This window comes from Acinetobacter gyllenbergii (assembly GCF_001682515.1).
GTDB lineage: Bacteria > Pseudomonadota > Gammaproteobacteria > Pseudomonadales > Moraxellaceae > Acinetobacter > Acinetobacter gyllenbergii.
The window spans coordinates 57,672-173,014 of record NZ_KV575265.1 but is presented as its reverse complement, the minus strand read 5'-3'; the positions used below and the strand labels follow the sequence as shown (position 1 = coordinate 173,014).

107 protein-coding genes (2 of these 107 cut by a window edge) are annotated in these 115,343 nt (G+C 41.4%); 65 read left to right on the top strand and 42 right to left on the bottom strand.

The window, feature by feature from the left end:
• Positions 1-323, top strand: partial view of a TetR/AcrR family transcriptional regulator gene (locus tag NG55_RS13760; protein ID WP_065343569.1) — the 3' portion only. 229 nt of this gene lie to the left of the window's left edge; the window shows 323 of its 552 coding nt (coding positions 230-552); its start codon lies off the left edge, out of view; its stop codon occupies positions 321-323.
• A 249-nt stretch (positions 324-572) separates the two neighbouring features.
• Here NG55_RS13760 and NG55_RS13755 read toward each other — a convergent pair whose 3' ends face one another.
• The 5 genes from NG55_RS13755 to NG55_RS13740 all read right to left on the bottom strand — a co-directional run bounded on the left by NG55_RS13755 (position 573) and on the right by NG55_RS13740 (position 8,151).
• Positions 573-1,763, bottom strand: a complete 1,191-nt coding sequence (locus tag NG55_RS13755; RefSeq protein ID WP_065343568.1) for a hypothetical protein — start codon at positions 1,761-1,763, stop codon at positions 573-575.
• Positions 1,750-3,432 (bottom strand): AAA family ATPase, encoded by a 1,683-nt coding sequence (locus NG55_RS13750; RefSeq protein WP_065343567.1) that lies wholly within the window; start codon positions 3,430-3,432, stop codon positions 1,750-1,752. Before NG55_RS13750 ends, NG55_RS13755 begins: the two co-directional genes overlap by 14 nt.
• 224 nt (positions 3,433-3,656) lie before the next feature.
• On the bottom strand, positions 3,657-4,940 hold the full coding sequence (locus NG55_RS13745) for a ribonucleotide-diphosphate reductase subunit beta (protein ID WP_065343566.1): 1,284 nt from the start codon (positions 4,938-4,940) through the stop codon (positions 3,657-3,659).
• Positions 4,941-5,082: 142 nt separating this feature from the next.
• On the bottom strand, positions 5,083-5,214 hold the full coding sequence (locus NG55_RS20685; protein WP_004655460.1) for a hypothetical protein: 132 nt from the start codon (positions 5,212-5,214) through the stop codon (positions 5,083-5,085).
• 93 nt (positions 5,215-5,307) lie between these two features.
• Positions 5,308-8,151 (bottom strand): ribonucleoside-diphosphate reductase subunit alpha, encoded by a 2,844-nt coding sequence (locus NG55_RS13740; RefSeq protein WP_023270732.1) that lies wholly within the window; start codon positions 8,149-8,151, stop codon positions 5,308-5,310.
• Between the two features lie 544 nt (positions 8,152-8,695).
• On the opposite strand from NG55_RS13740, the gene bfmR reads away from it, so the two are divergent.
• The gene (bfmR, locus tag NG55_RS13735) at positions 8,696-9,412 is read left to right on the top strand and encodes a response regulator transcription factor BfmR (RefSeq protein ID WP_004655457.1); all 717 of its coding nucleotides are present in this window, start codon (positions 8,696-8,698) and stop codon (positions 9,410-9,412) included.
• A gap of 105 nt (positions 9,413-9,517) precedes the next feature.
• Positions 9,518-11,158, top strand: a complete 1,641-nt coding sequence (gene bfmS / locus NG55_RS13730) for a sensor histidine kinase BfmS (protein ID WP_065343565.1) — start codon at positions 9,518-9,520, stop codon at positions 11,156-11,158.
• 116 nt (positions 11,159-11,274) lie between these two features.
• Here the strand turns inward: bfmS and NG55_RS13725 are convergent, their stop codons facing one another.
• A complete protein-coding gene (locus NG55_RS13725) occupies positions 11,275-11,631 on the bottom strand; it encodes a hypothetical protein (RefSeq protein WP_004655454.1) in 357 nt (118 codons plus the stop codon).
• A 92-nt stretch (positions 11,632-11,723) separates the two neighbouring features.
• Positions 11,724-13,142, bottom strand: coding sequence for a GGDEF domain-containing protein (locus NG55_RS13720; protein WP_065343564.1), 1,419 nt, complete (start codon positions 13,140-13,142; stop codon positions 11,724-11,726).
• A 398-nt stretch (positions 13,143-13,540) separates the two neighbouring features.
• Here NG55_RS13720 and ndhC point away from each other — a divergent pair, with 398 nt between their 5' ends.
• The 17 genes from ndhC to NG55_RS13635 all read left to right on the top strand — a co-directional run bounded on the left by ndhC (position 13,541) and on the right by NG55_RS13635 (position 32,994).
• Entirely contained in the window at positions 13,541-14,092 is a 552-nt protein-coding gene (gene ndhC / locus NG55_RS13715; RefSeq protein ID WP_016541635.1) for an NADH-quinone oxidoreductase subunit A, read from the top strand.
• Between the two features lie 6 nt (positions 14,093-14,098).
• A complete protein-coding gene (locus tag NG55_RS13710; RefSeq protein WP_004638049.1) occupies positions 14,099-14,776 on the top strand; it encodes a NuoB/complex I 20 kDa subunit family protein in 678 nt (225 codons plus the stop codon).
• 88 nt (positions 14,777-14,864) lie between these two features.
• Positions 14,865-16,652: an NADH-quinone oxidoreductase subunit C/D gene (gene nuoC / locus NG55_RS13705; RefSeq protein ID WP_004655448.1), complete on the top strand. Its 1,788-nt coding sequence runs from the start codon at positions 14,865-14,867 to the stop codon at positions 16,650-16,652.
• A 12-nt stretch (positions 16,653-16,664) separates the two neighbouring features.
• Positions 16,665-17,174: an NADH-quinone oxidoreductase subunit NuoE gene (nuoE, locus tag NG55_RS13700; protein ID WP_016541636.1), complete on the top strand. Its 510-nt coding sequence runs from the start codon at positions 16,665-16,667 to the stop codon at positions 17,172-17,174.
• Positions 17,171-18,496 (top strand): NADH-quinone oxidoreductase subunit NuoF, encoded by a 1,326-nt coding sequence (gene nuoF, locus NG55_RS13695; protein ID WP_016541637.1) that lies wholly within the window; start codon positions 17,171-17,173, stop codon positions 18,494-18,496. Before nuoE ends, nuoF begins: the two co-directional genes overlap by 4 nt.
• A gap of 11 nt (positions 18,497-18,507) precedes the next feature.
• Complete coding sequence (gene nuoG, locus NG55_RS13690) at positions 18,508-21,192, top strand: NADH-quinone oxidoreductase subunit NuoG (RefSeq protein ID WP_016541638.1); 2,685 nt, start codon at positions 18,508-18,510, stop codon at positions 21,190-21,192.
• A 3-nt stretch (positions 21,193-21,195) separates the two neighbouring features.
• Positions 21,196-22,212, top strand: coding sequence for an NADH-quinone oxidoreductase subunit NuoH (gene nuoH / locus NG55_RS13685; protein WP_004655440.1), 1,017 nt, complete (start codon positions 21,196-21,198; stop codon positions 22,210-22,212).
• Positions 22,213-22,230: 18 nt separating this feature from the next.
• Positions 22,231-22,773, top strand: coding sequence for an NADH-quinone oxidoreductase subunit NuoI (gene nuoI / locus NG55_RS13680; protein WP_016541639.1), 543 nt, complete (start codon positions 22,231-22,233; stop codon positions 22,771-22,773).
• Positions 22,773-23,291 carry an NADH-quinone oxidoreductase subunit J gene (nuoJ, locus tag NG55_RS13675; RefSeq protein ID WP_171068305.1) on the top strand — a complete coding sequence of 173 codons (519 nt, stop codon included), beginning with the start codon at positions 22,773-22,775 and terminating at the stop codon, positions 23,289-23,291. The genes nuoI and nuoJ overlap by 1 nt, the downstream gene beginning before the upstream one ends.
• Positions 23,291-23,599, top strand: a complete 309-nt coding sequence (gene nuoK, locus NG55_RS13670; protein WP_004655436.1) for an NADH-quinone oxidoreductase subunit NuoK — start codon at positions 23,291-23,293, stop codon at positions 23,597-23,599. Before nuoJ ends, nuoK begins: the two co-directional genes overlap by 1 nt.
• Positions 23,596-25,491 carry an NADH-quinone oxidoreductase subunit L gene (gene nuoL, locus NG55_RS13665; protein ID WP_016541641.1) on the top strand — a complete coding sequence of 632 codons (1,896 nt, stop codon included), beginning with the start codon at positions 23,596-23,598 and terminating at the stop codon, positions 25,489-25,491. The genes nuoK and nuoL overlap by 4 nt, the downstream gene beginning before the upstream one ends.
• A 1-nt stretch (position 25,492) precedes the next feature.
• Positions 25,493-27,100: an NADH-quinone oxidoreductase subunit M gene (gene nuoM, locus NG55_RS13660; RefSeq protein WP_016541642.1), complete on the top strand. Its 1,608-nt coding sequence runs from the start codon at positions 25,493-25,495 to the stop codon at positions 27,098-27,100.
• A 3-nt stretch (positions 27,101-27,103) separates the two neighbouring features.
• On the top strand, positions 27,104-28,648 hold the full coding sequence (gene nuoN, locus NG55_RS13655; protein WP_016541643.1) for an NADH-quinone oxidoreductase subunit NuoN: 1,545 nt from the start codon (positions 27,104-27,106) through the stop codon (positions 28,646-28,648).
• A 107-nt stretch (positions 28,649-28,755) separates the two neighbouring features.
• Positions 28,756-29,391, top strand: coding sequence for a uracil phosphoribosyltransferase (gene upp, locus NG55_RS13650; RefSeq protein ID WP_004655430.1), 636 nt, complete (start codon positions 28,756-28,758; stop codon positions 29,389-29,391).
• 120 nt (positions 29,392-29,511) lie between these two features.
• Complete coding sequence (locus NG55_RS13645) at positions 29,512-29,805, top strand: cold shock domain-containing protein (RefSeq protein ID WP_016541644.1); 294 nt, start codon at positions 29,512-29,514, stop codon at positions 29,803-29,805.
• A gap of 113 nt (positions 29,806-29,918) precedes the next feature.
• Positions 29,919-30,596 carry a cold shock domain-containing protein gene (locus NG55_RS13640; RefSeq protein ID WP_065343563.1) on the top strand — a complete coding sequence of 226 codons (678 nt, stop codon included), beginning with the start codon at positions 29,919-29,921 and terminating at the stop codon, positions 30,594-30,596.
• A 262-nt stretch (positions 30,597-30,858) separates the two neighbouring features.
• Complete coding sequence (locus NG55_RS13635; RefSeq protein ID WP_171257981.1) at positions 30,859-32,994, top strand: TonB-dependent receptor; 2,136 nt, start codon at positions 30,859-30,861, stop codon at positions 32,992-32,994.
• A gap of 56 nt (positions 32,995-33,050) precedes the next feature.
• Here NG55_RS13635 and gigC read toward each other — a convergent pair whose 3' ends face one another.
• Complete coding sequence (gene gigC / locus NG55_RS13630) at positions 33,051-33,935, bottom strand: LysR family transcriptional regulator GigC (RefSeq protein WP_065343562.1); 885 nt, start codon at positions 33,933-33,935, stop codon at positions 33,051-33,053.
• A gap of 84 nt (positions 33,936-34,019) precedes the next feature.
• Here gigC and NG55_RS13625 point away from each other — a divergent pair, with 84 nt between their 5' ends.
• Positions 34,020-34,781, top strand: coding sequence for a ferredoxin--NADP reductase (locus NG55_RS13625; protein WP_023270726.1), 762 nt, complete (start codon positions 34,020-34,022; stop codon positions 34,779-34,781).
• A gap of 126 nt (positions 34,782-34,907) precedes the next feature.
• Positions 34,908-35,162 (top strand): hypothetical protein, encoded by a 255-nt coding sequence (locus NG55_RS13620; protein WP_228704186.1) that lies wholly within the window; start codon positions 34,908-34,910, stop codon positions 35,160-35,162.
• Between the two features lie 33 nt (positions 35,163-35,195).
• Here NG55_RS13620 and NG55_RS13615 read toward each other — a convergent pair whose 3' ends face one another.
• Positions 35,196-35,618, bottom strand: a complete 423-nt coding sequence (locus tag NG55_RS13615) for a hypothetical protein (protein ID WP_004655415.1) — start codon at positions 35,616-35,618, stop codon at positions 35,196-35,198.
• 204 nt (positions 35,619-35,822) lie between these two features.
• Between NG55_RS13615 and NG55_RS13610 the strand changes: the two genes are divergently transcribed.
• The 3 genes from NG55_RS13610 (at position 35,823) to NG55_RS13600 (ending at position 38,239) form a co-directional block, all read left to right on the top strand.
• A complete protein-coding gene (locus NG55_RS13610; protein WP_016541650.1) occupies positions 35,823-36,023 on the top strand; it encodes a hypothetical protein in 201 nt (66 codons plus the stop codon).
• A 228-nt stretch (positions 36,024-36,251) separates the two neighbouring features.
• Positions 36,252-37,847 carry a mechanosensitive ion channel gene (locus tag NG55_RS13605; RefSeq protein WP_016541651.1) on the top strand — a complete coding sequence of 532 codons (1,596 nt, stop codon included), beginning with the start codon at positions 36,252-36,254 and terminating at the stop codon, positions 37,845-37,847.
• 212 nt (positions 37,848-38,059) lie between these two features.
• On the top strand, positions 38,060-38,239 hold the full coding sequence (locus tag NG55_RS13600; RefSeq protein ID WP_016541652.1) for a hypothetical protein: 180 nt from the start codon (positions 38,060-38,062) through the stop codon (positions 38,237-38,239).
• 40 nt (positions 38,240-38,279) lie between these two features.
• Here the strand turns inward: NG55_RS13600 and NG55_RS13595 are convergent, their stop codons facing one another.
• On the bottom strand, positions 38,280-39,476 hold the full coding sequence (locus tag NG55_RS13595; protein ID WP_065343561.1) for a BaiN/RdsA family NAD(P)/FAD-dependent oxidoreductase: 1,197 nt from the start codon (positions 39,474-39,476) through the stop codon (positions 38,280-38,282).
• A 140-nt stretch (positions 39,477-39,616) separates the two neighbouring features.
• On the opposite strand from NG55_RS13595, the gene NG55_RS13590 reads away from it, so the two are divergent.
• A complete protein-coding gene (locus NG55_RS13590; RefSeq protein ID WP_016541654.1) occupies positions 39,617-39,982 on the top strand; it encodes a DUF4870 family protein in 366 nt (121 codons plus the stop codon).
• 44 nt (positions 39,983-40,026) lie between these two features.
• Here NG55_RS13590 and NG55_RS13585 read toward each other — a convergent pair whose 3' ends face one another.
• The 4 genes from NG55_RS13585 to NG55_RS13570 all read right to left on the bottom strand — a co-directional run bounded on the left by NG55_RS13585 (position 40,027) and on the right by NG55_RS13570 (position 44,355).
• Positions 40,027-40,893, bottom strand: a complete 867-nt coding sequence (locus NG55_RS13585) for a 1-aminocyclopropane-1-carboxylate deaminase/D-cysteine desulfhydrase (protein WP_065343560.1) — start codon at positions 40,891-40,893, stop codon at positions 40,027-40,029.
• Between the two features lie 66 nt (positions 40,894-40,959).
• On the bottom strand, positions 40,960-42,126 hold the full coding sequence (locus tag NG55_RS13580) for an HlyD family secretion protein (protein WP_065343559.1): 1,167 nt from the start codon (positions 42,124-42,126) through the stop codon (positions 40,960-40,962).
• A gap of 20 nt (positions 42,127-42,146) precedes the next feature.
• Positions 42,147-43,793: an MFS transporter gene (locus NG55_RS13575; RefSeq protein WP_016541657.1), complete on the bottom strand. Its 1,647-nt coding sequence runs from the start codon at positions 43,791-43,793 to the stop codon at positions 42,147-42,149.
• Positions 43,794-43,806: 13 nt separating this feature from the next.
• Positions 43,807-44,355, bottom strand: coding sequence for a TetR/AcrR family transcriptional regulator (locus NG55_RS13570; RefSeq protein WP_065343558.1), 549 nt, complete (start codon positions 44,353-44,355; stop codon positions 43,807-43,809).
• Positions 44,356-44,541: 186 nt separating this feature from the next.
• Between NG55_RS13570 and NG55_RS13565 the strand changes: the two genes are divergently transcribed.
• The 4 genes from NG55_RS13565 to NG55_RS13550 all read left to right on the top strand — a co-directional run bounded on the left by NG55_RS13565 (position 44,542) and on the right by NG55_RS13550 (position 47,325).
• Complete coding sequence (locus tag NG55_RS13565; RefSeq protein WP_065343557.1) at positions 44,542-45,219, top strand: DUF1345 domain-containing protein; 678 nt, start codon at positions 44,542-44,544, stop codon at positions 45,217-45,219.
• A gap of 100 nt (positions 45,220-45,319) precedes the next feature.
• The gene (locus NG55_RS13560; protein ID WP_065343556.1) at positions 45,320-46,087 is read left to right on the top strand and encodes a class I SAM-dependent methyltransferase; all 768 of its coding nucleotides are present in this window, start codon (positions 45,320-45,322) and stop codon (positions 46,085-46,087) included.
• Between the two features lie 103 nt (positions 46,088-46,190).
• On the top strand, positions 46,191-46,799 hold the full coding sequence (locus NG55_RS13555) for a hypothetical protein (protein WP_065343555.1): 609 nt from the start codon (positions 46,191-46,193) through the stop codon (positions 46,797-46,799).
• A gap of 7 nt (positions 46,800-46,806) precedes the next feature.
• Entirely contained in the window at positions 46,807-47,325 is a 519-nt protein-coding gene (locus NG55_RS13550) for a hypothetical protein (protein WP_065343612.1), read from the top strand.
• Positions 47,326-47,435: 110 nt separating this feature from the next.
• On the opposite strand, the gene NG55_RS13545 is transcribed toward NG55_RS13550, so the two are convergent.
• The gene (locus NG55_RS13545) at positions 47,436-49,058 is read right to left on the bottom strand and encodes an oleate hydratase (protein WP_065343554.1); all 1,623 of its coding nucleotides are present in this window, start codon (positions 49,056-49,058) and stop codon (positions 47,436-47,438) included.
• A 401-nt stretch (positions 49,059-49,459) separates the two neighbouring features.
• Here NG55_RS13545 and NG55_RS13540 point away from each other — a divergent pair, with 401 nt between their 5' ends.
• Entirely contained in the window at positions 49,460-50,041 is a 582-nt protein-coding gene (locus NG55_RS13540) for a LysE family translocator (protein WP_171068304.1), read from the top strand.
• Between the two features lie 61 nt (positions 50,042-50,102).
• Here NG55_RS13540 and NG55_RS13535 read toward each other — a convergent pair whose 3' ends face one another.
• The 4 genes from NG55_RS13535 to metG all read right to left on the bottom strand — a co-directional run bounded on the left by NG55_RS13535 (position 50,103) and on the right by metG (position 54,796).
• On the bottom strand, positions 50,103-51,068 hold the full coding sequence (locus NG55_RS13535; protein ID WP_065343611.1) for an MBL fold metallo-hydrolase: 966 nt from the start codon (positions 51,066-51,068) through the stop codon (positions 50,103-50,105).
• A gap of 39 nt (positions 51,069-51,107) precedes the next feature.
• Complete coding sequence (locus NG55_RS13530; RefSeq protein WP_065343553.1) at positions 51,108-52,265, bottom strand: hypothetical protein; 1,158 nt, start codon at positions 52,263-52,265, stop codon at positions 51,108-51,110.
• Positions 52,262-52,660 carry a hypothetical protein gene (locus NG55_RS13525; RefSeq protein ID WP_065343552.1) on the bottom strand — a complete coding sequence of 133 codons (399 nt, stop codon included), beginning with the start codon at positions 52,658-52,660 and terminating at the stop codon, positions 52,262-52,264. The genes NG55_RS13530 and NG55_RS13525 overlap by 4 nt, the downstream gene beginning before the upstream one ends.
• 78 nt (positions 52,661-52,738) lie before the next feature.
• A complete protein-coding gene (metG, locus tag NG55_RS13520; RefSeq protein ID WP_065343551.1) occupies positions 52,739-54,796 on the bottom strand; it encodes a methionine--tRNA ligase in 2,058 nt (685 codons plus the stop codon).
• Positions 54,797-54,998: 202 nt separating this feature from the next.
• On the opposite strand from metG, the gene NG55_RS13515 reads away from it, so the two are divergent.
• Together NG55_RS13515 and NG55_RS13510 are read left to right on the top strand one after the other, a co-directional pair.
• On the top strand, positions 54,999-55,454 hold the full coding sequence (locus tag NG55_RS13515) for a hypothetical protein (RefSeq protein WP_065343550.1): 456 nt from the start codon (positions 54,999-55,001) through the stop codon (positions 55,452-55,454).
• A 59-nt stretch (positions 55,455-55,513) separates the two neighbouring features.
• A complete protein-coding gene (locus NG55_RS13510; RefSeq protein ID WP_065343549.1) occupies positions 55,514-55,972 on the top strand; it encodes a hypothetical protein in 459 nt (152 codons plus the stop codon).
• A gap of 53 nt (positions 55,973-56,025) precedes the next feature.
• Here the strand turns inward: NG55_RS13510 and NG55_RS13505 are convergent, their stop codons facing one another.
• Positions 56,026-56,523: a hypothetical protein gene (locus NG55_RS13505; protein ID WP_023270716.1), complete on the bottom strand. Its 498-nt coding sequence runs from the start codon at positions 56,521-56,523 to the stop codon at positions 56,026-56,028.
• A gap of 109 nt (positions 56,524-56,632) precedes the next feature.
• Between NG55_RS13505 and NG55_RS13500 the strand changes: the two genes are divergently transcribed.
• Positions 56,633-57,169, top strand: coding sequence for a GNAT family N-acetyltransferase (locus tag NG55_RS13500; RefSeq protein ID WP_065343548.1), 537 nt, complete (start codon positions 56,633-56,635; stop codon positions 57,167-57,169).
• A gap of 189 nt (positions 57,170-57,358) precedes the next feature.
• Positions 57,359-57,808 carry a hypothetical protein gene (locus NG55_RS13495; protein ID WP_016541670.1) on the top strand — a complete coding sequence of 150 codons (450 nt, stop codon included), beginning with the start codon at positions 57,359-57,361 and terminating at the stop codon, positions 57,806-57,808.
• A 94-nt stretch (positions 57,809-57,902) separates the two neighbouring features.
• Here NG55_RS13495 and NG55_RS13490 read toward each other — a convergent pair whose 3' ends face one another.
• Complete coding sequence (locus tag NG55_RS13490; RefSeq protein WP_016541671.1) at positions 57,903-58,583, bottom strand: hypothetical protein; 681 nt, start codon at positions 58,581-58,583, stop codon at positions 57,903-57,905.
• A gap of 265 nt (positions 58,584-58,848) precedes the next feature.
• On the opposite strand from NG55_RS13490, the gene apbC reads away from it, so the two are divergent.
• A complete protein-coding gene (gene apbC, locus NG55_RS13485; protein ID WP_016541672.1) occupies positions 58,849-60,078 on the top strand; it encodes an iron-sulfur cluster carrier protein ApbC in 1,230 nt (409 codons plus the stop codon).
• Between the two features lie 145 nt (positions 60,079-60,223).
• A complete protein-coding gene (locus tag NG55_RS13480) occupies positions 60,224-61,099 on the top strand; it encodes a 5'-methylthioadenosine/S-adenosylhomocysteine nucleosidase (RefSeq protein WP_171257978.1) in 876 nt (291 codons plus the stop codon).
• Positions 61,100-61,123: 24 nt separating this feature from the next.
• On the opposite strand, the gene NG55_RS13475 is transcribed toward NG55_RS13480, so the two are convergent.
• Positions 61,124-61,681, bottom strand: a complete 558-nt coding sequence (locus tag NG55_RS13475) for a DUF2062 domain-containing protein (RefSeq protein WP_065343547.1) — start codon at positions 61,679-61,681, stop codon at positions 61,124-61,126.
• Between the two features lie 317 nt (positions 61,682-61,998).
• On the opposite strand from NG55_RS13475, the gene NG55_RS13470 reads away from it, so the two are divergent.
• The 10 genes from NG55_RS13470 to NG55_RS13425 all read left to right on the top strand — a co-directional run bounded on the left by NG55_RS13470 (position 61,999) and on the right by NG55_RS13425 (position 76,963).
• Positions 61,999-62,592: a LysE family translocator gene (locus tag NG55_RS13470; protein ID WP_016541675.1), complete on the top strand. Its 594-nt coding sequence runs from the start codon at positions 61,999-62,001 to the stop codon at positions 62,590-62,592.
• 106 nt (positions 62,593-62,698) lie between these two features.
• Positions 62,699-63,268: a dCTP deaminase gene (gene dcd, locus NG55_RS13465; protein WP_003653416.1), complete on the top strand. Its 570-nt coding sequence runs from the start codon at positions 62,699-62,701 to the stop codon at positions 63,266-63,268.
• Between the two features lie 262 nt (positions 63,269-63,530).
• Entirely contained in the window at positions 63,531-64,922 is a 1,392-nt protein-coding gene (locus tag NG55_RS13460) for a hypothetical protein (protein ID WP_065343546.1), read from the top strand.
• 576 nt (positions 64,923-65,498) lie between these two features.
• Positions 65,499-66,887, top strand: a complete 1,389-nt coding sequence (locus NG55_RS13455; RefSeq protein WP_065343545.1) for a hypothetical protein — start codon at positions 65,499-65,501, stop codon at positions 66,885-66,887.
• A 262-nt stretch (positions 66,888-67,149) separates the two neighbouring features.
• Positions 67,150-68,559: a hypothetical protein gene (locus tag NG55_RS13450; RefSeq protein WP_016541678.1), complete on the top strand. Its 1,410-nt coding sequence runs from the start codon at positions 67,150-67,152 to the stop codon at positions 68,557-68,559.
• 267 nt (positions 68,560-68,826) lie between these two features.
• Entirely contained in the window at positions 68,827-70,236 is a 1,410-nt protein-coding gene (locus NG55_RS13445; protein ID WP_016660431.1) for a hypothetical protein, read from the top strand.
• Between the two features lie 247 nt (positions 70,237-70,483).
• Positions 70,484-72,625 (top strand): hypothetical protein, encoded by a 2,142-nt coding sequence (locus tag NG55_RS13440; RefSeq protein WP_065343544.1) that lies wholly within the window; start codon positions 70,484-70,486, stop codon positions 72,623-72,625.
• Between the two features lie 13 nt (positions 72,626-72,638).
• Positions 72,639-73,367, top strand: a complete 729-nt coding sequence (locus NG55_RS13435) for a DUF6160 family protein (protein WP_016541681.1) — start codon at positions 72,639-72,641, stop codon at positions 73,365-73,367.
• 29 nt (positions 73,368-73,396) lie between these two features.
• Positions 73,397-75,820 carry a DUF6160 family protein gene (locus NG55_RS13430; RefSeq protein WP_065343543.1) on the top strand — a complete coding sequence of 808 codons (2,424 nt, stop codon included), beginning with the start codon at positions 73,397-73,399 and terminating at the stop codon, positions 75,818-75,820.
• A 123-nt stretch (positions 75,821-75,943) separates the two neighbouring features.
• Positions 75,944-76,963, top strand: coding sequence for a DUF6160 family protein (locus NG55_RS13425; RefSeq protein ID WP_065343542.1), 1,020 nt, complete (start codon positions 75,944-75,946; stop codon positions 76,961-76,963).
• A 62-nt stretch (positions 76,964-77,025) separates the two neighbouring features.
• Here the strand turns inward: NG55_RS13425 and NG55_RS13420 are convergent, their stop codons facing one another.
• A complete protein-coding gene (locus tag NG55_RS13420; RefSeq protein WP_065343541.1) occupies positions 77,026-77,955 on the bottom strand; it encodes a tRNA dihydrouridine synthase in 930 nt (309 codons plus the stop codon).
• A 79-nt stretch (positions 77,956-78,034) separates the two neighbouring features.
• Entirely contained in the window at positions 78,035-78,844 is an 810-nt protein-coding gene (locus NG55_RS13415) for a cytochrome C assembly family protein (protein WP_005205568.1), read from the bottom strand.
• Positions 78,845-78,991: 147 nt separating this feature from the next.
• Between NG55_RS13415 and ffh the strand changes: the two genes are divergently transcribed.
• A complete protein-coding gene (gene ffh, locus NG55_RS13410) occupies positions 78,992-80,401 on the top strand; it encodes a signal recognition particle protein (RefSeq protein ID WP_004655358.1) in 1,410 nt (469 codons plus the stop codon).
• 150 nt (positions 80,402-80,551) lie between these two features.
• On the top strand, positions 80,552-81,139 hold the full coding sequence (locus tag NG55_RS13405; protein WP_065343540.1) for an RBBP9/YdeN family alpha/beta hydrolase: 588 nt from the start codon (positions 80,552-80,554) through the stop codon (positions 81,137-81,139).
• Here the strand turns inward: NG55_RS13405 and NG55_RS13400 are convergent.
• Both NG55_RS13400 and NG55_RS13395 read right to left on the bottom strand, forming a co-directional pair.
• Complete coding sequence (locus NG55_RS13400; RefSeq protein WP_065343539.1) at positions 81,109-81,852, bottom strand: pantothenate kinase; 744 nt, start codon at positions 81,850-81,852, stop codon at positions 81,109-81,111. The genes NG55_RS13405 and NG55_RS13400 overlap by 31 nt on opposite strands.
• A 15-nt stretch (positions 81,853-81,867) precedes the next feature.
• The gene (locus NG55_RS13395; RefSeq protein ID WP_065343538.1) at positions 81,868-82,644 is read right to left on the bottom strand and encodes a biotin--[acetyl-CoA-carboxylase] ligase; all 777 of its coding nucleotides are present in this window, start codon (positions 82,642-82,644) and stop codon (positions 81,868-81,870) included.
• A gap of 6 nt (positions 82,645-82,650) precedes the next feature.
• Here NG55_RS13395 and NG55_RS13390 point away from each other — a divergent pair, with 6 nt between their 5' ends.
• Complete coding sequence (locus NG55_RS13390) at positions 82,651-83,451, top strand: sulfite exporter TauE/SafE family protein (protein WP_016660428.1); 801 nt, start codon at positions 82,651-82,653, stop codon at positions 83,449-83,451.
• A gap of 6 nt (positions 83,452-83,457) precedes the next feature.
• Here the strand turns inward: NG55_RS13390 and NG55_RS13385 are convergent, their stop codons facing one another.
• Entirely contained in the window at positions 83,458-84,000 is a 543-nt protein-coding gene (locus NG55_RS13385) for a GTP-binding protein (protein ID WP_023270702.1), read from the bottom strand.
• A gap of 14 nt (positions 84,001-84,014) precedes the next feature.
• The gene (locus tag NG55_RS13380; protein WP_065343537.1) at positions 84,015-84,980 is read right to left on the bottom strand and encodes a hypothetical protein; all 966 of its coding nucleotides are present in this window, start codon (positions 84,978-84,980) and stop codon (positions 84,015-84,017) included.
• A 353-nt stretch (positions 84,981-85,333) separates the two neighbouring features.
• On the opposite strand from NG55_RS13380, the gene NG55_RS13375 reads away from it, so the two are divergent.
• The 5 genes from NG55_RS13375 (at position 85,334) to NG55_RS13355 (ending at position 93,405) form a co-directional block, all read left to right on the top strand.
• A complete protein-coding gene (locus NG55_RS13375) occupies positions 85,334-86,029 on the top strand; it encodes a GntR family transcriptional regulator (RefSeq protein WP_016541691.1) in 696 nt (231 codons plus the stop codon).
• Between the two features lie 10 nt (positions 86,030-86,039).
• On the top strand, positions 86,040-89,489 hold the full coding sequence (gene smc / locus NG55_RS13370) for a chromosome segregation protein SMC (RefSeq protein ID WP_065343536.1): 3,450 nt from the start codon (positions 86,040-86,042) through the stop codon (positions 89,487-89,489).
• A gap of 1 nt (position 89,490) precedes the next feature.
• Positions 89,491-90,492 carry a cell division protein ZipA C-terminal FtsZ-binding domain-containing protein gene (locus NG55_RS13365; protein ID WP_065343535.1) on the top strand — a complete coding sequence of 334 codons (1,002 nt, stop codon included), beginning with the start codon at positions 89,491-89,493 and terminating at the stop codon, positions 90,490-90,492.
• Between the two features lie 71 nt (positions 90,493-90,563).
• Positions 90,564-92,591 carry an NAD-dependent DNA ligase LigA gene (ligA, locus tag NG55_RS13360; protein ID WP_065343534.1) on the top strand — a complete coding sequence of 676 codons (2,028 nt, stop codon included), beginning with the start codon at positions 90,564-90,566 and terminating at the stop codon, positions 92,589-92,591.
• Complete coding sequence (locus NG55_RS13355; RefSeq protein ID WP_065343533.1) at positions 92,581-93,405, top strand: hypothetical protein; 825 nt, start codon at positions 92,581-92,583, stop codon at positions 93,403-93,405. Before ligA ends, NG55_RS13355 begins: the two co-directional genes overlap by 11 nt.
• Positions 93,406-93,453: 48 nt before the next feature.
• Here the strand turns inward: NG55_RS13355 and NG55_RS13350 are convergent, their stop codons facing one another.
• Positions 93,454-94,509 (bottom strand): SDR family oxidoreductase, encoded by a 1,056-nt coding sequence (locus NG55_RS13350; protein WP_065343532.1) that lies wholly within the window; start codon positions 94,507-94,509, stop codon positions 93,454-93,456.
• Positions 94,510-94,862: 353 nt separating this feature from the next.
• Between NG55_RS13350 and ftn the strand changes: the two genes are divergently transcribed.
• Positions 94,863-95,327, top strand: coding sequence for a heteropolymeric bacterioferritin subunit Ftn (ftn, locus tag NG55_RS13345; protein WP_016541697.1), 465 nt, complete (start codon positions 94,863-94,865; stop codon positions 95,325-95,327).
• A gap of 103 nt (positions 95,328-95,430) precedes the next feature.
• Here ftn and NG55_RS13340 read toward each other — a convergent pair whose 3' ends face one another.
• The 7 genes from NG55_RS13340 to benA all read right to left on the bottom strand — a co-directional run bounded on the left by NG55_RS13340 (position 95,431) and on the right by benA (position 103,612).
• Positions 95,431-96,699: an OprD family outer membrane porin gene (locus tag NG55_RS13340; RefSeq protein WP_065343531.1), complete on the bottom strand. Its 1,269-nt coding sequence runs from the start codon at positions 96,697-96,699 to the stop codon at positions 95,431-95,433.
• Between the two features lie 45 nt (positions 96,700-96,744).
• Entirely contained in the window at positions 96,745-98,103 is a 1,359-nt protein-coding gene (locus NG55_RS13335; protein ID WP_065343530.1) for an aromatic acid/H+ symport family MFS transporter, read from the bottom strand.
• A 482-nt stretch (positions 98,104-98,585) separates the two neighbouring features.
• Positions 98,586-99,779: a benzoate/H(+) symporter BenE gene (gene benE, locus NG55_RS13330; RefSeq protein ID WP_065343529.1), complete on the bottom strand. Its 1,194-nt coding sequence runs from the start codon at positions 99,777-99,779 to the stop codon at positions 98,586-98,588.
• Positions 99,780-99,835: 56 nt separating this feature from the next.
• Complete coding sequence (gene benD / locus NG55_RS13325; RefSeq protein ID WP_065343528.1) at positions 99,836-100,621, bottom strand: benzoate diol dehydrogenase BenD; 786 nt, start codon at positions 100,619-100,621, stop codon at positions 99,836-99,838.
• Positions 100,622-100,642: 21 nt separating this feature from the next.
• Positions 100,643-101,659, bottom strand: coding sequence for a benzoate 1,2-dioxygenase electron transfer component BenC (gene benC / locus NG55_RS13320; protein ID WP_065343527.1), 1,017 nt, complete (start codon positions 101,657-101,659; stop codon positions 100,643-100,645).
• Between the two features lie 73 nt (positions 101,660-101,732).
• Positions 101,733-102,233 carry a benzoate 1,2-dioxygenase small subunit gene (benB, locus tag NG55_RS13315; protein WP_023270690.1) on the bottom strand — a complete coding sequence of 167 codons (501 nt, stop codon included), beginning with the start codon at positions 102,231-102,233 and terminating at the stop codon, positions 101,733-101,735.
• Entirely contained in the window at positions 102,230-103,612 is a 1,383-nt protein-coding gene (gene benA, locus NG55_RS13310) for a benzoate 1,2-dioxygenase large subunit (protein WP_065343526.1), read from the bottom strand. The genes benB and benA overlap by 4 nt, the downstream gene beginning before the upstream one ends.
• Before the next feature lie 238 nt (positions 103,613-103,850).
• On the opposite strand from benA, the gene NG55_RS13305 reads away from it, so the two are divergent.
• Complete coding sequence (locus tag NG55_RS13305; protein ID WP_005273213.1) at positions 103,851-104,810, top strand: LysR family transcriptional regulator; 960 nt, start codon at positions 103,851-103,853, stop codon at positions 104,808-104,810.
• 77 nt (positions 104,811-104,887) lie between these two features.
• Here NG55_RS13305 and NG55_RS13300 read toward each other — a convergent pair whose 3' ends face one another.
• Positions 104,888-105,463 (bottom strand): peroxiredoxin, encoded by a 576-nt coding sequence (locus NG55_RS13300; RefSeq protein WP_065343525.1) that lies wholly within the window; start codon positions 105,461-105,463, stop codon positions 104,888-104,890.
• Between the two features lie 134 nt (positions 105,464-105,597).
• Here NG55_RS13300 and NG55_RS13295 point away from each other — a divergent pair, with 134 nt between their 5' ends.
• From NG55_RS13295 to NG55_RS13260, 8 genes are all read left to right on the top strand, one after another.
• Complete coding sequence (locus tag NG55_RS13295) at positions 105,598-105,927, top strand: DUF6176 family protein (RefSeq protein WP_065343524.1); 330 nt, start codon at positions 105,598-105,600, stop codon at positions 105,925-105,927.
• Positions 105,928-105,969: 42 nt separating this feature from the next.
• Complete coding sequence (locus NG55_RS13290) at positions 105,970-106,683, top strand: alpha/beta hydrolase family protein (RefSeq protein ID WP_065343523.1); 714 nt, start codon at positions 105,970-105,972, stop codon at positions 106,681-106,683.
• A gap of 336 nt (positions 106,684-107,019) precedes the next feature.
• Complete coding sequence (bioA, locus tag NG55_RS13285) at positions 107,020-108,315, top strand: adenosylmethionine--8-amino-7-oxononanoate transaminase (RefSeq protein WP_065343522.1); 1,296 nt, start codon at positions 107,020-107,022, stop codon at positions 108,313-108,315.
• Positions 108,302-109,456 carry an 8-amino-7-oxononanoate synthase gene (locus NG55_RS13280; RefSeq protein WP_065343521.1) on the top strand — a complete coding sequence of 385 codons (1,155 nt, stop codon included), beginning with the start codon at positions 108,302-108,304 and terminating at the stop codon, positions 109,454-109,456. Before bioA ends, NG55_RS13280 begins: the two co-directional genes overlap by 14 nt.
• Positions 109,453-110,226, top strand: a complete 774-nt coding sequence (gene bioC, locus NG55_RS13275; protein ID WP_065343520.1) for a malonyl-ACP O-methyltransferase BioC — start codon at positions 109,453-109,455, stop codon at positions 110,224-110,226. The genes NG55_RS13280 and bioC overlap by 4 nt, the downstream gene beginning before the upstream one ends.
• Before the next feature lie 4 nt (positions 110,227-110,230).
• Positions 110,231-110,734 carry a hypothetical protein gene (locus tag NG55_RS13270; protein WP_065343519.1) on the top strand — a complete coding sequence of 168 codons (504 nt, stop codon included), beginning with the start codon at positions 110,231-110,233 and terminating at the stop codon, positions 110,732-110,734.
• Entirely contained in the window at positions 110,735-111,376 is a 642-nt protein-coding gene (bioD, locus tag NG55_RS13265; protein ID WP_065343518.1) for a dethiobiotin synthase, read from the top strand.
• Positions 111,377-111,625: 249 nt separating this feature from the next.
• On the top strand, positions 111,626-112,291 hold the full coding sequence (locus NG55_RS13260; protein WP_065343517.1) for a hypothetical protein: 666 nt from the start codon (positions 111,626-111,628) through the stop codon (positions 112,289-112,291).
• 73 nt (positions 112,292-112,364) lie between these two features.
• Here NG55_RS13260 and NG55_RS13255 read toward each other — a convergent pair whose 3' ends face one another.
• The 5 genes from NG55_RS13255 to NG55_RS13235 form a co-directional block, all read right to left on the bottom strand.
• Entirely contained in the window at positions 112,365-112,784 is a 420-nt protein-coding gene (locus NG55_RS13255) for an ExbD/TolR family protein (RefSeq protein ID WP_065343516.1), read from the bottom strand.
• 14 nt (positions 112,785-112,798) lie between these two features.
• Entirely contained in the window at positions 112,799-113,227 is a 429-nt protein-coding gene (locus NG55_RS13250; protein WP_065343515.1) for an ExbD/TolR family protein, read from the bottom strand.
• An 11-nt stretch (positions 113,228-113,238) separates the two neighbouring features.
• Positions 113,239-114,114 (bottom strand): MotA/TolQ/ExbB proton channel family protein, encoded by an 876-nt coding sequence (locus NG55_RS13245; RefSeq protein WP_065343514.1) that lies wholly within the window; start codon positions 114,112-114,114, stop codon positions 113,239-113,241.
• Between the two features lie 41 nt (positions 114,115-114,155).
• Complete coding sequence (locus tag NG55_RS13240; protein ID WP_065343513.1) at positions 114,156-114,869, bottom strand: TonB family protein; 714 nt, start codon at positions 114,867-114,869, stop codon at positions 114,156-114,158.
• A 153-nt stretch (positions 114,870-115,022) separates the two neighbouring features.
• On the bottom strand, positions 115,023-115,343 hold the final stretch of the coding sequence (locus NG55_RS13235) for a TonB-dependent receptor (protein ID WP_065343512.1). Its footprint extends 2,409 nt past the window's final position; the window shows 321 of its 2,730 coding nt (coding positions 2,410-2,730); the start codon falls outside the window, past its right edge; it ends in the stop codon at positions 115,023-115,025.

The following is a 115,343-nucleotide window of genomic DNA, read 5'->3' as shown; positions in this document are numbered from 1 at the left end:
CCAATAAACATTTATCAGGGCGTGAAAGGCTGAAACGGATTTTCTTTCTGCATGCCGATCTAGAAGGGATGTACCATTTATTGTTTAGGGCAGTTTTTGAAATTAAAGCACGTTATCCAAATGCCTATGAGATGGTGGTGGAGTACCGAAACTGGTTGATTCGTGAAATTTATATGTTGTTGGCAAGGACGGATATCCATGCTGCCAAAGCAGATGCACAGATGTTTTTGTTTGTGGTGGATGGGGTAATGGTGCAGTTGTTGAGTGGGAGTAAGGTGGATAAAGGGGCGTTGTTGGAAGGGTGGTTGGTGGGGGCTAACTGAAGAGTAGGTTGACGGAAAACATCTAGAATCTCTATATAAAGTTATAACGAGTAATAATTGATATTGGTTTTAACTTAATTGATTGTTAAATAATATGCCAAAATACTCAACTAATTATGTAGTTAAATATTTTAAAGGGGTGATTTTATATCAATTATTGTGTTTATTATTTTTGAAATAATTGATTTTTTATTTGGCTTTAAAGCTTTTGTTAAAGAGAGGAGGCATGATTTTTTAATTTAAAATGCTTTAATTAATCATCTTAAAATTTTTTTTTGAGAGTAAATTTAATGCATCAATTTTTAGTTTTAAGTATTGTTCTTTTTTTGGTGAACTTTGAGTATCTACATCTAATATAATTCTAACTGAATTAGGATTACTTAATATTTCATCAAGGTTGTGTGGGGCTGAGCTTTTTAATAATTGAAAGCGTTCTTCGAATTTTAAAAACCAATTTTTAACATCATTTTTATTGTGGGTGGCTTCAACTCTAAATAGAGATAAGTTTTTATCTAAATCATTATTTTGATTATCTATGGTTATTTTTATAGCATCAATAGTTCGGCCTTCATCAAAAATATAGTTGATATTGAAGAGTTTGTTTTCATTTATCCCATCTATGAATGGGTGGGTATAACCTAACATTGATGTGGCTTTTTTATATTTTTGATTACACCGATTACCAGCTGGTATTAGGTTTGAAAGTGTTAGTGCAAGGAATGGGAACTTAGACTTTGGAAAAAAGTGGTCTAAATCGGGTCTTGTTTCAGCTCCTTCAATATTAATAGTTTCAATGTCTTCATTGTTGCAATATAAGCATACATCTAAGTCCATATTATTAGTGATTTCTCTTCCAAAAACTTGAGACATTGCATTGTAATCAAATAAATTAGCAAACTCTGTTACCCAATTAGGATATAGGGATTTTATGTTTTCATCTAATATGTGATTGCCAAGCTTCATAGAGTTTAATGATATTAATTGCTCTTTAATCTTTGAAGCTAGGGTTGTACTTTGCATTTTTCTAATTATTAAAGGAATATATATAGACTGGTGAAGATTTGGTAGTGATTGAAGTCTATTAATAATTTGTTCGTGAATGATTTTTATTTGATCTTTATCAGATTTTTTTCTAATAGGTCTTGATGCGATATCGGGATCGAAAGGAATGTCTTTTAGATAGTATTCAAGGCAATATCTTTCTGATAATATGGGTAAATTATCATAAATAATGGATATTTTTTCATTTAATTTATCGGCATTGCATAATATTAAATCTATGATAAAATCATCGGTGAATATTGCTAATATTTTTACTTTATCAACCTCTGGTACTCTAGATATCATGCCTCTAAATGAAATAAGTAGTCTATCAGTAATTACGTGTTTCTTATATCGATTTAAAAAATCTTCATTATGAGCGAAACTAATTTTGATCATTGTAATCTAATATCATTTGTTGTATGTTTTTACTTTTGATCTTTTTGATTAGATTAATATCTTGTTCAGAAAGATCATTGTTTTTGGCACGGGCTAAGAGTTTATTAATTGCTTTTTTCGAGTGTTCTCCGAAAGTGGAACTTAGGTGCATTCCTTCTACGTAGAGATCAGTAATATTAGTCGCAAAACCAAAAGATTCTACTAGTTTAGTTTTACTATTATTTCTATCAAGTGAAACTATATCCTCTGGTAAAAAGTCACTAATTATAATTGGTGAGTGAGTGCTTAAAATGATTTGAGCCGTCTTTTCTGGGAATTCTATTCTTATAAATTCGAGTAATTCAGAAAAAAAAGTTCTTTGCCAATCTGGATGTAAATATAAATCTACCTCATCCATAACAATTAAATGGTTGTTAATTCCATTGTTTTTTTGACTACGTATGTAGCTATATAGTTCACTGAATAGGTTTAATTTTGCAAACTCACCTGTACTAAATCCATTCCAACCATATTTAAAGTTATTTAATAGCATAGGTGGTAACTTGGTGATACAGTCTGTTAGTTGGATTATTAATTCAGGATTAAAAGTTTCTAGTGTATTTGGTTTTTGTGATTGATATTGGTTTTTAAAAAAATATATTGTTTCTGAAACTTTTTTAAGATTTCTTATTATTTCTTGGTATTTTTCAGTGATAATACGAACATCTGTTTCGAAGTTTTTTTCGTAATAATTAATATTTAATTCATTTCTTGTATTAAATAAAATATTTTTTAAGTAGGTTTCATTGAAATCTGCGTCTGTTATCCCAATGATGAGGTCGATAAAAATAGCATCTCTATGGTACTTTCTTATAGCAGGGAGTTTTGATAAATAACTACAAATCGATAGAAGATTTGCTTTTTGTAATTGGGGGAAAAATTCTTCATATTCGTTTAGATTAACATTATTGTAGTGAGTGCTGAATAGATATTGTTTTAATAGGTCGAAAGATTTATCTGATTTTATATAGTCAGTCACAAATTTTTTGTCATTCAATAATGATCTTAGATAGGAAGTTGAAGACATGCTAAATTTAAATTTAAATTTTACTGTAGGTTGTTCTGAGTTATTGAATGATCTACTTGTATTGAAATATTGAATTAATTGTTTTGTTCGTTTAGTAATTGTTTTTCTATTATTTTTTGCATATTGCGACAAAGATATATCATGAATGAATGAGTTTGATTTTCTCTTTGGTAAAAAATCATTAGTTTCTATGCCTGTCAAATTATTGGCTTTAAGTAGCTTGATTTTATTTTTTTTAGTAAAGTTAGAGAAATTTTTCTCAAATATATAATCTTGATTGCTTACGATTGAATTGTCATCTATATATATGTTTATAGCACATATATGATATTTTTTTGTTGTGTTATTAAACCAAACAATAATACCACTAGAATCAGTGCCATCATATGCTTCTTCTAGAAAGTTAAGGATTGTACTTTTCCCAACACCATTTTTTCCAATTATAGCACTACAATCTATTCCTTCATAATAGTCAAGCTCATTGGGATGGAAACTTAAAGTCAATCGGTTATTTAAATATTTACATTTATGAGATCCATTGATTGGTATGTTTATGTTTTCTAAAACTTTATGGCTTTGAATATAAATATAAGCTAATTTCATTCTGTTTTGTCAGAGTACTTTTATTGTCAACGAATTAATTCTAGCAAAATGTAGGCTATGAGTGAATACCTACTACATTACATTTGAGTTAATTTATTTTTACTATTTAAAAACTTGTTTTAGGTCTTATTTCTTTTTCAGTACATAATAATAAACAATTTTTAGCTTTTATTACCTATTAAAAAAAACCGCCATTTAGGCGGTTTTTTTAATAGGTAATCAACTTACCAGCTTAACGCACCACCAGTTTGGTAGTCCGTTACACGCGTTTCAAAGAAGTTCTTCTCTTTACGCAAGTCCATCATCTCAGACATCCACGCAAACGGGTTGGTTACACCAGCAAACTGCTCAGGTAAACCAAGTTGCGCTAAACGACGGTTACAGATGAACTTCAAGTATTCTTCCATCATGCTTGCATTCATACCCAATACACCACGTGGCATGGTGTCACGCGCATATTCGATCTCAAGCATAGTGCCTTCAAGAATCATTTGAATCACTTCTTCTTGGAACTCAGCCGTCCACAAGTGCGGGTTCTCGATCTTGATCTGGTTGATCATGTCGATACCGAAGTTCAAGTGCATAGATTCATCACGCAAGATGTACTGGAACTGCTCAGCAACACCGTTCATCTTGTTACGACGACCCATACTCAAGATTTGAGTAAAGCCACAGTAGAAGAAGATCCCTTCAAGAACACAATAGAACGCGATCAAGTTACGCAATAAACGTTGGTCGTTTTCAGGCGTACCAGTGTTGAAAGTAGGATCACTTAAAGATTGAGTGTACTTCAAGCCCCACGATGCTTTACGCGCAACAGATGGAATCTCGCGGTACATGTTGAAGACTTCGCCTTCGTCCATACCCAAAGATTCGATACAGTATTGGTAAGCATGGGTGTGAATCGCTTCTTCAAACGCTTGACGTAAGATGTACTGACGGCATTCAGGGTTGGTAATGTGACGGTAGATCGCCAATACCAAGTTGTTTGCAACCAATGAGTCTGCAGTCGAGAAGAAACCCAAAGAACGCATGATGATGGTACGCTCATCTTCAGTTAAGCCATTTTCAGACTTCCAAAGCGCGATATCATGGTTCATGTTGACTTCTTGCGGCATCCAGTGGTTTGCACACCCGTCAAGATACTTCTGCCAAGCCCACTCGTATTTAAACGGAACAAGCTGGTTTAAGTCAGCGCGACAGTTGATCATTGCTTTATCATCAACCTGTACACGCTGTGCACCCATTTCAAGCTCTTCCAAGCCCGGTGCAGCATCTAGGTGTTCTAAGGCAGCAGATGCTCGTGCCAACGAATCGGTGGGATTTGTTGATCGCACGGTACTGGTTCCAGCGGGTTGTGCAGCAGCCACGCGCGGCGATGATTGCTCTGAATCAGATACCACTTGCGTATTAACCGTTTTTTGCGAGTCGATGGGCGCAGACTTGTGTTCAGGTGCAGTCGGTTTTTGCGAATCATCTTCAAAATCGTCCCAACTAAGGATAGACATATCAATTCTCTCTTCGTTGCTTTATATCTTTTATTTAGACATCTCAAGCAAGGAGATGTCCTACTATACGCTCAATTTGTGTAAGCAAAATTAAGTTTTATTGATTGAGTTTTTAAAAGTGACCAATGGACACTGACAATCCCTAAGACTTATTTTGATTACGCTGTTGTCTACGTATTTTAAAAAACGCGTAAACGAGGGGGATATAAAACACTAGAAAGGCACAAATCAGAACAATCACACCAAATTGATAATTATGACTGAGATGGAACATGATCGATGCCTCTATAGGAACCTCTCTCGCGGTGCTTTAGTCGCTCTTCACCTCTCCTAAACGGAGAGGGAGTTTATGCAGAGAGGAATAAAATTACTGACAAGCTTCGCAGTCTGGGTTGTCGATTGAACACGCCAATGGCACTGGTGCTGCTGTCGTGAAACCATCTTCTTCAACCGCAGTTTCAGGTTTCTTCTCAGCCACAACTGCCGCTGGTGCTGCCGCAACCACAGGCGCTTCAACCGATGCTGGTTTAACTGCATTGAGTGCGCCAGTATTGATGGTTGATTTCTCAGCCGATGTTGCACCTAAAGCTCGGAGGTAATAGGTGGTTTTAAGACCACGTAACCATGCCATCTTATAGGTGATGTCAAGTTTCTTACCATTCGCGCCAGCGATGTAAAGGTTCAATGACTGTGCTTGGTCGATCCATTTTTGACGACGTGACGCAGCATCTACGATCCAGCGAGTATCCACTTCAAATGCAGTCGCGAAGATTGCTTTTAATTCTTCAGGAATACGCGCAATCTTTTGTACTGAACCTTCAAAGTGTTTCAGGTCGTTTACCATGACGGTATCCCAAAGGCCACGTTCTTTTAATGCACGAACAAGGTAAGGGTTGATCACGGTGAACTCACCAGAAAGGTTCGATTTCACATACAAGTTCTGGAACGTCGGCTCAATCGATTGAGATACGCCACAAATGTTAGAGATGGTTGCAGTCGGTGCAATCGCCATCACATTTGAGTTACGCATACCGTCTTTTTGAACTTTAGTACGTAATGAATCCCAGTCTAAACGTTGTGTACGATCAACTTCGAACATACGCTCTGGACGTGATTTCGCAACGATTTCTAAAGAGTCGATTGGCAAGATCCCTTGATCCCACAATGAACCTTTGAATGTTGAGTAAGCACCACGTTCAAGCGCAAGGTTGCTTGAGGTTTCGATGGCGTAGTAGCTGATCACTTCCATTGATTCATCAGCGAAATCAACCGCTGCATCTGAACCATAAGCAAGATTCATTTCATACAATGCATCTTGGAAGCCCATGATCCCCATACCCACAGGGCGGTGCTTCAAGTTTGAATTCTTCGCTTGTGGCACTGCATAGTAGTTAATGTCGATCACGTTATCGAGCATACGCACCGCAGTTTTCACTGTACGAGCAAGTTTCTCACGATCTAATACACCACCTTGAACGTGTTGTACAAGGTTGATCGAACCTAAGTTACATACCGCGATTTCATCTTGGTTGGTGTTTAAAGTGATTTCTGTACACAAGTTCGATGAGTGAACCACGCCCACATGTTGTTGTGGAGAACGTAAGTTACATACGTCTTTGAATGTGATCCACGGGTGACCCGTTTCGAACAACATCGAAAGCATTTTGCGCCATAAGTCTTTGGCACGGACTTTCTTATGCAGCATGTTTTCTTGTTTTGCGACTGCTTCGTAGTGCGCATAACGCTCAGCAAATTCAGCGCCCGTTAAATCATGCAAGTCTGGTGTTTCAGACGGTGTGAACAGTGTCCATTCAGCATCTTCAAATACACGTTGCATGAACAAGTCAGGCACCCAGTTCGCTGTGTTCATGTCGTGAGTACGACGACGGTCATCACCCGTGTTCTTACGTAGCTCTAGGAATTCTTCAACATCCAAGTGCCAAGTTTCAAGGTATGCACAGACTGCACCTTTACGCTTACCACCTTGGTTGACCGCAACAGCTGTATCGTTGGCAACTTTAAGGAAAGGAACCACACCTTGTGATTTACCGTTGGTGCCTTTGATATATGAGTTCAAGGCACGAACTGGTGTCCAGTCATTACCTAAACCGCCAGCCCATTTAGACAACATTGCGTTATCACGCATTGCGCCATAAATGTCGTACAGGTCATCACCGATGGTGGTCAAGTAACAGCTTGATAATTGCGGACGCAAAGTACCTGAGTTAAATAGGGTCGGTGTAGATGCCATGTAGTCGAAGCTAGACAATAAGTCATAGAATTCGATTGCACGGTCTTCTTTATTTTCTTCGTTAAGTGCAAGACCCATCGACACACGCATAAAGAATAATTGTGGTAATTCAAAACGCACGCCATTTGAATGGATGAAGTAACGGTCAAATAAAGTTTGTAGACCTAAGTAAGTAAATTGGTTTGAGCGTTCTGGTTTGATCGCAGCAGCCAATTTCGCAAGGTCAAAGTTCAACAAGTCTTCAGAAAGCAGGTCAAGCTCGATACCTTTCTTCAAGAAAGTTTCTAAAGCGTCGCCTTCCAAGGTTTCTGCAGGTAGACCCAAGAACTCTAAACCTGTGCTGACCAATTCGCTACTGAGTAAACGTGCAGTCACATAAGTATAGTTTGGCTCTTGTTCGATACGGGTACGCGTTGCCATCATCATAGTGGTCGCGATATCGCTTTCTTTTACGCCGTTGTATAAGTTCTTTACGGTTTCATCAAGGATGGCTTGAACATCAATCCCTTCTAGACCTTCACTTGCAGTTTGGATGGTTGCGGTAAGCGCATCCAAATCCAACGGTTGGAGCTGACCATTGGCATCTGTAATTTGTAGGGTAGGGTGATGGTTCGCACCAGTTTGCTGACGAGCACTTGCGCGTTGGTCACGATAAATCACATAGGCGCGGGCAACTTTTTGCTCGCCTGTGCGCATCAATGCCAATTCAACTTGGTCTTGAATCTCTTCGATATGAATCGTGCCACCAGACGGTAGGCGACGATTGAAGGTGTTCATAACCATTTCTGTCAGTTGCGTGATACGGTCATGGATACGACTTGAATCCGTACCTTGTTGACCTTCAACAGCTAAAAATGCTTTCCCAATCGCAACAGAAATTTTCTCGGCATTAAATGTCGCAATCTCACCGGTGCGCTTAATGACCTGAAGTTGGCCAGGAGTAGAAGTGATGATGCTCATGTCAGCATAGCTCCATTATCATCTATTTTTATGTTCATTGACCGTTTGAATCGAGCAAAAAGTATGCCACGATGTTTGAGGGATAAACACAATACTTAGTGGTTAAAGTTTATTTTCAACACAAGATACGGGATTTTTTGGAGTAGATCAATCCTTGACATTTTAGTAATTTTTTTTTCATGTCTTAACTGCTGAAATCACAGTCACATAGCATATCAAAGCCGTTAAAAAAGGCTTATAGATAACTCTGTGGATAACTCAAAAAACAGACACTTAAATTGTTTTGGGCGAATAAAGAAACAAATTGTTTAACATTGGCACAAAATCTATACTAAATATTCATCCTGTCGGAAAATGCATATATTTCTGAAAAATATATTAAAATTCATAATTTTAATAAAAAGATAACAAAACAGGGTAAGCGTGTATCAGTTTGGTGAACGGCTACTTGTTTACAATGTAAACGTGTGTATATTGCAAAACATAAACCAATGTATCTATCAGATTTTTATAGATGGATTCACTCAGATTTTAGGGGCAACAAATGAGCCAAGAAGAAAAGTTACCGAAGATTTTAATCGTAGAAGATGATGAGCGCTTAGCACGTTTAACACAAGAGTATTTGATTCGTAACGGTTTAGAAGTTGGAGTCGAAACTGATGGTAATCGTGCAATCCGTCGTATTATCAGCGAACAACCAGATTTAGTGGTTCTTGATGTGATGTTACCGGGTGCAGATGGTCTGACCGTTTGTCGTGAAGTGCGTCCACATTATCATCAACCGATTCTAATGTTGACTGCACGTACAGAAGATATGGATCAGGTACTTGGTTTGGAAATGGGTGCAGACGATTACGTTGCAAAACCAGTTCAACCACGTGTGTTATTAGCGCGTATTCGTGCTTTATTACGTCGCACTGACAAAACAGTAGAAGACGAAGTGGCACAACGTATCGAATTTGATGATCTGGTGATTGATAACGGTGGTCGTTCAGTGACTTTAAATGGTGAGTTGGTTGACTTCACTAGCGCTGAATATGACTTGTTATGGTTATTGGCGTCGAATGCAGGTCGTATCCTGTCTCGTGAAGATATTTTCGAGCGTTTACGCGGTATCGAGTACGATGGCCAAGACCGTTCGATTGATGTGCGTATTTCACGTATCCGTCCAAAAATCGGTGATGACCCAGAAAATCCAAAACGTATTAAAACTGTACGTAGTAAGGGTTATTTATTCGTTAAAGAAACCAACGGAATCTAAACACGCTAAGCCTCCTGATCTCAGGGGGTTTTTCCCTTGATAGCAAGCTCTGTGCAGCGTAGTTGTTTAGGGAGAGGTGTTCACTAGCTTGGAATTATTTACCCAATGGTAAGTCGAGTACTAAAAAACAGCATATTCTTGCGTATTTATGCTGGTTTGGTGGTTTTGGTTGTTGTGGTTGCCGCATTTTGTTATTTGCTGGTGCAGATCATTAACTATCAACGTGCGCAAGAATATCGTGAATCTCTTACTGATGGTATTTCCTATGTCATTAGTGAAGGGGTGTCTCGTCAGCCAGAAAAGCAACAAAAGTTAGATTGGATTTCCGATGCTTCTGATTTGCTGGAATTGCCGATCTACTATGTGGATGCGGAACGGGTAGAACTGTCTCGTACTGAGAAAAAGCGTATTGCTGAACAAAAGTCAGTGGTTCGGTATGATGCCAATAATGGCATCGGCTATATTATTATCGGTCTAAAAGACGATCCTAAACATTTCCTCTATATCAAAGTCGACAAAATTGGCGAACGCCAAATGAAGGCGCTGCCGATTTTTGTACTGGATTATTTAATTTTTTATCCAGGGCAGGAACGGGAATATTTAGACAAAATCAAAAAACATTTCTATTACCCAATTGAAATTGCCGATATTAAAGATATCAATCTGGATTCAGAGCAGATTGGTCGTTTGCGTCAAGATCAAAGTGTGTTGCTGTATAAAGACAGTGCCACAGTACGCGGCACCACCATTTCCATTGTTTCGCCAATGCCGAATCATTCTGCACAAGTACTGATTTTAGGCCCTGTGCCGATGTTCAATTGGATGCCATTCCAGCTTTCTGCAGGCATTACCTTATTTAGCTTGTTCTTGTTGAGCTTAGGGGTTTACGGTCTGATCTTGCCATTAGAACGTAAAATTCGTCAGGTTCGTTATGCTTTGAATAAGATGAAGTCTGGTGATTTGTCTTTGCGTGTTCCGATTGAGGGCAGCGATGAAATGGCAAACTTGGCCTCCAGTTATAACAACATGTCCGACCATATTCAGCGTCTGATTGAAGCACAGCGCGAGTTGATGCGTGCGGTATCGCATGAGCTTAGAACGCCTGTGGCGCGGATTCGCTTTGGTATGGAAATGCTGGCGGAAGAAGACGACTATAATTATCGTATTCAGCAGGTCGACATGATCGATAAGGATATTGAAGCGCTCAATACCTTGATTGATGAGATCATGACCTATGCCAAGTTGGAGCAGGGTACGCCATCTTTAGATTTTGAAGACATTGTCTTGGTCGAGGTGCTTGACCAAGTCGCAATGGAAACCGAAGCCCTGAAGACGCAAAAAGAAATTGAATTGATTGCGCCACCATTGGCCTTGAAGGTGGATGCAGAGCGCCGTTATCTACACCGAGTGGTGCAGAATCTGGTCGGTAATGCGGTCCGTTATTGTGATCATAAGGTGCGTATCAGTGGTGGGATTCGTGCCGATGGTAATGCCTATGTCTGCGTTGAAGATGACGGGCCGGGAATTCCAGAGCAAGAGCGCAGTCGTATTTTTGAAGCTTTTGCTCGCTTGGATGATAGTCGGACCCGTGCTTCGGGTGGTTATGGTCTAGGCTTGTCGATTGTCAGCCGAATTGCTTACTGGTTCGGTGGTACCATTCAAGTCGATCAAAGTCCAAACTTGGGTGGCGCGCGCTTTATCATGACTTGGCCTGCCAAGCGTTATAAGCAAGTGATTAAGAAATAACAACCGAGTAAAAAGGAATGGTGCAGATCATTCCTTTTTTATATGCAGCAATAAAAAAGCCAAAGCGCAATGCTTTGGCTAAATCAGGTTTTTAAATGACCTTGTTTTATCGCTGCTTACTCATGAACAGAGGGGTCAGGTTCAATCAGGGGTTTGCCTGAGCGCAGACCTTGCAATGCATCCGCATTAAAATCAATCAGTAGGGCATTATTTTTAATATCAATTTTATAGCCTTTGATGAGTGCTTGATCTCCATTTAAGGTTTCGACTTTATAGCTGTCTGCAATATTCAAAATACTTTCTAGGTTGGTTGTGGTTGCCGCAAAATCCTCTCTAAATACTTCGTAGATGTCTCTTAAATCAAAAATCGCATTATCAGCATCTGGATGTTTTCGAACATAACTTTCTATATGACGCATCAGCAGTTGTGAAAAAAAGAAATAATCCGAGTCGTGTGTGTATTCTAGATGCATGTTTTTCTCCTTTTGTGCTCATTCTAGAATACTCATCTATTCGCGCTGCTGTGTATAAAGATAATTAAAGTATTTAGCTGAATTGCAACATATTATGTCGAAATGACAACTTGGTTGCGACCCAGTCGCTTGGCTTGATACAGCGCATCATCGGCCTGTTTAAATAGTTGCTCAATTGAATGCTGATTTTCAGGTTCACAAATGCAAACACCGATACTGATTTGAATCGAAAAGGTCTGTTGCGCTGCATATTCAATCGGGGTTTGACTGATTTGCAGGCGAATTTTTTCCGCACACAGATAAGCCGTGTCGGCATCGGTATCGGTCATAAAGATGGCGAACTCTTCGCCGCCTAAGCGGCCCAGCAGATCTTGTGGTCTAAGCAGGCTTTGAATGGTGTGTACACAGCTTTGTAAGGCACGATCCCCCATCTGGTGTCCATAGCTGTCATTCACCTGTTTAAAATGGTCAATGTCGAGCATCAGAAAAGCAGTGGTTTGACCGGTGTGGGTTGCTTGTTGCTGAAACAGTTGCACCGATTGCAAAAATTGGCGTCGGGTCAGGCTGGAAGTCAGTTCATCATGGGCGATGGTGTGCTGCAGCTCTTGAATTAGCTTGGATCGCACCATATTGATACTGGAAACCGTGAGCGGGGCAATGGTCATCATAATCAGCCCAAGGCGGATTGAGATAGCATTGCTTAAAAACTGTTCGGGGTAAAGCAGCAGATAGTTTTGTGAGACATGATAAATCACAAAGGCACAGCTGATTGAGGTAATTACTGCCACTGAAAAATGACGATAGCTCAAAGCACACCAAATTAGGGCGGCAATCGGATACAGCAGTGAACCGGGGCCTGCATCGTAGTAGCCAATCGCAATCGAAAAAATGACCGCAAATAAGGGCAAACTTTCTTGCACGGTCTGGGTTTTAAATTCTTTCAGTTGTTGTTTAAACTCGGCGAAATGCGGTGCACTGATCATCGCAGGGAGCAGTAACAAGGCATTTTGGATTTCAGCAGTAAACCAATAACCAAAATCGGTCCAGAATGAGCCGAGCGCGAATTTGGTGTTGAGTAAAGGTAGGGTCAGCGCTGCAAATGACGAGCTGGCCAAAGCGCCGATACAGCAGAAACTGAAGAGAAAGAGATAAAAATAACCGTGATGCAGTGAGCGAATAAAGGCATTAAATTTGATATACAGGGTCAGTGTGGTGATGACATAGAGCAAATTGGCAGAGTTCAAGCAGATATTGAGCAAGAGAGGAGTGCCTTGCAAGGCATCAGCAAGTAGATAGCCGACAATTGCCCCGATAAAGCTGATCGGGTGCCGAGTTTGTGGAAAGCGAATCAGTAAACCCAGTAACACCGAGTTTGCAGGCCAAAAAGAGGCCAGAAAAGTCAGGTGTCTGGTAGCGATGCCAAGTAGGCAGCACAGCAGAATCACCCCCGCAAAGAGTAGAAATAGTTGTAAAAGCGAGCGTGGTTTTAATGCTGCATGAGCTTGGGGCATTCGGACATGGTTCTGTAGGGGAGAGAAGGTCGCGCTATTATATAAATTCTGCTTAAATTTTCATCATAAATTTGTATCAATGCAATGATTTAGTTCGTGCTGCAATAAATTGGGGCAGTGGCTCAAAACACGAATGTTTTTTAAGGCCTAAATAAAGAAAAAAATGATCAACATGCTGTTCTTGATTAGATAATTCGATTTTTAGGGGTGAATTAACCATGATCTTGGATATATCTGTAAATTTAAGGACAAAATCATCCGAAAGACTAAAGCGCTTCAACTAGCATGAGAAATTAGAAATCAGGTACAATTGGCGGGATTAATTTTGTGTTTGGTGTATTTGAAGGCCAATACATACATTCTTTGTTAAAAATAGGCCTGCCAGGAGTTATCCCCGCATGAGTGCCATTACTCCATACGAATGGGCAATAATTGCCTTCGTGATCGGCGTTACATTTCTTTGCGTTTTTATGCTGACAGTTCCCTTACTCCTCGGGGGTAAAGCATGGGGACGTGCAAAGCAAGAGCAGTTTGAATCAGGTGTAGTTGGTGCGGGCGGTGCTCGTATCCGCTTGTCAGCCAAGTTCTATTTAGTTGCAATTTTCTTTGTGGTTTTCGATCTAGAAGCCCTCTATCTCTACGCTTGGGCAACTTCAGTTCGTGAAGTTGGTTGGGTGGGTTTTGCAACGGCTGCCGTCTTTATTTTGGTTTTATTGATTGGTTTGATTTATGAGCTTTCTACGGGCGCACTTAACTGGGCACCTTCAGATCGTCGTAAAGCAGCTGGCGTGAAGACCAAAATCGGTTCGCCAAATATGAACATTGCAGACATTACGCGATTCAATAACATTGAAGAGTTAGTTGTCGATCCTACTGGTCATATTCCAGCACAGTCTTCTGGTCGTGTTAAATCTAAAACACCGACTACATCATTACTTGAAAAGGAGTAAGTCGGGATGAAATATACTTTAACCCGTGCGAATCCGGATGCCGATCAATATCCATTACAAGATCGTCAAATCGTCACTGATCCACTTGAGGAAGAAGTGAATAAAAGTGTGATGATGACACGTCTTGAAGATGTGTTGCATACAGCAGTGAACTGGGGGCGTAAAAACTCTTTGTGGCCATTTAACTTTGGTACATCATGCTGCTATGTCGAATATGCAACCACATTAACAGGTGTGCATGACTTGTCACGTTTTGGTGCCGAGGTAATTCGTGCTTCACCACGTCAAGCAGACTTGATGATTGTTGCAGGCACATGCTTTGTCAAAATGGCGCCTGTCATTCAACGTTTGTATGAACAAATGCTTGAGCCTAAATGGGTCATTTCAATGGGTGCTTGTGCTAACTCAGGTGGTATGTACGACATCTATTCAGTGGTTCAAGGTGTAGACAAAATTATTCCTGTTGATGTGTACATCCCAGGCTGTCCGCCGCGTCCAGAAGCATTAATCCAAGCATTGATGTTATTGCAAGACCAAATTCAACTTGAGCGCCGTCCACTTTCAGCGGTTATTGGTGATGATCTTCAGCCTGTGTATAAGCCAAAGATGATGCCAGAACGTGACCGTAAAAATGCGGAACGTATTGCGGTGAAAAACCTACGCTCTATGGATGAAATTAAATAATTTTAACGATGAATTTTTGACATATTTCATGATGAATATGGTCGTCGGGAAAATTGACAAAATTTGTATTAAATAGGAAGCCAAGCCAATGGCTGAAACTGACATTGCTATGCCAGAATCAACTCCAGTTGATTCACGCCCAGCATTTGCAATCGTAGAAGAGCTCAAAACCAAGTTTGGTGAGAACTTCTATGTGCAGGCGACTTTTGAAGAGTTTCCAACAGTCTGGGTTGAGCGCGCACGCGTGCAAGAAGTCCTTATGTTCCTCCGTAAAGTGGAACGTCCTTATGTGATGTTGTTTGACTTGTCAGCGGTCGATGAGCGTTTACGTGTTCACCGTGACGGTTTGCCAGCATCTGACTTTACTGTGTTCTATCACTTGTTATCGCTTGAGCGTAATAGTGATATTCGTATTAAAGTTGCATTGAATGAAAATGATTTAAGCATCCCAACCGCAACCAATATTTGGCCTAATGCCAACTGGTACGAGCGTGAAGCTTACGATATGTTTGGTATCGATTTCGCTGGGCATCCAATGCTCCGTCGTATTTTGTTGCCAACCTATTGGGAAGGTCATCCGTTACGTAAAGAATATTCTGCCCGTGCGACAGAATATACCCCGTATATGCAAGACCAAGCGAAGCAAGATTTCGAACAAGAACACTTACGCTTTGTCCCAGAAGACTGGGGTCTAAAACGCGGTAATGATGACGAAGACTTCATGTTCCTGAACTTGGGTCCTAACCATCCATCTGCGCACGGTGCGTTCCGTGTGGTGTTACAGTTGGACGGTGAAGAAGTCAAAGATTGTGTGCCTGATATCGGTTATCACCACCGCGGTGTGGAAAAGATGGCTGAACGTCAAACTTGGCATTCATTCATTCCGTATACCGATCGTGTTGACTACCTCGGTGGTTGTGCGCAAAACATGCCATATGTGATGGCTGTTGAGCAGCTTGCTGGTATTAAAGTTCCAGAGCGTGCACAAGTGATTCGTGTGATGTTGAACGAGTTATTCCGTATCAATAACCACTTATTATTCTGTGGTACAGCGATTCAGGATGCGGGCGGTATGACCCCAGTCTTCTATATGTTCGCAGACCGTCAAAAAGTCTATGACATCGTTGAAGCGATTACTGGTTACCGTATGCACCCAGCATGGTTCCGTATCGGCGGTACCGCGCATGACCTTCCAAACAACTGGCAAAAGCTAGTGAAAGAGTTGTTGGAATGGATGCCGAAACGTTTGAACGAGTACTACACTGCGGCACTTAAAAACTCAGTCTTTATCGGTCGTACTCGCAATGTTGCGCAATACGATGCGAAATCTGCGTTGGCTTGGGGTGTGACAGGTACAGGTTTACGTGCAACGGGTATTGATTTTGACGTTCGTAAATATCGTCCATACAGTGGTTATGAAAACTTCGACTTTGATATTCCAGTGGAATATGAAGGTGATGCATACGCACGTGTCTTGGTTCACTTCCGTGAAATCACTGAATCATTAAAAATCATTCAGCAGTGCTTGGACAACATGCCGTCTGGTCCATATAAAGCGGATCATCCATTGGCAGTTCCACCACCGAAAGATAAGACATTACAAGATATTGAAACCTTGATTACGCACTTCTTAAGCGTCTCTTGGGGTCCTGTAATGCCAGCGGGCGAGTCTTCATTTATGACTGAAGTGGTGAAGGGTGCGAGTACCTATTACCTCACTTCTGATAAGTCAACCATGAGCTATCGTACCCGTATTCGTACACCAACGTTCACGCATTTACAGCAAATGCCTTCAGTGATTAACGGCAGTTTGGTTTCTGACTTGATCATTTATTTGGCAACCATTGACGTGGTTATGGCTGACGTGGATCGCTAGGGGTAAACGATTATGATGATTTTGACTGATAAAAAACCACGTGTGAATGTTGAAGGAATTTTGACTGCGGACGAAATTCATGACATTGAACATCACATTGATCATTACCCATACCCACGTGCGGCTTCTTTGGATGCCTTGAAGTGTGTACAGCGCCGTAATGGTTGGGTTGATGATGCACAAATGAATGCGATTGCACAGTTGTTGAGTATGAGTGTGGCGGATCTGGAAGGTGTTGCAACTTTCTATAACCGTATCTACCGTCAACCTGTGGGTCGCCATGTGATTTTATTGTGTGACTCAATTGCATGCTTCTTGATGGGTGCAGAAACTTTGGCAGAAGCGTTCCAGCGCGAGTTGGGTATCCAGTATGGACAAACCACAGCAGATGGTCGTTTTACCTTGCTCCCAATTTGCTGTTTAGGCAACTGTGATAAAGGTCCAACTTTAATGATTGATGAAGATACGCACGGCCTCGTGGACGTGTCATCAGTTAAACAGTTATTGGAGAAGTATGTATGAATACTGAACCAAAACCAATTTATGGCGACGGTAACCCAGAAACGCATCCATTGACTTGGCGTTTGAGCAAACAAGAGTTTGTTCGTGCTGCCGATGAATACGAAGCATTAGAAGGTTATGCTGGCTTTAAAAAAGCCTTGAGCATGCCACCAAAAGATGTGCTTGAAGTCATTAAAGCTGCGACAGTCAAAGGTCGTGGTGGTGCAGGTTTCCCAGCGGGAATTAAATGGTCATTGATGGCGCCAAATGATGGTGGCCCACGCTATTTGATCTGTAATGCCGATGAAATGGAACCAGGTACCTTTAAAGACCGTTTGTTGATGGAAAAACTTCCTCATCAATTGATCGAAGGTATGCTGATTGCAGGTTATACCTTAGAAGCAACTCAAGGTTATATCTTCATTCGTGGTGAATATGTTGAAGCAGCTCAATACTTAAATGAAGCATTAGAGCAAATCCGTGCCAAAGGTTACTTGGGTGACAACATCCTTGGAACAGGCTGGAACTTTGATATGCACGTTCACACAGGCGCAGGTCGTTATATCTGTGGTGAAGAAACTGCATTGATCAACTCGCTTGAAGGTCGCCGTGCCAATCCGCGTACCAAACCACCATTCCCGCAAGTTGCAGGGGCATGGGGTCGTCCAACGATTGTCAACAACGTTGAGACCTACAATAACTTGCCAGCAATCATGTTGCGTGGTCCTGAGTGGTATATCAACCTTTCAGCAGGTAAGTCGAAAGATCCAGGCACCAAGATTTATGGTGCATCAGGCAAAGTTAAATTCCCAGGTCTTTGGGAACTACCATTTGGTACAACTGCGCGTGAAGTGATTGAAGAACATGCGGGTGGTATGCGCGACGGTTTAACCTTGAAAGCATGGTTACCGGGTGGTGCATCAACGGATTTCTTGGCTGCTGAACACATTGATTTGCCAATGGATTCAGAGACGATCATGAAAGCAGGTTCTCGTTTAGGAACTTGTCTACTCATGGTGGTGGATGAAAGCCAATGTATGGTTTCTGCAACACGTAATTTAGAAGAATTCTTTGCGCGTGAATCATGTGGTTTCTGTACACCATGTCGTGACGGTTTACCTTGGGCAGTGAAAGCGCTTAAAGCACTGGAAACAGGCGAAGGTAAGAAAGAAGATATCGATCATTTACAAGAACTGACGCGTAAATTATGGATCGGTAAAACTTTCTGTGCTCACGCACCAGGTGCGATGGAGCCGCTTATGGGCGCACTTAAATATTTCCGTAACGAGTTTGAAGCTAAGGTTAAAACCCATGCTCCTGCTCTAGACGTAGAACAAGCTTAAGGAATTCGACTATGGCTACAATTCATGTCGATGGAAAATCGTATGAAGTCAACGGCTCAGAAAACTTGCTACAAGCATGTCTTAGCCTTGGCATCGACATCCCGTATTTTTGTTGGCACCCATCCTTAGGTTCTGTTGGTTCTTGTCGTCAATGTGCGGTGACTCAGTATGCGAATCCTGAGGACACACGTGGACGTCTGGTGATGTCATGTATGACACCTGCGACCGACAATACCTATATTTCGATTGAAGACAAAGAAGCAACGGATTTCCGTGCCTCGATTGTTGAATTCTTGATGACGAACCACCCGCACGACTGTCCAGTCTGTGAAGAAGGTGGTCACTGTCATTTACAAGATATGACCGTCATGACGCAACACGATCGTCGTCGTTATCGCTTTACCAAACGGACTCACTATAACCAAGAGTTGGGTTCGTTTATTGCGCATGAGATGAACCGTTGTATCGCGTGCTACCGTTGTGTGCGTTATTACAAAGACTATGCGGGTGGTACGGACTTTGGTGTCTATGCCAATGCGTCACGTGTCTATTTCGGTCGTCCAGAATCAGGTACTTTAGAATCTGAATTCTCAGGTAACTTGACTGAAGTGTGTCCAACAGGTGTATTTACCGATAAGACCCATTCAGCACGTTATAACCGTAAATGGGACATGCAATATGCGCCAAGCGTATGTTTCGGCTGTTCTTCAGGTTGTAACATCTCTCCGGGTGAGCGTTATGGCGAAATCCGTCGTGTTGAAAACCGTTTCAATGGTTCTGTGAACCAATACTTCCTTTGCGATAAAGGTCGTTTCGGTACAGGCTATGTGAACCGTGAAGACCGTCCACGTCAACCACAGTTCCGTAATGGTGAAACTGTTGCGACGGTGACTGTTGATCAAGCGCTTGATCAAGTGATTACTCAGCTGAAAGGCAAGAAAGTGTTAGGTATTGGTTCTCCACGCGCAAGCTTGGAATCAAACTATGCACTGCGTGAGTTGGTTGGACAAGACAACTACTCAACAGGGATGTCTCAAAAAGAGCAGAACTTGGTTGAGTTAGCAGCATCAATCATGCAAACACAGGGGATTTATAACCCGAACATGCGTGAAATTGAAAGCTATGATGCGGTGTTGATCTTGGGTGAAGACTTAACTCAAACTGCACCACGTATGGCCTTGTCTGTGCGTCAAGCTGCGAAAAACAAAGCCAAAGAAATGGCTGCTGCAACACGTACACCAGACTGGTTGGCTGAACCGGTACAACGTATCGGTCAAGATGCAAAATCCCCAATCTATATCCTTGCGGCAACGCAAACGCGTTTAGCGGATGTGGCGACAGGTGAAGTGGTTGCATCGCCTAATGACATCGCACGTTTAGGTTTTGCGGTTGCTGCTGCAGTGAAAGGTGAAGCATTGACTGGTTTGGCAGATGATGCCAAAGCCTTTGCGCAAACCATTGCGGATACTTTGAAAGCGGCGAAAAAGCCATTGATTATCTCGGGGACTAGTTTACAAGATCCTGCAATCATGGAAGCTGCTGCTCAAGTTGCGCAAAACTTAGGTGGAAATGCGGGCTTGTCATTGACTGTTCCTGAAGTGAACTCAATGGGCTTGGCATTGTTTGGCGGTTTAAGCCTAGAACAAGCATTTGCACAAGATTTTGATGCCGTGGTTGTGGTTGAAAATGACTTAACCCGTCGTTTACCCGTGGCACAAGTCAAAGCTGCATTAGATAAAGCTGAAACTGTGATCGTCTTGGATCATAGTGAAACTGAAACCTTGAAACTTGCGGATATCGTACTTTCGGCAGCAAGCTTCGCTGAAGGTGATGGTACTGTGGTGAGCCAAGAAGGCCGTGCACAACGTTTCTATCAAGTGTATGACCCAAGCTACTACAAGCCAGAATATGCGATCAAAGAATCATGGCGCTGGTTACATGCCGTTGAGACAGGTCTTAAAGGCAAAGCAGTTGATTGGACATTGTTGGATGATGTGATTGAAGACATCGTCAAGAATGTACCCGTACTTGCTGCAATTGAAGAGGTTGCGCCAGATGCGGGTTACCGTATCCACGGCTTGAAGATCGCACGTGAACCACGTCGTTACTCGGGTCGTACTGCAATTCGTGCACCGTTATCGATTCATGAACCGAAACAGCCGACTGATCCAGATTCAGCATTGACGTTCTCGATGGAAGGTTATGTCGGAACTCAGACGGCATCTTCATTGGTACCTTTCGCATGGTCTGCGGGCTGGAACTCACCACAAGCTTGGAACAAATACCAAGATGAAGTGGGTGGTCACTTAAAAGGTGGTGATTCAGGTATCCGTCTATTCGATCGTTTAGCTAAACGTCCTGCACGTAGCTATGTTGCACCAACAGCTGTGGTGGTGAACCCTGAAAGTTTCCGTCTTGTGCCAATGCACCATATCTTTGGTTCTGGTGAATTCACTATCAAAACACCTGCAATGGAATCTCGCATTCCTGAAGCGATGTTTGCGGTGGGTGAACAAGATGCAACACGCTTAAATGTTCAAGATGGTCAACGTATTACAGTACAAGCGGGTGAGACTAGCATTAGCTTGCCAGTACAAGTCATCGAATATTTACCAACAGGTTATATCGGTTACCCAATTGGTTTAGCACCAACAGTTTCATTGGCAGAGCCTGTGTCTGTGGCGGTAGGAGTGTAATTCATGAATCAAGAAATTATACGTCAAACGCCACTTTGGGCTGAGAACTGGCCAATCGCTTATTCAGTGATTCAGGCAATTGTGATCTTGCTTGTAGTGGTTTTGGTTGCTGCTTTAATGTCATTTATTGAGCGTCGTCTCTTGGCATTATGGCAAGACCGTTATGGTCCAAACCGTGTTGGTCCTGGCGGTATGTTCCAGATTGTTGCCGACATGCTCAAGATCATGTTCAAAGAAGACTGGACACCGAAGTTTGCTGATAAGCTGACTTTCCGTTTAGCACCAGCCGTTGCGATGGCAACTGCGGTACTTTCGTTTATGGTGATCCCAGTAAGTCCTACACTGGGCGTTGCAGATATGAGTATCGGTCTATTGTTCTTTATGGCAATGGCGGGTATCGCAGTCTATGCAGTGTTATTTGGTGGTTGGGCATCGAACAACAAATACTCATTACTTGGTGGTCTTCGTTCTGCGGCTCAAACCATTTCTTATGAAGTGTTCTTGGGTATCTCGTTGATGGGTGTGGTTGCGATTGCTGGCTCATTCAACATGCGTGAAATCGTTGAAGCACAACGTGATATGTGGTTCATCATTCCTCAATTCTTAGGTTTCTTGATCTTTGTGGTTGCGGGTGTTGCAGTTACGCATCGTCACCCATTTGACCAACCTGAAGCTGAGCAAGAATTGGCGGAAGGTTACCATGTTGAATACGGTGGTATGAAGTGGGGGATGTTCTTCGTTGCGGAATACGTCAACGTCGTTTTGATCTCGGCATTGATCGTGACTTTATTCTTCGGCGGATGGCTTGCACCATTTAACTTAGAAATTCCATTTGTTCCACCATTATTCTGGTTCGTGATTAAAACAGCATTCTTCGTAATGATGTTTGTCTTGGCGCGTGGTTCGTTAATGCGTCCTCGTTATGACCAAGTGATGAACTTTGGTTGGAAAGTTTGTTTGCCATTGGCGTTGGTCAACTTGTTAGTGACTGGTGCTGTGATTCTGATGAATCAGGCCTAGGACAGCAGGGAGTACAAAATGTATAAAATTCTAGCTGGATTCGGATCGATTGTACGTTCGTTGTGGATGGTGTTCAGCCATGTCACACGTAAACGTGACACGATTTTATATCCAGAAGTACCGGCTGAACAAATTGTGCCACCACGCTACCGTGGTCGTATTGTATTGACGCGTGATCCAGACGGTGAAGAGCGTTGTGTGGCATGTAACCTATGTGCGGTTGCTTGCCCAGTTGGCTGTATTTCATTACAAAAAGCGGAAAAAGAAGATGGACGTTGGTATCCAGAATTTTTCCGTATTAACTTCTCACGCTGCATTTTCTGCGGTATGTGCGAAGAAGCATGTCCAACGACTGCCATTCAGCTGACCCCAGATTTCGAATTGGGTGAATATGTACGTCAAGACTTGGTTTATGAAAAAGAGAATTTACTCATTTCTGGACCGGGTAAATATCCTGACTACAACTTCTACCGTGTCACTGGTATGGCTGTAAGCGGCAAAGAAAAAGGTCAAGCACAGAAAGAAAGTGCACCAGTTGATGTACGGAGCTTATTACCATGATGTGGCCATTTTATTTGATGGCACTTGTGGCCATCGTTTCAACGGTTCGTGTTGTGACTAACACGAATCCGGTGCATGCACTGTTAAGTTTGATCGTTTCTCTTCTAGCGGTTGCTGGTATTTTCATGATCGTGGGTGCGCCGTTCGCGGCTGCCCTTGAGATCATCGTATATGCCGGTGCCATTATGGTCTTGTTCGTCTTCGTTGTGATGATGCTGAATCTTGGACAAGAAACCATTGAACAAGAAAGTAAATGGTTGAGTTCAGAGGCTTGGGCTTTTCCTGCACTGATGAGCTTTTTATTGGGCTTGCTTTTGGTGTGGATGCTCGGTGGCGAATACACCACAATTTCTGCGCCGATGGGAGCAGAAGTTGTAGGTCCGAAAGCTGTCGGTCAAGCACTATTTACTCACTATCTATTATTGGTAGAAGTTGCCGCGATGTTATTGCTAGCAGCACTGGTTGCAGCATTCCACTTAGGCAAACGTGAACCAGGTGCAGAAGAGGATAAAGAATAATGGGACACATCCCTTTAGAACATGGTTTGATCGTTGCAACCATCCTTTTTGCACTGGGTTTTTACGGTGTAATGGTGCGACGCAACCTTTTATTTATGCTAATGAGCCTTGAAGTAATGATGAATGCCGCGGCTTTGGCATTCGTTTTAGCGGGTAGCGTATGGGCGCAGCCAGATGGACAGATCATGTTCATCCTGATTCTGACGCTTGCTGCAGCAGAGGCATGTATCGGTCTTGCGATCGTCCTTCAGTTTTATCATCGCTTCCATCATCTGGATGTGGATGCTGCTAGTGAGATGCGCGGATGAGTACATTATATTTAACCGTTTTATTCCCGCTCATTGGTTTTATCCTGTTAGCGGCAGGGCGTAACAAACTGTCTGAGAATGTCGCTGCCATTATTGGTGTCGGTTCAGTTGGTTTATCTGCGTTATTTGCTTTAATTGCTGGCCTTGCATTTACCAGCAGTGGCCAAACCGTTTTTGTTCAACACTTATGGACATGGTTCAGTGTTGGCGGTTTTGAGCCAGGTATCAGCTTGCACCTTGATGGTTTGTCATTATTGATGACAGGCATGATCACGGGGGTTGGTTTCTTGATTCACATCTTCGCATCTTGGTATATGCGTGGTGAAGAAGATTACGCACGTTTCTTCTCTTATTTCAACCTGTTCGTTGCCAGCATGTTGTTGTTGGTACTTGGCGATAACTTGGCGTTATTGTTCTTGGGTTGGGAAGGCGTAGGTCTGTGTTCATACCTATTGATTGGTTTCTACTACTCAAACCCTGCAAATGGTTGGGCAGCAATCAAGGCATTTACCGTAACACGTGTGGGTGACGTATTTTTACTCATCGCATTGTTCTTGCTCTATCAACAGTTTGGTACGTTGAATACACAGTACATTGTTGAAAATGCAGCGACTGTGATGACGCAAAGCTCATCATTGTCGATCTGGACAGCATTGATGTTGTTCTTGGGTGCAGCAGGTAAATCAGCGCAAATTCCATTACAAACTTGGTTAGCCGATGCGATGGCTGGTCCTACACCAGTCTCTGCATTGATCCACGCCGCAACAATGGTGACAGCAGGTGTTTACCTATGCTGCCGTATGTTCTCAGTGATGGAAATGGCGCCAGAAGTGATGCAATTCATTTCGATTACGGGTGCAGTGACCTTGCTTGTGGCAGGCTTTGCTGCATTGGTGCAAACTGATATCAAACGTATCTTGGCTTACTCAACCATGAGTCAGCTCGGTTATATGTTTATGGCAGTGGGTGCTGAAGCATACCAAGCTGGTTTATTCCACATGTTGGCTCATGCATTCTTCAAAGCGTTATTGTTCCTTTCTTCAGGTGCCGTAATTCTTGCATGTCATCACGAACAGAATATTTTCAAAATGGGTGGATTACGTAAAAAGATTCCATTCGTATTCTGGTGTTTCGTCATTGGTGGTGGCGCCTTAGCCGCACTTCCAATCGTGACCGTTGGCTTCTTCTCTAAAGATGCGATCTTGGGTGCAGTCTATGCACAGTCGACTATTGCAAATCTTCCGCTTTACCATACCTTGTACTGGGTAGGTGTTGCTGGTGCATTCTTAACGTCTATCTATACTTTCCGTTTAATCTGGGTGGTGTTCTTCGGCGAAGAGAAAACTCATGCGCATGCCATTCATGGCGTGACTTACTGGGCACCGCTTGCAATTCTTGCTGCGTTATCGACCGGTATTGGTTACTTCCTGCAAGCGCCAGTCGCAAAATTATTGACTGCGGCAAGCATTCCAAGTTTTGTGATTCCTGAAAGCTTAGAAGCGGCTGTTGCACATGCTGAACATTTAGCAAGTGGTGTGGCCCTTGTTGGTTTGGCTGTTGGTATCTTCTTGTTTGCCTTTGCGTATGGCGCAGTAAAATCGTTTGCTCAGACTTCTTTGGGTTCAGGCTTAGCGCATATCTGCCGTACAGCATTCGGTTTCGATGCCTTGTATGACATCGTATTTGTAAAACCTTATTTATTGATTGCGAAAATTTTAGGTCGTGATCCAGTTGACGGTTTATGGTTAGTATTGCCTGCCATTGTGAAGGGCGGGAATAGCTTTACCAGTTCGCGTCAAACCGGTTCATTACGTGAATACGCATCAAGCATGTCACTCGGTGTAGTGGTGTTATTGATGATCTTGATCGTGATTCAGGTTGTGGGGAAATAAAATGGAAAACAATTTAATTTTACCCGCACTGATTTTAGTTCCTTTCATTGCTGGTTTTATTTGTTGGTTGGTTGATAAATACGACCAACATTTACCGCGTTGGATTGCCTTGATTGGTATGCTCATTACCTTTGGTTTGGGCATTGCACTTTGGCAAAGTGGTACATATAGCTATGCTGTAGGTAGCCCAGCTCCCCAATGGGCTGCTGAATTCTACCTACCTTGGATTCAGAGTTTAGGTATTAGCATTCACTTAGCGGTGGATGGTTTATCTCTGCTTATGGTGCTGTTGACTGCATTACTGGGTGTACTTGCAGTAGGCTGTTCATGGGGTGAGATCCAAAAGAACGTAGGTTTCTTCCACTTAAACCTCCTGTGGAGTTTAGGTGGGGTTATCGGTGTATTCTTGGCGATTGACTTATTCTTGTTCTTCTTCTTCTGGGAGATGATGCTTGTACCAATCTATTTCTTGATTGCGTTATGGGGTCATAAAGGCTCGAATGGTCGTTCACGTGTTTACGCTGCAACCAAGTTCTTCCTCTATACACAAGTTGCTGGTTTGATCATGTTGATCGGTATCTTGGGGCTGGTTGCTTATGGATACATGCATACACAAGAGATTAGTTTTAATTACTATTATCTCATGAGTATGGCGAATCACTTGGATAAAGAAGTACCAGCATTGGCATATGGCTTTATGGTGTGTATGTTCATCGGTTTTGCGGTGAAACTACCTGTCTTCCCATTACACGGCTGGTTGCCTGATGCGCATGCGCAAGCACCAACAGCGGGTTCTGTGGATTTAGCTGGTATTTTGATTAAAACAGCAGCGTACGGTTTACTTCGTTTCGTAATTCCATTCTTCCCAGCAGCGTCAGCACAGTTTGCTGATATTGCGATCATTTTGGGCTTGATTGGTATTTTCTACGGTGCATTCCTTGCGTACCAACAAACTGACATGAAACGTTTACTTGCGTACACGTCAATTTCACACATGGGTTTCATCTTACTTGCAATTTATGCAGGTAATATTCTGACTTTCCAAGGCTTAATGATCATGATGTTGGCACATGGCTTATCATCTGCTGCATTGTTCATTATGTCGGGTCAAGTCTATGAGCGTGTGCATACACGTGATTTACGCTTAATGGGCGGTCTTCGTGGTCAACTGCAATATTTGCCATTCTTCTTAATGTTCTTTGTTGCAGCGCTCGTAGGTGTACCGGGTCTAGGTAACTTTATTGGTGAATTCCTGATTCTTATGGGTTCATTCAAAGCCTATCCGACTTTCACGATTATTGCCGCAGTGAGCTTGGTGTTTGCGGGTCTTTATGGTCTGATTCTGATTCACAAAGCTTTATTTGGTGAACCGAATCCAGAACAAAAGCAGCACTACAAAACACCGTTAAAAGATCTATCTGCACGTGAAGTCAGCATTCTGATGATCTGTGTAATTGGTTTGGTTTGGTTAGGTATTTACCCACAAACTTTCTTGGATATGTCTCATTCAAGCATGCAGTGGTTGGTAAATAGTTATATGCCAGTACAAGAAGTTGTTGAAACTGTTCAACAGGCTGCAACTCAACTTGAACATGTGGAGATGCAATAAATCATGAACTTCACACTTTCTTTTTCTGAGCTTATGCCACTTGCTCCAGTGATGATTGTTGCTTTGACTGCAATCGTCGTGATGTTGTTGACAGCGATTAAACGTAATCACAACCTGATTGCGACAACTTCGGTTGTCGGTCTGAATTTAGCTGCGATTTTGATTATCTATACGATATTTAGTGGGAGTTTCATTCCATCAAATATCATGGGCATGTTTATGGTTGATCCATTTACCATGCTCTATCAATTTCTGATTCTAATTGCAGCCTTGGCTTGTTGTACTTTGTCTCATGCTTATATTGAGACCTATAAGGAAAACCGCGAAGAGCTTTATATCTTGTTACTGTGTTCAGTGACAGGGGCGATGTTATTAGTTGCGAGTACGAACTATGCATCATTCTTTATTAGCTTGGAATTAATGTCGATTCCTGTGTATGGCATGTTGGCTTATACCTATCAACGTAGTCAGTCTTTGGAAGCTGGGATTAAATATCTTGTGCTTTCGGCAACGGCTTCTGCAATGTTGCTTATGGGGATGGCCTACGTTTATGCTTATACAGGTAGCTTATCTTTTGCAGCCGAACCAAGCCGAATGTTTAATAGCTTTAGTCAGCCTGCTGTTGTGCTTGGACTTGGTCTTATACTTTTTGCAGTTGGGTTTAAGCTATCATTAGCACCTTTCCATAAGTGGACACCTGATGTGTATGCTGGTGCACCTGCACCAATGGCTACATTCTTAGCAACAGTCTCTAAAGTTGCCATGATTGGCTTATTTGCTAGATATGTTTTATCTTCAGGATTTATTCTTGCCGATAGTCTAAAATTAATGGTTACCATTCTGGCTGTCGTTTCGATCGTCGTTGGTAACTTATTGGCTGTTCGTCAAGTCAATCTCAAGCGTATCCTTGCTTATTCATCGATTGCTCATTTCGGTTATCTATTGGTCGCTTTGGTTAGCGCACAAAATATTGAATTTATTCAAATTCGTGGTTTCATGACCTTTGAAACAGTCAATGTTTATATTATTACTTATGTGTTGACCACTGTTGGTGCTTTTGGTGTCGTGACATTAATGTCGAGTCCTTATAACAATAAGGATGAAGCTGGTAGTTTAGCTGAGTATCGTGGTTTGTTCTGGCGTCGTCCGATCTTGACTGCGACTTTAACCGTAATGATGTTATCGTTAGCTGGTATTCCATTAACCGCGGGCTTCATTGGTAAGTTCATGGTTGTGAAAACAGCCGTAATGGGCGCACATTGGTTCCTTGCGGCAATGGTAATTGTTGGTAGTGGTATCGGTTTATATTATTACCTGCGTGTGATGGTTGTTATGTACATGACTCCACCAGATGTGCCTCGTATTGATGCTGATGAGCATTGGGGTACACAAGTTGGTGGTATTATGGTACTCGGAGCTGCTTTATTAGTCTTTGTATTAGGTATTTATCCTGACCCAATGATTTATTTAGCTAAGTATGCAGTTTTTGCAGTTTCACCAGAGTTACAAGAGTTTATTCTTACTTTAGTGCAAAAAGGCATTTACTAAACGTGTATAACTGATAAAAAAAAGCCCTAAATTTAGGGCTTTTTTTTATTGACGAGTAAAAAACGTTTTATAATAGAACAAGATTAACATTACCTAGGTACTCACTCGTGTCGATTCAAGAAATTCGTCATCCGCTTATTCGCCATAAACTTGGCTTGCTACGTCGTTCTGACATTAGTACCAAGAACTTTCGTGAATTAGCGCAAGAAGTCACGATGTTACTGACTTATGAAGCAACAAAGGATCTTCCTGTTGTTGATCATGAAATTGATGGGTGGGCAGGGAAAGTCTCAACTCAACGTATCGCAGGGAAGAAAATCACCATTGTACCGATTCTGCGTGCTGGTATCGGGATGCTTGAAGGCGTTCTTAGCCTGATTCCAAGTGCTAAAGTCAGCGTCTTGGGGCTGGAACGTGATGAAGCGACCTTAGAAGTACGCACTTACTACAAAAAGTTAGTGCCAGATGTTGCCAATCGTTTAGCCATGATCATTGACCCAATGCTGGCAACAGGGAACTCTTTAATTGCGGCCATTGATGTATTGAAAGCAAGTGGCTGTAAAGATATTCGTGTCATGATTTTGGTTGCTGCACCAGAAGGCATTGCCAAAGTTGAAGCTGCACATCCAGATGTCCGTATTTATACCGCATCGGTTGACCAAGGTCTGAATGCAGAAGGCTATATTGTTCCTGGTCTGGGTGATGCAGGTGACAAGATTTTTGGTAGCGTGCAAAAAGACTAATTTTACCAGACCGATAAAAAGAGACTTGATCCATCCGTAGAACCTTTCAGGGTGGATTGAAAGTCTCTTTTTTATTTCGATATACTGTAATGATTACATTGAGAACATAGGATAAATGTCATGGCACAAGAGTTCTATCAAGGAAAAATTAAGCAATATAATCCTGATAAAGGATTTGGTTTTATTGCGACATCTGAAGGCGATATCTTTTTTCATATTTCAGATTTTCCTGCGGCAGAAGGCGAGCCGAAAAGAAATGAAAAAGTGAAATTTGTGGCGCTTGAAAATGGTGGAAAGTTTAAAGCAACGCAAATTGAGCGTGTTGATGCAAATCCTGCTAAAACCAAGAAGACCAAAATCGCCAATCACAATAAGTCAATTACAACCGAGTTGTTGTCTAACTTTCGACGTTAATTGCTTAAGTTGATATTTTTCAATATTCGCACTTAGTTTAGGTACATGATAAAAGAGGCTTTTTAGCCTCTTTTTGATTAGAATAGGGGCAATATAATAAGCGTGTGTTGATGATGTTGGTTGAGGGTAAAATTAAAAAATATAATGCTGAACGGGGCTTTGGTTTTATTGAAGTCGAGGGGAAGCAAAGCGATATTTTCTTTCATATTCGTGATTTTCCTCGAGCTGGAGGGGAACCTAAGCTTGGTGAAAAACTAAAATTTTCCATGGTGCACGATACCGATAAAGGGAAATTTAAAGCTGTTCAAATTGAACGTTTGGATCTAATGCCTACGCCTATTCGCAAAAGCACTATTGTAGCGCCTCAATCAAGTACTTCTTCTAAGCAGGGAGCAATCGTTACGGTCATTGGTGTCGTAATGATTGTGATTTTGGCAGTTTTGGTTTTCCAGAAATATCAGTCTTATCTGCAATCAGAACAATTAAAAACAGCTCAATTGATAGAGCAACAAAAGCGAATTGTTGAAGAACAGCGAAAAAAGATTGGGGATTTACCTGTAGTAAAGTTGTCTGAAAAAACAGAAAGGGCGTTGCAATATGATCCAGAACGGCCTATACAAGCAGCACGCTCAACAACTGCTGTAGGTGCCCAATTTAGCTGTGATGGGCGTGAGCATTGTTCTCAAATGAACTCTCGTGCAGAAGCTGAATTCTTTAATAAAAACTGTCCGAATACCAAGATGGATGGTGATCATGATGGCATCCCTTGTGAAAATGATTCTCGTTGGTAAAGCCTTGCTTGAGATTTGATACGCTAAGTAGATTTTCAAGTTATATCTTTAGACAGAAAAAAATTCATAACTGACCGATTCAAAAATAAAGGATTCAAATTCTCATCATAAGACTTTCAAATTGACTAAATGAATAGTAATTATTTTGTTAATGATTTTTATTATCATTTGTTAATTTATCTTATATACTGTGGTCAAATTTTTATCGGGGTTTGATCACGTGAAAAAGAATATCTTATTTTTATCTCTTATTGCTTTGCCAATGTTCGCGCTTGCTGATGACAGCACAGTTTTACCGACCATTACCGTAAAAGCAGATTCACAAGAAACGGATGCGACAGGCAAACTTAAAAAAGATGCCAGTTTAGGGATACTCGGTGAGAAAGCGGTATTGGATACACCCTTTAGTATCCAGTCTTATACCGAGCAGGCGATTAAAGATAAACAAGCTGACTCGATTGCGGGCATTCTTAAAAATGACCCAAGTATTCGTACCACCACCAACAGTGGCCATTTAAACGAAAACTTTATGATCCGTGGTTTTCCAGTAACATGGGAAGATGCCAATATCAATGGTTCTTATGGCATGTCACCAAGTGGTCGTACCCCGACTGATATTTTAAGCTCAGCCAGCGTACTCAAAGGTCCAAATGCGTTGATCGCGGGGATGGCTCCTGGCGGTAGTATTGGTGGTGTGGTGATGGCAACCACCAAACGTGCCGATCGCGATCTGACTCAAGTCTCTGCTATGTATGAAGATGGGGGCTATTACAAATCAGGTTTTGATGTGGCACGTCGTTTCGGTGAAAATAAGGAGTTCGGAGCACGCGTCAGTGCGACTTATGGACAAGGTGAACATATTGTTGATGGCTTAGAAGATAAAAATACCGCAGCAGTTTTGGCCCTCGACTATACCACTGATCAAGCCAAAATTAATTTTGATGCCTATACCACACGCGATAGTCGTGATGGTGGCTCACCCGCAATGATCTCCTTTTCAACGTTGAAACGTGTTTTAGCTGCGCCAGATGGCAAATTGAATTATTTTCCACATTTAGAAGGCATGCAAAGTGCCAATTACGTGGGACTATCTGGGGAATATAAGCTTTTACCGAATTTAAAAGCCTTTGCAGGTGCAGGTTTTAATGAGCGGGAATATCGTGGGCATTTATTTGGTACGCGTATGGTTGTGCGTGACCTGCCAGCCAACTCAATGGGAATGAATAATCCTGCTTTGATTGGGGCGAATGGTGATGCACTGGCACAATATTATCGTGTCGGTTCAAAGGAACATAACACGACTTTTAATGCGGGTTTAGAAGGTCAAATTTTCACGGGTGATATTTCTCATACGTTGGCATTCCGTGCGGATTATCTCAAACGTAAATACAGCCAACATAAAGGGCGAGGGGCAACAGAGGTCTATTTCCCAACCAATATTTACAATCCAAGCAATGAAGGACATATGCCAGATACATGGCCAGAGATTGTTCCTACTGCGGATGATGTATATGTCAGCTATAGTCTGAGTGACCAGATTTCCATGCTGGATGATAAGCTACAGTTCATTCTAGGCGTGCGCTATCAAGATATGAATCTAAAGGCACTCGCGACGAATGCACCACCATTGAAAGATGATAAGTTATCTCCAAGTGTAGCCATTGTTGTGAAACCTTTTGGTGAAGAAACCTCATTCTATGCCAGCTATGTGGAAGGTTTGGTGAGAGGGGCAAGGGTAAGTGTAGAAACTGATGCGAACTATAATAAAACTTTTGCACCATTTGAAAGTAAGCAATATGAAGTGGGTGCTAAATATCAAGGCGAGCGTTGGTTACATACCTTAGCACTTTATCAAATTAAAAAGCCAAGTACGCTGACGGACTCAACCTACCGTGATCCAAATGATGCAAAAATTACCCAAATCACGACCGATGGTGCGAAGACTGAATCGAAAGGGGTTGAATACGGCTTTTCGGGTAAAGTCACTGAAGATCTGATTGTTTACGGTAACTTGGCATACATTGATACTGAATATACAAAAGCGATTTCAAGTGGTGTGAATCTTTCAGGTAAAACCATTGAGGGGACACCTGAGTTCACAGCAGGTGTGGGTGTAGATTATCAAATCCCATTTGTTGAAGGATTAAGCGTCAATGCCTTTGCGACTTATGTTGATGAACAATATTTAACGGCTGATAACACACTCAAGTTACCTGATTATACCCTGGTTGATTTAGGTGCGAAGTATGCAACTAAACTCGGTGGGGTCAACACAACATTCCGTGCCAATATTGATAATGTTGCAGACAAGAAATATTGGGATGGTGTGTTCACCAGCGGCTTTACCACAGTAGGTGCAGGCCGTACCTATAAATTGGGTGTCAGCTTCGACTTCTAAATCGAATGCCAATAAAAAACGCTTCCAATTGGAAGCGTTTTTTATTTTCGAAACAATTAAATTTTATTTTCACAGAACTGCAAAAAGGCTTTTAAACCTGGTCCTTGATACTTTTGACGATGCACTAACATATACAGCGGGCGGGTTAATTGCCAGAATGGGGTATCCAAGATCACCAACTGACCTTTCTCTTGTAGCGGTTCAATCGCGAGTCGTGACACGCAGGACATGCCTAAACCACCTGCGACAATTTTTAAGATCGCTTCATTATGCCCCAAAGTTAAACGGATATTGGCATCGGGCAGATCTTGCAAAATTGCATTATCAAACACTTCACGTGTACCTGAACCTTCCTCACGTAAAATCCATTCCACATCTAGAAAATCGGTTGGGCTGATTGGGCGATTCAGTTGTGCTAAGGGATGATCAGGCGCACAACATACAGCGAGCTCATCATCACGCCAATGGATACATTGCAGTTGAGGTAAATGACAAGAACCTTCAATCAAGGCAAGATCCAATTGGAACTGATTGACTGCTTCAATCATTTGACGGGTATTGCCCACTTGCAGTTGCAAATGTGCTTGTGGATGACGTTGTAAAAAGTCAGCCATCAAATCTGGCATTAAATAGTCACTAATCGTAAGAGTGGCACCTAAACGTAAGTCAATGCTTTGAAGTTCACCTTTAGCAGCTTGTTCAAAAGACTCACAGCGACCTAAAATTTCTAAGGCTTGTGGGAGTAAAAAGCGTCCCAAATCATTGAGTTGTAATCGTTTGCCTAAACGGTCAAACAGCGGTGCACCCAGACCATCTTCTAAATCAGCTAAGGCCATACTTGCCGCACTTTGTGTGAGTCGGACAGCATCGCTCGCTTTGGTAACCGTTCCTTCCTGAGCGACCGCCACAAAAACAGCCAACTGGCGTAATGTCATGCGCATGTTAAATAGCCTTAATGTTTTGAGTATCCATCAATTATTCGATCATGCTAACATGAGCGCACTGTTTCGTGCCACGTTCTCATCATGTCAATTGAAAAATTTAGCGTAGAAAAGGTTTTATCTGTACACCGTTGGACTCATAATCTTTTTAGCTTCACCATGACCCGTCCAGCACATTTCAAATTTACCGCAGGGCAATTTGCCCGTATTGGTTTAATGGTTGAAGGAGAATTGGTGGTACGTGCCTATTCTGTGGTTTCTTCACCTTTTGATGAAACTTTAGAATTCTTTTCAATTGTGGTACCTGATGGTGCTTTTACCTCGAATCTGCAACACCTCAAAGTTGGGGATGAGTTGTATCTGGAAAAAATTTCCTATGGCTATCTAACGCTGGCACGTTATCAGCAACCTTTACCACAGGATTTATGGTTATTGGGAACAGGGACAGGACTGGCACCGTTTTTGTCGATGTTACAAGACTTTGAAACGTGGAATAAATACCAGCAGATTAATTTGGTGTACAGCGTCCGTACAGAATCTGAGTTGGCTTATGTCGAGCGTATTCAAGAGATTGCCGACTTATTTGGCGAAGGGCATACCGGCTTTAAGTTTATTCCAATTATTACCCGTGATCCGAATGCCGCTCTGCATGATCGTTTGCCTGTTTTAATTGGCAATGGTGAATTAGAAAAAGCAGCAGGACTGTCTTTTAACCGAGACAGTAGTCATGTGATGTTATGTGGTAATCCACAAATGGTTGAAGATACCAAAGAAGCGCTGAAGCAACGTGGTCTCATTATGAATCGTCGTGGTGAAGGCAATATTGCAGTCGAGAATTATTGGTAAAGCAAATACATTATCACTTTTAGTTGTTTTATAAGAATAAGGAAAAAGAATAGGATGGAGGAGCAAGTCGGAAAAAAGGCAATTGGCAAAGTTCCTTATATCGCTTTTTTTGTAGGAATGCTCATCATGAGCATTTTACTCATCTACAGTTATACGACGACCTCCGTTGGTGGGTGGGGCGATTTAGGTCGAAATATCATGGTCGGGCTGACCTTATTGGTTGTTGCGGCATATAGTTTATGGTTTTTTCTTTGTGCACTGTATCTTTGGGTGATTTATCATAAACAGCCCAATGTGGATGTGTCTCCGGCAAATTGGGCTATGGGTTTACATGCTTCCACCGTGATATTTATCTTGTTATTGTTTTTTTCGGGCAGTTAAACGCAATAAAATACGATGTTGTGTTTGATCGTCTTAATGTACAAACATATCCATAAATTCACGAATTTCTTGAATGGCGGTGTCGACATCGGTGGTTAACCACGTCGGCTCGAACAAGCCGATATAGTGTTCCAAGCGATCCTGTGGGACGACCAGACGTACTGGACAATCTTCTTCTAGTAGACGCCACGGCAGAATAGGCACCTCATTATCCAGAAACGGTTGTACATTGCGAATATCGACAATCATGGCATTGATACAGTCGGGCAAAGGCATCACCGAAAACTCTTCGGTACGACGACGGAAGTATTCTAAATCGCCCCATTTTAAGATATAGCTCGGCTTATTGAACTCAATAATTCCAATCAAATGTTCATCACGTGTGTGATGTAAAAAACATTGATGGGTGACATCAGTGTCTAATTCGAGGGAGATGCTTTGTTGGCTATAGGACATAAAGCAGAACGGTTGAGAAATGAGGCGCGTATTATAGCTTATTTTAACCCATTCTAAAACCGCCTATATTTTAAACAAAAAGAAGACCAATGAAAAGTAGAGTTCTGCAACCAGTGCAACGATAGTCCGAAGCTTTTTCACACAATGCAACAGTCGGTGTTGCTAATATAAAACTTGAAAAGTAAAAGGATGAGGGCTGCTATCATGCATGATTTTAGTAAGCCACAGCCTCATGTGGCCAGCAAAGAAGAAATTACCAAAAAGAGAAGATTGCCCGTTTATATTTTGATTATGGTGGGAATCTTCCTGATTGCATTACTTGTTTATATGGTTGCTGATCATTCAGCCAATCCAACTGCTCAAGTGACAATGGCACATATGCAGTCGGCTATTCTGAATGTTTAAGCAAGCATATCTTTAGACCAAAACCTATTCATCATAAAGCTCATTGATGTGAATCAATGGGCTTTTTTGCAAAATTATGAGACCTTTTTGTTGTATTAGTGATGCCATTGATTGATTGGAAAATAGACAAAAACTAAGGTGGAAGCATCCATAAATCATGTTCTTTATTGCAGAACGTTCTTGGGTGGATGTGTATCAAGATTTAAAACACAATATAAGGATAACAACATGAATGAATTTTTTAATGACCCCTCCAATCGAGGAGGATTTGATGCAATGTATTATTGGGATCAGTTTCATCCTATTTTTGCTGCAGTTGTCATCCTATTGGTGGGATGGATTGTTGCTTTAGTGATTGCAGCAGGTGTGAAAAAATTACTGCAAAAACTTGATACCAATCATAAATTGTCTTCTGCCACAGGCCGTACCCCAAATATCGAAAATCTGGTCTCCAAACTGGTGTTCTGGTTTGTGATGATTCTTGCTGTCGTTGGCGCACTGAATGTTTTAAATATCAGTGGGGTCAGTGATCCATTCAGCAATATGGTGGGTCGTGTGTTGGCCTACATTCCGAACTTGCTGGCAGCAGTCGTGGTGGGCTTTATTGGTTGGATCGTAGCACGTTTGGTTCGTGCGGGGTTGACCAATGTGCTTGCCAGAACGGAACTGGATGAAAAGCTCAGTAATGAAGTCGGTGTCAGTTCACTCAGTACCAATATCGGTGAGATTTTTTACTGGTTGGTGTTATTACTGTTCTTACCAATTGTTTTATCTATTCTTGGTCTAACGGGCTTATTGATTCCTGTCCAGAATATGGTGAATGAAGCGATTGCTTATTTACCGAATTTGTTTATTACCGCTGTCATTATTTTCGTGGGATATATTCTGGCGAAAATTGTTCGTGGGATTGTCGAGGGACTCAGTAATAGTCTTGGCCTACAAGCACAAGCAGAAAAAGTTGGCTTATTCAAAAACTCCAATGTGGCCAAGTTCTTAGGTTCATTCGTCTTTGCCATTATTATTATCACCACCTTAATTGTGGCCTTTGAAGCCTTGGGTATCCAAGCGATTTCTCAACCTGCAACCGCCATGCTGAATCAAATCATGTATGCAATACCACAAATTATTGCAGCAGGTTTGATCTTGATTGTGGCCTATATCGTGTCGCGTTTTGTGGGACGTTTAGTGGCTGAATTGATTTCTGGGGCCGGGGTGGATGAAATCCCGATGAAGCTGGATTTACAACGCTTCTTGGGACAAACCCGTGTGTCTGATGTGGTTGGTTATCTCATTGTTTTCTTTACCATGTTATTTGCGGTTTCAGAAGCAGCAAACCGACTTGGCTTAGAGCAGGTCAGTGTACTGATTGCGATGTTTATCCAGTTCGGTGCCAGTATCTTGCTTGGTGCTGTGATTCTGGTGATCGGCTTCTGGTTGGCCAATGTGGTTGCCAATATTGTTCAACGTGGTGAATACAACAGCTCACGCTGGTTAGCAAATCTGGTCCGTATTCTCATTATGGGCTTAGTGATTGCAATGGGCTTAAAAGCCATGGGTATTGCGGATTCGATTGTGAATTTGGCTTTCGGTTTAACACTTGGCTCAGTTGCTGTGGCGTTTGCCTTGGCCTTTGGTTTAGGTGGACGACAACCTGCGGAACGTTTACTCAGCGATTTGCTGGATAAAGCCAAAGCTGAAGCAAAACAACCGAATCCTTTACATAAGGAAGAAGTTACGCCAACAAATCCTGTGAGTCCAACGGCACCAACATCCACCAATACAGTCAATCCGACGCCACCAACACCGCCGTATTCGGATGAATAGAAAAAATAATCTTTGATTTTTTTGATCAATTCGACCACTCTAAGCAGGGTGGTCGTTTTGTTTGTATCAGCGCTATTGAGTGTTATTTGGGATTGTAATCGGGTGTTTTAAGCGGGTTCAAAGGCTTTAATGAAAAAATTTGACCTCAAAAGCAATTCATTTATCGCTCAAGTATCAATAGTCTCTAAATAAAAAGTCGATAGGAGAATGAAATGAAGAGGCCAAATCGAGTATTCGCACCGATTATTATTGCAGGGATTACGGTTGGATTCTTGGCGAGTGCTTATAAGTTTGTGGTTGCTAAATCAAACTCTTCGAAAGAGAAAAGTATTGAAAGTACGCAGCACATCACAACTTCAGAAGCGGCAAATTCTTCCGAGCAACGTAACTGAAGCGGGCTATACCGAATTAAGCCCGCAGTATGAGATTGCATTAAACGAATTGAGCTGCGGCTTGCGCAGAAGACCATGCCCACTGAAAGTTATAGCCGCCTAAGTGTCCCGTTACATCGAGTACTTCACCGATAAAATAGAGGCCTTTCTGTTTTTTACTTTCCATGGTTTTGGAAGAGACTTCGCTGGTGTCTACCCCACCGAGCGTGACTTCGGCAGTACGATAGCCTTCCGTGCCTGATGGTTTTACCGTAAAGGCATGCAATTGCGCCGCAATATGTTCGAGCTGTACATCACTGAGGTTGCCAATTGGCGTTTCACTTTGTTCTGCCCAAATCAGTTGTTGTAATTCAAGTACGATACTTTTGGCGGTAAATTCACTGATTAAGGTGCGTAGTAGAACTTTAGGCTGTGACTTTTTCTTGTCTTTAAAAAATTGTGCAAAGTCTTGGCTTGGGAAGAAATCAATTTTAAAGCTTTCCCCAACATGCCAGTAGTTCGAAAGTTGCAGTGAGCTTGGACCACTGAGACCACGATGGGTAAACAGCAAAGCTTCGGTAAATTGATGACGATCGTTGACCAAAGTGGCATCTAAGGCATTGCCACTCAAGCGGGTGGTGACTTCTTTAAACTGGTCTGAGAAGGTGAAGGGAACCAGACCTGCACGAGTTGGGAAGACATGGTGTCCGAACTGTTGTGCCAGTTCATAACCAAAACCTGAGCCACCAAGTGTGGGAATGGATAAACCGCCAGTTGCCACCACCAAAGACTCACAGTGATAAGTCCCTTGACTGGTTTCAATGATAAAACTTGAATCCGCCTGAGCCTTCACTTGTTGTACTTCACAGTGGGTTTGAATCTGAACCTGTTTGGCTTTGTCACATTCTGAAAGTAAAAGTTCCAGAATTTCTTTTGAGCCTTTGAGGGTGAATAATTGCCCGTGTTTGCGTTCTTCATACTCAATGCCGTATTCACAGACCAAACCGATAAAGTCCCAGTTGGTATAACGGGTTAAGGCTGAGATGACGAAATGCGGGTTTTCAGACAGATAATTGGCCGGTTCGACCTCCAGATTGGTAAAGTTACATTTACCACCACCTGACATCAAAATCTTTTTGCCGACTTTATTGGCCTTTTCCAATACTACAACCGAGCGCCCACGTTTGCCTGCTTCTGCAGCCAACATCAAGCCCGATGCACCAGCACCTAAAACAACAACATCAACTTGATGAACCATGGGGAAATACTCAAGGGAGGAAAAGCGGGCAATTATAAAAGATTTAAAGCCTTTTGAGTATGTCGATTGTTTGATTAAAAAAGATACTTTTAAAATCAAAGCATGTTATAAAATTGGTCTCAATAAAGGGGATAACAATAATGAATGATAAGACTTTTTTAGAAGACACACCGCCGAATCAGCAAGATTCACTTAGACAATATACCTTAATTATATATGGGCTTTATGCAGCCAGTATTTTTGTGGGATTGACCAGTATTGCTGCGATTATTATGAATTATATGAAACGCGATGAAGTTAAAGGAACATGGTTGGCCAGTCATTTTGAATGGCAAATCAAAACCTTTTGGATCACGCTCATTGCTGCAATCATTGGTTTTATTTTGTCTTTTGTACTCATTGGCATTCCGATTCTCTTTGCAGCATCAATCTGGTTTATTTATCGCATTGTCAAAGGCTTAGTGGTGTTTATGGACAATAAGCCGATTGGTGATGGCTGGTTTTAAGCACTTGATTCGATCAGATGAAAAGTCACTTGAGGGTGGCTTTTTTATTTTAAGCGTCCTTGTAAACCACCGGTATGGATTGCCAAAATACGGCTATTTTCAGGAAAATAAGGCTGTTGGATTAAATCGAATAGCCCCATCATCATCTTGGCGGTATAGACTTGTTCCAAAGGAATTGCATATTGTTGCTCAAAATGTTGCATAAATTGCAGGAGTTCGGTTGTGGTTTTGGCATAACCTCCACAACAATAAGCATCGGTTAAAGACCAATTACTTTTCTTGGTCCACTGCTGAATATCCTGTTTTAGGAAGTCGCCTTTCAATGCAGAAAAGCCCAAAATCTGTTGTTGTTCTGAACTGCTTTCAATTAAGCCCGCAATAGTGCCACCTGTTCCAACTGCACAACAAATCACATCATAATTCTTTCGATCATCTTCGCTTAAAATTTCCTGTGTTCCTTGCAGTGCAAGTGCATTGCTGCCACCTTCTGGAACAATAAAGGCTTGAGGATATTGCTGTTGTAGTTGTTGTAAATATTCCACTTCATGGCGCAGTCGATACTCAGCCCGGCTGACAAAATGTAGTTGCATGCCAAAATCTTGTGCTGTCTGTAGGGTAGGGTTTAAGTCACGGGTCGCAAGTTCTTCACCTCGGATCAGGCCAATACTTTCAAAGCCAAAGCGCTGGGCGGCATAGGCAGTTGCGGCAATATGATTGGAGAATGCGCCACCAAATGTGAGGACTTGGGTCAAACCTTGTTGCTGTGCTGCAAGCAGGTTGTATTTTAGCTTATAAAATTTATTGCCTGAAATCTGTGGATGAATCAGGTCCAAACGCTTAATCGTCAGTTGAACCGAACTGGGCAACGCTAATGTTTGATAGGGGGGAGGAAAAGCAATGTGATCAAACATTTTCGAACAAGAGAAATGGATTTGATCACATTGTAAATGGATTTGATTGAGAATGTCAGTCTTGCATTAGGAGTCGGTGTCCACAGAGCTAATTACCGACATCCCAGGACGTAAGTTTTCGATACCTTTTTGATTCGGATCAATGGCGATACGGACTGAAATCCGTTGCACCACCTTGGTGAAGTTACCTGTGGCATTGTCAGGTTTGAGCACGCTGAATTCTGAACCTGCCGCAGGGGAAATCTGCTCAACATGTCCGGTAAATTTCTGATGATTCATCGCATCGACGGTGAAAGAGGCTTTTTGCCCAATTTTCATATTGGCAATTTGGGTTTCCTTAAAGTTGGCAATCACCCAAGTCTGTGTTGGAATCAGATAAAGCAACTGAGTTCCTGCCGCAACATATTGACCGACGCGTGGATTAACCTCACCTAATTGTCCATCCAATGGGGCAACAATGGTGCTGTAGTCCTTGGTGGTATTGGCTTGGTCGAGTTGTGCCTGTGCACTATTCACTTGTGCTTTTAAACCTGTCTGCGCCACTTGTGCCGTTTTTAAGGCTTCTTGTGCCACCAAGATATTGGCTTCGGCCTGTTTCAGTAAGGCGTGATTATTTTGGGCATCTGCCGCGGCTTTGTCTTGTTCAGATTTAGATGCAGCACCGCTATCTCCCAATTGCTGGTAGCGTTTCAGCTGTGCCACAGATAAATCATATTGTGCTTTGACCTGATCCAGCTTGGCCTGTGCCGCGACAACATCAGCCTGACGTTGTGCAATGGCTTGGGTTTGATTGGCAAGACTGTTTTCTGCCTGTTCGACACCTGAGGCTGCCTGTGTGACCTTTTGATCATAGGTGGTGGCATCAATATGCATCAACACTTGACCTTGTTTGACTTGGTCAAAGTCTTTGACCAGCACATCTTTGATATAGCCATTGATCTGCGAAGACAGGATGGTGGTTTTACCTTTCACATAGCTATTGTCGGTTTGTTCAACCGCTGTATGGAATGGACCAATGCGCCACGCCCATAAGATAATGGTGATACCCACCAATAATACCAATAGCATCCACCACAGGGTCGAGCGTTTGGTCTTGATTAGCTTACTGGTCGGCGGAGGAGGCGGTGGTGGCATTTGTGCCACAGTTTCAGGCGCCCTTACTACTGGCGTTGTTTCATTTTGCTCCGTGGTTCGAGCATTATTCTCTTCGGGTTTATCTTGTTCTGACATCATCTTTTCTCAATCAAAAAGGATTAACTGGCTGCTTGCAGATTTTTGCGGGTTTTGTATTTATTGCGTGCGTATTTAAATAAGCCCCATAGCAGTAACACCACTGCAAAAATACCGTTCAATACGATCACATCGTTATAGGCACGGACTTGCGCTTCACGGGTGACCACTTTATTCAGGTTCTGCAAGGCTTGGTTGTTTTGCAGCACAGGGTCATTGGTATTGATCATGGCACTATGCTGATAGGCTTGTAAACGCTGTGCAACAATTGGATCGGTGGGATCCAGATTGCTATTGATTTCCACTTTATAATCATAGGTATGGCGTTGCTGATAGGTGTTGAAGAAGGATGAGCCGACCAAACCACCAAAGTTCTGTGTCGCTGAAAACAGCACAATAAAGGTCACCACATATTGTGGACCACGTTGTAAGGTGCGCATAAAACCCATCAGCAACAGCGGGCCGATAAAGACCCCACCTGCAAAGCTGACTAAGAATTGACTGCGATAGAAGTTAGCAGGGCGCACATCACTGGTCAGGTGATAATCCAGGGCACAGGCAATTAAAATCAGGATTTCAGCAAGGAATAAATTTAAAATTAAACGTTCGCGATGGAAGGTCAGCGCGCTGAATACTGAACCTGCAATGGTGCCACAAAAGATCACCACATAAAGCGGTACAAATTGATCAGGGCCCATCCCCATGGTCTTGAGGAAATTAACTGCGGCATAACTTTGCTCTGACATGAGCAAACGTAAGGCAAAGGCACTGACTACAAAACTGAGTAAATCACCTGCCGCTAACCAACGGGTCATAATCAGTGGGTTGCTGCGGTAATGTTCGTAAGTAAGTCCTAATACAATCAAGCAAAAACCGACAATTAAGGTATAAGCCAGCCAAGGGCTATTGAACCACCATAAAATAGGCCCTTGGGTCAGTACGATACACAAACAAGCAAAACCAGGGGCGAGCAAGGCAAAGGTAAAAAAGTCCTGCTTCTCAAACACCTCTAAGCGTAAGCTGCGAGGCAGTTTTAATGCCACCACCATGGCAAAACAGCAAATTGCTAAACCCAATTCAAAGGTATAAATCACATCCCACTGATTGGCGCTAAGTAGAAAAGGCGAGATGATCCAAGCCAAAGGTAGACCAAGTTGCTGAAAGCCGAAAGCCAAATAAATCCCTTTGGCCATATCCGCCTTACCAAAAGCTTGCATGGTGTAATACATCCCCAGCGAACTCAGTGGTGCAGCAGCCAGACCTGCAATGAAACGTACAAATAAGGCCATTTCATAGGTTTTGACAAAGATATGCAGAATCAGTACACCAATAAAAACCAGCAAACCGATTTCAGAAAACAGGCGTAAGCCATATTGTTGCCGTGCTTTGAATAAGATGAGGTTGGAACTGACATTGGCCATCACATAGGCTGCAGGTAGCCATGCTGCCTGTGATGGGGTCAGGCCATACTCACCTTGGAAAATCGGCAAATTCGCAACGATAAAACCATTACTTAAACTGGCTGCAATACATATAAACAGACCAATAACGAAGTAAGCAAGACGTTTTGGTCTGGCATGGGCAATTGCAGCAGGCGAGCCGGGTAAGGTTGGGCGCTCATCAGCAGACCAATCTGGAGGTGTCTCAAGATAGCGAGGGCTTTTATCCATGTTATTTCCCGAACTAAACTTTAATGCCGTTTAATAATAATTCTATTGCTCGTTTGGCTAAGCGCACTTGATCAGAGGCATGATGTCCTTGAAATGAAGACCCCAAGATCGCCGTGATCATTCCGAAATCTTGTGGAGTAAGATCAGGACGACAAAGCTGATGTTGTATGGCTTGATCAATCAGTGGCTGTAACGCTTTATCGCGTCTTTGATAAATGTTTAGCATGATTGGGTCTTGCCGATCAATAATACGCCAGTAATCAATCAGTACAACTAAATGCGGCAGTTGTTCGATATGACCTTCAATCAAACGAATAAAACCATCATTAAATGCCAGTAAAGCCTGCGACCGTTGTTCTAAACGTGTAATCGCTCGTTCCAACAAGGCAGCCACCAGCGCTTTACGATCTGCAAAATTACGATAAAACGTTGCACGTCCCACGCCCGCATGATCAATGATGGCTTGTAATGGCACATGAACCCCTTGCCTGCGGAAGATTTCTTCGGCGGCATTGAGGAGTTCATCACGATTATGCGCTGCCAATTGCTGACGTTTTGCCATGACCTAAATTTCTTGGGAGATATAGGGTGAATTAAACGGACATTTTTGTCCGAAGTAAATATGTCGAGAAACTTTATTTTGTTTAATTTCGGTAAAATCGCAGTTCTGAGTGATTTTTCTAAGGCAATACAGTGTTAAAAAATAAGGGTAAATTACTCATGCATAAAAAATACAAATAGGTGAAACATGCAAGGATTCATCCATCGTTTAGTGAAAGGAATCAAGTATCGACCATATTTGTCTGCGACTTTTTCTTTGGGATTGTTGATTTACGGGGCTTTGCATCTGTTCACGCAATGGCATTGGGCAACCTGCTTGCAGCTCGGTTGGAATATTGCGATTTGGCTGTATTTATTTCTGACCTTGAAAATGATGTGGCACTTGGACGCCACCCATATTTTACAACGTGCCAAACAGCAGGATGAAGGCAAGTGGATGATCTTGACTGTGGTGCTGATCGCTATTGTGATTTGTTTTATTTCGATTGTGGTGCAGTTGGGACATGTCCCCAAAGATCAACCTATTTTAAAAACAGTACTCATTTTACTGACCATCGGCACGATTTTCTCGACATGGTTATTACTGCATACTTTATTTGCCATTCATTATGCACATGATTACTACCTTGCCAAAAGTCGTCATCAAGATGCAGGTCTAGATTTTCCGAAAACCGATCAACCAGATTATCTGGATTTTATCTATTTCAGTTATATCATCGGTACTTCTGCACAAACCGCTGATGTCTCGATTACCAGCTCAGAGCTTCGACATCTGAATATTTTTCATTGTGTGTTGGCCTTTATTTTCAATACCGTAATTTTGGCGGTGGCGATCAACGTGGCGGCCAGTTTGATTGGTCTTTAATTAATAACTTATTTTTATTAATTTGTATAAAATTGATCATTTTTATTTTTGGTTGTTGTTGGTTATTTTGAATTTAGACCGACAACGCAAGGATAAGAACATGAGTACCCAGCATCAAGTCAATCAACAGCAATATCAAGATAAATCTCAAGCCTATTTAAACAGTAGTGTTCACGCACAAGGGATTGAGTTTGCAAAAATGCAGCACTTGATCCAGTCACAGCAATTGAAAAAAGTGTTGGATTTAGGTTGTGGTGGTGGCCATGTCAGCTATCAAATTGCACCCTTTACCGATCAAGTGACGGCTTATGATTTAACGCCGTCAATGGTTGAGTTAGTGGCTCAGCAGGCCAAGCAAAAGGGCTTTGATCATGTCAAGGCTGTACAAGGTGCAGCGGAGAGTTTAGCTTTTGCCGATCAAAGCTTTGATTGTGTGATTACGCGCTATTCAGCACATCATTGGCAAAATGTGGCACAGGCGATGGCGGAAATTCGCCGTGTATTGGTGCCGCAAGGCAAGGTGATTATTGTCGATATTTTAGGGCACTCAAATCCCGTGATGGATACCTTCTTTCAGACCATTGAAACGATTCGAGATCCAAGCCATGTACGCAATTATAGTTTACAGGAGTGGATGCGCTTTGCTGAATATGCAGGTTTTAGGGTTGAGACTGTTGAAAAGCAATATTTAGATCTAGAGTTCAAGAGTTGGACGGAGCGAATGCAAACCCCTGAATATGCAGTCCAGACCATACGGGATTTACAGCAAAAGGCAGCAGATCAAGTTCAACAATATTATCGTATTCAAGCAGATGGTTCGTTTAGCAGTGAAGTGTTGTATTTGGTACTTTCAGCCTCATGTGAATGAGGCGAGCAATAAAACATTGAATTCCCAATTTATTCTAAGCAGAATAAGCTGTCTATCTTGTGGCACTTAGACCACGGCTTAAATCAATTGGGTATATTATAAAATGACAAGTAGATTAATTTTAGCAATCAGTGTGCTCTGTTGCAGTAGCACGCTATGGGCTAAAGCAGAAGTTTTGGCCCAAGCGGGTGAGGTCAAAATTATTAAACGAAACTGTAATGTAAAAACCGATGCCTGTGACTATATCAAAGTCTATAAAGGTCAAGAAAAGGTCTTAATATCGCAATGGAATAAGACGGCAAGAGCCTATCAATTCACCCCAAAACGGATTGGTTTTCAGTTGGGTGCAACTGGCAATCCGCATATCCTCACGGTGTATGATCAAGATAACAAGCAGCAGGAATTCTTTGAATTATTAAAAATGTCACCCGATCAAAAGTGCTTTGTGACCAAACAGCAATTGGACAAAGAACATGACAAAGTGGTGTTTTACCGGCTACCTGAACTCAAGCCTTATCTCAGCATCAGTAAAAAGGATTCAAAGTTTAGCGAGATGGGACAGATTGGCTATTCCACCTTCTTTGATGAGAGCGATGCTTCGTTTAATTTTGGCTATGATGCAGAAGAAGACGGAGAAAAATACTTTCAGGAGATCAAGGTCGAAAATCCATGTAGTTTAAAACCGAAAATCATTAAACAAGGTGATGAGTAAAATCAAAATGATGAAGCAAAATAAGATGTTGAAATGGGTACTTGCTGCCACGGTATTGGTTGCTATACAGACTGCTTTTGCTGCGGAAGATGTCAAGAAAACACGTTATGGGCAAGTTCAAATTAAAGTCAGCCCTGAGACTGGACAAGAAACGCTATATTTTAATCATAAAATGGTGTTGCCAAAAATTGAGGGCAATAACGGTCTGTCAATAGAAGGCATTTATAAACTACACATGGATGATGTGGTTTTGGTGCAAGACATTGGCGGCAGTGGTTGTCCGATCCAACTGAATTTTGTGAAAATCAGTCCGAATCAGAAAGTGACGGTTTCGCCTGTTTTTGGTTCATGTTCGGATCTCATCAAGGTTTCAGCGAAGCCGAATCAAATTATCGTGAGCATGCCTGACTTTATGGGTGCACCAGAAAGTGAGGAGCAAGAGCGAAAAGTTGCTCAGAAGAAAATGATTTATAGCTATGATGGAAAATTACTGAAAGAAAATGGCAAGCTGCTGCTGCAAGAATGAGCGCACTATTCAGCAAATTTGACTGAATTTTTGCTCATAGATCTAAGAGCTGATCAGGAGGATGAAGTAGATCATCAAGATCTACTTCATCTTTAGCCTTTCAAAATGATTTAGTGAAACACGGTTTCTAAGGCTTTTAAACCGACTTTGGGATCGAGCAAGCCGTTATAGATTTCTGGAACTTCACGATCTACACCTAAAAGCTGATAAATGGCAAGCATGGCACCACGAATTGAATATTCCACGGTAAACACCACATCATCCTCGAGTTCCACAAATTGGCCCAAGAAGGCAAAATTAACAGCATTTTCTGGAATCAGTAAGGGACGGTCGCCCGCTTTACGACAGGCAAACAGTGCAGAGGCATAGGGCATCATCACCGTGGTTATATCACTATGCGCCAGTACATGATCCAAGATATCGTCGAATCCGAGTTGCTGAATTAACTCAATCACAATTTCTTGCCCAGTGGCTTCACTCATTGGTTTTTTGATGTAATCACCGATGTGGTCAATTTCAAAGCCATAGCCCCACAGAGTGAATTTACCTGTAGGTAAATCGGCAAAATGCGGCTGTGCAGGCACCACGATGGATAGATGCCAGCCTGATTCAAACCATGTCATTAGTGCGCCTGTTCCCGGTTCATTGCCTGTGTATTCGATGATACGTTTCAGCAAGACATCATCATGCAGCGTCAGGGTAAAGGACTTCCATTTATGTTCGTCGATATTGCCATTAAAGGTCATTGGACGACCAAAATCAGGTGCTTTTTGTGCAAGGGTTTCCCATAAGCGCCAGCCATGATCCTGTCGATCACGAATTAGGGCAGGCACATCATTTTGACCGCCATAACGTGAATCTGCTGTAATCGAACCTAAAGTGAAAAGTGCCAAATCATGTTCACCTAAGATAATCTGTTCCGTGCCTTCTGGCAGATTCAGATACAGTTTGCTTGCCTTACGCTCTTTACTCTGCTCGTCTTCAACAAAATCAGCGTCAGTGACATAAGTGCCAAAGCGCACATCCACGCCTTGTTCGACCAGCCAACGTTGTAAGGGATAAATCATCGAGTCATATTGGTTGTATTTGGTACGCTTAACCCCTGCCAGCGTATGAATACGGGGTAATTCTTGAATAAAGCGTAAGAAATAACGACGTAATTCTGCTGCACTATGCCATTTCTGAAAGGCAAAGGTGGTGCGCCACATTCGCCAAAAATTGCTTTGGAAAAATGCATCATCAAAAAATTCATCAATACGACGGCTGCCAATCCGTTCTTCTTTGAGTGCCAGCAGGCGTAGCATCTGTGCACGATTCAAGGTGGATAAACCGAGCTTTTCGGCCTCTGCAATCACATGATTCGCATCAATTAAACGGGCTTGGGCATGGGTTTTAATTTTTTCATTAAAATCGCGACATTCCTCACGGACAGAAATATTGGGATCTTCCAGTGAGGGGATGCTAGAGAATAGATCCCATGTGCAGAGATAGGTTTCATCGGTCAGCATTCGTCCGCCTCGCGTCACCCAAGCATGATTGGGATTGAGTGGGTTATGTCCACCATCCATTGAACCACCTGAAACCTCAAGCTCTTCTAAAATATGAATGTTTTGGGCGGGTACTTTGGCGTCACGAATGGCAAAGGCTGCTGCCGCCATGCCGGCAATACCGCCGCCAATGATCCAGAGATGTGATTGTGAAGGGTCTAAAGTTTTCAGTTTTTTAGTTTGCATCTGATGTGCCTCGGTTATCGTTATTGATGAAAATGAATTTAATCCATAATTTTATTATGGGATTTAAGTTGCTAAAAATAAATGAAAGTTACACTAAAATGGATGACAAATTTTGATCATAAAATTAGTTTTATAGAAAAATCGGATACTTGATTTATGGCGGAGATAAATATGCTATTTTTAAGTATTTGATATTCATTATAAATTGAGTCTTTGCTCTACTTTGTTGCTTTCTAATCAGATGACATCGGCTTGGAGCTCTCAAAAATTGCTGAGATTAGTCAAAATTTTTATATCTTCTCGCTCTACTTTTTCAGTAAAATTAATATTTGAAAATTATTCTAATCTAGAGGTTTCACTTGGAATCGTTATTGATTTTAGGCTCAATTGCTTTGGCGTTAATGTTGGGGGCAATCAGCCCTGGCCCTACCTTTATTTATGTGGCTAAAAACTCAATTGCGATTTCTCGTAAGCATGGACTGTTTACCGCCTTGGGAACAGGGACGGGTGCAGCTTTATTTGGTTTGCTTGCAGTCATGGGCTTGCAAGCGATTCTATTGGCGGTGCCTTCTGCCTATATCGCGCTAAAAATATTTGGTGGTCTGTACTTGCTTTGGCTGGCCTATAAAATTATCAAACATGCCAAAGAACCGATGGAAGCGGTGAATGGCACTGTGAATCAGATGAGCTATGCACAAGCCTTTCGTTTAGGGCTGATTACTCAGCTCAGTAATCCGAAGATTGCGATTATTCTGGCCAGTATTTTTACCGCCTTATTACCGAAAGAGATTCCAAGTTATTACTATGTGGTGTTGCCAATGCTGTGTTTCTTTATTGATGCCGGTTGGTACTCGCTGGTTGCAGTGGCGCTGTCAGCCGAAGGCCCACGCAAAGTTTATTTAAAATCAAAATCGATATTTGATCGCATCGCGGGTGGTGTCATGACCTTGCTGGGATTAAAGCTGATCTTTGGTATGAAATAATAGAGCAGAAAAAGCGACCGAGAAGGTCGCTTTTTTATTGCCTAAAATCAGCTTGTTCAGCTTAATCTTTAAAGTGTACAGGAATCCATTGATAGCTTTTTCCATCGGCTGAATAAATATGGCCAATGCCCGGGAAAGGTAAATGCGGAGCTGCAATGGTTTGTCCATTCTTGGCAAAATCAGCAAATTGTTTTAAGCGTGTAGCAACCGCTTTTTTCGGATCAATATCGTATTCAATCGCAGTTTCAGGCTTATCAAATTGCACAGTATGTGAATGCACAATATCTCCAATAAACACCACGCTTTCGCCCTTAGTTTTTAATTCATAGCTAAAGTGACCGGGCGTATGTCCCGCCGTGTTAATGACTTTAAAGCCTTGAATCTCATCACCGAGTTTATAAGTTTTAAAGCGTTGCTTGGCTTGGTAAGGCGCAATCGCTTGCTTAATGTGCTTAACCGTTCCTTCATAACCCGCTTGTTGGTCTTTTGGAAGCTTAGCGGCCTGTTTTGGATCGAGCCAGTAATTGGCTTCATCACTAGAAACGTACACGGTTGCATTGGGGAAGTTGGCAATCCCATCTTTACTGATGCCACAGACATGGTCGGGGTGTAAATGGGTAAGTAAAATAGTATTGACCTGTTCAGGTTTGTAGCCCGAAGCCTTGAGGTTTTTTAGAATCGAGCCTAAATGTGCACCAAAACAACTGGCAGCACCGCTATCGACGAGTACCAATGATTTTCCAGTATTGACGAGGAAAGCATTGATTGAAGTCTGTACGCCTTTGTCTTGATCAGCGTAATACTTTTTCAGGATTTGTTGGACTTGTTGTGGGGAAATATCTTTAAACAAGCTTGGGGACATAAAGTTGGTGCCATCGAGCAGGGCGGTAATTTGTACGTCACCGACTTGGAGTTGGTAGTAACCAGCGACTTGTTTTTGTTGTTGGGTGGTGGATTCAGTAGCTTGGGTAGTGATGGCTGTTGTGCTTAGAGTTAGGGTTAGTAATAGGAGGTTCAAATTTTTCATTAACATGTTCTCTCATTTATATTTGATTTTAGTTGAAAACTAATCTTGTAAATCTAATTTGCTAAATGCATAAATATCGAGAAAATCATCAGTCACTATGTTAACGTGATTAATGTAATTCTTAGATCTAGGAAAAGTTCTCCAACTAATAAAGTTTTCTTCGATTTCATTGGTGGACTCATTTTTTGAGTAAAATAATGAGTCATGACTTTCAAATAACATTCCTTCTCTTATATATGCTATGGATGAAGGATTATAGTTATGATCTTTTTCAGAATCTGTGTTGTAAAGTTCAATCCATTTTTTTGCTTTTGAATCAAATTTATATTTATTTAAGTCTTTATCTATACCATGTATTAAATTTGTGTGATCATTTAACCAATATTGAATTATTTTAGAATTATCTAAAGATAAGTTTGTTGGGCAGGTTTCTAGATCACTAACTAAATTGTTAACTAGATTACTTTTTTCATCTTCATCTAAAGATTTAGACTCTAATTGTTCTTGTAATCGGGTTTTTGAAATGGTCTTCTCAAAGTTCAATGTTTCTTGAGTATCTATACCTTTTAAAACTAAGAGAGTTGAATATTTATTTAGTTCGCAGTCTATCCAAAGACCATTCGATATAGATCTAGGTTGAATAGTTATTTCTCCTAGATATTCTGAAAAGTCAGAATCATATTGGTTAAATAATTCTAAAGCACCTTCAGTTCCAGCAGCAATCATAGTTCTTCCCCATGATCCTGTTGATACTCCAAAGACTTTACTTTCGTTCCAAAGGATTTTTTTCTTCTCGAAAGAAAGTACAGATCCATCATCTCTCCAATAAAAAGGATAAATTTCAACTCCTTTCTCAGATGAAATATAGATCATATTATTTTTTATATCTAAATCTGTGGGCCAAAATCCCAAATTTAATTCAGTGCCAATGGTATGCTTTCTTAAAAATTTTTGTTCAATAATAAATTCAAGTGGAGTATTTGTATCAAGAATATTACTTCTTTGTGATGGATTTAAAATAAATTTTTTTAACTCAGTTTGCTCTTTAGATGATTTTAGCGTTTCAGAAAAACTATTTATTAAATGTTTAAAGCTATGCGTAAATAGAGTTCCATTAATATCAATAGTAAATAATACACCTGAGTAAAGAAAAGAGTCTAAGAAATTACCTTCAATTTTGACTTTAACAAAATTCATATGTTAACTTTCCCTTGATTGATACGCTGAGCTAGCTTAACACCTATAATCTTACTCCATTTTTGAATAACTTCATCTGGAACAGGATCAGTTACAGGATCAATAGGGTAACCATGCCAAGTATTATTACTATCTTTAGTAAATTTAGCTAAACCTAGATTTTTTAATTTACTATTTCTATGATCTTCACCTATTTTCACAATAGTATCTTTATTAGAATCTCGATGGAAAGACCAAACTATTTCTTTATTAGATGTTCTCGTTATCCAGTTTTCTATTAAGCCATAACTAAAAATATCAATTTCATGATATTCAGTTGCAGTCCATAAGCTCTTAACTTTAGGTTTCCAATTTGGTTTTCGATGATCTGCTTTAACTTGATAACATAAGTGCATATTTATATTTTTATAAAAAAGAAAATTTGCCCTAAATCCTAAATGAATCTAGTTTTTAGGGCAATGCATATTTGATTTTTAAGACACTTTATCACCCGGTTTTGCGCCAGATTCAGGTGAAATCACCCAAACCCCTTCGCCATTACCTGCTGCAAGTACCATACCGTTAGAAATACCAAAACGCATTTTACGTGGCGCAAGGTTGGCCACCATCACCACCAATTTGTCTTTTAGATCTTCTGGCTGATAAAACTCACGAATACCACTAAACACATTACGCGGTTCAGCTTCACCGACATCCAAAGTTAGTTGTAGCAATTTATCAGAACCTTCAACTGTTGCAGCTTCTAATACTTTTGCTACACGAATATCGACTTTCATGAAATCTTCAATACCAATGATTTCAGCTTCACCTACTTTTGGCTCAGGCTTTTTCTCGGCTTTCTTGTCTTTTTTCTTCTCAGCTTTTGGCGCTTCTGCCGCCGCAGCTAAAGAATCTTTAGAGGCATCTACCATTGCTGCAACCGCTTTGGCATCAACACGTTGCATTAACGGCTGGAATTGCGCAATTTCATGTGCAAGCAAAATTTGCTGACGTGATGCAAAGTCGAAGCTTTCAAGTTGTAAGAAGGCTTGAACTTGTGCTGCAAGTGTTGGCAATACCGGAGCCAAGTAAATCGCAAGTTGACGGAATAAGTTAATACCCACCGAGCACACATCATGAACTTGTTGTTCCTGACCTTCTTGCTTGGCAAGTGCCCACGGTTTTTTCTCATCAATGTACTGATTGGCACGGTCAGCCAACGCCATGATTTCACGGATTGCTGCCGAGAATTCACGTGCTTCATAAGCCTGTGCGATTGAATCACCGGCATCAATAAAGCTTTGCACCAGTTCAGACTCTGCACATGTATCTGACAACGTATTATTGAAGTTGGTGTTAATGAATTTTGCACAACGGCTGGCAATATTCACCACTTTACCGACAAGATCAGAATTCACTTTTTGAACGAAGTCATCTAGGTTTAAATCTGAATCTTCAACTTTGTCAGACAGCTTAGACGCAAAGTAGTAGCGTAAATATTCAGGATTTAAATGTTCTAAATAGGTTTCAGCTTTAATGAAGGTACCGCGAGATTTCGACATCTTCTGACCATTCACGGTCAAGAAACCATTCACAAATAAACCTGATGGGGTACGGTAGTTAGCACCTTCAAGCATTGCAGGCCAGAACAGCGCATGGAAGTAAACGATGTCTTTACCAATGAAGTGATAGACTTCTTTATCGCTGTCTTTTTTCCAGAAATCATCAAAGCTTAGATCTGGGCGTTTAGTTTTGATGTAGTTCTCAAAACTTGACATATAACCAATCGGTGCATCGACCCAAACGTAGAAATATTTGTTTGGCGCATCTGGAATTTCAAAACCAAAATAAGGTGCGTCACGCGAAATATCCCAGTCTGACAAACCCGCCTCAAACCATTCGTCTAGTTTGTTGGCAATCGAAACAGGTAAACGACCTTGGTCACGGGTCCATTTCTGTAAGTATTCTGAGAAATTCGGCAATTTAAAGAAATAATGATCTGATGATTTCTCAACAGGGGTCGCACCGCTCAAGGTTGAGCGTGGATTTTCTAATTCGGTGGCGTTATAGGTTGTACCACATACTTCACAAGCATCGCCGTATTGATCTTCCGCCTTACATTTCGGGCATGTGCCTTTAATGAAACGGTCAGACAGGAACATGCCTTTTTCAGGGTCGAATAACTGGCTAACAGGACGAATGGCAATATTGCCTGCTTCACGGTTTTTGATATAGATTTCTTCTGAACGTGCTTTGTTCTCATCACTATTGGTTGAATCATAGTGATCGAAATGTACGCCAAAACCATCAAAGTCACGGATATGTTCTTTCTGAACATTGGCAATTTGTTGTTCTGGGCTAATCCCGTTGGCTTCAGCGCGTAGCATGATTGCTGTACCGTGAGCATCATCCGCACATACATAAGTCACATCATGGCCCATTGCACGCATCGCACGAACCCAAATATCTGCTTGGATATAACCGAGTAAGTGACCCATATGGATAGGACCATTGGCATAAGGTAGGGCATTGGTGACTAAAATTTTACGCACGGATATTGTTCTCTCATTCGTATTTGCAAGGCAGATGATTTTACATGACTTGGCCCCGACTTGCACAAGGGATTCAGTGAAATCTTTTCAAGCCTCGTTTTTAATTATTCTAGAACTTCATTAAAGCTTCACTTGCACTTCAATCAAAACACATTTCCTTTATTGATAATGGCTGCATGGTCAATAAATAAAGGAAACAATAATGAGATCTTGGCATTTGCTTTGTGCATCTTTCTGCGCAAGTGTGACATCAGTTTTTAGTTTTGTGATTCCGTATTGTTTGTTCTTAAACTTTCAACAAAACCATTTATTGCATGTGGTCAGCAATGCAATGCAAGTGATGCTGTATCTCACCCCATTTCTCGTCGTGCTTGCTTTTATCTTCTACGTCATTGTTCTATCAGTATTGAAATTACCCAGCAAAATTTTTGATTTGGTGCAGTTCTTTAAAGTCAGTCTGGTCTTTTTTACGGGATGGATGTGCTTAGTATTGATAATTTTATTTGAAGATCAGGTCAAGGGCTTTGATTTTGAAACATTGGCCATGAGTCTTTTTATTTTTGTTGCGGTTTTGCCCGTACTTGCAGTGGGTTGTATTAGTGCCAATTGTTGTTATGTGTTGATGTGCAAGAAACAGTATAAAAGTGCTTTTAGTTAACTTTAGAAGTTATAAGTGTAAATGATTAATATTTATGATGAATAAAAAAAAGGAAATAAATGAAAAATTACTATGGTGAAAACATCTCTTTTGGATGGTGGTGTATCCGTTCAATTATTTCAGCAACAGTTGCAACTATCAGTATGGTGATTTTTGTTTGGAGCTTTTTGATTTATGGACAACATTTTTCTTCTGAAACACTTTCTAATGGAGCGATTAGAGGTGTTGGGGCGATAATTATGTTTACTCCAATTTTAATTGGATGGCATAGCTTTCTTTATTTCATTAGCTATTATTTCTTACGGAGACCAAAAAAAATAGTAGAAACTCCTCAATTACTTAAAGGTTTAGGTCTGCTATTTTTTGGTTATGTTATGAGTAGCATTGTTTTCTTAAACTTTCACAGCTTGGATTTGACCTTATTTACAACTTTAATTCTCTCATTTGTATTCATGTTATTTCCATTAGTGTTAGGTTTTATTACAACCAATGGGATAGAAAAATTTCTAGATAAATAATAGTTAAGTACTTTAAGTGGACAGTATTTCAGAGAAGTATGCATCCCGAAGGATTACATACTCTGCATTTGTTTAACGGTCACACTATGCTTAGAGTTCTTTCGTAAAGAGATAATCTTTCCTTTAGATAGGAAATGAATGTGATAGCTCTTTAAGCCACCCGTTTTCGGATCAAGGGTAATTTCAGCAAACATTGGTGTCTGCCAAAGTTCATCACTGCCCAAAGTTCCTAACCATGCTTGTGCTTTTAGTGCCAGCGTAAATTCATCTTTGCACTCAAGCTCAGTAATACTGAGTTCACTGCACCAATGTTCGGTTTTAGGAAATTCAGCTTTAGAAAATTTCCAGCAAATGGTCAGCGCCAGACTACTTTCAACAGGTGCTTTATCGTCACTTTGCTGATCAATAACTGGAATTAACTGTTCAGCAAGATCCTTTTCAAACGAAAGAATCATGTTCTGGATTCTTCTTTTACTTGAAAGAATGTAGTTCAAGCGTTTTTCTTGGGCTTGAAGTTCCTGCTGAATTTCTAAAAGTTCATTTTCATTCATATTAGGTAATTCTGACAACGAGGTCTATGATTGAGATATTGCGGAAGTATATCCGAACTATCTCCTTATATTGTTAATAGTTTTTAATACAAATTTATTGGTTGTAAAAATGATCGAAACAGCCCGACTACGTTTAAGACAGTGGCAAGCAGAGGACTATGCTTCCTTTGCCGCAATGGGTACTCATCCACAGGTGATGGAATATTTTCCTAAACTCCTGACTCGAGCAGAAAGTGATGCCATGATTGATAAAATGAAATCAATTATCGACACGCAAGGCTGGGGTTTTTGGGCGGTTGAATTAAAACACAACCAGCAATTTATTGGTTTTACTGGTTTACATGACCAACCGACACAATTTTCATTTTCGCCGTGTGTGGAAATTGGATGGCGACTCGATCAGGCTTATTGGGGACAAGGTTATGCACCAGAAGCGGCTCAAGCGGCACTTGCATTTGCTTTTGATCAATTGAAATTGGAGAAAGTGGTTGCCTTTACCACTTTGGAAAATGCTAAATCACAAGCTGTGATGCGAAAATTAAAGATGCAAAAAGTGTCTGAATTTCAGCATCCCGCTTTAGCGACAGAGCATCCCTTAAGCTGGCATGTGCTGTATGAAATTCTAAGACATGATTTTATTGAATAAATAGGATGTTATTCATTTATATGATTTTTATATCTGAAAATGAATAGCTTTAACAATCCGCAATTAATTGAATCTTCCTGTATCCCATTTGTTTCAATTTGCAGCAATGGGCAAAAAAAAACTCCAAACACGGTATAACTAAGGTTGATCCAAACAATATGTTTTTTACCTATAGAGTGAGGAAATACCATGACAAACGAAAAACTTGATGAATTAAAAGACCAAGCAGCAGAATTGGGTAATGACTTAAAATACAAAGCAAAAGAAGCTCAGTTACAAGGTGAAAAAGCAGTTGATGACTTAAAGCATTCCGCAGAGGAATTAAAGTTAAAAGGCGAAAAAGCCCTTGATGATCTCAAGAAAGATGTTTCTGAGCAAAATGCTGAAGGTAAAGAGGCGGTTTCAAATAAAGTGGATGATCTTAAGGCCAAACTTGAAGATACCCAACACGCAGTTCAAGATAAGTTTGATCACTTTAAAGAAGAAGCTGGTCATAAATTAGATGATGCCAAAGCCAAAGCTGCTGAATTGAAAGATGAAGCGGCTGCCAAATTTGATGATCTAAAAGCTCAAGCCAGTCATAAGCTGGATGATTTAAAGAAAGCTGCAACGGATACCATCAATAAATTCAAAGGTTAAGCTTGCTAACCGAAGGATTGACTAAAGATATTCCTCAAACATATGTAAGATATGTTTGAGGATTTTTATTTGAATCTTTTATAATTGTTGTCTATCAGGCCGTGCAAATGAATCGAACGGGTTGATTGATGGACATATCGGTATATTGTTGGCGTTCTAGATCGAAAATTTTATAAAAGGGCTGAGTGCGTTTTTGATCAGGAAAAAGCTGATTCATTAATGATTTTTCTAAGACTGGCTGAGTCTGTTGCTGGTGTATTTTGCCTTCTTTATCTATGTAGAGTTTTACATTCAATCTGAAAGATTCACCTTCTAATGGAACACTTTTTTGTAAAAGCAAACAGGCCATTTCAGTTAAGGAAGACGGTGAGGCAACCCGTCGAATACGTTGTGTAACAGCTTGATCTTGCATGGAAATAAAAGAATAAACTTGCTCATAGTTTGAGAACAGGCGTCTGTTCGTGTGATCACGCTGTTCTGCCGAGGTCTCCTGAGTAGGTAAATCCTCTGGCTTTATCTGTTGCGCAAGCGCTAAGGCATGGCGATTAAGTATGTCTGAATTGCTTGCTTTGAATAGTTGAATCTTTAATCCGTTTTTTTCTGGGCTAATTCGAATCGAGACCTTAATTTCCGATGACGCAGCTTGATCTTTGTGCTTATTTACCACGATTTCTGTTTGTGGCGGCAATTGATAAACAGCACGATGAATCGATTCTTGGGCAAATAGCGGGAAGCAAGCAAATAAACTACATATCACTAAATAATATCGTGTCATTAAACCCTCCCAAGTTAAGCATAAGCATCATGTGGCACAGCATATGATAAAAGAACAATCTGGTATTTTTTTATCATCGGCATGATTAGCTTAACAATATAACCCGATCCTGTGACAAGTATCAGTTGCTGCAGATTGAAATTTAAAGCAGAAAAGTTGCTATAAAAAATGAGCAATTATCTGTTTTGATATGAGCGTCCATTCTTCAATACTGCTAAACTAGCCAAACTCAGTGAAATGTTGATCTGTTTTTGGAGTAAACAAAATGTCGTGGCTTTCTTCCTTAAAATCTGTTTTTTCACCAGCACAAGAAGTGAAGGAAGACGAGATTCAAACAGTTCTACAAAGTTATGTACTGCCACATTCAGACAATGCGCTGAAAGATCGTATCAGCCAAGTCAATGTACAAGGTCGTATTTTACAACTTACTGTGAATACCTTTCCTGAAGAAAAAGATCATTTACAGCAAATCCATGATGAACTGGCCGAAGCTTTGGAAAAGTGTGGTATCCAAGAATTAAACTTACATATTATTCAACAAAAACATGCGGCACATGGTGAGGCTGGCCATAGTTGCTCATCTAAGCCAAAAGCAGGAAATAGCAATTTACCCCCTGTGATGGATGCTTCTCCTCAAGCAGAAGCTGATCCGAACAATCCACCGATTCAAAAAGCGGCACCACAACAACGCGATGTAGCAGCACATCCACGTATTCAAAATGTGATTGTGGTTTCATCTGGTAAAGGTGGAGTAGGTAAATCAACCACCACGGTGAATCTGGCACTTGCATTGCAACAACTCGGTCTAAAAGTCGGTGTGTTGGATGCCGATATTTATGGTCCAAGCATTCCAACCATGTTGGGTAATGCCGGTAGAACGCCACAGATTGAAAATGAGCACTTCGTACCTTTAGATGCGTATGGCATGGCGGTACTGTCGATTGGGCATTTAATTGGTGCCCACAATACACCTGTGGCATGGCGTGGCCCGAAAGCAACAGGTGCATTGATGCAGTTATTCAATCAGACTTTATGGCCTGATCTAGATGTACTGGTGATTGATATGCCACCCGGTACAGGCGATATCCAACTGACTCTGGCACAACGTATTCCTGTGACGGGTGCAGTGATTGTGACCACGCCGCAAAATGTGGCGTTAATGGATGCAACCAAGGGTATTGAATTATTCAATAAAGTGAATATTCCAGTACTTGGTGTGATTGAAAATATGTCCACGCATATCTGTTCAAATTGCGGTCATGAAGAGCAGATTTTTGGCACAGGCGGTGGTGATCTGTTATCTGAGCAATATCATATTCCTTTACTTGGTCATCTACCTTTAGATGCTAAAATCCGTGAACATGCAGATAAAGGCACACCAAGTGTGATCGCAAAAGATGCAGCCGCAGACAGTTATCTCAATATTGCACAAGCTGTGTTGCAACAAATGGAGAAGTTACCAAAACGTCAGAAAGACGATAAACGTATTTTCTAAGTACACAGAAAACCCAACATGCTGATGTTGGGTTTTTGCTTTCTAAAGTAAATCACTTTTTATTTAGTCCATTTCAAAACTCACCTTAACAGCAAAGTAGGTACGTTACTTGCTTTGTATAGGGTTTCTTTTTTAAGACAGGTTAATGATGCAAGTTAAATATTTTATCGGTATCGCCAGTGTATGTACGGCTCTATTTTTAGGGGCATGTAATGGTGATGGCAATTCAAATTCGACTCAACCTCAAGAACAAGCGAAATTACAGCCGATTGTGATCCAAGGTGCATTACCAGTTGAATCAGAGCGAATGGCATCAAAACTAGACAATGTGACTGTAGAAACTATCGGCGGCTGGAAATTCTGGAAAGGCACTTATAAAGGCTATCCAATGGTGGTGTCTAAAACCCGTATGGGCATGAGCAACTCGGCCGCAGCGACTGCCATTGCAATTCAGCATTATCAACCGATTGCGATTATCAATCAGGGTACTTCGGGTGGTCATGATCCAGACTTAAAGGTATTTGATATTGTACTGGGCAAATACACCACCAATATTGGTGCATTTAAAACCCCAAATAAGCCAATTGGTGGTGGTTCTAATTCACTGGAGTGGAATGAAGCCTTTGATGTCTTACCAGAAGATGAGTCTGATCCAGAACCGATTGCGATTCGTAAATTCGAAGGGGATAAGGAGTTACTGGTCGCTGCCTATAAAGCTAAAGTGCATTACAGCAAAGGACAAGTCGTTGAAGGCACTATCGGTTCAGCAGATACCTGGAATAATGAACTGGATCGTATCAACTTTTTCCATACCAAATACGGAACTTCTGTAGAGGAAATGGAAGCAGCATCGGTGGCGCAAATCGCGCAACAGTTCAAAGTACCATTCCTTGGGGTGCGTATCTTATCGAATAATATTACCAATAATGGTGCCTATGACCCTGCAACAGGCGAAGCGTGTCAGGACTATGCGCTTGAGGTGGCTGAGCAATATATGAAGGCGAAAGCAGACGCTAAATAATTAATGTGATCGAGAAGAAATCATTTAAATGGTTTCTTCTCGCTGTTGTTTTTCACGTTTGCGCCAGCTGCGAATCACGATCCAGCGCCACAGCAGGTGAGTCGCTAAATAAAATAAAATGGCAAATAAAACAGCTTCAATCATTAGGCCAGAAACTAAGATCTTGGCCAAACTAAAATCTATATGACCATGCCCAAAGTTTTTAATCCAGTTTAAAATCTGATGTAACACTCCAAGCAACATCTCTTTATTGATCATATTGACGTGATAAATTTTTGTCCCAAACCAAAAGCCCAAATAAAGAATTGGCACCACGGTAAACGGATTGGTGAGCCATGCCATACAGAGGCCAATCGGCAAGTTCACTTCAAAAAATAACACCGTTAAAATGATGAATAAGCTATGAAATGGAACAGGCAAAATTCCCCAAAAGGTGCCTATAAACATGGCTTTTGCAATTGAGCGACGATTCACATACCAAAGCAATGGATTCAAGGCGCGGTCACCAAAAATTTTCATCAGCTTTAAGCTCGCGACTTTCTCTGATGAAGGCAGCCACTTGTGAAAGAATTGCTTAGGCATAAACGCGGAAATAAACCCAATTGAACAGATAAACAGGAAATTGTATAGAAAATAACACGATTTACTTAGTGAAAACTTAAAATACTGACAGACATTATTGCACTAATCATAGGCCTCCGATGAATAGCTTACATTTCTTGTATTTTAAATAGACGGTTTTTATGCTGTGACTGTTGAGTAGAGTCAACTTGTAATTCATAAAATATAGTTAAAACAGTTGTTTATATTGTTTTTGGTCATAACTGTTTACAGTTGTTTTTTTGCTATGGCTTGTGAATTGGATTAATCTGAAAAATATCTTCTAGTGAGGTCATTCAATGATTTCATGGTTCTTTATTGGTTTAGTCATTACCATTTTGCTGACTCCTGGCCCTACCAACACCTTATTGGCATCTTCTGGTATTCAGGTGGGCTTGCGTCGATCTTTATTATTGATTCCAGCGGAAGCGGTTGGCTATATCATTGCAATTAGTGCATGGGGAATGTTGATTGGTAAAGTTTCTGCCACCTTACCAGCTTTACCGATTTTTCTGAAATTATTAAGTGCGGGTTATATCGTCTTTCTTGCGATTAAATTATGGCGCACTGCCAACCAAGAAGTGGCTTTAAATCAACCGACCATTCGACCTAGAGAGTTGTTATGTGCAACCTTGCTTAATCCAAAAGCATTGTTATTTGCTTCAGCGATATTTCCCGTTGCTGCATGGAAAAGCCAAGAGATTTACATGGCACATATGAGTACTTTTGTCGGCTTGATTTTGCCCATTGCATTATTTTGGATTTCTGTCGGTGCAATGTTAGCAACCAATAAAGTTGCATGGTTATCTCAATCAAAATTACAGCGCACTGCGTCTGTCGTTCTGATGGCTTTTGCCATTCCGATTAGCTATTCAGCATTAATCAATTTATAACTTTGGCAGCGTTATCCCTATAACAGGATAGTGCTGTTGTTTTCATTGATACCATTTTACGTTAAAGTACTCGCCAATTATTAACTTCGTCTATGGATAAAAAGTCATGGCAATAAAATCTGATCGTTGGATTCGTGAAATGAGCGAAAAACACGGCATGATTGAACCTTATGCAGAGAATCAAGTTCGTTTTGATGAAAACGGAGAAAAGTTGATTTCTTATGGGGTATCGAGCTATGGCTACGATGTCCGTTGTGCACGTGAATTTAAAGTGTTCACTAACGTTCATTCAGCAATTGTTGACCCGAAAAATTTCGATGACAAAAGCTTTATCGATATCGAATCTGATGTATGTATCATTCCGCCGAACTCATTTGCTTTGGCGCGTACGATTGAGTACTTCCGTATTCCACGTAATGTTTTAACTGTTTGCTTAGGTAAGTCGACTTATGCGCGTTGCGGGATTATCGTGAACGTAACGCCGTTAGAGCCTGAGTGGGAAGGTCACGTTACCCTAGAGTTCTCAAATACAACCAATTTGCCAGCGCGTATTTATGCGGGTGAAGGTGTTGCACAGATGTTGTTCTTTGAAAGCGACGAAGTGTGTGAAACCTCATATAAAGATCGTGGCGGTAAATATCAAGGTCAAACAGGTGTGACTTTACCGAAAACTTAATAACGATACATAAAAAAAAGCTCACTCTGTGAAAATAGGGTGAGCTTTTTTTTATGTGATCTGTTTAAACAAATACAATATTTATGGCCTAATTTGTTAAGTTAAATTAAACTTGTATTTAATAATAATTAAAATATAATTAAAAAACGATTTGTTTTTATACCAGCTCACAGCGTGTAAATAGATTAGAACCCTGTCTGTGGTTGATATAAGACATTATAAAAATAAACAAATATGGATGTTTTAAACACGGAGGTCGGTCATGCGACAGTTTAAATCTCTTCATCTAGCAATGCTTTTGTTCAGCAGTTCATGCTTAAATTTTGCATATGCCACGACGAGTACATTGAAAAGTATGACGGATAGTGAGCTGTCTGAAGCAGCGGGACAGGCATTACTGAGTATGTCTTATATTTCACCCACTGATTTAGCCAATAAAGAAGCACAACGCATCGGTGGAGATAATAGCATTGGTTTCTATAAGCTCGGTTTGGAAGCCGAAATGGAACTTAATGTAAATATCAAAAGCCTTCAATTGGGATGTGGTGGTGTCAATGGAGCAGGTGGCTGTGATATTGATATTGATTATATTAGTCTGAGTGGTTTAGGCAATTCGGCGACTTCAAATACAGATAGCGCCGCTGATCGTGCTGCCCGTGTAGGTTCATCCGCCGTGTTAAGCAATCCATTTATCGAGTTTGCAATTAAAAATCCAGATAAAGCCTCTACTCGACAGGTTGTAGGCTTAAACTTAAGTGCTGAAAAGGCATTGGGTTTAATTACGTTTGGGCTGGAAAATGGCCCTGAAAAGAGTGGAATTAATTCACTCAGTGGCTATATGGAAATTGCTGCAACCACTGGTGTTGCCAATGTTAATGGTTTCGGTAACAGTCAAGTGGCGGGAGAGGCGGATAGAGGCACTTTGAATCAGTCAGATGGTTATAATCCAATTACAGGCAAAATTTGTTCAACACCTCTACTCTGTATACCAACGATTGATTTTGAAACCACATCTTATGCACTCAATCTTCGAGATAAAGCCACAGGAAGTAATATTTTAAAAGGAGACTTAGCTTTAGGGCAACAAGCTATTACAGGCAAACGCATTAACACTGCAAATTTGGCGGCGACTGCGAAAGTACGGGATATTGATTTGAGTGGAAATATTGTGGCAAGAGCAATTGGACTGAACCTAGATAAACAGGTGACGGGTACGATTCAGAACTTGCTGGTTGATGTGGCAATTAGTGAAAATCTCGGTTATTTCCATAAAGCAGATTTAAATGGAACTGCAGCTTCACTTTCTTTACAGTCTCAAAATATTCAATGGACGAATAACAAATCAGTGTCTCAAAATGGTTGGTGGTTAGAGTTTAGCAATCCAATTGATATCGGATTTATTCAACCAACTTTTAATGTAGATATCCCTAAAGCCACGTTAAATGAAGCTTTTGCGCAAGTGTCTCAGTATTTGAATGATCACCCGATTGATTGTGGGGCATTGGGGGCGTTAAATTGTCTTTTAGGTGATACCGTTCCAGTCGGTACCGTGAATTTAATCAATGCAACTCGGCCACAGATGGGCTTAACCGATTTGCAATTGGCGACTCAAAACTTTACGCCAAACTGTTATGGCACTTTAAAATTCTGCTAGTTTTATATTGAGTAGTAAAAAGCAGCTTAGGCTGCTTTTATTTATATATTTTAATATGTTAACTCTAGGTTATAAATTTTATAAAAAATTTAATTGCTTAGAGTGGTCTGCTTGGGGGATATAAGACTTTAAGCTTGATTGTTAATTTTCAGCGCTATTCTGCATCATTCATCATTTCTTCCCAAATATCCTATTGGATATTTTCAAAACAGGCCCACAAAGCTTTGTGCATGCGTGTATTCAGATGAAGTATTTTATAAATCGTCTTGATTATTGTTTGATCTAAGTGTTGGTGAATGGCACTGCAATTATTTACCTCAAATTCTTTCATTTTTTTATTTTTCTTTAGGCTTAATGATCTATTTGATATTTATTACTATTATTTTTTCTGTGACAAATCTTTACCTTTATGGGCTATTTCTGTCATGAATTGTATATTATTTAACACTTTTCGGGTTTATAGTGAAAGTGGATATAGGGTTGATTATTAGTTTACTAATTCTTTGTCTACTCAGTTAGTGCGATGCAAAAAATTGTTTGGAACTAATATCTAGAATTAAAAAAAGGATTTTTTAAATGAAAAATAAAGGTTTATCCATAATTTTTTTAGGGATGGTCGGAGTTTTTGTTAATCCTGCATATGCGACGACGAGCACCTTGAAAAGTATGACGGATAGTGAGCTGTCTGCAACAACTGGGCAGGCCTTAATGAGCTTGTCTTATATATCACCCACAGATTTAGCCAATAAAGAGGCGCAACGTGCAGGTGGTGATAACACCATCGGTTTCTATAAATTAGGATTAGAAGCTGAAATGGAACTCAATGTGAATATTAAAAAGCTTCAATTGGGCTGTGGTGGCGTCAATGGGACGGGTGGTTGTGATATTGACATTGATTATCTGAGTTTGAGCGGTTTAGGTAATTCTGCGACATCCAATACAGATAGCGATGCAGACCGAGCAGCGCGTGCAGGCTCATCTGCCGTACTTACCAATCCATTTATTGAATTTGCTATTAAAAATCCAGATAAAGCTTCAACTCGTCAAGTGGTCGGTCTTAATCTAAGTGCTGAAAAGGCATTGGGTTTAATTACCTTTGGTCTGGAAAATGGTGCTACCAAAACGGGTATTAATTCACTCAGTGGTTATATGGAAATTGCTGCAACTACAGGGCTTGCCAATGTCAATGGTTTTGGTAACAGCTTAGTGTCTGGAGAGGCTGGAAAAAGTACTTTGAATCAATCAGACGGTTATGATCCAATTACAGGTAAGGTATGTAGTTTACCTTTGCTTTGTGTACCTACGATTAATTTTACAACCGATTCTTATACACTTAATCTTCGGGATAAAGCCACAGGAAGTAATATCTTAAAAGGTGACTTAACTTTAGGGCAGCAGGCAATTACAGGAAAACGTATTAGTACTGCAAATTTAACGGCGACTGCAAAAGTACGTGATATTGATCTGAGTGGGAATATTGTGGCAAATGCAATCGGGTTAAAATTGGATAGACAGGTTACAGGTACGATTCAGAATTTGTTGGTTGATGTGGCGATTAGTGAAAATCTCGGTTATTTCCATAAAGCAGATTTGAATGGTACCGCTGCGTCATTATCGTTACAGTCTCAAAATATTCAATGGACGAATAACAAATCGGTGTCTCAAAATGGTTGGTGGTTAGAGTTTAGTAATCCTATTGATATCGGATTTATTCAACCAACTTTAAATGTCGATATTCCTAAAGCAACACTGAATGAAGCTTTTGCGCAAGTCTCTAAGTATTTGAATGATAACCCAATTAACTGTGGTACCTTTGGGGTGTTAAACTGTCTTTTTGGTGATACTATTCCAACAGGTACAGTCAATTTAGTTAATGCAACACGACCACAAATGGGCTTAACAGATTTACAGTTAGCGACTCAGAACTTTACGCCAAACTGTTATGGCACATTAAAGTTCTGTTAGTGTAATTTAAATAAAATGAAAGCAGCTTAGGCTGCTTTTTTATTTTTTTAAGAAAAATAATATGATGATTTGACCTTTATTAAATTGAAATTAATTTACCTTTATAGGTCATTTTATCGGATTTTGTTTATTATTTAACAATATTTTAGTTTATATTGTGATGACTTTAAGATCATAAAATGAAACTGAAGCATTTTAATAAGCGAATCTTTTAGGGGTAAGCATCTTATTTAAATGTTAAGGATTTAAATGGATTTCTATAATGAAAAATAAACATTTATCTATATTTTTTTTGGGAACTATTGGTCTGTGCTTAAATTCAGCATATGCCGCGTCCAATACAATGCAAAGTATGACCGATAGTGAGCTGTCTGCAACAACAGGGCAGGCATTAATGAGTTTGTCGTATATTTCCCCGAATGATCTTGCAAATCAAGAAACACATCGTCTTGGTGGGGATAAAAGCATAGGGTTCTATAAACTCGGTTTAGAAGCTGAAATGGAACTCAATGTAAATATTAAAAAACTTCAATTGGGCTGTGGTGGTGTCAATGGGCCAGGTGGTTGTGACATAGATATTGATTATCTTAGCCTCAGCGGTTTAGGTAATTCAGCGACCTCAAACTCGGATAGCGCGGCAGATCGTGCGGCTCGTGCAGGTTCATCTGCGGTATTAACCAATCCATTTATTGAATTTGCAATTAAGAATCCAGATAAAGCATCTACACGTCAGGTGGTCGGGCTGAATTTAAGTGCTGAAAAAGCATTGGGATTGATTACATTTGGTCTAGAGAATGGTGCTCAAAAGAGTGGCATTAACTCACTCAGCGGCTATATGCAAATCGCAGCAACTACGGGTATTGCCAATGTAAATGGCTTCGGTACAAGTCTTGTTTCAGGAGAGGCTGGTAAAGGAACATTAAAGCAGTCGGATGGATATGATGCCATTTCTGGTGAAGTCTGTTGTACCTTGGTTGGTCTAGGTAATATTCCATTTACCACAACCAACTACAACTTAAATTTACGAGATAAAGCCAGCGGCAGTAATACTTTAAAAGGTGATTTGATTTTAGGGCAGCAACCGATTGAAGGTAAGCGAATTACCAATGCACCATTAAAAGCGACAGCGTATGTTCGCGATATTTCCTTGACTGGAACAATTGATGCGACTGCTAGAGCTCTTGGTTTTATTAATGTGCCGCTAACTGGAAAAAATGTTACTGGTACAATTGAAAACTTAACAGTTGATGTGGCGATCAATGAGAATTTGGGTTATTTCCATAAAGCAAGCTTGAATGGGACTGCCGCATCTTTATCACTCCAGTCTCAAAATATCCAATGGACCAATAATAACTCTATTTCTCAAAGTGGTTGGTGGTTGGAATTTACTAATCCAATTGATATTGGATTTATTGAACCCGCTCTCTCTGTGGATATTCCTAAAGCAACATTGAATGAGGCCTTTAGGCAGGTCAGTGCATTTTTAAAAACGAAAGAAGGGCGAATTCAGTGTGGAGATAATTTAGCAAGCGAATGTCTATTTGGCAGTGATATTCCAGTTGGGACTGTCGATCTTCAGTATGCGACACGTCCGCAAATGGGGTTAACCGATTTAGAGTTAGCCACCCAGAAATTTACACCTAACTGTTATGGTACATTGAAGTTTTGCTAAAGTTTTTGATGAATTCGCAAGGCAGCTTCGGCTGCTTTTTTATTTTCCTATTAGAAAAGTCCTGTCCTTGTTTATCATCTACTGCATTGAAATCAATTTACCTTTATGGGTCATTTTTATCGGATTGTGTTTATGGTTTAACAAAAATTTAGTTTATATTAAGCTGAGTTATTGAATGGCATCGGATGAAGCCATTACGTTTTTATAAGTCATCTTATGGGGATAAGAGTCTTATTTAAACTTTCAGGATTTAAAAGGATTTTGAGAATGAAAAGTAGAGGTTTAGCTATATTCCTTATGGGAACTATCGGCTTGTGCTTAAATTCAGCCTATGCCGCTTCCAATACAATGCAAAGTATGACGGATAGTGAGTTGTCTGCAACAACTGGGCAGGCTTTAATGAGTTTGTCTTATGTTTCACCAACAGATTTGGCAAATAAAGAATCACATCGTTTGGGTGGAGATAAAAGCATAGGGTTCTATAAGCTCGGTTTAGAAGCTGAGATGGAGCTCAATGTAAATATTAAAAAGCTTCAGTTGGGTTGTGGCGGTGTTAATGGGCCAGGTGGTTGTGACATCGATATTGATTATCTGAGTCTGAGTGGTTTAGGTAATTCTGCGACATCAAATTCAGATAGTGCGGCAGATCGTGCGGCTCGTGCGGGTTCATCTGCGGTATTAACCAACCCATTTATTGAGTTTGCAATTAAGAATCCAGATAAAGCATCGACTCGTCAGGTGGTTGGGCTGAATTTAAGTGCTGAAAAAGCATTGGGATTGATTACTTTTGGCTTAGAGAATGGCTCACAAAAGAGTGGTATTAATTCACTCAGCGGTTATATGCAGATTGCACCGACTACAGGCATAGCCAATGTGAATGGTTTTGGCAATAGTCTAGTCTCCGGAGAAGCTGGTAAAGGGACATTAAAACAAACAGATGGCTATGATCCAATTTCAGGAGAGGTATGTTGTACATTGTTTGGTTCAGGTAATATCCCATTTACAACAACCAACTATAACTTAAATTTGCGAGATAAAGTCAGCGGTAGTAATACCCTAAAAGGAGATTTAATTTTAGGACAGCAAGAGATTACAGGAAAACGTATTACCAATGCGCCACTAACAGCGACAGCCAAGGTTCGAGATATTGCTTTGACTGGAACCATTGATGCAAATGCGACCGCGCTTGGTTTTATTAATGTTCCTTTAACTGGAAAAAACGTTACAGGGACCATTCAAAACTTAATGGTTGATGTGGCGATCAATGAGGATTTGGGTTATTTCCATAAAGCAAACCTGAATGGGACTGCGGCATCTTTATCGCTCCAATCTCAAAATATCCAATGGACCAGTAACAATTCTATTTCCCAGAATGGTTGGTGGTTGGAATTTACCAACCCAATTGATATTGGATTTATTGAGCCCGCTCTCTCTGTGGATATTCCGAAAGCAACATTGAATGAGGCCTTTAGGCAGGTCAGTGCATTTTTGAAAACGGACCAAGGTCGAATTTTCTGTGGAAATAATTTAGCGAGTGATTGTTTATTTGGTAGTGATATCCCTGTGGGTACAGTCAATTTAATCAATGCGACACGCCCACAAATGGGGTTAACCGATTTAGAGTTAGCCACCCAGAAATTTACGCCTAACTGTTATGGTTCACTGAAGTTTTGCTAAGCTTTATGCTTGCGATATAAAGCAGCTTAGGCTGCTTTATATTTATGCGCTTATCGGAAAAATGTAACATTTAGCCAGTTTGTTTTGCATTTGTGTAATTATTCGGCATAATAAATTCTGTGATGAGATAGACATGATTCGTCTATATTTTGAGTGATGCTAGGAAGCAGCGTTTAAAAATCACTCAGAGGGATGAAAGAAAAAATATAATGTAGGTGCGGAGCACTAGGTAATTAGGAAGGTCAAGATGGCTATACTCCAGATGGATTCATTTCAAAAGACGGTTTTAGCGAGCCTGATAGGACTATGTGTCAGTCAGTCTGCTTTTGCATTGCAAGAAATCTCAGATGAAGGTCTAAGCCAAACGATCGGTGAGGGCATTGCCTTACTTCCTCAGAATACCTATATGATTTTTCAGGGTGAAAAAGCGACGACGACGAGTGCGGACTTACTCAATCGACAATTAGATACGGGTTATATTAATTATGTACCTGTAGGACCACTCTCACTGACCGCAACGGATACCAATAAGAGTGGAGGCGTGGATGCTGGAGATCGAGCTGTCGGTAAGGCCGACTTATTTTTATATGGTTTAGCGGTTTCTGCTTCGAATTCAGCACGTACAACCAATAATAATGAACGCGTCGGTTTAAATGCTACTGGAAATGCAATTAATGCGATTAGTAGTTGGGGAACCGCAAGTAATCCATGGCTGTTAAAAGTTCAATCTGAAGCGAATATCCCAACGTTTACACCAGACGTTATTACGTCGAATGGAACTACGCTCAATACAGATACGGGTGTAGTGACCTATATGGCTTTGGAAGCACCACTCTATGAATATTATAATGACAATACGAGTGCTACAGGTGCGCCTACTGTAATTAAGACAGGAGCCGATCCTGTTGGTGCCAGTGCTTATAACTTAAAGTTAGGTTTATGGGCCGATGCCTTTGTGCGTAATCCTAATAAAACTGATGGCGCATCGGATCAGTTTCAATATGGCAATAGTGTGGGGCAAGTTGGTACAGATATTGATGCCAATCGCGCTAACCGTCTGCGTTTGCAGGGAATCTGGAATGGTTTTAGTTTAAATGGTAGTAACTTAAAGGTTTTTCAAACTTTAAATGGTGCTGGAAATACAGGAGGATTGAGTCCGTTTTATAACAATACATTGGGCTTGTCAGGCGTATTTCGTTTTAACAGCGGTGATGGTTCGAATTTAAAAGCGGGTATGACGATGAATGCCCCAACATCAACAAAAACAGATACTTTACCAACACTTCCCGCAGGTCAAACTTGTACTGCTTGTGGCTCTGGGTCTGATATCTGGACAGCACGTTATAGTCCTGATCAAACGAGTAATCCGGGTTCGACAGGCGTCGTTCAATATCGTATTCGTAGTCAAACGACAAAAATTACTTCAACAGGTAACTGGACCGCACCAACGGGTCTAAATGATCGCGTACTACGTTTGAGTACGAGAGAAACAACAGATACGAATAATTTGGCGACACCTGCGATTCAAGGCGGTAGTGCACCTACTTTCGATGCAAATGAAGGCATTTTCATTTATAACTTAAATACCAACCTTGTTTTGGGGAACTTATACCAACCTGTCATTTTGGGTTCAGATGGTAAGAACTTTAGTTTGGAAGTTGCTCGAATTCCAAATAAAGAAAGTATTTATAAGAAAATTTATACCGATTATTCAGGTTTAGATCAAAGTTATAAAGGGTCAACCTGTAATGTATACCAGTGTGGTAGTAATATTAGCTTAGGTGGGAAAACCTATCAGGGTTCTAATGCAACTCACAGTAGTATTAGTATCGGAACGGTATATAGTGATGATGCAGGGAAAACACTTCAGGCATTTAAAGGAAATAGTACACAAGACGCCGTTGGTATTTCTTTTGGCTCTTTGAGTACTGGGGCGGTATCGAAAGACCAGTATTTCTATCAATTGCAAAATCAACAACGCACAAGTGTGAGCTGTAGCGGCTTATTTTGTAGTGGCTACCGTTGGCAATATCGAACCAGTAGTGGATCAACAACAGGAAGTAATGGGGATTATGGTTTACGCTTTGACTCAACCAATGGGGTAAATTGGGTCGATATTGATAGTACCTCTCTCTATAATCCAACCACAGCCAATACGGGCTATACTCGACAAGATAATGGCAATACCAATTCAAAATTTGTTGTTCCAACAACTGCTGGAGCATTACCGAATGCTCGTTTTGAAGATGGGAAGTGGTATACAACAAAACCAAATGCAGACATTAATACGTATAAGCTAAATACAGCTTCGCCAATGAACAATATGGGTTCAGCTGTGATTGATGGTGTATTGATTCAGCACCTTAAAATCACGACTACTGGGCTATAAAGGGAGTAATACGATGAAAAAAATCTCAACTTTACTTCTTTTATTAATGGCGACATGGACTCATGCTGAGTTAGAAGTTTTGGATAATGATGCTCTTCAAGCTGTTGAAGGGCAGGCAGGGGCAGATCTATCCTTGAAGCTGTCTTTGAACCAAGTTTATAACACGACAACTGGAAAGTATGAGTTTGATAATGGTTTGGGTGGCGTTTGTGCAAATTTAGCCTTTTGCCATCTTGGACTTTCTGTAAATAAGCGTTTTGTTAGAAATGGCAATCAACCTGTCAGTGATCCAACGCAAGCGAATCCCGCCAATAAAGTTTGGTTAGTCTTTAAAGGAATACAAGGGACCATCGATTTGCAAAAATTAGGTTTGGATGGCTTCGATTTAATTTACAATGATGACGGTGGTGCGGCAAAAACTAAACCAGCAATGCAATTAAGCATGGATGCGACAAAACCTATTTTAATCCGAAACTTTGGTTTCAATGCGCTTGCCATCGAGCAAGATGATTTTACCAGTTATTATGACAGTAATGGAAAACTAGTCGAAGGCTCTAATCCGACCACGCCACCAACAAGTGGATATGGTTATTTAAAAGCACCAACATATGCTGCTGATCATCCTTCTGTTTATGATCGTAATAAAGAAACAGGGTTTATGGGACTGAAAATGAATGGCAATTTAGCAATACAAGGAAATGTCATGATGTTTTCTTGTGATGCAAGTCATCCACGGTGCTAACCAAGTCTACTTTTCAAAGGATTGAAGTGATGAAAAATAAAAAATTAAATCATCGGACCATAAGTTTTGCTCTTAATGCTTTGGCTGCAAGTATTTTTTTCATTAGTCATTCTGCTTATGCATTACAAGCATTGGATGACAGTGCAATGCGCAGTGTAAATGGGCAAGACGGTGTCCATATTGAAACAACCTACGACAATATTAATGTCGATCAATTCTTTTGGCAGGACAATGCGGGTCGTGGAAGCGCAGATGCTGCTGGTACAACATTAAAAGCCGTTGCGAATAATTTTAAAATACAAAAAAATGCTTTAGGCGATCAGCTCGGTACAAATTATAAACTCAATACAGGCAGCAATGGCAATAAAACAGGTCTGGATATAGAGCTATCATCTAATCCCTCATTAATTACAATTGATTCATTCCAGATTTGTGATACCAACCGTTGCAGTAGTGATATTGGTAATTTAGCAATTCAAACAACCTCACCTTTAGATTTAAAGTTTAAGACCACAGATGGTTTATTTAGTAAAAATAGCCAAACATCTTTGGAGCTTGGCTTAAAAAATGCAACCGTCTATTTAGGACAGACTTCAAACAGTCAGCTCAATCAATTAATTTTGAAGAACTTTAACTTTAATTTTTTGGGTAAAGGTGTGATGTTTGTCGATGCCGTGGAAGGTATTAAGTTACAAACAAATAATGCATTGTTGAGTGGCGGCGCTGCAAATGCTTCATTAACTCAAACACCAAATAACGATTATGGCTATGTAGACTTTACCCGTGTTAAAGATACAGGTGCTGTGACTGCAGGTACATATTCCGATGCAGGGGTAGCAACAAACTCAGGCTTAAACCTAGAGATTATGTTGAATAAAAATGTAAACCCTAGCTCTCCTTACACACTTGATTCAACCAATACGCCATTGAATCAACAGGCTGCACCCAATAACAAAGCTCAAGGACTCATTCGAGTTGGCGCAAATGGACGTATGGTCAATGGTTCTTTACAGGTACGTGGTTTAAATGCAAATAATGCAGCGAATCCGACTTATGGGACCAGTTATGGTAATCCAAATAATACCAATATTTTAGGTAAGACGACCGATAATAAAGCAATCATGGGAGACACGGGTATCGCTTTCCGTATGAAAGCTGAATTCACCAAAGATGGTGACTCCATGTTGGGAAGTGATGGTAAAGCCACGACTTTAGAAATTGGTGGGGCTGGATTAAATACCTATGGTTTTGAATTCGGTAACTTAACTGGTTTACAGCTCGGTACACGAGGTTCTTTTGATACAGGCAATGTTTATATCAATTTAGTTGATGCTAAATCTGTATTTTTACCAGCGAATTATGTGTTTCAAACATCTAAGTTTGGTAATGGTAGTTTCTTGACTCAAGATTCTGATTATATTCAGAATATTCATAAAGAGACAGGGGCGAACAATCCATTTAGTTTATTAATGGCAATCCGTGGTGCCGAGTTCCAAGCGATTTCAAGACGAGGGCGTTTTACCAATAGTGCTACGAGTAATCCTCAAGGTGGTTATGCGCCAATTAATGAACATACAGATAATAATTGGGGACTGGCTTTACCTTTTTATAATCTCAATGCCAACATGGCGATGTATGGCACGCGTATTAATGCAAATGAAGCCTTTTATTTTGACAAAAATGGCTTAAAAAAGGCTGTTGCAGACAGTGGGACTACACCACGGTTAGGTTTTTCATTGGGGATGAGCACTACTGGGGTCGATCGTGATGCCAGTTATAAAGCATTAGGGAACAAAACCACTTCAATTTTAGTGATTGATGGTGCGAAGAATTATTATATGGGACTGCGTAACATTGACATGTTATTGAAAGGAACTGGCAGTATTGGTCTAGAAAATGGCAGTTTTAACGCAACACTTAAGGATATGTTGATTGTTATGGCGGCGGAAGTCGCTGCTGGATATTTACCTGGCGCAAGTTATAGTGGTGGTGTTGCTCCGAGTAATAATTTTGCTTTAAGTAGTGATGTATTATTTGGTTTAAAACTTCGTGTCGGTGGCGATATGAATCTTTCTCTTATTCCGAATAACGAATATAAAACTGATGGTACAGGCAACGCACTAAATATTGTGGGTGATCTAAAACTTAATGCAGCAAGCAATAATACGATTCAAATTAGTGATCCTGTGGATGGTTCAACCTTAGGTTTAGACAATATACAAGGTGATATTGCTTTTAATAATGCAATTCAAATTAATCGAAATAGCGCTGGCGAAGGTGTGGCAAGTTTTAATGCAGGACTGACATTTAACCCGAATCGGACCACTGATGGTGTGTTTAGAACCAGAGATATTAACCTTTATTCTCCATCGGGCAGTGCTCAACGGTTAGGTGAAATGGCAATTACAGGTGGACGTTTGACCAGTCAATTTTCTATTATGCCTCGAAATTAGGCGCTAGCAGTTGATAAAAGCATTCAGTTCCACTTGTCTACTTGCTAAGAAAGTGATTGTGCTTGAAAAAGGTTATGCTAAGCTATAGTACATATTTTAAACATTTGTCTACGGATGAGGACAATGAATAAAAACAAAAAATTTGGATGTTTGTCATTATTACTGTTGAGTCCTTTATCAATGGCAATGCAGCCTATGGATGATCAAAGTCTTTCGGCTATGACAGGGCAGGATGGTTTAACGATTGGTGTCCAAGCAAATATTCAATTCGATCAAATGGCCATTATCGATAATGATGGCTTATCCTACGGCGGTTATACCGCACCGTCTTATACCAATCGTGCAGGTTTGGTGATTGCTGGTGTCGCAGGACAATCGACAGCAGCTCCTGTCAAAGTGACAGGTTTGAATGGTAGCGCTGAGACTACTTTAGGTCTTAGAGCTGCGATTGATACGGACGCTGGTACTGCTTCCCGAGGTGGTGCATTTGCCAATATTGCATTGGCTTTTAATAACAACGTAACAGGGCTTCGAATTTCTCCTTTATCGATTTATACCGCTGGTTCTTCATCCCTCTCTAATTTGAATGGCAGCACTTATACGCGCAATACGATTTTTAATTCAGGCACATTACTTAAAAGTGATGTAAAAGAGTTACTCCGTGTGGGTGGAATTGATATTGTTTTTGCTTCGAATAAGCCAACCATGAATATTCAGATGGGTGCATCTCCACAAGGACATATGGTGATGTTTGATGGAGCCATTGAGTCGATCTGTGGCACGGGTACGGGCTGTAATATTATGTTGGTGTCGGATTATGCAACATCTGGAGATTCGGCGACTGCACCCGTTGGCGCAAGCTTTAATTTCAAATTGACTGGAAATAATGGGAATCCTTTTGGTTTAAAAGGCTTCTATGCTGGAATTTATGGTCCTACTGGGACGACGGATAAAGGTGGCGTAATTTTCGGAAATACCGGAACAAGTAATAAATTTGACTTACAGCTCAACAATGTTTTGTTAGGTACGAATAATGCTCAACAAGCAGGGACATTTAATAACTTACCTAATGCTTCGATTGGAAATATTGGCATGACAGGTGCATCAATAACCAATTTAAAAATGAAAGTCAGTGGAATGTAGCGACTAAATTCATTAAAAAAGCGGCCTCGGCCGCTTTTTTAATGAAGAGGTATGAACAACAATCAGCTTTGTTTTAAATACTGAATGATTTCATCAAGCTGTTTGATTTTTTTCACTTGTCCCCATAAGGCTTGTGCTTCTGGATAAGCTTTGGTCATCATCCCTAGCCATTGTTTATAACGTCCCACCATACCAATTTCAGTCTTGTATTGGCCGCTTAAGAAACGTAGTTGTAAGTTAACCAAATCTGACCAAGACAAAAGCGCCTGATCCATATTTTGGCGGATACACAGGGTTAAATCAGGGGTGGTGACTGCTCCACGTCCAATCATCAAATCTTGGCAATGTGATTGTGCTAAACAGGCTTTAGCATCGGCATTATTCCAGATCTCGCCGTTGGCGATCACATTGATGTTTAAGGCTTCTGTAATGGGCTGAATTTTTTCCCAATAGGCAGGTGGGGTATAACCATCAGCTTTGGTCCGCGCATGTACAGTGAGCCAGCTTGCACCTGCGTCTTCAATCGCATGGGCATTATCTAGCGTATGATTTTCATCAAGGTAGCCCAAACGCATTTTGGCTGAAACAGGAATATGCGCAGGCACAGCATCGCGTACCGCTTTTACCAGTAGATGTACGGTTTCAGGCTCATCCAATAAAACAGAACCGCCGCGATGGCGATTGACTGTTTTGGCTGGACAACCGAAATTTAGATCAATGGCTGGTGCGCCCAGTTCTACGACTTTGGCTGCATTGGCAGCGAGCATATCGGGGTTGTTGCCAAGAAACTGTACATGTACAGGTGTACCTGCTGCAGTTTTACCCCCATTTTTCAGTTCTGGACAAAAGCTATCGTAGATATGATCTGGCAGGATGCTATCGGTAATACGGATAAACTCAGTCACGCACCAATCAAAACTGCCAACATGAGTGAGCACATCACGCATGATCGGATCAGTCAGACCTTCCATTGGGGCGAGTACAAGTTTCACGATTTATTACCTAGCGAAGCGAAAACAGCGTTATACGCATTTTAAGATAGGCTGTCTAGTTTTTATTAAAATGTAAAAACTAGCGCCCTAAAATCATTTCTAATACAAATTTACTGCCCATAAAACCAATGGCAAGCAGGACAAAACCAGTAATGGTAAAGCGAATGGCTTTGCGTCCACGCCAGCCGAATTTGTAATGTCCTATGAGCAAGGCGCCATATAAGAACCATGAAATAATACTAAAGGCGGTTTTATGTGCCAGATGCTGGGCAAAGAAGTTATCAATGGTAAAGAAACCAAACAACAAGGCTGCTGTCAGCAGACCAAAACCAGTGATAATCAAGTCAAATAGCAGGGATTCCATCACTTGGAAGGGCGGCAATAAGTTGACCCAGATCCGTCGTTTTTGTTTCTTTTTTAGTTCTCGATCTTGGAACCACAACAATACCGCATGAATGGTGGCCATCAGTAGCACTGCATAAGCAGATAGAGAGAGAATGATGTGTAAATCTAAGCCCAAGCTATGCTGTTCAATAATTTGATTGGGTTGGCTAAAGGCAAAGCCCAAGATTAGGCCAAAGGCAGCAACAGGTGTACCGATCAGGTTCAATGGCAGAATTGGGCGGATCAGGCTCAAAATCAAACTCAGCGCTAACATCAGCCCTGAAGTAAATGACATCAGGTTAAAGACATCATAGTTCACCCCAATTGGCGTCATCATGTCTTGGTAGAGCACAGTACTATGCAGTACCAAGCCTAATCCAACCATCAGACCATAACACCAAAGATTTGGACTACGTTTTGACATCAATCGAATAAATAAATACCAAAATGAACTGGTATAGGCGATGAGTGCCAAAATTGTGTAAACCAAGGGGAGACTGATCATGTCAAACCTTTTTTAGGAGGATGAATAATATTCACCATATAAGATATAAATTCGCTTCGAACTACAGTATCCTATAGCATCTTACGCATAAATTTTCTATTTTAAGAAAGATTTTTTTGCAACTAGCCATTTTAAGCGGATTTCGCAATGTTTGATACCTTAACAGAACGACTCACACAGAGTTTAAGAAATGTTACTGGCTCAGGGCAGCTGACCGAAGACAATATTAAAGATACCCTACGTGAAGTACGTATGGCGCTTCTTGAAGCCGATGTGGCGTTACCTGTAACTCGTGAATTTATCGCGAAGGTGAAGGAAGAAGCGCTCGGTCAAGAGGTCATGACTCAGCTTTCTCCTGGTCAGGCATTTGTAAAGATTGTCTATGATGAACTCACCAAGATGATGGGTGAGGCAAATGAGACACTAGATTTAAGCGCAAAGCCACCTGTTGTTGTCCTACTTGCGGGTTTACAGGGTGCGGGTAAAACCACAACAGCTGCAAAATTAGCGCGTTTCTTAAAAGAACGTCAAAAGAAAAAAGTCATGACTGTTTCTGCTGACGTATATCGTCCAGCAGCGATCAAGCAGTTAGAAACTGTATCCAATGAAGTGGGTGTGGGTTTTATTGCTTCAGAAGCAACTGAAAAGCCAATTGATATTGTCAATCGTGCCATTGAGCAGGCAAAAATCCAGTTTGCTGATGTCTTGATTGTCGATACTGCAGGCCGTCTACATGTCGATGAAGACATGATGGACGAGATTAAAGAATTACATGCTGCGGTAAAACCAACCGAGACCTTATTCGTTGTTGATGCGATGACAGGTCAGGATGCTGCGAATACAGCAAAAGCATTTAACGATGCTTTAGCTTTAACGGGCGTGATTCTGACCAAAACGGATGGTGATGCGCGCGGTGGTGCAGCACTTTCTGTTCGTGCCATCACGGGCAAACCAATCAAGTTCTTGGGGATTGGTGAAAAGCTAGATGCACTTGAGCCATTCCATCCAGATCGTGTTGCACAACGTATCTTGGGTATGGGTGACGTCCTTTCTTTGGTCGAAGAAGTTGAACGCAAAATCGACAAAGAAAAAGCCGAAAAAATGGCGAAGAAATTGCAGAAAGGCGGAACCTTCAACTTTGAAGATATGCTGATGCAATTTGAGCAAATGAGCAAAATGGGCGGCATGATGGGCTTCTTGGACAAGTTGCCGGGGATGAGCAATGCGGGCATTCAGGATGCAATTGAAAAAGCCAACCCTGAAAAGCAAGTGAAGCGTATGGAAGCCATCATTCAGTCGATGACGATCAAAGAGCGTCGTAATCCTGATTTGATGAATCCGAGCCGTAAAAAACGTATCGCAGCAGGTTGTGGTATGGATGTAGCTGAGGTCAATAAGTTGATCAAGCAACAAGCACAAATGGCGAAGATGATGAAGAAATTCGCCAATCCATCAGGCATGAGCAAAATGTTGAAATCATTAGGCAATATGCAAAAGCAATTTGGTGGCGGTGGAAATATGGGCCCTTTATTTGGCAGCAATGACCAGAAAAAGTAAGTTCTATACTTCCTAAAAAGGCGCGTGATGCGCCTTTTTTAATGCGGGTGTGTTGTATAAATTTAATACAAAATGTCAACATTCAAGGTGCTTTAAAAAGAAGAAAATTAAAAATAAGTCTATGTTTTACATTAAAAAGTAGTGTTAAATATGTCACATAATTCAAAAAATAGCGTATTTATTCTGCATTGTGAAAATGCTGATCCAGAACAGCATTGGTATGCATGGTTAGAACAACAACTGAAAAGTGAGGATATTTTCGTTGAACGGGTTTTTCTTGCGGATGCTAATCATCCTGAAGCAGAGATTTGGCAAACTTGCTTGGATGCACAGCTCAAGGGGTTAAATGAACAGAGTATTGTGGTGGCACATGGCTTGTCTTGTGTGGCTGTAGCTCGATTTCTCGCCAAACGACTCAAGCAGCATGCCGTAAAAGCAGGTATTTTTATTGCCGGCTTTCATGATCCTATCTTAAAACATCCTGAGTTCAACAGTCTTCTTGAACACTCTCATTTTGAGAGTGGTTTATTGCGTGTCAATATTCAAAGACGTCTGGTGTTCTTTTCCAGTAATGATCCAGTGGTTCCTGTGCCACTCACCTTTAAATTTTCAAATTTACTCAATGCCCAACTGATTGAGGTGGTTCAAGCTGGGCATTTTCGTACAGAAGATGGGTTTAGTGAGTTCCCTCAATTATTGCAAGTTGTTCAAACTTTGCTGAAAGCTGAGTTTAGTTGAACATAATGGCGTAAGCCTTTGAGTAATAAATCAGATTCAACTTGCGGTTGATAGTGGCTAAGGAATTTTGCAAATAAGCTCGCATCGCCACCAGTCAAAATCAGCTTCTTCGGCGATTGTTGCATAATTTGATCAATGCTGCTGATCAAGCCGAGCAAGATGCCGTGATGTACTGCATCCACTGTGTTATGACCAGGTTTTAAATTATCAAAAGCAGAGTCTGGAATTTTAATGCCTTTGGTATTTTGAATCAGCGAATCTCGTTGTAGATATAAATTTGGCAGAATATAGCCGCCCAGATGTTGCAATCCTTCGACCAGATCAATGGTGAGGGCAGTGCCACAGCCAATCACACAAAAGTTTTCATTGGGTTTTGCCATGGCGAGGACTTGCAACCAACGGTCAATCCCGAGTTGGCTTGGCACATCATAGCCGCAATGCAGTCCCGCATATTCAGCATGCACTTTGGCAAAAATAATTGGAATATCCAAAATGTCGAGAATCATGTGAATACGTTGGTTATTTTCCGAATCCAAAACGGAAGAAATGCCGACACGACTTAAATTCTGATGACGAAAGTGCTGAATCAAACCGAGCAATAAATCGGCAGGTGACTGTAGGTGTAACTCGGCAGCATGTTCCATCACTTGATCATGTGCGGTGATCCAGTATTTTAAGCGGGTATTACCAATATCCAGCCATAAACTTTTCATTGCATCATCACTCTTTTAAATCGAGGCAAGACGTAAACGGCCTTGATAGAATTGTTGAAGCTGATCGGTTTTGATCAACACCGCACCGTCATTGGAAATCCCTTGAAATAGCCCCTGAACTTTACCGAGGGTATGTTCAAATTCGACCTGTTGATTCAACCAAATTGCATGATGGTTAAAACGTTCAGCTAAATTATAACTGCCATGTTCGAACCATTGTGCTGCTTGTTGAATTGCGGTGTAAAGTTCCGCAATCAGAGTTAAACGATCTACATGGGCTAAACCGAGCATGGCTAAAGAGGTGATCGGTTGGTCTGCATTTTCAACAGGGGGAGTACTGAGATTCATCCCTACACCGACAATGGCTTGATTGGGTGAAAGTGGTTCTACCAAGATTCCGCCCCATTTCCCCTGAGGGCTGTATAAATCATTGGGCCATTTGACCTGTAACTTCAAGCCATGCAAGCTAGGCATCTGTAAGATATTTAACGCAACTTCAAGTGCTAAGCGACCATCCAGTGCTGTATTGGTTTGGATCAGTGTGCTTAAATAAATGTTGCCCTCAGGAGAGGCCCATTGTCGCTGGTGCTGACCACGACCTTGGGTTTGCTGTGCACTACAGACCAATCCTGTGGTCATCCCTTTTTGCGCAATTTCACGCATATCATCATTGGTCGATGTTGTGGTTGTTTTAAGCAGCACCACTTCTGGAAATTGATTTTTTGCGTTCAATAATTGCTGAAGCTGGCGGGTTGCGAAATCATCCATCATTTTTACAAGTAGAGTGGTCATGTGTTTATGGAGTTAATCATATATTTGCTGATTGGCGCAATTGCTGGATTTGCTGCGGGGCTATTTGGTGTGGGCGGTGGTCTAATTATTGTGCCGATTTTATATATTGTGTTCACTCAAATGAATTATGACCCCAATGTCATTATGCATATTGCAGTTGGAACATCCTTAGCAACCATTATTGTGACCTCGATTAGTTCGGTGATGGCACATCATAAAAAAGGGGCAGTGTTGTGGCCCGTATTTCGTAATTTGGCACCGGGCTTGGTGTTGGGTTCATTCCTCGGTGCTGGGGTGGCTGATTTGATGTCAGGGCAGCATTTACAGTTGGTGATAGGTGTCTTCGCCGTCTGGATGGCTTATAAGATGTTTAGAGGCGCCAATGCAGTGGTTGATCCAAATCGTCATCTTCCTTCAGCAGCGTTACAACTTGCTGCGGGTGGCGGCATTGGGGTGGCATCCGCGATTTTTGGTATTGGGGGTGGCAGCCTTACCGTACCTTATCTCAATCGTCATGGCGTGGTGATGCAAAAGGCAGTGGCAACTTCGGCTGCCTGTGGTTTACCCATTGCAGTGGCGGGGGCATTAGGCTTTATGTGGTTTGGTGCCAAAGAGCAGATTGAAGTGCCGAACACGATTGGTTATGTGCATATCTATGCTTTCTTGGGCATCAGTGTGATGAGCTTTATCACCGCAAAATTTGGTGCCAAAGTGGCACATCGTCTGTCACCAGCCATGCTAAAAAAATGTTTTGCAGGCCTATTGGTGGTGGTTGGCAGTTACTTTATTTATAAAGGTTTGCTCTAATCCGTTTTAGTGAGTGAGACCATAATGTACTTCAATGGTGGCAATCAAGGTTTCGACCAGAAGAAGTACATCATCTTGCTGACGTGCATCAATAAAGAATAGTGGGTAATTCAGTTCTTTGGCGGCCAGCCAGTCACGATACATGGATAAGGTGCGTTCTGGCATGCGATCAATATGGGTAATTGCAATCACAATATTATGACCAAAGGGCTGAAAGGCCTGAAGATATTGCTCTAAATCTAATAAAGGGTTTTCGGCAGCGTGATCAATCATGACAATAGTGCCGATTGCACCTTTACAAATCACTGCCCAAATAAAATCGAAGCGATCTTGCCCGGGTGTGCCATATAAACCGACCTTGAGCCCGTCCTCCAAAGTCAGTTCGCCATAATCAATCCCAACAGTGGTCAGTAACTTGTCATGTGATTCGGTATCGGTGTTCAGTGCTTCGGTACTGAGGACTTCAATTTCAGATAATGCTTTGATTGCCGAGGATTTACCTGAACCCATGGTGCCACCGAAGACAATTTTATATTGATGTAAAATCATAGGGATGACCTTAATTAAAAGCCTAAACGATGGCGTAAGCGACCAAATAGTTTTTTCATAAAATGTTGTTCTGTTTCGCTTTGCTGAGTTTGCGGGCGATATTTTGCCTGTTGATCTTTAATCAATGTGCCACACTCTGCCCCCAAACACGCCGCGACAAAATGTCTGACCTTTTGTTCGGGCAGATTGAGTTGTTGTGCAACCATACTGATTTGCGCACCTTGGGCAAAACAAGCAGACATCCGTAAGATATCTTGGCGATCAAGCTTGTTTTTGGGTTGCGGCCAGAACTGCAGATAAAAACTCGAGGCAGAGGCGGGACATAATCCTTCAAAGTTCATGGAGGTCCAGAGTAAATGCCAGAGCCATTGTTTTAAGTCTTGCTGCGGTGCATCTAAAGTCCAATGCAGATCATTTTGTGTGGCATAGGTGTAGTTCAGGCTTGGGTCGGTTTGAAAAGAATCAAATTCAGGATGTTGCCATAGCCATTGATTGCGTGGATCGGCAATGGCGAGTAGTCCTTGATTATCAAACAGCTGAATCTTGCCATTTTTCGGATTCTGGATTTCTTGTAATACTTCTTTAATTTGTTTGCGCTGAAAGGTCGGAGTATCTTCAGTTTCGATATTTTCTGAGCTTTGATTTAAGCGTTCATTTAGATGAAGGCTGAGCCAGTGATGCAATGAATGGAGATGGTTCAAGGGTAGAAATAAGGTGTCATCTTCAATGGCGCTATTTTTATCAAGGTCATTGGCAATTTTCAGCACATTGATTTTATTGTTTTGCAGCAAGCTTTTAATATTGGGGGAATCAAAAAATAGCTGATTGATCATGAGGATATCCAGCTGCGGCTCGGCAATATTGCTCCAATTGATTTGGACATGATGTGGCACAGCCGTTTCAACCTGTTGTTTTAACTCATTCAAGGTTCTGAGACTGAGCCCAAAAATAGCAATATTGACCGCTTGATGAACACCCATGTTATGACTCATCTATATGTGTACTGAGTAATTCAGTAGGAGAATTAAAAGTGCGATATTTTTAATGAAAATATTATTTTTTGTGACTTGTATCAATTAAAAGGCGATGAAAGAAAATCTTTTCAGATGTGTGGTTAAGTTTTACTTGAGTACATAAATATTTGATATTCAAAATAGAAAAACTAACTTTTTAGTACATATTGAGAATCATATTGCGATTTTTTAGCGCAATTGGCTTAAAAAGCAATAAAATTGTCAGACAATGATATAGAATTTATAGGGCGAGATCAGTTAAAACAAAAAAGCGCAAACAGCATTGTATCAATGCGTATAACAAAGATAGCGAGGGACTCATGAATCTCGAAGAGGCTGATAGTCTTTCTGAACAGATTGCAAAGTATATTAGTGAACAAATTATTAGTGGTGAGCTGGTTGAAGGTGAACGCATTCAAGAGTTGCGCATTGCCAAAGAATTAGATGTCAGTCGTGGCTCGGTTCGTGAGGCACTGTTGTTACTGGAACGGACTTATTTAATTGAAATTTTTCCGCGTCGTGGCGCGATTGTCTCTGAAATGTCAGCACAACAAGTCAAAGCCTTATTCGACACCAATGTGATGGTGCTTGGGCATATTGTGCAGCGGATTAGTGAAACGTGGCGAGTCAATGAAGCAGAACAACTACAAACTTTATTGGATCAACTGGTCGAATTTGTTCGCGCAGGCGATATCGAAAAATTTTACGATGCCATCTTTAAATATCTGGCAGAACAGCATGACATGGTGGCGAATCCTTATTTGATGCAATTTTATAAAGAACTGTTGCCGTCGTTACGCCGTAGTTATTTTTTGACCTTGAATACTTCGCGTCGAGAGCTCCAAGAATCATTTACCCTATTCAAGTTGGTGATTGATGCTATTTTGATCCGAAAATCACAACAAGCTGCTTTATTTATGGAAGATTTTTGTCGACACTTGCGCAACCTTGTGTTGGAATCTCTGACACGTATGAAACAGATTGAATTGGCTTGGGCTAGACGCTCACGCCGCTAGTTAGGGCAGTATGCGTTTAAGCAGTTTAAAACTTTCAGGCTTTAAATCTTTCGCCGATAGTACAACATTACATTTTAAGGCCAACCGTACTGCGGTGGTTGGGCCGAACGGTTGTGGTAAATCAAATGTCATTGATGCGATTCGCTGGGTGATGGGCGAGTCCAACGCACGCCAGTTGCGTGGCGGCAGTATGCAGGATGTTATTTTTACCGGGACCGCCAAACGCAAACCCGTTGGGGTTGCCAGTGTCGAACTGCGTTTTGATAATACTTATGGCAAACTCGGTGGCGCTTATAATGCCTATAGCGAGCTGGCCGTCCGCCGCCAAGTCACCCGTGAAGGTAAATCTGAATATTTCCTGAATGGCACCCGTTGCCGTCGCCGTGATATTACCGATATTTTCTTGGGCACTGGTTTAGGGCCACGTTCTTATGCGGTGATTGAACAGGGCATGATTAACCGTCTGGTTGATGCCAAGCCAGAAGAAATGCGTGTGTTTATTGAAGAAGCGGCAGGAGTGTCCCGTTATCAGGCACGCCGTCGTGAAACCTTACAGCATTTAGAGCATACTGAACAGAATCTGGCACGTTTAGACGATATTGCGGCTGAACTAAAATCTCAACTCCGCAGCTTGAAGCGCCAGTCTGAAGCTGCAATTCAATATAAGACCTTAGAAGGGCAGATTCGCACTTTAAAAATTGAAATCCTTTCGTTCCAAGCCAATCAAAGTCAGAAATTACAGCAAGAATATACCGTTGAAATGACGGCACTGGGCGAAAACTTTAAACTGGTTCGTTCAGAGTCACAGACCATTGAGCACGATCTTGAAGCCACTAGTGCTTTATTTCAGCGTTTAATTCAACAGTCTTCACCGTTGCAGCATGAGTGGCAACAGGCTGAGAAAAAGCTGTCTGAATTAAAAATGACTTTGGAACAAAAACAGAGTTTATTTCAACAAAACAGTACCAGCTTGCTGCAACTTGAACAGCAGAAAGTACAAACCAAAGAGCGTCTGCAACTCTCTGAATTACAGGTTGAAACCTTAAGCACTCAATTTGATGAGCAAAATGAAAGCTTACTTGCCTTAGAGCAGCAGACACAAACGGCTGAGCAAAATTTTACTGATGTTCAGGCACAGCACAAGCAAGCACAACAGCAATTTGATCAACTGAAAACTCAAGTCGATCAGCAACAACAAAAAAAGTTGCAGATGGCGGCGCAAATTGAACAGCTCGGTAAGAACGTGCTGCGGATTGAGCAGCAAAAGCAGACCTTGCAAACGCAAACCACTCAGATTCGTGCTCAGGTTCAGGATGATGAACAGGTGCAGTTACAACAATTGCAACAACAACTGCAACAGGAAATTATTGCGTTAGAAACTGCGATTGAGCAATTACAGCAGGATGTTCAAACACAGCAAGATCAACAACAGTCGAACAAAACGGATCTGCAAAGCCTGAAAACAGAAATTCAGGTTTTATTGGCTGAACAAAAGAACTTAAATCAGCTCGTCGCAAAACAAAGTCCGAAGCAGGATCAAAATGCAGTTCGATTGATGCAAAGCCTACGTTTAAGCGCTCAAGCTAAAGCGCATGCAAGCATTATTGAGAAGTTCTTAGCCAAATGGTTACAAGCGCAGTTGATTGAGAATGGGAAAGCCTTCCAAGAGGGCATCTCACGACAGTTAAAATCATCACCACAGCAGCCTATTCAAGTTGCAGAGCTGACCTGTTTGAGTGAATGGATCGAGGCACCACAATCTTCTTTATGGGCCAATGTCGCCGTTGCAGAAGATTTAACCACAGCTTTGCGATCTCAAGTGGATCTCCAGCACGCACAATCCATTTTAACGCTGGATGGTTATCATGTCGGCTCAGACTGGGTGATTGCACTGCACTATGATGAAGACAGCCAAACTGCGCAGGGCATGCTCAGTCATCAAGTCCGTTTAGAGGAAATTGAACAGCAACTGGCACAGCAACAACCACAGCTGGATAACTTGGAACATCAGTTTTCTCAACAGCAGGAAATGTTGCAACAGCAGCAACAGCATTTGCAGCAACAACAGCAAAGTTTGAAGCAAAAGCAAAAAGAGCTGCAGCAACTGGATGTGCAAATTGCCAAACTGCAAAGTACCGCACAGGCCTTTGTGTTGCAGCAACAACAATTGGCCGATCAACTGAAACAGCTTGATCTACAGCTTGAAGAAGATGCCATGCAGCGTGATGATCTGGAGATTGATCTGCATGCGCTGGCATTGAAATTAGAATCGGTGTTGCCAAATTATAAGACTTTGCAATTTCAGGTGGAAAACTTGAATGAGCAGTTGGATGAGCAGCAACAACAGTTGACTCAACAACAGCAGCAACGTGAAGCTTTGCGTCGCCAGACTTCGCAAGCCAATCAGCAAATTGAGTTGTTAGAGAAAGATATCTCGTTCCTAAAAACACAATACCGTCAAATCATTGAACAAATCGAACAGGCCAAGAAGTTTGTTGATCCGATTCAGCTTGAACTACCCAACTTGGAGTCACAATTCCAACAGCAATTCCAGCAAACCGAAAAGCTGCAAAAAACCTGGAATGAATGGCAGCTGGAACTGAATCAAGTACAAGAGAAGCAGCAGCAACTGACGGAACAACGCCATCAAGCACAGCAAAAAGATGAGCAGGTGCGTGAGCAGTTAGAGCAAAAGCGCTTGGCTTGGCAGGCGGCGAAATCAGATCGTGAACATTATTTAGAGCAACTGAAAGAACTGAATACAGACGCTTTATCTGATGTGTCGATTGAAATTAAAGATCATCAGCAGAAACTGGAAAAAGCCCAGCAGCAATTTGAGAAAATCGGTGCCGTGAATTTAGCGGCTTCACAAGAATACGAAGAAGTGTCACAGCGTTTTGATGAACTGAGTCACCAGATGCAGGATCTACAAAATACCGTTGATCAGCTCAAAGACGCGATGAAAAGTATTGATCAGGAAACGCGTAAGTTATTTATGACTACCTTTGATCAGGTCAATCAAGAACTGCAACTGTTGTTTCCAAAGGTATTTGGTGGTGGTGAAGCGACTTTAAGCCTTGAAGATGATTGGCAGTCTGGGGTGAAACTGATGGCGCGTCCACCTGGCAAGCGTAACAGCTCTTTGGCCTTGCTTTCAGGCGGTGAAAAGACTTTAACGGCTTTGGCTTTGGTGTTTGCCATCTTTAGATTGAACCCTGCACCGTTCTGCGTACTGGACGAAGTTGATGCGCCACTTGATGATGCCAATGTACAACGGTATTGTAATTTGGTAAAAGAGCTTTCTGAACAAGTGCAATTCATTTACATTACACATAATAAATTGGCGATGACAATGGCAACTGATTTACTTGGAGTCACCATGCCAGAGCCAGGTACATCAAAATTAGTGACTGTCGATTTAGAACAGGCAAAAGAATACGGGTTAGTTGCGGAGTCTTAGTATGGAAATGAATACAATAATAGGCATTGTTGCCGCCGTTGCGATTATGCTCGTTGGTTTAATCATGATTTTAAGAAAACCAAAACCAGTTGAGCCATCATTAGAAGCAGATTTACATATTAATCCTGAAAGTCAGCAACCTGTGATTCCACGTCATGTACGTGACCAGCTTTTACAAAAAGAAGTGGTGACCACAACTGAGCGTGTCGAACCAAGTTTAAATACTGAAGCAATTGTAGTGGAGCCTGTGGCAGAGCAAGCCATTGATGCGACTAGTGTTGAAACAAAAACGACGGAAATCGAACAAACTGCTAAAGCAGATGAGGCTGTTGAAACTGTAGTAGAACTGGAAGCGGCTCAAAAAGATCAGACAGTAGCAGCTGAAGCAGAAACAACAGTGGTCTCTGAAAATGTAGAAGCTACAGAGAAAGCTGAGGAAAAAACTGAAGCGGAACTCAGCTTAAATCCAAATATTGAAACGGTTGCGATTGAAGAGTTTGATGGCGAAAGTAATATTCTGGATGTGCATTTACATGAACAGCAGCGCTATGATGATGAAAGTGCTTTAGCAACTGCAGAACAAATTATTGCCTTGAATGTTTATCCGAACCCACGCCGTGCCTTATCAGGTGATAAAGCACTTAAAGTATTATTGAAATACGGTCTACGTTTCGGTGAAATGTCATGTTTCCATCGTTATGAAAATACCGACGAGCCAAGTGCCTTGATGTTCTCTGTGCTGCGTATGACGGATAATGGTCCAGCAGGTTTTGATTTGGAAACCTTATCTGGCGAACAAGTACAAGGTCTAGCATTTTTCCTTGCATTGCCAAATAGTAAAGCAGTCACGGGTTATGACATGATGACCAGTATTGCGGGTTTAATTGCACGTGAAGTCGATGGTAAGGTCTATGATGAAAACAATTTAGAGTTTACGCCGCAGTTGAAAGAACATTGGCGTCATCATGTGATCGATTATCGTCCAAATCAAGCAACCGTCTAATGAATCTTTTATAATAAATTTAGTAAAAATTATAGGGCGGTTTTTCCGCCCTTTTATATGGTGAAATTTAAATGGAACACAACTCAGTTATTGAGCAAATGCGTCAGTTGATTCAACTGATTGCAAAACACAATCATGCTTATTATGTGATGGATCAACCTTCCATTTCTGACAGTGAATATGACCATTTATTTCATCAGTTGAAAGCACTAGAACAACAATATTCAAACTGTATTCAGGCCGATACCCCGACCAATAAAGTGGGTGGTCAAGCGCTATCAAAATTTGAAAGTGTGACTCATGCAGTGCCAATGCTGTCATTGGGCAATGTCTTTAATCAGGAAGACCTGTTTGCTTTCGCCCGCCGTATTGATGAGCGGTTACCGAATCAAAAAGTCCAGTATGACGTTGAACTGAAACTCGATGGCTTAGCGATTTCACTGTGGTATGAACATGGCGTCTTGGTTCGTGGCGTGACACGTGGTGATGGCGAGACAGGTGAAGACATTACTCAGAATGTTAAAACCATTCGGAATCTGCCGAAAGTATTATCCAGTCAGTATCAAGCGATTCCCGCGTTTCTTGAAGTTCGTGGTGAAGTATTGATGCCAAAGCAAGGCTTTGAAAAGCTCAATGCCGATCAAGAAGCCAAAGGTGACAAGACCTTTGCTAATCCACGTAATGCAGCAGCAGGAAGCCTTCGTCAGTTAGACCCAAATATAGCCGCTTCACGTCCATTGGCGTTCTATGCCTATGGGATTGCCCAGTGTCAGCCCAATCATGGCCTTGAGACCATGCATGACAGCTTGCACTGGTTAACCAAATTTGGTTTTGAAATCGCAGAACGTCAATTCCTGTGTGCTTCGATTGAAGAAGTACAACAATGCTATGAGCAGATCCAACAAGAGCGTCCAGATCTTAAAGTTGAAATTGATGGCATGGTGATTAAGGTGGATAGCCTTAAACAGCAACAACAATTAGGTTTCTTGAGTCGTGAACCACGTTGGGCAACGGCTTATAAATTCCCTGCACAGGCAGCACTCACCAAAGTTGAGAATATTGACTGGCAAGTGGGGCGTACAGGAACACTGACACCTGTCGCACGTTTAGCCCCTGTCTTTGTTGGTGGGGTGACAGTATCCAATGTGACCTTACATAACATTGGTGAAATCCATCGTTTAGATGTGCGTGTTGGCGATACCGTTAGTGTTTACCGCACGGGTGATGTGATTCCAAAAGTTGAGAAGGTTTGGGCTGAGTTCAGACCTGCCGATGCAGAGATGGTGCATCTCCCGACCAATTGTCCTGTGTGTGAATCACCTGTGGTGATGCCAGAAGGTGAGGCCTTGGCGCGTTGTTCAGGTGGTCTCTATTGTGCAGCACAACGGATCGAAGCCATTCGTCACTTTGTTTCGCGTAAAGCTTTGGATATTGAAGGCTTAGGCGACCGTTGGGTGGAGTCACTTTTACATCTCGACCTACTCAAAGATGTGGCTGATATTTATCATTTGCATGAGCATCGCGACACTTTATTGACCATTGAGAAAATGGGTGAGAAATCGGTTCAGAACTTGATTGAGGCGATTGAAGCGAGCAAGAAAACCACTTTAGCACGTTTTATTTATGCCTTGGGGATTCGCGGTGTCGGTGAAACCACCGCACGTATGCTCGCCAATACTTTCCAGACGCTGGAGGCACTTAAAGCTGCTGATATTGAAGCACTCAAGAAAACCCCTGATGTGGGTGATATTACTGCTGAGTGGATTGCAGATTTCTTCCAAGCACCGCATAACATCGAAGTGTTAGATCGTTTAATGGCGGCAGGTATCCATTGGGATGCACCGACAGCTCCAACACGTCAACCATTGAATGGTGAGAGTTGGGTGGTGACAGGAACATTGGAAACCATGGGCCGTGATGAAGCAACCCAGAAGCTTCAAGCCTTAGGTGCGCGTGTCAGTGGCAGTGTGTCCAGTAAAACCAAATGTGTGGTTGCAGGTGAGAAAGCGGGTAGTAAGCTGGATAAAGCGCAGAAGTTAGACATTCGAGTCTTGAATGAGCAAGAGTTTTTAGCGTTTTTGAAGCAGTATGAAGCTTGATGACGTAGATAAAGAAAGTGCTAAGTTAATCATCATGTATTGCTTAGCACTCATTCTTCCTTTTTTTGTGATGCTTGCTTATTATCGTTATGATAATGCAGTTAAATGCAATCAAACGAAAGTGCTAGGTAGTGTACAAGAAGATGTCAATACGCAGCTTTTAAATGCTGTATTGGAAAAAATTGAATTAAGACAACGCTTGTTTTTCGATTTATTAAAAGCGCAAGAAATACAAAAAAGGTCGGCTTGTCTACAGAAAAGTCATGAGGATGCAGAGAGATGCTGGAGAGAATTTCAGTTAGACGTCCAAAATGAAATCAAGGTGTTTGATCATGCTGTTGAGCAGTTCGCTCACGTGAAACCGCATCATCTGATTGCTTCTGATTCTATTTATGATCAAGGGTTGTTAAAGTCAAATGTGTATCAGCCTAATCATATGGTGGAGTTCGCTTATCAGCAGATAAAACGATATTTAGTCGATCAAATAGATCAAGAGGATGCTTCACTATCTCAACTTGATTTTGAGTTACGTTGGCAATTAAGACAGAAACTCTATCAATATGCTGATTTAAGGTTGGGTCAGGTGAAAAGTGTTGAGTCTGAAAATAATTCACAAAAAATCTGTCATGTGAACGTTGAGTTTCAAAAAGGTAAGACTGCTAAACTTTTCTATCAACCTTATGAAAAGCTTGAATCCGCTGGTCGACATGGGGCAAGAAAAGAATATGTCGCGTTGCTCTATTTAGAAGACCACCATGGTCATCATTATAAGGATATTGGTGAATACATCTTAGAAGCATTTAAGATGAAATAACGGTGAGCGAGGCACCTCTCAATGATGAAATTGAGAGGTGCTTTTTGATTAAATATATTTTTTCACAATGCCATCATCCAGCAATTGCTGGAAATGTTCGCAGACACTTTCACGCACATCGCGATATTCAATCCCGAGTTCATTGACACTACGTTGTGCATTAAAATAAATTGGATATCCCATATTCAATTTTACAAATTCACGTGAATGTCCGAGGATTGGCGCGACAAATGAAAAGGCAGTTTTTGGCACAGTAAAATGCGGGAATGGAAACTTATAGCCAAATTTCTGAGTAAGTGCCTTACCCATATCCAATAAGCTGAGTGTGCCACCACAAATGATATAACGGCCTTGTGCTTTAGGATTCAGGGCTGCTGCGACATGCGCATCGGCAACATCACGGACATCGACAATCCCATTCCACATTGGCGGTACACCAAACAAGGTGGTGCCATTACCAAACTGTTGTAACACTTCAATACTGCCTGACTGACTCGCATCGGTGAGGGAAGGCCCCATCACTAAGGCGGGATTAATACAGACTAAATCCCAACGATTTTGTTGTTCAGCCATGTCCCATGCTTTGCGTTCTGCCGCGACTTTTGAATAAGGATAAGGCTGATGTGTCTCGCTACTGGTATTGTTCCAGTGATTTTCATCAAATTCATTGTTGGCAGTATTTTGAATCTCAATCGCATCACCATAGGTCGAGGCAATACTTGAGGTCAGCACCACACGTTTGACCGACTCGGTGCGATTAACACTGTCTAATACATTTTCTGTGCCTTTCACCGCAGGCTCAATAATGTCTTTGACTGCATCTTTATAATTGGTCACCACAAAAGGAGATGCGGTATGAATCACGATTTCACAATCTTTCATTGCATCATCAAATGAACGTGGTTCAAGCAAATCTGCTTTAAAAAATTCAATCCTCCCAGAAGATTGCTCTGCCAGATCGTACAAATGCTGAATCTTATTTTTCTTGGATGGGTCACGCACCGTTGCATGAACCGTATAGCCTTGATTCAACAGACGTTCAATAATCCAGCCTGCAATATAACCCGTCGCGCCAGTGACCAAAATTGGTTTGCTTTTATCCATTGTGGTTTCCACATTATGTTTTTGTGATTGCTGTTATTTACCGAATTTTGCTCAAACAAACAACAGCTGAACAGTCATTTTTCATGATTTTTTGATCAAAACATCAGCGGAATAAGAAGCATTGCTAATGGTTACAAAAAATCAAACAAATGATTTTCAATAGGATTATCACTTTTTAAAGCCATAAATGATATGCAAAGGCTTATTTTATTTAGATAAATTTAGCCAATTCGAACTGTAAATGCGTATGCTTCTCATTTTAATTTTATAAAAATCATAAACTTACACACTTTTGTTTTTGCAATTCTATTGTAACTTGGCCATAATATTGTCATTCGATAGGAGTAAGTATTATGCGTGGCAATCCAGAAGTCATCGACTATTTAAATATGCTCATTGGCGGTGAATTGGCTGCTCGTGATCAATATTTAATTCATTCAAGAATGTACGAAGATTGGGGCTTGAGCAAAATCTACGAGCGTATTGACCATGAAATGCAAGAAGAAGCATCTCATGCCGATTCAATCATTCGTCGTGTGCTGTTCTTAGGTGCTCAACCGAATATGCATCGTGAAGACATCAATGTGGGTCACGATGTGGTGAGCTGTCTCAAAGCAGATTTAGCACTTGAATACCATGTGCGTGAAAAATTGGCAGTGGGTATTAAACTGTGTGAAGAAAAAGGCGACTATATTAGCCGTGATATGTTGCGTCAGCAGCTTTCTGATACAGAAGAAGATCATACCTACTGGTTAGAAAAGCAATTGCGTTTAATTGAATTGATTGGTTTGCAGAATTATATTCAATCACAAATTTAAGTGATCCATCCGACTGAATTCGTAATGAAAAAAGAGAACTTCAAATGAAGTTCTCTTTTTATTTGAGCGGAAGAAACTGTTTACTCAACCATCAGACTAAGACTTAGAATTTTTTACTGTAGTTGACAAATAAGCGGTCTTCACCAAAGTCATTGCCATGTTTCACATCATAGTCAATGCGGATGTATTGTAGGGCAAAGCCTTTGAGATAAGGCTGCTGAAAAGCATAGTTCAGAATAATATTGGACTCAGTTTCATGGTTTTTATTGCCATTAGCGGCCTTAAAATCATGACCATAGACATATTTCACCATCGCATTTAGCCCTGGTACATAGTCCTTAAAATCATAGCCATACATCAAGTGATAAGACTTTTCATTCTTCTTGAAGAAGCCTGTGGCATTCCAGTTGATAAAATAAGTTTCAGGTAGGAAACCATCAGGTAAAGGATAAGCAGACTCCCCGATAATCTGTTGATAGCCCAAACCAAAAGACTGATTATTCACTTTCAGCATTTCCAGTATTCCAATATTTTGCGCATCAATATCAAAGTTGTTGCCATCATTTTTAGCATTGAAATATTTAAACTTGGAATTCAATGAGAAGTTCGGTTGTTTCCATGTATGCTCTAGCCCAACATAGTGTTTGTTGTAGAGGTCTTCTAAATTGCCGAAGTAGTATTCGGCCTTCAATGAGGGCGTCAGTTGATAACGCAAATCCAGATAATTCAAACCATCTGAGTAAACGGTTTTGCCATTGGCAGTAAAAGAAAATTTCTTAAAATCTTCTTCATTACGCGGTGACACTTTGGTCACTCGGCCTATTTCGGCATAGAGCTGATCAGAAAGTTGTGACTTTAAGTTGGTGCCCCAATACGATGCCAACAACTGGCGACTGGCATCTACCGCCGTCACAGGAAGATCCAGCCAGAGTTCACCGACACTGAGCAGTGTTTTGTCATAGCCCAGTTTTAAGGTCGCACCATATTTTAAATAGTCAGAGGCTTGCGATTGTGTTTGGGTGTCGAATGGCAACACGGTATCCGCCACATGCTTATCTTGACTCAAACGTACCGCATATTGCACTGAAGCATCCGCACCAATGGTGATCGGTTTATCTGCGATTTGTAGTGGGGTATCCCGCATATTTGATTTGTAAAATAAAGATGCCGCTTGAGACCAGCTGCCTGTATCTTTAAGGCTTGGGTTGTCATAGTCGCGGTTGATATAGGCATTTTTGAGGGTAAATTTCCATTCATCTTGAGCTGGCTGGGTTGTTTCAGCAGCGAAAACAACTGGGCTAGACAAGCCACCGATTGCCAATAGGCTTGCAACCGTTAAACGCGTAGGGCAAAAGCGCTGTAATAATTTCATAATCCATATCCGAAGTCAGTGCGCCAATCCTCGGCGCACTTATTGTTATTGCTGAGTGAGCGAAGCTTGTGGGTTAAAGTTCGGAGCTGTTTGGGCTGCAACTGAAACTTTTAAATTGACCATAAAGATGGCAAGCGCCGCGATAATGCCAGGGATGGCAATTGCGAGAAAATTCATTTGGTGAGGCAGTTCAAAGGTGAGCAAAGCACCTGTTAACACAGGGCCGATGATGGCGCCAATTCGTCCAATACCTGAAGCCCATCCCATCCCAGTTGAACGTACTGCGGTTGGATAGAATTGCGCCACAAAAGTATAGAGCAGAATCTGTGAGCCAATGGTTGCGGCCCCTGCGATGGCAATCAGGCTATATAAAATAAATTGGGGGCTATTAAAACCCAGCAGAATTAGGGCGGCTGCACCAATCACAAACATGCTGGTAATCACGGGTTTTAAGTGGAATTTATCAGCCAGTGCACCACCGCCAATTGCGCCGACCATGCCTCCAATATTCAGTGCAAATAGGAACAACATACTGGCACCTAAAGAGTAACCTGCTTGTAGCATGAGTTTAGGTAGCCAACTGCCTAGCGCATAAACCATCAATAAGCACATAAAGAATGCAATCCAGAACATGAAGGTACTAAAGCTACGACCTTGTTGAAACAGTGCACGCACAGGCGCTTCGGTGCTGGTACTTTCATTTAGAATCAGTTGAGTATTGCTGGTTAATTCAGTTTCAGGTGCGATTTTAGTGACAATCATCTGGGCTTGATCGTGATGATTCGATTTCACTAAAAATGCCAGAGATTCAGGTAGAAATTTCCAGATCAGTGGAAGAAGTAATAATGGAATGCCTGCAATTAAAAACATGATTTGCCAGCCCATGTCTTTGACCAACCATGCACCCAGTAAGGCAGAGCTCATTCCGCCTATGGCATAGCCACTAAACATCAATGCAACCAAAGTGCTGCGGATTTTCTTCGGGGCATATTCGGTCATGAGTGCAACCACATTTGGCATCACCCCACCAATGCCAAGTCCCGCGATAAAACGTAAAATTGCAAATTCAGTTGGACTTTTCGCAAATGCCCCTAAGAAGGTGAACCCACTGAATAAGGTGACACAGATCAGAATGGTTTTTTTACGACCCAGTTTGTCTGAAAGTGTGCCAAAAATCATGGCGCCAAACATCATCCCGAATAAGGCTGCGCTGGCAAGCAATCCAGCTTGCACGGCAGTCAGTGACCATTGCTGCATCAATAAGGGCAATGCCACACCATAAATTACTAGATCGTATCCATCAAAAATAATAATGATGAGACACCAGATTAAAACTTTCCAATGAAAAGCGGTAAAACGCGCTTTATCAATTATGTCATTAATATTGACCTTGTTTGTATCCATTGCTTCACCTCCAATTTGTGAAGTACCGAGTTATTTTTTATTAAGCTATTTTGTTATTGGATCAGAGTCAAAAACCTAATTGATATATCTTTATGTCTTTAAAGTATTGTGATTTTATTGAATTAAAATGTTGAAATTTATATTTTTATTTTACTTCTCTAATTTATTTTTTTAAATTCCATTAAATATTAAATGGTGAGAATTTTGCTGATTTTATGCTGCTTAAATGTGTTTTTTTTAAACGATAGAATCATTTCTAAATAGGAGAGTTGTTTTTAAGTTGGATGTATTTTTTTATTTTACCAATTGGTTTAATTGATGTTGGATTGATTTTAAGTATCTAACTGGACCTCATAATTTTATATTTTAAAGTGAGGTTTAAAAATTGCCTTGCTGAGTTTTTAAAAACACAACTTGATGTGACTAAAGTCGGCTTTGATATGACAGCAAGGCGGAGAGTCGGGGGAGCTGTTCTCTTTTTCTTAAGCAGATTGTGTTGCCGCGCGTTGGGTGAGAATGAGATGGGCAATCACCCCAATACAGATTCCCCAAAATACCGAACTTAATCCAAGAAAATGCATCCCGGAAGCTGTCGCCAGAAAGGTAATCAATGCAGCATCACGGTGTTGAGGATTCTGCATGGCAGCAGTGATATTGGTTGCAATTGCGCCGAGCAAGGCTAAACCTGCTAACGCGGCAACCAGCTCTTTGGGCAATAAGCTAAACAGCATCACAATACTGCCAGCAAATAGTCCGCCAAGAATATAAAAAATCCCATTGGCAATCCCTGCGATATAGCGTTTTTCTTTCAGTTCATGTGCATCTTTGCCCATACATAGCGCCGCCGTAATAGATGCGAGCACGATGGTAATACCGCCGACACAGGCCACCGCTAAAGAGGCAATACTGGTTGCAGTAATAATCGGTTTGGCAGGGGTGTCATAACCACTCAACTTCATGATCGCCATCCCTGGTAAAAACTGACCCGACAGACTGACCAGAATCAAGGGCAGTGCCAGATTTAAGGTGGAGTTCCAAGTCCATTCCGGGCTGATCCATTGTGGAATCGCTAGATGAAAACTGACTTCTACAGGATTCATTTTTCCCAAGAATAAACTGAGTGAAATACCAGCTGCCAATACCCAGATCATGGTGTAGCGCGGCATCAGCCGTTTGGCAATCAAAAACACAATCAGCATGCTGAATACAATTAAAGGCATGCTGTCCGAGGCGGTAAACAGGTTGATTCCAAACTGGAATAGGATACCTGCCATCATGCCAGCAGCAACATCTTGAGGAATCCATTTGAGGAGTTTGTCAAAACAACCCGTAATTCCAATCAGAAAAATCACAATCGCAGAGGTGATATAGGCCGAGATGGCTTCATTCAGAGAAATGTCAGGAAATAGTGTCACCAATAAAGCGGTCCCTGGCGCAGACCATGCGGTAATAACAGGGGTTTTGTATTTGATCGAGAGATAAATTCCCGCAACAGCTGCACCGATGGAAATGCCCCAAATCCATGACACCATCATCTCTGTCGAGACATGGGCACGTTGTGCTGCCTGAAAGAAAATAATTAGTGGCCCTGAATAGGAAATCAGCACCGCCAGAAAACCAGCAACCGTGGCTGAAATAGACCAATCTTGTTTTAATGTTTTGAATAATGTTGTCATTCGCTGATGGCCTCCATGCACATCCTGTACTTTATCTGAAATGCAAAAGATCAGGGCTAACCCTGATCTCCACCTCCCACAGGAATAACACTACCCGTGATATAGGAGGCATCCTCGGATGCAACAAAGATAATGGCTTTGACCTGTTCCTCAATACTGCCATAACGGCCCATAAATGTGCGGTCGATGGTTTGATCGACGACCTGCTGCATCCAGTCTTTTTCATTTTGACTAAGAGGATTGTGATTGCGTGGTACTTTGCGTGGTGGGGCTTCGGTTCCACCTGTGGCAATGGCATTGACGCGAATTCCATCTTTGGCATGTTCAAAGGCCAGTGATGCCGTCAGTGCATTGACGCCACCTTTGGCTGCAGAGTAGGGAATGCGGTTAATGCCACGAGTGGCAATCGAAGAAACATTGACGATCACGCCTGCCTGTTGTTGAATCATTGTAGGCAAGACTGCTCGGCAACACCATAAAGTTGGAAAAAGTGAGCGATTCACTTCCTTGATAATTTCTTCTTCAGAAAACTCCTGAAAAGGTTTCATCCAGATCGCACCGCCGACATTATTGATTAGAATATCGACTCGACCGAACTGTTCAATCGCTTTGGCAACGACACTTTGTGCACCCGCAAAGCTTTCCAAATCGGCTTGGATGGTGATGGCATCAGCACCCAAGGCTTTTACTTCAGCCAGCACATCCTGCACATAATCAGAACGATCTGCCAAGACCAGTTGTGCACCTTCGGTCGCCAGTTGTAGCGCCACGCCACGGCCAATGCCTTGAGCACTGCCAGTGACAATCACTACTTTATGCTTAAATCTTTGTGCTTGAGACATAGGTTAATTCTCCAGTAACCATCAATTCGCAGAGAACTTTTCGAATAGGAAGTGAGCAGGTTTGATCTGTTCTGCCTCTAACCAACCACGGACGGCTTCGACCATTGGTACAGGCCCACAGAGATAAATATCAACATCGCCACTGTTTAGCCAGTCAGATTCGATATGGCTTGTGACATAGCCTTTACGCGCATGTTGACTGTCAGGATGGGCAACCACAGTCCGATATTCAAACCAAGGGAATTTCGCTTGTAATTCTGCCAACTTTTCCAAAGCCACCAGATCAAAATCGTTGGTCACGCCAAACACTAAGCGCACAGGTTGGTTAGAACCTTTTTCTTCCAGTACTTGTAGCATCGACATGAAAGGGGCAATGCCTGTACCACCCGCCAGCATCAGTACAGGACGCGTGACATTACGGAGATAGAAACTTCCGAATGGTCCTGTAAAAGTCATCTTGTCACCCGCTTGAGCGGTTTTACTCAAAAAGTCGCTCATTTTGCCATTTGGGACATTACGAACCACAAAGCCTGTTAAACGGTTACCGGGCTTGGAACTAAATGAATATGAACGGGTTTCGCCTGTTGCTGGAATACCAACATTGACATATTGCCCTGCAAGGAAATGGATATCGGGTTGACCATCATCCAGTTGAATATCAAAAGTAATGGTGGAATCAGACAGGTTTTCAACGCGGGCCAAAGTCCCTTGGAAAGAATGAATTTCAGTTTTACAGACATCAGATGATGCTTGAATCTGGAATACAGCATCTGAGCTTGGGCGGCATTGGCACGCCAGAATATAACCTTGCTCTGCTTCTTCAGGCGTCAAGGCATCTTCGATATACGTTTCTTCTGGCATATCATAACTGCCAGATTCACAGAAGGCACGGCAGGTACCACAGGCACCGTCACGGCAGTCCAAAGGAATATTAATTTTTTGGCGATAGGCTGCATCGGACAGGGTTTCGCCTTGAGCGACACTAATAAAACGTGTCACACCATCTTCAAATTGAAGTGCTACATTGTGGTTTGACATGAGATGTATCCTACAAAATAATTTTAATTTGGGACCTCAGCCAACAGTCCGTTTGGCTGAGGAGACCTATTTTTTAGAGGTGGTAAATATCAATCACTTGATTGATATAGTCATTTTTTAGTACCACATATTTGCTTAAGATTTTGGGTTGATTGTCAGAGCAATCAATCACATAGCGTGACATACCAAAGTAGCTATAGGTGGTTTTATAGCGAAAGCTCAAGGTGTTCCAATTGAAGCGAACCGTAAGCTTATCTCCGTCGCGCGCAACGATTTCAATGTTGGCAATATTGTGACAAGTGCGGGTATCGGGCATGGTGGCAGAAGAACGTTCGGTCTTGATACGGAACACACGGTCTTCCAAGCCTTGGCGATCAGGGTAATAAATCAGTGAAATTTCAGCTTGTGGATCTTCAGTGAGTTGATCATTGTCATCCCACGCAGGCATCCAGAAACTGGCTTCAGGGGCATAACAATTGAGCCAATCGTCCCATTGTTCATCATCTAAAAAGCGTGCTTCACGGTAAAGAAACTGGGCAATATTTTCCAAGCTGGTTTTGTCTTGAATACTCATGCGTTTTCTCCTTGAGCCGCGATTTGCTTCTCAGCGACAATGGCGTGTTTCATGGTCTGCAGCCAGTATTGATGTTGCGCCAGATAAAGGCCTTCATCTTCGGTTTTAATTCCGCTTAACATCGGTTTAAGGCCAATTTCATTGGCTGCATCATCAGGGCCATAAATCCAGTGTTTTGAACCGCGGCACATATCATTCCATTCCAGTGCAATACCTGCATAACCAGCCTGACAGGCACGGAATTCTTCCAGATCATCGGGTGTGGCCATACCAGAAGCATTAAAGAAATCTTCATATTGACGTATACGACGCGCACGTGCTTCAGGGGCTTCACCTTTCGGCGCAATACAATAAATCGTCACTTCAGTACGATCGACCGAAATCGGACGTAACACCCGAATTTGCGAGCCGAACTGATCCATCAAATACACGTTTGGATAGAGGCAGAGATTACGTGAGCGTTCGATCATCCATTTCGACATGGCTGCGCCGTATTTTTCGGTATATTCGTCTGCCTTCGGAAAGTTCGGACGATCTTCAGGATTGGCCCATTGCGTCCACAGCAGCATATGGCCATTTTCAAAACCATAAGAACCGCCGCCTTGTTTGCCCCAAGAACCAGCACTCATGGCACGAATATTATCGGCAGCTTGAGTCTCTTTGCGGTGTTGGGTGGTTGCGGCATAGTTCCAATGCACTGCTGAAACGTGATAACCATCGGCACCATTTTCAGCGGTGAGTTTCCAATTCCCTTCATAGGTATAGGATGATGTGCCGCGTAGAACTTCTAAACCATGTTCGGATTGATCGACAATCATGTCGATGATTTTGCTGGTTTCACCCAAGAATTCTTCAAGTGATGGCACATCTGGATTGAGGCTGCCGAACAAGAAACCTTTGTAGTTTTCAAAACGTGCGACTTTTTTCAGGTCATGTGAACCGTCTTGGTTAAAGCAATCTGAATAACCTGCTTCACTTGGGTCTTTAACTTTGAGGAGTTTGCCTGAGTTGTTAAAGGTCCAACCGTGGAAAGGGCAGGTATAGGTAGCTTTGTTACCGCGTTTATGGCGGCAGAGTTGGGCACCGCGATGGGAACAGGCATTGATCATGGCATTCAATTCGCCATTACGATTGCGGGCGATGATGATGGGTTGACGTCCGATATGGGTGGTATAAAAATCATTATTATTGGGAATTTGACTTTCGTGGGCCAAATAAACCCAATTGCCTTCGAAAATATATTTCATTTCGAGGTCGAATAAAGCTTGATCGGTAAACACTGAGCGATGAAGTTTAAATTCACCCGTGTCGATATTATCGACCAGTAATTCATCAATGCGGTCAAGATGGCTGGTATTGATTACAGGAATACGTGGCATGTCCGTTCTCCGACTTTCCAAATCTGTGGAAGTCATCGAGTTACGCTTAAAGCGTCTCGATATCCTAATATGTTGTGTGATGGCTTGAACCGATAAGGATGAATATGGGCAGCTGGAATCTAGCGGAAGCGATTCATAACTTCATCGGTTTATCTCTTGTCTATACCTTAAAAGAATGAGTAAACTGTGTCTAAGACTGAATTTATATTTTTATATATCTTAAAGGTATGGAAACCTCATGGAATTACGTCATTTACGGTATTTTGTTGCGGTTGTTGAAGAACAGAGCTTTACCAAGGCCGCAGAAAAACTATTTATTGCTCAACCCCCTTTGAGCCGGCAGATTCAAAATTTGGAAGGCGAGCTAGGAATTCAATTGTTTGAGCGAGGCAGCCGACCGTTACAAACCACACCCGCAGGGCATTTCTTTTATCAGCACGCGATTAAACTTTTGTCTAATGCAGAAGAAATTAAGAGTATGGCGAAACGGATTGGACTGATCGAACGCAGTGTCACCATTGGCTTTGTCGGGTCGCTGTTATATGGTTTATTACCCCGAATCATCTATTTGTTTAGGCAGCAGCAGCCGCATCTCAATATTCAGTTGGTTGAAATGAGCACCACAGAGCAGTTGCAAGCGTTAAAAGAAGGGCGCATTGATGTGGGCTTTGGGCGCTTGCGGATTAGTGATCCTGCGGTTAGGCGAATTTTATTGCGCAAGGAACGATTGGTAGTGGCGGCGCATACCAGCCATCCGATTGCACAGCGGACGGAAGGGGTCTATCTGGCTGATCTGATTGATGAAAAGATGTTTATGTATCCCACTTCGCCGAAACCGAATTTTTCGACTCAACTGCTGAATATTTTTGCCGAGCATAGTTTAGTGCCGAAAAATATGCATGAAGTGCGGGAAATTCAATTGGCCTTGGGTCTGGTGGCCGCAGGTGAAGGTTTATGTGTGATTCCTGCCAGTGCCGATACTATTCGTTTTCCACATCTCAATTACATTCCGATTCTGGACAATGGCGCGGTTAGCCCAATTTTTCTGACTGCACGGGCAATGGATCGCAGTGAAGACCTACAGCTGTTATTTGATTGTGTTTATCAGGTCTATGATCTGGAAGGCATTCCGTATCAGCGGACTGTGTTTACACTGGATCAGAACCCGATTGATGATTCACTTGGCATTGATTTTTAAACGCGTATAAAAATGCCTAGACTTAAAAATCTAGGCAGATGATCAATCGATGAGTTGACTCAGAATCTCCAAAGCGATTATTTGCTTTGTAAGGTTTTTAGGTCTTTCAAGACTTGATCGGCATGAGTTTGAGTATTTACGCTGGTGTAGTGATACATCACTGCGCCTTGTGGATTGATTAAAAAGCTCTCTCGCTTGGCAATTTTAGCAATACCCAAATTTCGGACAATGCCAAATTTAGTTGCAAGTTCGCCTTTATCATCTGCAAGAATTGGGAACGGTAAACCAAGTTTTTCTGAGAATTTTTGATGTGATGCGACATCATCCAGACTTACACCGAGTACAACCGCATTCGATTTTAAGAACTGTGGATACAGCGATTTAAACTGATTGGCTTCTTGGGTACAACCTGCGGTGTTATCTTTAGGATAAAAATACAAGACGACCCATTTGCCTTTATATTGATTCAAGGTATGCCATTTGCCACTTTGATCTTGCAGTTTAAAATCTGGCGCCGATTGTCCAACCCATTCTTTTTGTGCAGTATCTTGCTTAGAAAATAAAGTACTTTGTGCGCTACTGAGCGTCGGTGAGCCGAGTAAAAAAAGTGAACTACATAAAACGAGAACTTTGGACTTTATCGTATTCATCATGTTGATCTCAAAGTGTAATAGCAGCTACTTTAGCAAATTTAGACATTAGATGTGGTAGAAAATTCTTTACAGGGTTTTGCTCTGCTTTATATATTTCAATTGAATAGCGATTTAGAAAAAGAAAAGGAAAATCAATGGATGTTGGTGCAGTTCTGATTAGATTAAAAGCCAATACACAGGCGAAAGTCGAGGCTTGGCAGCAAGAAATTCAACGACGTAAAGCAGAAGCCATTCAAACACTGCAAGCTGAAGGGGTAACCGTTGAATCTTGGTTTCAACTTGAATTGAATGGGGAGCACTATTTACTTGCCTATATGCGTGCTAATGATCTTGCTTATGCACAACAGGTGGCGAGAAAGAGTTGCTTTGATATTGATCAGGTGCATCAACAGTTCAAGCAACATTGGGAGCAAGTGATCCCAGCACAGCTTTTGGTAGATTTGGAAAATAATGAGCAGTGTTAACCAAGGTATACTGCGTTGAAGTTTTTGGAAATGAGCAAGCACGTGATCTATAAGATTCTACTCATCACGGGGTGGGGCGGTGGTGCCGAATTATTAAAGCCCTTACATGAGGCTTTAGAACAAAAGGGGCATAACGTTGAACGGCTTAATATCTTTAATGCGCTAAATGATGACATCTTGCAACAGCAAGTTGAACTCGCAGTGAAATTTGATGTGATTGTGGGATGGTCGCTTGGTGGACAATTGGCAACATTACTGGTCGATCAAATCCAACATCAATATGCTGAACAGAAAGTTTTAATCACTTTAGCGTCGAATCCCTGTTTTGTTGCCCAAGCAGATTGGGCGACTGCGATGCCTGTTGAAACCTTTATGCAGTTTAAACAGTCCTTTGAACAGGACGCGATTAGTACTTTAAAGCGTTTTGGTTTGTTGGTCTGTCAAGGTGCAAGTTCGGCAAAGAAAGATTTCGTAGCCATGCAAAAATTGATTCGTCCACAACCGATTGCCTTGCTTAGACAAGGGTTAAACTTGCTGGAGCAATTAAACTTGGTTGAGTTGTATGAAAATTATCAGGGTAGTCAGTTGCATGTCTTTACAGAGCATGATGCTTTAGTTCCTTACCAAGTTATCCAAAAAACAAAGGATTTAGCTGCAAAAAATCTATCTGTTGTATCGATCGATGGAGCTTCGCATGGTTTTCCATGTTTTATGGTGGAGCAGACTGTGCAAATAATTGAAGATTTTATTCAATAGAGGGTTTAATCTTGCTTGAATTGAAAGTTCTCGCAATATATTTTAGCTTTTGACAAGTTTAAGATAAAGTTTATTTTATAGGCCTAACGGAATCGTGCCGAGTTCTCATCCATTTTAGGGTATGCCTTCGGCGACCTACTTTTCTTTCGGGAAAAGTAGGCAAAACCATTTGTCATCTGCAAAACCTGTTCACTTCTTTCATTTTTTTGTTTTGATCTAGTGTACTAAGCCTTGTATCTTGTTTATACCACGCAGGTTGCAGATGACATTTCCGAGTATCTAAAAGCGTGATTAGGCTAATGGAAAATTTTGAAATAGCAGCAAATGAGGTAGAGGATGACCGATTTATTTGATTTAGAACATATATGGCATCCATATACTTCGATGTTAAATCCACTGCCAACTTTTAAAGTCAAACGTGCCTATGGTGCGACCATCGAATTAGAAGATGGGCGAACTTTGGTTGATGGCATGTCGTCATGGTGGTGTGCGATTCATGGCTATAACCATCCTGAACTGAACCAAGCAGTTACAGATCAATTGCAAAACATGGCGCATATCATGTTTGGCGGTCTGACCCATGAACCTGCGATTGAATTAGGCAAACTATTATTAAAAATTACGCCGCCGAACTTAGATAAGATTTTCTACGCAGACTCAGGTTCGGTTGCCGTAGAAGTCGCTTTAAAAATGGCAGTGCAATATTGGGCTGCATTAAACAAACCAGAGAAAACCAATTTTATTACTACCCGTTCTGGTTATCATGGCGATACCTGGAATGCGATGTCTGTCTGTGATCCTGTCACAGGGATGCATCAGATTTTTGGGACAAGTTTACCCAATCGAATTTTTGTACCCGCGCCACAAAGTCGTTTTGATGGTCAATGGAATCCGCAAGATATTCAAGAACTCACGCAGCAGATTGAACAGCATCATCACAGTATTGCTGCTCTGATTATTGAGCCAATTGTGCAGGGCGCAGGCGGCATGCGTTTTTATCATCCTGAATATTTGCGCCAAGCCAAGACCTTATGTGAGCAGTATAATTTGCTGTTGATCTTTGATGAGATTGCTACAGGTTTTGGACGTACAGGTAAAATGTTTGCTTGGGAACATGCCCAAGTTGAACCTGACATTATGTGTATTGGTAAGGGCTTAACAGGCGGCTATATGACGCTGTCTGCGACCTTAACCACCAAGCAAGTGGCTGAAACTATTAGTCTTGGTGAAGTGGGCGTGTTTATGCATGGCCCGACCTTTATGGCGAATCCACTGGCTTGTGCAGTTGCTTTAAGAAGCACCCAACTATTGGTTGAACAAGATTGGCAAACCAATATTCAACGAATTGAAAAAATTCTTACTCAACAATTAATCGATTTAGCACAGCTTGACCATGTTGCGGATGTACGGATTTTAGGTGCGATCGGGGTGGTGGAGTTAACCACAAATGTCGATATGAAAACCTTGCAGCAACAGTTCGTTGAACGGGGTATTTGGGTACGGCCATTTGGAAAATTGGTCTACGTGATGCCGCCGTATGTGATCACAGATGACGAACTCCATTATTTATTGGCACAGATGAGTGCAGTGGTGAAAAATATGCAGGGAGTAAATGCCAATGTCCTTGCTTGATCATTATGCCGAGCAGCTTGACCAGTTCAAACAGCAAGGTAATTTCCGCCAATTTACTGCAAATCAACAGCAGGGAAAATGGATCACGATTCAAGATCGAAGCATGTTGAATCTGGCATCGAATGATTATTTAGGCTTGGCCGCTGATTTAAGTTTAAGAGAAGAATTTCTGGATACGCTGAAAATTGAACGAGCGCTCTTTAGTTCATCTTCGTCACGCTTGCTGACTGGTAATTTTGCAGAATATGAACAATTTGAAAATAGCCTAAGCAAAGCCTTTGGTCGTGCTGCTTTACTTTTTAATAGTGGCTACCACATGAATATCGGTATTTTACCAGCCTTATGTGATAGCAAAACTGTGATTCTGGCCGATAAACTGGTACATGCCAGTATGATTGATGGTATTCGACTTTCGACTGCTCAATATGTGCGTTATCGTCATAATGATTTGCAACATCTGGAACAGTTATTGCAAAAGTATCACCAAGATGAGCAAGTTGAACGCATTATTGTGGTGACTGAAAGTATTTTTAGTATGGATGGCGATGAGACGGATTTAGCAGCATTGGCACAGTTAAAACAGCGCTTTGCCAAAACCATGTTGTATGTCGATGAAGCTCATGCGATTGGGGTCAGGGGGGAGCAAGGCCTGGGCTGTGCTGAACAATATGGCGTATTGGCTCAGATTGACTTCTTGGTGGGTACCTTTGGTAAAGCAATTGCCTCGGTGGGCGGCTATATCATTTGTGATTCAATCATCCGTGATTATCTGATCAATAAAATGCGCCCTTTGATTTTTAGTACCGCTTTGCCTCCAATCTCGATGGCATGGTCAGATTTTATTTTTAATAAAGTGCTGAGCATGCAGCAACAGCGTCAGCACTTGGCAGAGATCAGTCAGTATTTACAACAGGCGGTGATTGCAAAAGGTTTCTCCAGTCCATCCAGCAGTCATATCATTCCAGTTATCGTAGGTGAAAGCCAAGCGGCCATTGAAAAAGCACGCTATGTACAACAACAAGGTTTTTATGCCATGCCAGTACGCCCACCAACAGTGCCACAGAATAGTTCACGCTTGCGTATTTCCTTAACCTCTTTGGTGCAAAAAGCTGAATTGGAACAATTGGTGGAGTGTTTGTGAGCATCAATAAAGCATTGGTTGCACGACGTTTTGCCAAAGCAGGGCAAAGCTATGTTGAGCATGCTGTGGTACAAAAGCAAATTAGTGCGCAGTTATTTGAATACCTTAAAGTGTATTGTCCGCAGAACTTAGCCTCTGTACTTGAGATTGGTTGTGGATCTGGCAATCTCACCCACTTACTTCAATCTCATTTTCAAGTTGAGCAACTGTTTTTAAATGATTTATATGCAGATGTGGATCAGCATTTTCTCAATTTTAAACATGTAAATTGGTTGATCGGAGATATTGAACAACTGAATTTACCACAGTCCTTAGATGTAGTGCTTTCCAGTTCAGCATTGCAATGGATGGTTGATCTGCCTGCATTATTACGGCGGATTCACAAAGCCTTAAAACCCAATGCATATTTCGGGTTTTCTACTTTTGGGCCAGATAATCTAACTGAAATTAAGCAGTTGACAGGACAGGGCTTAAATTATGTTGGCTTAGAATCTTTAAAGCGACAGCTTGAACAGCAAGGCTTTGAAATACTACTCATCGAGCAAGAACTGAAGCAGGTATATTTTGATCATCCAAAATCGGTATTACAGCATTTAAAAGCGACAGGCGTGACTGCAACAGCAAAATCACATCGCTGGACCAAGCAATCCTTGCAGCAGTTTTATTCGGATTATCAACAGTTTTATGATGAACAGGGTTTTAGCCTAACTTATCATCCGATTTATGTGATTGCACGAAGAGCAAAATCCTTATCTTTAGGTGATGAATAGAGTCATGTCTGACCGGTTAACACCCAGAAATAATGTAGTGCATGGTTATTTTTCACTAAGCATAAGTTTAATTTTTCTGATGTTTTCTGCTTTTCCGTGGGCATTAATTTGTTTGATTTTGGGTGTTTTACTAATTGGCTTGGGATATGTACGGGTTTGGAAAAAAGACCAAATCCCCAATCCTGTTGTAGAAGGAGCGGTTTTGCTGATGATTCTGTTCTCTTTTTGGTCAACGAGTTGGATAACAGATTATATTAACCAAAATGCACCAAGAAAGACGATCTGTGGTTGGGCTAAAAACATTGAAAAACCAGGCAGAAGTAGTGGTCAGTTTTTATTGATGAATGACAAAACGAGTCAATCTTTTTCCTATACTCACCAGATGCAAATACAAGCAATCAGTGAAATCTGTATCGAATACTCTTTAGATCAGCGTTTGAATGATTATCCTTATATTCATGAAATTTACCCTAAAATTTCAACAATTCAGAACAAGGAATTTAAGTAGATGAGTCGTATTTATTTTGTCAGTGGTATTGATACTGAAATTGGTAAAACGTATGCCACAGGTTATCTCGCCAAACTTTGGACCGAACAGGGACAGCGTGTCATTACCCAGAAGTTGGTACAAACAGGAAATGTCGATATCTCTGAAGATATCGAAAAGCATCGTGAAATTATGGGTAGTGGCTGGTTTCAGGAAGATCACGAGAAGCTGACCATGCCTGAAATTTTTACTTATCCTGCCTCGCCGCATTTAGCCACACGTTTGGATGGACGTGATCTGGATTTTGCCAAGATCGAAGCAGCGACCAAGGAATTGGCTCAGCGATTTGAAGTGGTGTTGTTAGAAGGGGCCGGTGGTTTGATGGTGCCTTTAACCACAGCGTTGTTGACCATTGATTATATCGCTCAGCATCAATTTCCTGTGATTTTGGTGACTTCAGGACGTTTGGGTAGTATTAATCATACTTTATTGAGTTTAGAGGCATTAAAGCAGCGTGGTTTGAGTTTGCATGCTTTGGTGTATAACTTAAAGGATGAGTCGAAAGATCCACTTATTTCGAAAGATACCGCAGATTATTTAAAAGCTTATTTGGCAAAGCATTTTCCAGAAGCAGAATGGATTGAATTGGAAAAGTTTAACTAACTTTAGGTATTTATTGTCTAGTAAATATCTACGATCGTGGAGGGCGGCAAGGATGCCGCCAAGTTAGACTGCCTTGCGCTGCTTTCAAAGCCTTGCTTTGAAATTGCTCAGGACGTACCGTCAGTCTAACAAAAGATTTTTGTTACTTTTCATCTTTGAAAAGTAAGATGATATTCCTGTGATTAGATGAGAGATCGAGAAGACTCCGCTAAGATTACTTTCAGGTTTAATCTCTAAAGGAAAATCATAATGAATAAAAAGAAATTTATTTTTATAACACTCTGTCTATCAAGTCTAATCTCGGCAACTCATGCTGCCGTGCCAACAGATAAAACCATTATTAGTTGGATTACTAATTTACAAGATTCAAATGCCAGTCCACCTCAAGCCATTCAGATTGATTCTACCGAAGCTGTAAAACTGATCTCGGGTGAAGAAGCCTATTTATCTGGCGTGAGTTTTGAAAATGCAGGACGCAATTTTTGGGCTGGCTATGTGTTAACTCGTCCAAAATTAAAACAGGCTCGAATCTTAAAAGAGTTTGGTGGTCAATCGAATAGCTTTAAAGTGCATTCCACTGTTTATAAAGCTAAACCGATTCAACTGATCGAAATTGAAAGTACGGGCTCAGGACAGGGCACAGTCGAGTCGAGTAAAAGCTTAGTTTATTTCACTCAGTGGACCAGCAAACTGATTGCAGAGGTAGAAGAGTCTTCTTATAACGGGCGCTATAATGAAAAACTGGGTGCGGAAGATTGCCGTACTGGCCGAGACAATTCGGGTTATTTAAATGTGATGCCTTATTCACCTTATGTGATTCGAACCACAGTGACAGGAGATGCCTGTAATAACAAACCACAAGGCTATAAAGTGAGTACTAAACTGATTCCGATCATAATCAGTGATATCAGATAAAAAAAGCTAACAAGCGAACTTGTTAGCGCTGGAGTAATGTTTAATTATCTGATTAATTTTTTGTTTTTATTGTTTAGTTATTACTGACGATGCCGATTTTAGTGACATTGCTCTGTTGAGCCAGTGCCATCACCATCGCAATATTTTTATATTCAGCCTGTGCATCAGGTTTAAATTTGATTTGATCCTGATCGGCTTTTTGTGCAACTGAGTCAAACAAAACCTTGAGTGCCTGACGATCAGCTACGGCTTGATCATTCCAAAAAATATGTCCTTGCGCATCAACCCGTAGATTGATGGTCTCAGGTGGTTTTTGCTCAGTTGGTGGTGGAGGGCTACCATTTGGCAAATTAATGTTAATGGCATTATTTGGAATCGGAATGGTGATGATGAACATAATCAGCAGCACCAGCATGACATCAATCAATGGTGTCATGTTAACGTCGAGCATTACATCATCTTCATCATTTTTTGAACCCACATTCATACCCATGTGTGATTCTCCTGTTATGGTGTAGAAGCAGGGGGAGTGGTAACAAAAGCGATTTTGCCAATCCCTGCTTGCTGAGTTGTACTGATCACCTGATCTATTGCTGCATAGTGAGTCTGTTGATCGCCTCGAATATGAACCTCAGGCTGTGGTCGCTTTTGCGCTTCAGCTTGTAAACGGGCAAGTAAAGTTTCTTTATTTGCAACGTGTTGTTCATTCCAGAAAATATCCCCGGTTTTATTGACGGAAAGCTGAATATTTTGTGGGGTGGTGGCATAAGGGGTATTTTTTTCTTCAGGTAGTTTTACCGGAACAGTGTGCGTGACCACTGGCACTGTAATTAAAAAGATAATCAGCAGCACCAGCATGATGTCGACCAGCGGGGTCGTGTTAATCGTCCCGATGACATCATCGTCACTTTGATCTGAATTCATCATCATGCCCATAATGGTGTTCCTTATTTAGAATCACGGTTTGGGTGATTACTGTTTAAGTCGCCGCTGAGGAGTACGGCATGTAAGTCTGAACCAAATGAGCGAACATTGTCCATAACCGCTTTATTGCGACGGGTTAACCAGTTATAACCAAGTACAGCAGGAACCGCGACTGCAAGACCAATTGCGGTCATAATCAGTGCTTCACCCACAGGTCCAGCGACTTTATCAATTGATGCTTGGCCAGAAATACCGATTGCAGTAAGCGCGTGATAAATCCCCCAAACTGTTCCAAATAAGCCGACAAATGGTGCGGTTGAACCCACAGTGGCAAGGAAGGCTAGGCCATTGCTTAAGTGACTTTGTACTTTTTCGATTGCACGTTGAATTGAGATTGTTACCCATGTATTGAAATCAATACGTTCTAATAAGGTGCCATCGTGATGTTTGGTCGAACGAATGCCTTTTTCAGCAATATAACGGTAGCTACTATTGCTATTTAAACTTTCTGCAGCGCTATTTAAAGACTCTGCTTCCCAGAAATGACGTTCAGCTTCTGTGCCATGGCGTTTGATTTTACTTTGTTGGAACACTTTCGACAGAATGATGTACCACGTGCCAATCGACATCAGTACCAAGATAAATAGCGTTGATTTTGCAACTAAATCACCTTCGCGCCAGAGCGCTTCTAAACCATAAGGGTTGTGTACTTTTTCGGCAGTTGCAGGCAATGGCGGAGGTGTCGGTGTAGCTTGAGCTGTGGTATCTGTACTGACCGTAGTTACGGCTGTAGTTTGCGTGGTTTCATCTGCCCACACGCTTGCAACAGGCAGTAGTGTACTGCCTACGATGAGGCCTATTGCTGCGATTCGAGAAATACGTTTTGCTGTGTTTGTCATGTTTAAATTCTCCAAAAAATTTGTTCGTTCAATGCATTTAATTAGGAAATCGTGAATGGATATTCGATCTCGTACCATTCTTGTTGTGGTACACCGTCTTTCATTGCAGGTTTAAATGTGCACAGGCTATAGGCTTTGACTGCTGCTTTATCTAGGCTTTTACTTCCACTCGATTTTTTAACTTTTGAGTCGATCACTTTGCCTGAACCATCAACCAGTACCCGAATACGCACCGTACCTTCTTCTTCATTCATCAAGGCTTCACGTGGATATTCAGGTTTTTGACATCCCGCTTCACCCTCAGAAACACCGCGCGAAATTCCTGCGGGTTTAGCTGGAGCCGCTGGTGCGGCAGGCGCTGTTGGAGCAGCAACAGGACTCGGGCTTGCTGCTGCAGGCGTAGGCGTTGGTGTAGCAACAGCCGTTTTGGTCGGTTGAGCCGGTGCTGGTTTTTGTACAGGTGTGACTTTCTCCACTTGTTTAGGTGGGTCAGGCATCTTGGCCACTTTTTCAACCATCTTTGGTGGCTCAGGTGGCTTTTCTTTGGGTTTCGGTTCCTCAGGCTTTGGAGGAGGTGGTGGTTTGATGTCCTGAATAATCTGTAGTTCTACAGGTTTATCAACAGGCTTGCTAAAGTCAGTCGCTAAACTTGTCATCAGAATATAGGCGATAATGAGATGTAGAAATAACACCAGGCCAATACCGACAAGGCGTTTGGCAGGTTGATTTTCATTCTCAGAAAAGGGGATGCCCATAATTACTCCTGAAATTGTAATCAGTAATTCATATCCATTCGATACGGCTGATATCGATTTAGACTGATAAAAACCGCTTGGAATGTTATGAAACAGAGGATTACGGTGAATCACTACGACAGAACAACATTCATGTCGTAGTGATGAAACGCATTAAAATTTATAGGTGCCGCGGACAAAATAGGTGCGTCCTGTAGGATCGCTATAACGTGGGTCATAGCCATACTGAAATAGTGCCAGCGAGTTTGAGGCAGCAGGTTCCTCATCAAAGATGTTTTTAATACCAAAACTCAACTCAGTGTTTTTGAGGCCACGATACGTCCCAGAGATGTTATAGACGCTGTAATCACTTACACGATGGTTTCTAAAACCTTCTTTGATATTGGCGGAGTTCTGATCCTTATAGCCTTGAGTAAACTGTTGCTGAAAGTTCAGCGCCCAGTTTTCATAGCTCCAGTTTAGGTTAGCAACATG

Excerpts from the sequence above, each read along its gene's own strand:
- NG55_RS13575 (WP_016541657.1), bottom strand. The coding sequence starts at position 43,793 with ATGGATAAAAGCCCTCGCTATCTTGAGACACCTCCAGATTGGTCTGCT.
- NG55_RS13605 (WP_016541651.1), top strand. The coding sequence starts at position 36,252 with ATGAATGAATTTTTTAATGACCCCTCCAATCGAGGAGGATTTGATGCA.
- NG55_RS13550 (WP_065343612.1), top strand. The coding sequence starts at position 46,807 with ATGATGAAGCAAAATAAGATGTTGAAATGGGTACTTGCTGCCACGGTA.
- NG55_RS13395 (WP_065343538.1), bottom strand. The coding sequence starts at position 82,644 with ATGACCACTCTACTTGTAAAAATGATGGATGATTTCGCAACCCGCCAG.
- nuoI (WP_016541639.1), top strand. The coding sequence starts at position 22,231 with ATGTATAAAATTCTAGCTGGATTCGGATCGATTGTACGTTCGTTGTGG.
- NG55_RS13755 (WP_065343568.1), bottom strand. The coding sequence starts at position 1,763 with ATGATCAAAATTAGTTTCGCTCATAATGAAGATTTTTTAAATCGATAT.
- NG55_RS13255 (WP_065343516.1), bottom strand. The coding sequence starts at position 112,784 with ATGGGTATGAATGTGGGTTCAAAAAATGATGAAGATGATGTAATGCTC.
- NG55_RS13280 (WP_065343521.1), top strand. The coding sequence starts at position 108,302 with ATGTCCTTGCTTGATCATTATGCCGAGCAGCTTGACCAGTTCAAACAG.
- NG55_RS13355 (WP_065343533.1), top strand. The coding sequence starts at position 92,581 with ATGAAGCTTGATGACGTAGATAAAGAAAGTGCTAAGTTAATCATCATG.
- NG55_RS13260 (WP_065343517.1), top strand. The coding sequence starts at position 111,626 with ATGAATAAAAAGAAATTTATTTTTATAACACTCTGTCTATCAAGTCTA.
- nuoH (WP_004655440.1), top strand. The coding sequence starts at position 21,196 with ATGAATCAAGAAATTATACGTCAAACGCCACTTTGGGCTGAGAACTGG.
- NG55_RS13405 (WP_065343540.1), top strand. The coding sequence starts at position 80,552 with ATGTCACATAATTCAAAAAATAGCGTATTTATTCTGCATTGTGAAAAT.
- NG55_RS13450 (WP_016541678.1), top strand. The coding sequence starts at position 67,150 with ATGAAAAATAAACATTTATCTATATTTTTTTTGGGAACTATTGGTCTG.
- ligA (WP_065343534.1), top strand. The coding sequence starts at position 90,564 with ATGGAACACAACTCAGTTATTGAGCAAATGCGTCAGTTGATTCAACTG.
- NG55_RS13620 (WP_228704186.1), top strand. The coding sequence starts at position 34,908 with ATGAGCATTTTACTCATCTACAGTTATACGACGACCTCCGTTGGTGGG.
- NG55_RS13615 (WP_004655415.1), bottom strand. The coding sequence starts at position 35,618 with ATGTCCTATAGCCAACAAAGCATCTCCCTCGAATTAGACACTGATGTC.
- NG55_RS13725 (WP_004655454.1), bottom strand. The coding sequence starts at position 11,631 with ATGCATCTAGAATACACACACGACTCGGATTATTTCTTTTTTTCACAA.
- NG55_RS13495 (WP_016541670.1), top strand. The coding sequence starts at position 57,359 with ATGACAAACGAAAAACTTGATGAATTAAAAGACCAAGCAGCAGAATTG.
- NG55_RS13390 (WP_016660428.1), top strand. The coding sequence starts at position 82,651 with ATGGAGTTAATCATATATTTGCTGATTGGCGCAATTGCTGGATTTGCT.
- NG55_RS13270 (WP_065343519.1), top strand. The coding sequence starts at position 110,231 with ATGTCTGACCGGTTAACACCCAGAAATAATGTAGTGCATGGTTATTTT.
- NG55_RS13250 (WP_065343515.1), bottom strand. The coding sequence starts at position 113,227 with ATGGGCATGATGATGAATTCAGATCAAAGTGACGATGATGTCATCGGG.
- ftn (WP_016541697.1), top strand. The coding sequence starts at position 94,863 with ATGCGTGGCAATCCAGAAGTCATCGACTATTTAAATATGCTCATTGGC.
- nuoL (WP_016541641.1), top strand. The coding sequence starts at position 23,596 with ATGAGTACATTATATTTAACCGTTTTATTCCCGCTCATTGGTTTTATC.
- NG55_RS13740 (WP_023270732.1), bottom strand. The coding sequence starts at position 8,151 with ATGAGCATCATCACTTCTACTCCTGGCCAACTTCAGGTCATTAAGCGC.
- bfmR (WP_004655457.1), top strand. The coding sequence starts at position 8,696 with ATGAGCCAAGAAGAAAAGTTACCGAAGATTTTAATCGTAGAAGATGAT.
- NG55_RS13365 (WP_065343535.1), top strand. The coding sequence starts at position 89,491 with ATGGAAATGAATACAATAATAGGCATTGTTGCCGCCGTTGCGATTATG.
- NG55_RS13610 (WP_016541650.1), top strand. The coding sequence starts at position 35,823 with ATGCATGATTTTAGTAAGCCACAGCCTCATGTGGCCAGCAAAGAAGAA.
- NG55_RS13430 (WP_065343543.1), top strand. The coding sequence starts at position 73,397 with ATGAAAAATAAAAAATTAAATCATCGGACCATAAGTTTTGCTCTTAAT.
- NG55_RS13300 (WP_065343525.1), bottom strand. The coding sequence starts at position 105,463 with ATGATGAATACGATAAAGTCCAAAGTTCTCGTTTTATGTAGTTCACTT.
- NG55_RS13525 (WP_065343552.1), bottom strand. The coding sequence starts at position 52,660 with ATGCACTTATGTTATCAAGTTAAAGCAGATCATCGAAAACCAAATTGG.
- NG55_RS13475 (WP_065343547.1), bottom strand. The coding sequence starts at position 61,681 with ATGCCTAAGCAATTCTTTCACAAGTGGCTGCCTTCATCAGAGAAAGTC.
- NG55_RS13385 (WP_023270702.1), bottom strand. The coding sequence starts at position 84,000 with ATGATTTTACATCAATATAAAATTGTCTTCGGTGGCACCATGGGTTCA.
- NG55_RS13745 (WP_065343566.1), bottom strand. The coding sequence starts at position 4,940 with ATGTCTATCCTTAGTTGGGACGATTTTGAAGATGATTCGCAAAAACCG.
- NG55_RS13535 (WP_065343611.1), bottom strand. The coding sequence starts at position 51,068 with ATGAAAAATTTGAACCTCCTATTACTAACCCTAACTCTAAGCACAACA.
- NG55_RS13600 (WP_016541652.1), top strand. The coding sequence starts at position 38,060 with ATGAAGAGGCCAAATCGAGTATTCGCACCGATTATTATTGCAGGGATT.
- NG55_RS13515 (WP_065343550.1), top strand. The coding sequence starts at position 54,999 with ATGAGATCTTGGCATTTGCTTTGTGCATCTTTCTGCGCAAGTGTGACA.
- nuoK (WP_004655436.1), top strand. The coding sequence starts at position 23,291 with ATGGGACACATCCCTTTAGAACATGGTTTGATCGTTGCAACCATCCTT.
- nuoG (WP_016541638.1), top strand. The coding sequence starts at position 18,508 with ATGGCTACAATTCATGTCGATGGAAAATCGTATGAAGTCAACGGCTCA.
- NG55_RS13710 (WP_004638049.1), top strand. The coding sequence starts at position 14,099 with ATGAAATATACTTTAACCCGTGCGAATCCGGATGCCGATCAATATCCA.
- benC (WP_065343527.1), bottom strand. The coding sequence starts at position 101,659 with ATGTCAAACCACAATGTAGCACTTCAATTTGAAGATGGTGTGACACGT.
- NG55_RS13415 (WP_005205568.1), bottom strand. The coding sequence starts at position 78,844 with ATGATCAGTCTCCCCTTGGTTTACACAATTTTGGCACTCATCGCCTAT.
- gigC (WP_065343562.1), bottom strand. The coding sequence starts at position 33,935 with ATGCGCATGACATTACGCCAGTTGGCTGTTTTTGTGGCGGTCGCTCAG.
- nuoM (WP_016541642.1), top strand. The coding sequence starts at position 25,493 with ATGGAAAACAATTTAATTTTACCCGCACTGATTTTAGTTCCTTTCATT.
- apbC (WP_016541672.1), top strand. The coding sequence starts at position 58,849 with ATGTCGTGGCTTTCTTCCTTAAAATCTGTTTTTTCACCAGCACAAGAA.
- NG55_RS13640 (WP_065343563.1), top strand. The coding sequence starts at position 29,919 with ATGTTGGTTGAGGGTAAAATTAAAAAATATAATGCTGAACGGGGCTTT.
- NG55_RS13555 (WP_065343555.1), top strand. The coding sequence starts at position 46,191 with ATGACAAGTAGATTAATTTTAGCAATCAGTGTGCTCTGTTGCAGTAGC.
- NG55_RS13750 (WP_065343567.1), bottom strand. The coding sequence starts at position 3,432 with ATGAAATTAGCTTATATTTATATTCAAAGCCATAAAGTTTTAGAAAAC.
- nuoE (WP_016541636.1), top strand. The coding sequence starts at position 16,665 with ATGATGATTTTGACTGATAAAAAACCACGTGTGAATGTTGAAGGAATT.
- NG55_RS20685 (WP_004655460.1), bottom strand. The coding sequence starts at position 5,214 with ATGTTCCATCTCAGTCATAATTATCAATTTGGTGTGATTGTTCTGATT.
- NG55_RS13505 (WP_023270716.1), bottom strand. The coding sequence starts at position 56,523 with ATGAATGAAAATGAACTTTTAGAAATTCAGCAGGAACTTCAAGCCCAA.
- dcd (WP_003653416.1), top strand. The coding sequence starts at position 62,699 with ATGGCAATAAAATCTGATCGTTGGATTCGTGAAATGAGCGAAAAACAC.
- NG55_RS13570 (WP_065343558.1), bottom strand. The coding sequence starts at position 44,355 with ATGGCAAAACGTCAGCAATTGGCAGCGCATAATCGTGATGAACTCCTC.
- NG55_RS13350 (WP_065343532.1), bottom strand. The coding sequence starts at position 94,509 with ATGGATAAAAGCAAACCAATTTTGGTCACTGGCGCGACGGGTTATATT.
- NG55_RS13460 (WP_065343546.1), top strand. The coding sequence starts at position 63,531 with ATGCGACAGTTTAAATCTCTTCATCTAGCAATGCTTTTGTTCAGCAGT.
- NG55_RS13425 (WP_065343542.1), top strand. The coding sequence starts at position 75,944 with ATGAATAAAAACAAAAAATTTGGATGTTTGTCATTATTACTGTTGAGT.
- NG55_RS13720 (WP_065343564.1), bottom strand. The coding sequence starts at position 13,142 with ATGCCCCAAGCTCATGCAGCATTAAAACCACGCTCGCTTTTACAACTA.
- NG55_RS13335 (WP_065343530.1), bottom strand. The coding sequence starts at position 98,103 with ATGGATACAAACAAGGTCAATATTAATGACATAATTGATAAAGCGCGT.
- NG55_RS13455 (WP_065343545.1), top strand. The coding sequence starts at position 65,499 with ATGAAAAATAAAGGTTTATCCATAATTTTTTTAGGGATGGTCGGAGTT.
- benA (WP_065343526.1), bottom strand. The coding sequence starts at position 103,612 with ATGCCACGTATTCCTGTAATCAATACCAGCCATCTTGACCGCATTGAT.
- bioA (WP_065343522.1), top strand. The coding sequence starts at position 107,020 with ATGACCGATTTATTTGATTTAGAACATATATGGCATCCATATACTTCG.
- NG55_RS13295 (WP_065343524.1), top strand. The coding sequence starts at position 105,598 with ATGGATGTTGGTGCAGTTCTGATTAGATTAAAAGCCAATACACAGGCG.
- ffh (WP_004655358.1), top strand. The coding sequence starts at position 78,992 with ATGTTTGATACCTTAACAGAACGACTCACACAGAGTTTAAGAAATGTT.
- NG55_RS13380 (WP_065343537.1), bottom strand. The coding sequence starts at position 84,980 with ATGGGTGTTCATCAAGCGGTCAATATTGCTATTTTTGGGCTCAGTCTC.
- benD (WP_065343528.1), bottom strand. The coding sequence starts at position 100,621 with ATGTCTCAAGCACAAAGATTTAAGCATAAAGTAGTGATTGTCACTGGC.
- nuoF (WP_016541637.1), top strand. The coding sequence starts at position 17,171 with ATGAATACTGAACCAAAACCAATTTATGGCGACGGTAACCCAGAAACG.
- NG55_RS13590 (WP_016541654.1), top strand. The coding sequence starts at position 39,617 with ATGAATGATAAGACTTTTTTAGAAGACACACCGCCGAATCAGCAAGAT.
- NG55_RS13530 (WP_065343553.1), bottom strand. The coding sequence starts at position 52,265 with ATGAATTTTGTTAAAGTCAAAATTGAAGGTAATTTCTTAGACTCTTTT.
- NG55_RS13435 (WP_016541681.1), top strand. The coding sequence starts at position 72,639 with ATGAAAAAAATCTCAACTTTACTTCTTTTATTAATGGCGACATGGACT.
- NG55_RS13595 (WP_065343561.1), bottom strand. The coding sequence starts at position 39,476 with ATGGTTCATCAAGTTGATGTTGTTGTTTTAGGTGCTGGTGCATCGGGC.
- NG55_RS13440 (WP_065343544.1), top strand. The coding sequence starts at position 70,484 with ATGGCTATACTCCAGATGGATTCATTTCAAAAGACGGTTTTAGCGAGC.
- NG55_RS13635 (WP_171257981.1), top strand. The coding sequence starts at position 30,859 with ATGTTCGCGCTTGCTGATGACAGCACAGTTTTACCGACCATTACCGTA.
- NG55_RS13580 (WP_065343559.1), bottom strand. The coding sequence starts at position 42,126 with ATGATGTCAGAACAAGATAAACCCGAAGAGAATAATGCTCGAACCACG.
- NG55_RS13540 (WP_171068304.1), top strand. The coding sequence starts at position 49,460 with ATGTTGGGGGCAATCAGCCCTGGCCCTACCTTTATTTATGTGGCTAAA.
- NG55_RS13585 (WP_065343560.1), bottom strand. The coding sequence starts at position 40,893 with ATGTTTGATCACATTGCTTTTCCTCCCCCCTATCAAACATTAGCGTTG.
- benB (WP_023270690.1), bottom strand. The coding sequence starts at position 102,233 with ATGAGTATTCAAGACAAAACCAGCTTGGAAAATATTGCCCAGTTTCTT.
- NG55_RS13625 (WP_023270726.1), top strand. The coding sequence starts at position 34,020 with ATGTCAATTGAAAAATTTAGCGTAGAAAAGGTTTTATCTGTACACCGT.
- NG55_RS13445 (WP_016660431.1), top strand. The coding sequence starts at position 68,827 with ATGAAAAGTAGAGGTTTAGCTATATTCCTTATGGGAACTATCGGCTTG.
- NG55_RS13400 (WP_065343539.1), bottom strand. The coding sequence starts at position 81,852 with ATGAAAAGTTTATGGCTGGATATTGGTAATACCCGCTTAAAATACTGG.
- NG55_RS13240 (WP_065343513.1), bottom strand. The coding sequence starts at position 114,869 with ATGGGCATCCCCTTTTCTGAGAATGAAAATCAACCTGCCAAACGCCTT.
- NG55_RS13500 (WP_065343548.1), top strand. The coding sequence starts at position 56,633 with ATGATCGAAACAGCCCGACTACGTTTAAGACAGTGGCAAGCAGAGGAC.
- NG55_RS13560 (WP_065343556.1), top strand. The coding sequence starts at position 45,320 with ATGAGTACCCAGCATCAAGTCAATCAACAGCAATATCAAGATAAATCT.
- bfmS (WP_065343565.1), top strand. The coding sequence starts at position 9,518 with ATGGTAAGTCGAGTACTAAAAAACAGCATATTCTTGCGTATTTATGCT.
- NG55_RS13305 (WP_005273213.1), top strand. The coding sequence starts at position 103,851 with ATGGAATTACGTCATTTACGGTATTTTGTTGCGGTTGTTGAAGAACAG.
- NG55_RS13490 (WP_016541671.1), bottom strand. The coding sequence starts at position 58,583 with ATGACACGATATTATTTAGTGATATGTAGTTTATTTGCTTGCTTCCCG.
- NG55_RS13245 (WP_065343514.1), bottom strand. The coding sequence starts at position 114,114 with ATGACAAACACAGCAAAACGTATTTCTCGAATCGCAGCAATAGGCCTC.
- NG55_RS13470 (WP_016541675.1), top strand. The coding sequence starts at position 61,999 with ATGATTTCATGGTTCTTTATTGGTTTAGTCATTACCATTTTGCTGACT.
- nuoC (WP_004655448.1), top strand. The coding sequence starts at position 14,865 with ATGGCTGAAACTGACATTGCTATGCCAGAATCAACTCCAGTTGATTCA.
- smc (WP_065343536.1), top strand. The coding sequence starts at position 86,040 with ATGCGTTTAAGCAGTTTAAAACTTTCAGGCTTTAAATCTTTCGCCGAT.
- nuoJ (WP_171068305.1), top strand. The coding sequence starts at position 22,773 with ATGTGGCCATTTTATTTGATGGCACTTGTGGCCATCGTTTCAACGGTT.
- NG55_RS13545 (WP_065343554.1), bottom strand. The coding sequence starts at position 49,058 with ATGCAAACTAAAAAACTGAAAACTTTAGACCCTTCACAATCACATCTC.
- NG55_RS13480 (WP_171257978.1), top strand. The coding sequence starts at position 60,224 with ATGATGCAAGTTAAATATTTTATCGGTATCGCCAGTGTATGTACGGCT.
- bioD (WP_065343518.1), top strand. The coding sequence starts at position 110,735 with ATGAGTCGTATTTATTTTGTCAGTGGTATTGATACTGAAATTGGTAAA.
- NG55_RS13340 (WP_065343531.1), bottom strand. The coding sequence starts at position 96,699 with ATGAAATTATTACAGCGCTTTTGCCCTACGCGTTTAACGGTTGCAAGC.
- NG55_RS13510 (WP_065343549.1), top strand. The coding sequence starts at position 55,514 with ATGAAAAATTACTATGGTGAAAACATCTCTTTTGGATGGTGGTGTATC.
- benE (WP_065343529.1), bottom strand. The coding sequence starts at position 99,779 with ATGACAACATTATTCAAAACATTAAAACAAGATTGGTCTATTTCAGCC.
- NG55_RS13565 (WP_065343557.1), top strand. The coding sequence starts at position 44,542 with ATGCAAGGATTCATCCATCGTTTAGTGAAAGGAATCAAGTATCGACCA.
- NG55_RS13645 (WP_016541644.1), top strand. The coding sequence starts at position 29,512 with ATGGCACAAGAGTTCTATCAAGGAAAAATTAAGCAATATAATCCTGAT.
- ndhC (WP_016541635.1), top strand. The coding sequence starts at position 13,541 with ATGAGTGCCATTACTCCATACGAATGGGCAATAATTGCCTTCGTGATC.
- NG55_RS13375 (WP_016541691.1), top strand. The coding sequence starts at position 85,334 with ATGAATCTCGAAGAGGCTGATAGTCTTTCTGAACAGATTGCAAAGTAT.
- nuoN (WP_016541643.1), top strand. The coding sequence starts at position 27,104 with ATGAACTTCACACTTTCTTTTTCTGAGCTTATGCCACTTGCTCCAGTG.